The sequence below is a fragment of the Chryseobacterium mulctrae genome, assembly GCF_006175945.1.
Lineage (GTDB): Bacteria > Bacteroidota > Bacteroidia > Flavobacteriales > Weeksellaceae > Chryseobacterium > Chryseobacterium mulctrae.
The window spans coordinates 4,080,758-4,196,100 of the sequence record NZ_VAJL01000001.1 but is presented as its reverse complement, the minus strand read 5'-3'; the positions used below and the strand labels follow the sequence as shown (position 1 = coordinate 4,196,100).

Here is a 115,343-nt window from a genome sequence, read left to right as displayed (position 1 = left end):
GATTATCAATGGCTCAGTCCTATGATAAGACCGATTCTGAACATGCGGTTTCAGCAAAGTTATTAGATGTCGAATATTTTGGCGGGGTAAAAGTCGCTGGAGAAAGTATTGCTTCCAGTAATTCTGATTGGAGTTTTTTCACAGAAGGAACCGGTTCCGCACAAAATGGAATTATTTACACGCCTATGATTGTTCCGTCAAATGTGGACACTATTATAAGTAGAATTAGAATACGAGGATTCAGTACAATTAAGCTTTACACTGTAGATGAACAATTTAATCCTACTCTTCTAACTACATTAAATCTCTCGATAGATGGTGATAATGTTTTTCAAAATCTGAATCTAAATTTACCTGCAAACAATAGGATAGGAATGGCATCAGAAGGTTCTGGTAAATTCTATTATGACAATACAGGTAAGGGTGTAGATACTCATGCAAACAATCCATTGGGAGTTTTTGACATCACAATGCCACTGGAATATACCTTTAGTTCTGCTTCGAATACGGTTGTAGTTAAAGGCAAAATCAATGAATTAATAGAATCAAAACTAAGTCAAACTGATGATGAAACTATCAAATTACTTTTTGCTGAAGATTTTTCCAAACCTAATCCAGTTTTCTTAGGGTCATCATGGCAATTGGATACAGCAAATAAAAAAATTACATCAACAATAAACGGGAGAAATAACAATTTAATTCTTAGAAAGGATTATAATTTAAATCAACGAAAAATTATTTTTAGGATTCTGCCATCTGCAAATACAGATTTTAGAATAGAACTAAAAAACTGGTATGCAGTTAATGATGATGGTGCAAGTATGTTTGCTATAAATTTTGCTGAGGGAAAATTAAAAATATTTAATGTCTTGTTAGGTCAATGGCCTAATGCAGAAATTGCAACTGCAGGTGTTTCTGATGTTTCAGTTTTAAAGGAAGAAAATTTGATACCGTATGTGGCCGGTCGTGAATATCTTGTTGAACTGCGTTTTGAAGATATGCTTCATACATTAATTGTTATCGATACAATAAGTGGCGCAAAATCTCAACTGATTTTTAATGGATGGTCTGGTGGAAGACAGCAGCAATCATATTCCTTCTACACAAACTCAGGAGGTATAATTTCAATAAAGGATCTAAAAATATTTTCTTTAAAAAGATATTTTGATACTATAATTTTAGGTGATTCGATTACCGAAGGAATAATGGTTTATGATAAGTCTAAAAGATGGTGTAAACTGATGGAACCACATATTAAAGGATCATTGGGAGTCTGTGCAAGAAGCGGGCAAACACTTGTTGATATTATTAACAAGTTTGATAGTGAGTTAGGAATTTTAAAACCTAAATACGCCATTTTTTTAATAGGAATCAATAATATTAACAATGCAACTGTCGAAAACTATACAATTTTAAGAGATAAGTGTCTGGCAGCTGGAATAAATCCCAAATTTTGTTTGTTGACTTGCACTAATGGATCTGATCACAATACTATCAATAGTAGAATAATTCAAGCAGTTAAAGAAAGTGAGATTGGATTCAAATTTAATTTGGCAACATCTCTAAACAATAACGGACAAAATATTAATTCTGCATTGTTTTACGATAACCTTCATCCGATTGAAGTTGGTTGTCAAGAAATGCTGAAACGTGTTTTTATAGATATTCCGGAGATTCTTAAATAGTGTACTACCAAGCTCTGTCTGATTGACCTTCAGGGCTACTAAAAACCAATGATTCTAACAAATTTTTTAATTCAACTTTAAGTTGATGCTTCAGTTTTGGATCTTCAGTGTTTTTAATAGAAACTTCCAAGTTTTGAAGATGCGAAGTATCTAAATGATAATTTTTAGCCTCTCGTTGGTAATAAGCCAAATTCTTGTCAATATTTCTTGCAGAATTTGAACTAAATAGATTGATCAGGCTGTTAAAAAATTTAATCATCAGTTTTATTTACTGCGAAAATATGAAAAAATTATACAATGAAAACAATAAACTATATTCTTCAGCTCATGGGTTTCCTAAATGTTGCTGATTTCTTCGGAAAATACCACCCATTATTTGGAAGTATTTTTGCGAGCTCGCTGACTTTCGGGATCTTCTCCGGATTTATTGAAACTCACAGTGGTATTTCGATGTTGCTGTGGGTTTTCTTCGCCGCAGGAACCTTAGTAGATCTGGGTGTCGGTCTTTATGCAAATCTTGTCTATTTAGATGGGAAATTTGAAAGTGATCGTTTCTTCAGGGGGATATTTAAGCCATTCGTGATGTTTTCCGTGATCTTCTTAACCAATACTTTTAAAAGAGGACTGGAAACTTCTGCTATCACTCCGGACTGGATTAAAGACATGGGCGTCGGAACCGTAGCTACAATACACTACTCCTTTGTCTTGACCATAGGAATATTCATTCTTCTGAGTATCGCCGAAAACATGGCAAAGATGGAAATTAGAGCAGCTGTAACGCTGACAAAAATTTTAAACATGAAAATTAAAAAAATTGAAAAATTAAACGATGAAAACGATCTTAATAACGCTGCTTAGTTTTTTATTGATCTCATGTGGATCAATGAAAAAAAACAAATTGACTTCAACTTCTGAAGGAACTGAAAAAATAGATTTCACAGAATCATCTGGAGGAAATACAAACATCCGGACTTTTGAAAATGCTTCAATACGGATTGTGAATGATGGCTACAATATTTCAGTAAAACCTGTAAATGGCCAAAATTCTTATTTCAATTTTACTTCTCCAGATGGTCAGCTCTTTCACGGAACTACCAATGCAGAAATCAATTTTGAAAAGAAATCAGAGAAGAAAGAAGTTGTACGAACTACCGAAACCAATACCATAACTACCTATTGGTCTCATATAACTTACAAATCGCAAACCACTTATAAAACTGTGACTAGATACGTTGATAAATACAAAGAAGCCTATCCCTGGTACTATATTTTGTTTGCCGGATTTATGCTCCGGGAAATATTGCGGTGGCTCTGGAACTGGTTAAAGAAAAGTAATTGGTATTTAAGATTAATCAACAAACAATAAAAGAATGAAATCACCTTTAGAAACAAAAGCTGAATTTGAAAAGAAGTTCGAAGAGCTTAAGAAAACGCTAAATGATAACACTGAGCTTGATCCAAGATCGAGAGCTGTAGCGATCACAAACTTAGAAACCGCAAAAATGTGGGCTGTAAAATCAATTTTTGACAAATAATATGATACAATTTTCTCCATTAAGAACATACGTTTCTGCAGGTCACAACAATGCTGATCCGGGAGCCGTAGCAAATGGCCACAAGGAGGCCGATATCACTAAGATCATCCGCGATTCAATCGTTGATTACAGTGAGGACAAAAACATCGTTGTAGATAAAGATTGGGAAACAAACAAGCAGTATCAAACCAGAATTAAACCGGCTTCAGGTTCAGTTGTTTTTGATATCCATTTGAACGCTGCAGTAAGCAATACGACTCGCGGCGTTGAGTGTTATGTCAACAAAAAAGATTTTGAAAGCAAAAATTCAAATTCTTACAAAATGGCGAACGAGGTTAATGAATTTTTGAGTCAAACACTAGGAATTAAAAATCGTGGAGTGAAGCCTGAAAATAACTCTCAGCATTCTCGAATTGGAATTCTGAATCTCGGATCCGGAATTTCGGTTTTGGTAGAAGTTGATTTCATTACAGGAATCGGAGCTGTTGAAAGTATTGTATCATTTAAAGATGTCATCGGAAAAGGTCTTGCGAATATTTTGAAAAAATATGACGATTTAGTTTAATCAGTAAAAAAGAGTATCAAAGTTTGATACTCTTTTTTATTGTTTTACATTAGTTATGGAATGAATCGTCTCATTACAATATCGGCTTCATGATTGTACATAGCTATTAATAGTTTGATTTTCGGCATATTTATATGAATTTGAAAGCTAATCAAAACCGTCGGATCAGTAGTGATTAATTGTTGCGCTCTCAGGTCTGCTGTATCATTAACATACGTGGTTGCAAATTGAGACAACTCGTTGGTCAAATCGGATTCTAATTCGACTATTTTGTGAGTCATATAACTAGTCATATCAAAATGCGATAAATTCTGACTTTTCAGGTCATTAATGTAATTTGTAGTGATCTCTCCTATTTTATCTTCATATTTATTGAAGACCTCACTGAAATTAAATTCGTTCATAGTTTAAAAAGTTTAATATGATAAACTTATAAAAAAATATAGTTTAAATATTTTTAAAAGAAAAGTCTTTTTTAAAATATTATTTTCCTTTTCCAATCTCTTCCACCGGTGAAGCTTTATCACAAGTCAAAATAGTCTCATATTTTACAAAACCATCGGTAATAACTTCCTCGCTATCTAACTTCAATATAAGTTCCCAGGTCTCGAAGATTCTCATTCCTTTTTGAAAAGGATTAAATGAGCAAGCGACATGAAATTTTTTATTTCTGTTATCGCCTTCAAATTTTATAACAATTAAAAAGGATTCAGGCAGAACTGCCTCTGCAATAATAGCTCTTAGTTTCATTCTTCAAAATTAAAAAACTTTGGAAAATTCTTGAAAATTTTTTGGAAAGTTTGTCCTTTTTACCTGTCAGAAGATATCCAATATTGCCATCAAATTAAAAGAATGGCAGAATATATCGAGATCGCAAAATCGTGGGATGGCCTTAACGAATGGCAGCTTCAGGAGATCGCACATCTTTATTTAAACACTCCGGTTGAGGACTTCTCAGAAGCTTACATTCAAATGATTATCATCATTTACCAAAAATCAACTTCAAATTCTGATCTGTATAATTGGGATAAGCTCCGGAGAAACGTTCCATTATCAGAACTCAGTAAATACACAACTTTCATCAAAGAGAAAGCAGATTTTTATTCATTCCCGGATATCCCCGGCTTAATTAAACCAGCTGACGCAATTGGTGACATTACAGTCCGTCAATTTAATGCAATCGACACGTACTTCTACTTTTGGAATAAAGATCGGACAACTCTTAATTTAAAGAGACTTGTAGCATCGTTGTACAGAATCAAAGAAGAATACGATGATTTAGATATCGCTGCTGTAGATGCCATCACAAGAAAAATTCCGGTGAAGCAAATGGAGGTTATAGCCCTCGCCTATCTCTTCACCAGGAATGAAATTTCAAAAACCTTTAAAGTCGTTTTTCCTGAAGCAAAAAAGGATTCTGAAGAAAAAAAACTGCAACCCGTATTCACCAAAAAAGATGATCAGTTTATTCCATTCGATAAAATTATTATAGGGATGTCAATGGACGAGCTTCAGCCTTTAGGAAAAAAACAAGATGTCAATAAAGTCCGTGTGTACGAGTTCTTAAGCGTACTGTCAGAAAGTATTTTATATCACCGCGCAAAAGCAAAAGCCCAATCAAATGAAAGAAAATAGTTATTTGGAAGTGAAAAATTACTTCGAAAATTTAGTAATGCAGTCAACGTTTCTTAATGATTTCGTTGGTTTTTTTGAGAGAGAATGGAGTTCTAAAACATCATCTGTAAAGGGCTTAAAATCGCCGGTTCTAGCGCTCTTCAGATATACATTAGGCTTCGACGGACAAAACGATAACTCAGTCGCTGTGAGAAAAATTGGTTTTGCGATTATGTTTAACAAAATTAAACCCGGCGATCTTGATGCTCAGTACCAGGCAATTCATGATGCTGAGCAATTGGCCATAAAAATACTCGCAAGGATGAGATACGAATCTTTCAATTCTGATCATTTTTTGTACAACGCCTTCCTGAAAGATTCTGTCGAGATCAAACCGGTCGAATTATCTGCAGGTGATTTTGGTGTTGATGTTTTATTTAATCTTAAAAATAAGCAGCCGTTAAAGGTTGATTTTGCAGACTGGAAAGATTTAGAAGATATTTGTCAGTGATCAGACAATATTTATATTTGGAAAAAAATATGAAAAAGCAAAAAAACACTATCAAGGTTGATCCATATACAGTGATGTCTGTAGAATTTGATGGTTTTCCGAAAGTTCAGGAAATTAAACCGCTGATAAGAATGATTCTTTCTAAATATAAACTTTCGGAAAGTGAAAAGAACTTAAATGGTCTTACTTCGTGCTTGATTACGTTAAAGAAAAAAATTAAAGAGGAATATCCTGAACCGGTCACAGAAATGCAAATTTTAAGACATGTAATTGACAATGCAGATACGAACATTGGCGTAACAAAACAAGCTGCTATTTCAGCTATCTATTTGGCAAAATATTCAAAATGATGTAATTTTAGAAAAAATTATAATTTATGAATACTACAGTTAGAACACATGCAAAAAACATTTCCGATCTCGCAAAAAGTAATAAAGGTTTCCTGGTGGATGGGCTTCCATTCGAAGGAATGGGAATACAAGCAAGACATAACTTTAAACTAACTAATGATAAAAATGAAATAGCTACTTATCTGTGTGCGGTTCGAAACATTGAGATGGCTTTGGATATTTTGGAGGTAGCTCACGAGTTGATGGAAAGTACATTTGAAAGAGATTTTTTTAAGAAGCATTTTGAATCCCAAGACATTGATCTTGATCTTGCGATATGTCTATGTTATTACAAGTCTCCGGTTATAGGTTAAGAACACTAAACATAAAAACAATCTGCAATAAATTTTGCAGATTGTTTTTTTTATATATCTTTGCTACAGCGAAACCCAGTTGACCTGAAGAAGTCCTAAAAATCTTCAACTAACTTTTTACGATAAAAATAAGACTTAGGTCTTGATGAGTATTGGATATCTTCTTCGGATGATTGGGTTTCGCGACTGCCAAGAAAATCAAGACTTTCTTTTCTTTCTTGGTTTATTTGAAAACAATTTTTAAATAAATATAAAATGCGAAACCCATCCAAAACAACTAAAAACAGAAGCTTAAGTAAGTTTTTAGGAAGAAGAAGACAAACCAGATTATTATCTGAAAGACCAATTCTATCAAAGAATTTTGATTTTCTTAAACAGAATAATGGCACCATTTCCTCCAGCTACATGGAAGCCGGCATTGTAAAATGTCTCTTCAGTTCTTATACCACCAAAAGAACTGCATTTGCTTTCGGTCCTACTTTCGACCTCGCCTATGTGAACATGATCAAAAATTTTAACGAAAAATACGAAGGTCATGGCAAAGCAATTTAATGAGGCATTCTCTGACTGGCTAGAAGATTTCTACGATGTCATGAATTCAAGTGCAGAATTAAGAGCTGATTTAAATGAAGTAATTGTTAATTTAGGAATTGACAACGATGTTGTTGAAAATCACGAGAAATTAATAAAAAATCAACTTTCAAATCTTAATTCTTTGTACCATGTTATTAACAGAAATCCGGCTAAATTTAAGTCGTTAATGCTAATTTTAAAACCTGAAGCTCATGGATGATTACAAAGAAGAAATGAAGGATATTATCCTTCAGTATTATTCACCCACTCCAGATGGAGGTGATAATATTCAAATGCAAACCGGTGCTGTCTTAAATTGGTTTCGAGGTGTGATACCCAATGAACCTATTACACAGCATGATGTTTTTGATATTTTGAAAGAATTAGGATTTAAACATTCTCAGAAAATTCTAACTGAAAAAGTTATAATTAAAAAGAAAACACAGTGGACTGAAGAAATTTCTGAAGAGCAAGAAGTCGGTAGAATTTTAGTTTGGAATCTTTACGAAAGAACTTAATTTACACTTTTATTCTGCATCAAAAAACTCTTGTTACAGTTTTTAAATTAGTCTTAAAAATTTAGTTTTCAATTAGTTTACAGAATTACACAAACATTCCCTACTCCGGAGTCCTTTACAAGGATATCCGGAGTTTTTATTTTAGCTCAAAATAAAATCAATGTACAATAACGAACGTGAAGTTGCAGACAAAGCTGAACAAATGTTGGAAGCTTCACTGCGAAGTAAAACCAGTTCCTTTGCTGATCATGTAAACCGAAAGGAAGGCGATAAATCTTTGAAAGATGCAACATCGGTCGCAAAACTTAAAAAGTATGGAACTGCCAGAGCCGGGAATCAAAAGTTTTTCATGCGAAGTCTTGCGATTAAGATGGCCAAACATGGCTTTATCCAAAATTTTGGAGTTGACGGTGTCAGAGATGCCGGATCCAGAACTCGGCACCGTCCCCAGGAGACAACTTATAATTTTAAAGCTCATGTGATGAAAATGGCAGCTCAACCATTTATTGATGATGCCGTGGAAGCTTCAGGCGTGAAAGAATTTGTCATGAATGAAATTGTAAGGCTCAGATCAGAAGCAATTATGGTTGATATCCGGAGAATCATTTCTAATATTTAATGTACATACTTAGAAGACTGTGTACATAAAAACGCTTTTGATGTACACAGTTTTTTTGTCCTTTCTAAAAATCTCTTCAGATAACATCTTGCAGGAAATTCTTACAGCAAGATGGCAGGAAATACAATCTCCACAACCGGAGTTCTATATATCAACGGAAATCAAGTACAAAATACATTTCAGAATGTCCAACGAATCACTCGAAGTTTAGAGCGTGATCTTCGTCGTCTTCCAGTTGGTACCAGAGAATTTACAGCAACTGCAGAACAACTGAGTAGAGCTCGAGCTCGCTTTGCAGAAGTGCGAAATGAAATCAATACACTTGATGGCGCTCTTAATAGATCGCGTGGTTTTTTAGGTCTGTTCCGTAACGGCTTAATAAGTTTCGGCGATACCTTCAGACAAGTTTTTACGGCAAATACAGCTTCGATGTTTTTTGAAAATTTGATTTCAAAAGGCAAAGCGACTGTTGATCAGCTTCTGAAAATTGCTGACGCGATGACTGACGTTGAGAAAACAACCGGGATGTCTTCAGATCAAGTTAAAAATCTCTGGACTCAATTCGATGAGATGGATACCAGAACTGGTAAGCTTGAACGTTTGAAAATTGCTGAAGTTGGAGGTCGTTTGGGAGTTCCTCTGGAGGAAATGAAAGATTTTGTCCAGGAAGTTGATAAAGCTTATGTGGCTTTAGGAGATTCTTTTGATGGCGGTCTTGAGGGCGTAGTTGATCAACTAGGAAAAATCAAAGGCTTATTCAACGGCACAAAAGAACTGACTTATGCAGACGCAATTAATAAAGTTGGTTCTGCAATGAATACTTTGGCAGCTCAAGGAACTGCGAGCGAAGGAAATATTGCAAATTTCACACTCCGGGTCGGGAACTTACCCGAATCATTGCGTCCTGCAATTGATAAGGTATTGGGTCTTGGAGCTGCTTTTGAAGAATCCGGAATCGATGCTCAGATTGCATCTTCAGGTATCTCAAATTTTCTATCTACAGCCGGAGGAAATATTGAAGGTTTTGCTATTTCTATGCAGATGTCAGTTGCTGAAGCTGAAAAATTATTAAATACAAAGCCGGAAGAATTCTTCTTAAGATTCGCCTCCGGAATGAAGGGTGTATCAGGAACTGAGACCTCTAAAATCTTTGAAAGTCTAAAATTGAACTCACTGGAAGTTCAGAAAGTGATCGGTGCTGCTGCGAATAGAACTGACGACTTTAGAAGATCGATGCAAACTGCCGGTGAAGAGATGGATAAAATGACGTCTTTAACCGATGAATTCAACAAAAAAAACAATAACGCTCCAGCCATTCTTGAAAAAATAAAGAATGCTTTCGGAGACATGTTTACGTCTACGAACATCATTAATAGGTTCGAAAGTCTTATCCAGGCTGTTGGTTGGTTAACTGGTGTTACTGATGAATCCGGTGACGGAATTATTATTTTCAAAGAGAGGTTATCTGCTCTTTACAAACTTTTTATAGTAGCTGTTTCTGCTGTAATTGGATACAATGCTGCACTTTTAATTTTGGTTCTAACAACTAAAAATGCAACTCGTGAAACTCTAGTATATAATCTGGTCCAAAAAGCAAAAGTATTCTGGGATACTACCGCTCGAGCTGCCACATTATTATATGCAGCCGCAAAAGCCCTATTAACCGGAAATACCGTTCGTGCTACAGTTGCGATGCGAGCGTTTAATATTGCGACAAAAGCTAACCTTATAGGAGTTTTAATCGCAGTCATCACAGCTGTTGTAACTGCTATGGTTATGTTTTCAGATTCAATTGATGAAGCTGCTGAAAAACAAAAAAAGCTCAACGCAATAAATAAAGAATCTGAAAAGGGAATTGTCTCGCAAAAAAATGAATTAAATCAACTTTTAAAAGTTGCTCAGGATGATAATGTTTCAAAAGAGAAACGAAGTGCTGCAATCAAAAAACTTAACGAATTAAGTCCTCAGTACCTGGGCAATCTAACTCTTGAAAACATAAAGACTCAGGAAGCAACCAACGCTGTTAAAGCCTATTCAGATGCGCTCCTACGTAACTCAAGAATCAAAGTTTTGAACAAAAAACTTGATGAAGTTTCGGAGAAAAAAATCGATTTGGAAGATCAGGATATTAAAGATTTTGCGAAGGATGGCGGCGATTGGATCGATAGGAATATGTCGTTTCTTTCTCCTTCTGAGTTGAAAAATCTTGATAAAAATCAAATAAAGCAATTTAATACCTGGAGAAAAAAATATGGAGATGATTATGCCAAAAGTATGATGGATACTTACGGATATATTTATGAAAAAAGAAATAAAGCGATTCAAAGCCTGAACGATGAAGCTGGTGAACTTAGTGATGAAATAACAAAATTATCAACTTATGATACCCCCACTGATAATGTTGTTGTTCCAAAAAATATAGTTGTTCCGGATGCGAAGAAAGACAAGACTGCAGGAGTTGAGAAAAAGAAGAATGATGATCTGGAAAAAGCCCGTGAAGCTTACAACAAATCTCTGGAAGCAAAAGCTGATTCAGACAAAAAATTTCTAGAGCTGGAGCGATCCAAGAAAGACGAAGAATTTAAAATACTTCAGGAAAGCAAACAGAAGGAATGGGATCTCGAAATCCAGGATTACGAAAATAGAAAATCTGAAATCGGCCAGCAAAATACTGAAATTAAAAATCAGATCAAGAAAACTGATGATGAAATTTTAAAGCTGCAGCGGGATCGTAAAGAAACTAAATCTCCGGAGGCTCAGAAAAATTTTGATAATGCAATTGCTCAGCTTCAGGAAACCAATAAAAAGAGACAAGAACTTATCGGTCTGAATAATCAGATTGAAGATCAAATGTTCCAAACCCACGGTTTCAATCTTTTACGAATTGAGGAAAAGTGGCAAATGTCATCTTATGATCTGGCTGCTGAGAACTTTCAAAGAAAAGCTGATCTAGAGAGAAATTCTCAGGAAGATATGATCAACAACATAACTTCCATGGATCAGGCTCGTGAGGCTCTTACAGAGATGCAATATCTGAAGCTCACGGATTTAGAGCTGAGAAACATCCGGACTTTGGAAGATGCAAAAAAAGCACTCAGAGAAAATGCAGATCGTGCTTATTTAGATTCTCAGTTAAAGTTTCTTGAGGAACAAAAAAAACTGCTTAATCAACTAATTAATGATCCTTCTCTTTCTTCAGAAGCTACTGCAAAATTAAAAAAAGATCTTGATGAATTAAATATCAGAATCACCGGTGTAAAATCTGCCATGAAAGGTGGAAATGAAGCCGATTCGAAAAAAGTAGTTGAGGAAAACGATGCTGAAAAAGAAAAGATTGATATCCTCGGATTTTCGGCGAAAGAATGGGAAGATACCTGGAAAAATCTTGACACGACAAAAGGAAAAATCACAGCCGTTAGGATGGTTGTACAAGCTCTTTCAAGTGCTTTTCAAAGTTTTGCTCAGCTTCAGCAAAATTTGGCCAATCGTGAAATGTCAAAATTTGAAAAAGACAATTCTAACAAGAAAAAAGAACTGTTAAGACAATTAAATGAAGGACTAATTAGCCAGGAAGAGTACAACAAAAAAGTACAACTCATCGAGGCAGAAACCGCAAATAAAAAGGCTGAAATATCTTACAAGCAGGCAAAGGTAGAACGAGCACTTAAAGTGGCCGAAATCGTTGCAAGTACATCTTTGGCAATTATGCAGGCTTACAGTCAACTCGGACCGATTGGAGGAACAATAGCAGCTGTAGTAATTGGAACTTTAGGTGCTATTCAGTTAGGAACTGTAATGAGTACTCCTCTTCCTGATAAACCAAGTTTTTTTAAAGGTGGTCACACAGGAACTGGCTTTGGTTCTCCAGATGAAACCGGAGCTGTTCCTGCAGGTGTAGTTCACGCAAATGAATGGGTTGCTCCTGAATGGATGGTAGAACATCCCCGATATGCAAAAGTAATTGACTACCTGGAAAGCGTCAGACAAGGTAATAATAAAGGTTATGCTGAAGGAGGACTTGTTGAAAACACTACAAATGATATCGCTCCAAATACCCCTAATACACAAAGCACCGAGTACATGATCCAAAACAATTATGTTCTTCAGGAACTTTTGGTTTTGCTTAGAAAATTAGATGATGAAGGAATCATTGCCTACATGATTGCAAATGAGAAAAATGGAAAATTAATAAAAACAGCTGTCAAAAAAAGCGACAAAATAGAGAGTAGAAATGCAAGAAAATAATTTTCAAAATCTCGAGATTTTCGAAGCGCCGGTATTGAATGAGTATTGTGATATCCTGGTTAAAAATGTTAGAGAGATCACCGGTGAAAATCTGTATTTGGTTGGATCCGTTTCAAAAATTCTAAACGGTGATTTTACTGAAGAATACAGAATAAAAGATATTGATTTCATAGTCTCAATGATCGGTTTTCAGAAGTTAATCAGAAACAAAAATATTTTATTTCCGATGGCTAAAATGATAGAAGAGCGTCCTGAAAGACTGATAATTTATTTACAAAATTTTGCAATTGAAATTTGGAATTATCTCGAGAGAAATACTGACAAAACTAAAAAATTATATAAAGACAAAATCCCATACTTATGCCAATTAGAACCAAATTTGTAACTCAGTATTATACTGTTTGCCCTCCAGGTCATGGAGGAGGCTCTATGTGTACGATTGTTTCAGCACAAACAGAAGTCCCAATCAGAGACTGGAAAATAACTCCTTCTCAATTAAATAAAGTGTGGCAAATGGGTACATCTACGCCGGGACAATTATTCCAGGATATCACATTTCCAGAGCTTGAATTTGTTTACAGTAACTATACCAATTTTCGCTTTAAGCTGAAGAAAAATATAAATTCTGTTGACTTTGCGAATCTAACATCTGTTAAATTAGTCGGGGATACATTCAATCAAACAAACTTGATCACTGAAAGAGTATTCTGTGATTTTCAGAATTTGGATAATTTATCTGTAGGAACGCACATCATTCCTGTAGTAATTGAAGCTTATGGTCTGCAAAATAACCAGGAAAATTTTTTAGAATCGTTTTACACTGAAATTTCAATAACGGTTCAAGCCGGTACCGGAATTCCTACTGACAAAAGTGTTTATAATTTGAGCTTTAATAAAGCAGATAATTCTTTGTCCGGCGATTCTAAAATTATTGCTTTTGTGTCCGATCCAATAACTGTTACAGCTTCTGAGCCTTTTATTAGTTTACTGCAGGAATCAGTGAATTCGCAGCGACATCTTACTTTTCAAAATAATTCAGTTCTTCAGGCTAAAGCTGTAGGAAATTATTCTGGTACTGTAAATTTACAGATTGGATCATTCACAAAAAACGTAACCGTTAATTTGGCAGTAATTAACGATGCTACACTTTTTTATGTAAATCCTACCAATCTCAATTTCTCATTACAGCGGAATTTATCTGAAGTAAAATCTTTTGATGTTGCAATTTCTAATCCGAATAATTTAAATATTTCAGTCGACACAATCCCATCCTTCATAGAATCAGCAGTTATAGTAAACGGAATTTTGAAAATAACAACAGTGAATTCATCATCACTGGCAGTTGGTAACTATTCCGGCGAAGTATTGCTAAGGTCTGGCAGCGTGATAAGAAAAGTAATGTTGGCCATCAATGTGATTGAGTCGATTAAACATGATTTCAGTGGCTCAACCTACTATTTTGCGAAAGATAAAAACAAAGTTCTAATCACTAAAACAGCTTCAAGTTCAACTTACGTAAGAATGACGTTAGATATGTATTTAAAAGGTTTTGGTGAAACTTATCAAGAAAATCAAGAATATGCCATTCCTTTTTTCAAGGGAATAGCTGAGTTCTATCCAGGTAATGAGATTAACGATTTTTTTATTAAAGCTAAAAATGTAGTTAATTCTTTAGACCCGGTTTATCAATATGATTTAGCCCTGGTTAATATGACCTTTGAAGAACTTAATGATCAGGATCAGGTTCTATCTACATTCACAGTCAATAATGTTTATTTCGCTCCTGGAAAAAAGCCTAAATATTTTCCTCTTTTTACAGATCACAATATTAGATCGACGTATTCAGACAGTATTTTGAAACTGAGTATAGATCGACTTACTGAGAAGGATGATATTAATAAGTTATTTCAACAATACAAAAACCTTAAGCCGGCTCATGTTCCGAAGTTTACAGTTGATCAATTCACTTTTCTCCGAAGTGAATTTAAAGATGCACTCAAAACCAATTTAATTGAGGCTAATGAAATGCTATTTATCCCGCTGCCAAATCCAGAGAATACGATCCATATTGAGTGGGAAAATCAAAATTTAGTTTTTGATTGGTTTAGCGGATCCGGATATGTTAATCCAACTGCAGAACTTGAACACCTACTTGGTGAATCTAAAGATTTTCCTGAAGAAAAGTTTGATACTGATAAATCAAGACCATTAACCATCAATACAGGGTGGATTCTAAAAGAAGAAATCAGTCTAATTGATGATATCCTTTCAAGTAGGCTTTGTTTTATATATTCTGAAGGAAAGCGCTTTAAAGCCTATCCTATTGGTAAAAAAAATGAACTAAAGGGCGAAGATAATACTTTGTGTATGGAATTAGAATTTAAAATTTTAGACGATGAAAGATAAGGTAGTAACCGAAAAATTTGAAATTCCTTTATCAGGATTGGAAACAAATTTCACAGAAGAAAATCCAAGATTTAAAGATAGTATTTGGACAAAATACACATTGCCTTTTAAGTTTTTTTATGATCGGAATTTTTTAAGTACAGCTGGGCACTATTCTTCAATCATCAGTGCAGAACTAGAAAAAAAATATAAGTGTTCACATGTTTTTGAAGGAAAGATAATGAAGGGCGAACTTCAATTTACTAAAATCAGAAAAAAATATGCAGTGATTCAGATAGATTCAGGGTTTGAGGAACTTCCAAACTTTGAAAAGAAGATTAAAGAACTTCCTCTGGAGTACAAAATGGTAAATGATATTTATGCTCATGCAAATGAAATTGTGTCGAAAAAATATCCGGAAACTAATTATAATTTTCCAAAATTGTACACTTCAGAATTTGATCTGGAGAGTGAAGCTTGGAAGTATTTTAATTCTTTTATAAATGAAAGAAAATTAAATCCACTTACAAATACTAAAGAATTTCCAAAAAATGAAATTCAGGAAAATTCGAATGGATGGGATGTTGTAAACAAAAATATCTTGCATCCTCTTCCTTATTTACTCCATGTTTTAAAAGTAGGTTTTCAAGATGCAGGATTTATTTTAACCGGAGATATTTTAGAAGATCCTGTACTAAAGCAGAGGCTCTTATTTTCTGCAGAACAATATTACACTACCGGTGAGCAAAACTATCAGAAGAGTTTGGTTTTTGTCAACGAATTTTATGACAATGAAGTGGTTGCAGGCAATATTTTCGGTCGTTGGATTAAAAAATTTAAAATTGATGCTCCCGGAAAGTATAGAATAATTGGTCGTTGCTTCACAAATAATGACGGAAATAGTGTGTTATCAATTAAGAGAGACGGCGTCATTCTAAGCACTATTGGAAGCGGCACTACACAGGCTTTTTTAAATTTTGATCAGGTAATTGAGGTTGGTATTGATGATGCTGAAGATAAGCCGGAGATAACTTTAGAATTTTTCGGGCGTGTATCCTATGATCTTATTGATGTTGAAGGTGTCAACACGGGTGTAGCTGATATTAAAATTAATCCGATGAGACAAAATACAGCTGCTGGAGATGCAATTCCTTTTGTATTTAATTTTAACCGGGTTGATCTTAAAAGAGCCGTTCCGGACATGACTTTTGGAGAACTCGTAAACTTCATTAAGAATGTTAGAAATTATGATTTATCATTTGAAAATAATACTGCAGTAATGAATAGGATCATTATTGACAAAACTAAGGAACCAGAAGATTTTCGAGATACTGAGGTTGAAGATCCTGATCGAAGCCGTAATGATAAAACATATTTTAATATAAAATTTCCAGAAGTCGAAGGAGTAGATTTACCATCTGTATTTTTTGATGAAAATGGTTACGAGCTGAATAAAAAAGAAGTTCCAAAGGACACAACCGAAATTCAAATCAATGGATTCTGCCTTCCATTATTTGATTTCAGATCAGTTAGAACCGCTAGGGCTTTAAGTGAGAGTAATTCTTTTATGCTCGTATATTATGATGGCCTGGATAACAATGGAGATAATCATGCAAAAAACCCCGACGGGCTTCACGGAATTGCTTTTGCAGAAAGCGTAAAAGATTGGTTTTTGAATAGATTAAGAAATTGGACTTTCAAATGGTCGTTTAAAATATTGAAATCAAAACTTAGAAAATACAATATCAGGTCCGAAATTTATGCTTACAATAAAAAGCATTGGATCAAGTCCTGGGTAAAGAATTCTGAATCTGATCAATATTATATGGTAGACATTGAAACGGAGACTTATTAGTCTCCGTTTTTCATTGCATTAATATCATGCTTCGTGCTGCAGTATCTTTTGCAACATGTACATATTTCATCGTTGTCATAATTTTGGTGTGACCTAAAATTGTCTGCAGGTTTTCTATTTGTCCACCTTTAATTAGATAATTCGTAGCGAAAGAATGCCTGCCAACATGAAAATAAAGACGTTTTCTTATTCCACAAGTATTGGATATTTTCTTTAAATGCTTATTCATTGTTACTTCTGTCCATAACGTTATGAAAAGATCCGGATTCGAATTTATGATATCATGAACTTTTGGAATAAGGTAAAGGGTTAAATCTTTTCCACCTTTAAATGAAACAACCCGGAGAAACTCCTCCAGCATCTCTTCTCTTTTTCTTGCTTTTACATCTGAAATTCTTAAACCGGTGTAACAGGCGATCAAAAAATATCCAAGGGAAAGTTTGTAATTATCTGGAATGAAACTAGAAAAATAATATTCATGTAATTTGCTAATTTCTTTTTCATCAAGCCAGATTATTCTTCCTCCGGTATCGCCAACCTGAATATCATCTAAATCAAAACCCAGCTTTATTCCATACTTCTCAGCAAGTGAAAGATACTTTTTTAAAACGGCAATGTTTGAATTAATTGTTGACTGAGCATTTTTGAATTTTGTCTTTAAATGCGATCTGAATTCATCAATAAACTTATAATTTATATCTTGAAATGCTACGAGCGCTCTAAAATCTTTTAATTTTTCAAAAACAGAATCATGTTTTGCTAATGTATTAGGTTTCATTGGTTGAATGTCCCTGATACTTTTATAGAATTGGCCGAAATCAACGGTCGACGGAGCTGTTTTTAATTGATCAAGAAAAGACTGTAGTGTCAATGGAACTTCAGAAAGGCGATGCTTCATTCTTATTGAAGTAATCTTTGCGTCAATCTGCTTTAAAAGTAGATGTTGATCCCGGCTTTCCGGAGTATCAAAAATCCTCATGTTTTTTGAATCCCAATATTTCTCCTCAATTTTTACTGCTGCAGGAATTCTCTTTCTTCTACCTCCTACATTAATATTAATATATACGGGTTTTCTCCCTCGCTTATCAGGCTCATTTTTTAAATAGAATGTGTAATCCATAGGTGCAAATATGTTGTTAACATCTTTGCTCTTAATAAATGGTAATAATTGATTTTGTCCGATCATAATTAGAAATTTATAACCGGCCGTCACGACTTTTTTTTTAACGTGACGAGATTCGTGACAAAAAAAAGAGAATAGACACATTTCTAATCAAAATTGTTTTGAAGCAAATCTTAATAGCGTTAATGTATTTATTCTCTTAAAAAAAAATAGTAGCGGGGACACGACTCGAACGTGCGGCCTTCGGGTTATGAGCCCGACGAGCTACCTACTGCTCCACCCCGCGATGTATCTTTATAGTGCTTATCGTCAGCACTTTATTAGTAGCGGGGACACGACTCGAACGTGCGGCCTTCGGGTTATGAGCCCGACGAGCTACCTACTGCTCCACCCCGCGGTGTATCTTTATAGTGCTTACCGAAAGCACTTTTTTTAGTAGCGGGGACACGACTCGAACGTGCGACCTCCGGGTTATGAGCCCGACGAGCTACCTACTGCTCTACCCCGCGATGTACCATTTTAAGCTCAAAAAAGCTTCGTAGTAGCGGGAACCGGACTCGAACCGATGACCTTCGGGTTATGAGCCCGACGAGCTACCTACTGCTCCATCCCGCGATATTGGATTGCAAATATACGAATATATTTCAAAACTGCAAGCAATCCTTTTAAATAAAGCATTTTTATAAAATTTATTTAAATATTCGTACATTTGTTTATGGCAAAAATTTTGAAAATCTATCCCGACAATCCTCAGGAAAACCTTATCAATGAGGTGATTAAAACCCTGAACAATGGCGGACTGATTATTTATCCGTCTGATACCATTTATGCTTTAGGCTGTAATATTTTTGATATTAAAGCCATGGAAAAACTGGCACAAATAAAAAAACAGAAGCTTGAGAAAGCAAAATTCTCAATTATCTGTAATGATTTAAGCCATTTATCAGACTTTACAAGACCTATCGACACTTCTGTTTTCAGGTTTTTGAAAAGTCATCTTCCTGGTCCGTTCACATTTATTCTGGAAGCAAATAAAAGTTTGCCTTTAGCATATAAGGGTCATAAAACGATTGGTATTCGTGTACCCGATCATTCCATTCCGCAGTTGATTGTTGAAAAATTAGGACATCCGATTGCATCAACTTCTATTAGAGATGATGATGAAATCATTGAATATTCTACAGATCCGGAACTGATTGCAGAAAAATATGACCATCTGGTTGATATTGTAATAGATTCAGGATACGGAGACAACATTGCCTCAACCATTGTAGATCTTACATCGGGCGAGCCGGAAATTATCAGACAAGGAAAGGGAGAAATTTAGAACGATCGATAAAATGAGTCTTAGCGGAAGATATTCTTTAGGCATAATCCTTACTTTCGTATTGCTTGCCGCTTCAATGCTGTTTTCAATCCAGACAATTAATTCATTTTTGAATTATAAAACCTTAACGGCTGATCTCTTTTTTTACGATAGACTTTCTCTGTGGTTGGTTTTAATTTTGATTTTAGTCTATAATTTTTTTATTGAAAACAGATCATTTTTTGTTTGGGAAGAAAAAAAGTATTCCCCTTTATTTTATTTGGGTGCTGTAATCGCTTTATACTTTATTTGTGTATTTGGCGGAGCTTTTCTGAATGCAATTATTATTTTTTTAACCGAAGAAAAAGCAAGCAAAAGACTTCTGGAGTTTAAAATTTTATTTAACAATAATTATTTCCTCATCATTTTCACCTGTCTTACCGCCGGAATTATCGAAGAATTACTGATGCGGGCTTATATTCAGCCAAGAATTGAAAAAATATACAACAGTCCGATGTTGGGTGTGGTTGTTTCAGCAGTTTTATTTGGCATTTTACACAGTACTTACGGAACAATCGGTCAGGTTGTTGTCCCTTTCTTTATTGGGATCGTATTTGCTTTATTTTATAAAAAATATTCAAACATTAAAATTCTAATAATCTGTCATTTCTTGATAGACTTTATCTCGATGATGATCATGAATTTTATTGATTCTAAACATTTATCTTTACTTAACTTATGAAAATCATAACTTCTCCAGCAAAATTAATGAACGTAGAAAACTCAACAGATTTATTGAGAACTTCTACTCCAAGATTCATCGAAGAAGCAGAATTAATTCAATCTCATTTAAAACATAAATCGCCAAAATATCTTTCCGAATTAATGGAAATTTCGGCAAAATTAGCAGACGAAAACTGGGAAAGAAACCAAAAATGGAAATCTAAGCCCACCGCAAAAGAATCTGCTCCTGCAATGTTCGCATTTACAGGTGAAGTGTATCGTGGTTTGGATGCAAAAACATTAGACAAAAATGCAGTTGATTATCTTCAGAAAAACTACAGAATGCTTTCCGGTTTGTACGGTTTGCTGAAACCTTCAGACAAAGTAATGCTGTACCGACTTGAAATGGGCAGAAATTTTGAATTTGAAAATAATAAGAATCTCTACCAATTTTGGACAGAAAAAGTAACAGAACAGCTTAATTCTGAGATGAAGAAAAACGAAATTCTTCTGAATTTGGCAAGCAACGAATATATAAAAGTTGTCGACAGAAAAAAACTCAATCATCAGGTTATTGATTTTGATTTTTATGAAATAAAAGACGGAAAACTAAAAACAATTGTAGTTTATACGAAGCATGCAAGAGGTTTAGTCGTAAGATTCTGCGCAGAAAACAATGCAAAAACATTAAACGATGTGAAAGCATTCAACTATGAAGGCTACAGAATTGATGAGGAAAAATCGACCGATACAAAACTCGTTTTCACAAGATAATGACGCTATCACAACTTAAAAAGCATTTTTCAGATTCTCTTTCGGAAGTTTATACCGATTCTGAAACGGTCTTTATATTTCAAATTTTTGCTGAACATATTTTAGATTTAAATAATTTTCAGCAAAGACAATCTGCAGATTTGGAATTGTCTGATGAAAATACAAACCGATTTCAAGAAATCATTTCAGAGTTAAAAACAGGAAAACCTTATTTACAGGTTTTGGGCGAAACCGAATTTTACAGAATGAAAATTTTTGTGGATGAAAATGTTTTGATTCCACGTCCGGAAACCGAAGAGTTGCTGGAAATTGCTATTAAGAAGATTCGAGATTCGAGATTGGAGATACGAGATACGAGATTCGCTTTCAGAGATTCGGGTTTAGAGATTTCGGATATAAATAACCGTGATTTTTCGGAAGAAAAAAACTCTCAAACTCTCCGACCATCCGACTCTACCCTCAAAATCCTGGACATCGGAACCGGAAGCGGAATTATTCCTTTAGTTTTAAAAAAACATTTCCCGGAAGCGGAAGTTAGTTCGATTGATTTTTCGGAAAAAGCTTTAGAAGTTGCTAAAAAAAATGCAGATTTTCACCAGCTTGATATCAATTTTATTCATGCTGATTATTTGAGTTTAGATTTAAATCAAAATTTCGACGTCATTATTTCAAATCCGCCTTATATTGGGATTGATGAAGAGAACGAAATTGCAGACTCTGTAAAGGGATTTGAGCCTACAATGGCATTGTTTTCTCCAACTTCTGATGCTTTAATTTTTTACCGAAAAATTGCTGAAGATTCTAAAAAACATTTAAATAAAAATGGTTTGCTTTTCTTAGAAATCAATCAGAAATTAGGGATGGAAACTCTAGAATTATACAAAGATTTTTCACAAGCTGAATTGATAAAAGATCTTAGCGAAAACGACCGTTTTATTTTTGGAATTAAATAAGTTGGCAATCGCAAAGGCGCAATTTATAATATAAACTGTTTTAAGGCGCAAGAATTTTATCTACGATAAAATTTCAACTGTTTTATTTCTAAATTCTTTATGAAGTTTTTTAGTCACACTGAGCGAAGTCGAAGTGTTTTGCGCCTTAAAAACTAAAAAAGAAAAAAATTGCGCCTTTGCGTTTTCCAACAAAATAGTATTTTATAATTCATATAAAGTTAATTGTAATACAATTTCGTTTTATTTTTATATTCTTAATTTTATCACACCAAACAAAAATTATTTTTATGAAAAATTCAATGAAAAGCGCTCTGCTTGCTTGCGGAGTTTTATTTACGATTTTCAGTTGCAGCACTGATGCGACAACTCTGACGGATTCTGAAATGAATCTTGCCAATAAAAGTGAGAATAGTAGGAAACAACAGACTTATCAGCTAAAAGTAGGGACTTCCCAAAACGGAGTAAACTACATGAACGGAACTTATGACATGGGTGGAATTTATGCAACCGACGTAAATACAGGTGATGTTTATGACGGATACATCACTTATGTTGGTGGCTTTGCAAAATTACCAGGATATTTTAATGATCTTCCGGAAGGAACTTATGAAATTTCGGCTTATCAAGGTCAAGGAGGCTGGGTTGGTTATGGCTCTACTACAGTAACCTTGACACCATCTTCAATTGGACAAGACGGTTATGTGAATGTTTATATTCCAATTGCCTGGGCTGAATAGTAATTTTCAAAAACAATAAAAAAAGACTGTTTCCATTAAAAACAGTCTTTTTTTTAAGTTAGATTCCTAGAATATTACTTCTTTATAATTTTTGAAACCTGTTTCGTGTTATCTGAAAAAACAACTTCCAAGAAATACATTCCGTGCGGATATTCAGAAATATTGATTTGAGCGGCTGCTTTTACTGTTTTAAGGATCTTACCTGAGATATCAATTAATTTTATTTCCGAAACTTTCTTATCAGATTTTATATTTACAAAATCACTCGTCGGATTAGGATATACTTTTACAGAATTTTTTTCCGGTTTAACTTCACTCGCAGCAAGGTAAGCCAGAGAATATTTGAAAATTTTGCCTCCATTTCCAGAAATATAAAGATAATCACCTGAAGCTTCAAGTGTCATGATATCAAAATTGTAATTGTTATCTAAAAGCAATGTCCAGGTTACTCCCGCATCAATTGTACCGTAAACCATTCTGTCATCAGCAATGAAACCTGTTGTAGAATTAATAAATTTGACTTTATCAAAAGAATAATAAGGCGCTGTAGATTGTATCCATGTTGTTCCACCATCATTAGATTTAAAGAAATCTCCATTATTTCCTTTTAAAAATATTTGATTTTCATTTAAAAAGTCAAAATGAATGTCTGAAGATCCAGTATCAAAGCACTGATTCCAAGTAATTCCTCCATCTGTAGTTTTAAACAACTTATAGAAAATACCCGATTTTACAGCATATCCAACATTGTTATTAAAAAATTTTAAAAATGAAAATTTTTCATCTGATATTTTCTGCCAAGAGTTTGCGCCATCGGTCGTTTTATAAAATCCTGCATATTGACTGCTATATCCGCCACTTGCGAATCCTATATTTTCATTCAAAAAACTGAAGCTATATATTGATTCATAAGGAATAAGAGTACTCGAAGTCCATGTTATTGCACCATCTGTTGTTTTATATACCAAACCTTGATTAGCACCAAAGGAATACCCTACATTTTCATTTAAAAACACAAATCCATTACTATAAGACTGGTGTGCAGGATATTGTACTTTCTGCCAATTATTACCTGCATTCTGCGTTTTAAAAAGTTCTCCTAAATTAGTTTTAAAATAGGCTTTATTCGGGTCAATAAAGTGAATCTCATTGATTACATCGTAAGTCGGGGAATAGTTAGTCCAGTTAGTTCCTCCGTTTTGGGTTTTAATAATTCTGCCATTATTCCCAACACAAATACCCGTTTGATTATTAAAGAAATAAAGTGAATTTAAATTATAATCAGTATCGGTGGAATAAGGTGAGTTTGGACTCATCCATTGCCAAGACGTCCCTCCGTTTGTAGTTTTATAAACTGCACCACCATATCCTACTACAATTCCGTTATTGTCATCAAAAAACTGCATTCCATAAGTTTCCTTATAATAAGTACTATATCCAAAAGCTGTCCATGTTTGTCCTCCGTCTATTGTTTTAAGCATTTCTCCGAATCCTTTATTAGCATATCCAATATTTTGAGAAGGGAAAACTAATGTATATAAGGTATTTGCAGAACTATTATCCGAATAATTCGTCGTCCAGCTATCTCCTCCATTGGTCGTCCTCCTGATTCTTCCGTCAAAACATGTAACAACAGCTGTATTTGCATCGGTAAAAACCGACATAGAAACTGACATTCCGTTCATTATTTTCTGTTCAGGAAATGTCACTCCATTATCTGAAGATTTTAAAATTTGAGTTTGTCCGGAAATATAAACAATATCATTACTAATAAAATTGATGGAATTAAGACTTGTTCCATAATTAGGTATTGAATTCCAAGTCGCTCCATAATCTGCTGTACGAAGGATTGTATTTTCACCCACAATAAATCCAATATTATTTCTGAATTTTATATCACGCGGAAGAAAATTTAATGTCTGTTTAATACTCCAATTCAGACCTTGGTCATTTGTTGTTAACAATTCTTTATTATTGTTAATGATAAATCCAACATTATCAGTAGAAAAAACAATTTTAACAGCTTTTTGATCCGTAGGTTTTGGAGTAACTAAAGTAAAATTGTTTTGAGCTGAAAAATAATGACTAAAAATCAGCAACAAGAGAAAAATATTTTTTTTCATATGTATTTTTATTTAATGTGTTTTTTATTTAATATTTTTTTTAACAAAAACTTGATAACTTAAATAAATGAGCGGAAGTGACATGATCCCGATAAACATCGAATGTTCGATTGCACTCTGAGGTTGAACAATTACAGCATAAACCAACCCAAAAAACGCTCCGCCTAAATGCGCTGCATGTCCTAAATTATCCCACTGTTTAGGATTTAGCATCATATAAACAGAATATCCAAAATATAGAAGTCCAAAAATAAATCCCGGAATCGGAATAGGAATAAAAAAGAAATAGATTCCGATATTGGGCATCATTGCAATCGCTGCAAACAAAACCCCTGAAACTCCGCCACTCGCTCCAATTGCAGAATACCACGGCTGTTTTTGGTAAATAAATAATGAAAAAATATTTCCTAAAAGAATAGATCCAATATAAATAATAAGAAATCCTATATTTCCAAATCCTTCTAAAATTACAGGACCGAAGAAATATAAAGTCATCATATTAAACAATAAATGCATTATATCTGCATGCAGAAATCCGGCAGAAAGTATTCTGACATATTCTTTTCTATGCCGAATTGCTCCAACATTGAATTTATATTTTTCAAATATCTCTTTATTATTAAATGCGATAAAACTGATAATTGCAGTAATAGCAATAACTAATATTATGATATTCATTCTGCAGTATTTTCGTTATCATCACTTCCGAACAAATTTCCTATTGCCCCATCATCGTTTGATGAAGTAAAATCTGGTTCTTCGTATACTTCCGGTTCTTCTTCTTCAGGCTCAGGAATTGTGATGTTGATATTTTTAACCTTAAATTTCGTAAACTGATTTCCGATTGCCTTAATTCCTTTTACAGCTATAAATTCGTCGATATTTACGGTTTCAGGTTCGCGTTCTTTCCCTTTATCTTTTGCGAAAATAATTTCGGCTGTAGAATTGTTAGAAACTATAATTCTTTCAATAAATGATTTTGGATGTTCCGATGGCATAAAGGTTTGCAGATTGGTATTGTTTTCCAACAAGAATCTTTTGATGAAATACATATCCTTTTCTCCGTCGTAATAAATACAGGTGATAGGCTGATTGGGTCTCCATTTTTCTAGAATAATGTATTCGTCGTCAAAACGGTTTCCAAGATCAAAACTCACCAGTTTAGCTTCTCCCTGAGCATTAATGATTAAAATTTTATCATCACCTTTAAAGTTCCCGAGTAGAGTTCCTCTTACATCTGCATTCAGTCTTCTTACTGTTTCATCAAACCATATTTTTCTTGGCGCCAAAGTAGAAACACCTTCTTCTTTCAGGTCAACTTTCTTTACAGAATATTTGGTCACCAAATTTCCTTTAGAATCTCTTCCTTTAATTGCCAATTCAGAAAAATCGATTTCCATTTTATTTTTTCTGATTCTCGGATTTGGTTTTAATAAAACTGTTACAACTTCTGCTTCACCATTCGGATTTGCCGAAAAATAAAGCATTTCTGAGCCTCTTTTATCTGAACCTAAAGCATAATCTGTATTTCTTGTAACCGCAGTTACCGAAAAACGTTTCATATAATAAGGTCCGTCTCTGCCTTCACGGTAGATCATGTTGTAAACCGTGCGTTTATCGTTTTTTTTCCAAATGGCAACGTGCTGAATATCTTTTCCGATGAAAGTTTTGGCTTCCACTTTTACAACTTTCATGCTTCCGTCTTTTCTGAATGTGATGATATCATCAATGTCGGAACAGTCAAACAGATATTGGTCTTTTTTCAAAGAAGTTCCAATGAAACCTTCTTCAAAATTAGCATAGAATTTTTCGTTGGCAACGGCAACTTTTGTCGCGTCAATGGTATCGAAAATTCTTAATTCTGTTTTTCTTTCTCTGTCTTTTCCGTATTTTTTCTGAATATTTTGGTAATACTCAATTGCATACGCAATAAGATTCGCCAAATGGAATCTTACCTGCTCTATTTTACCTTCTAATGCTGCAATATTTTCTTTAAACTTATCTAAATCGAATCTTGAAATTCTTTTAATTCTGATTTCAGTTAATCTTAAAATATCTTCCTCGGTAACTTCTCTTAAAAGATGTGTAGTGTGAGGTTTTAAACCAGCATCAATTGTTTTCAGAACCTCTTCCCAGCTTTTTACCTCTTCAATATCGTGGTAAATTCTGTTTTCGATAAAAATTCTTTCTAATGATGAAAAATGCCAGTTTTCCTGCAATTCATGAAGCTCGATTTCCAGTTCTTTTTTCAATAAAGAAACCGTATGATCGGTATTCATTCTTAAAATTTCCGAAACATTCAGGAACATCGGCTTATCACCTACAATTACACACGCATTCGGCGAGATCGTAACCTGACAATCGGTAAATGCATACAAAGCATCAATCGTTTTATCTGGCGAAACTTCGTTGTGAAGGTAAACTAGAATCTCAACTTTGTCTGAAGTATTATCTTCAATTTTTTTGATTTTAATTTTACCTTTTTCGTTGGCTTTTAAAACAGAATCAATTAAGTCTGTTGTAGTTTTAGAAAAAGGAAGCTCAGAAATCATCAAAGTATGCTTATCGACCTGAGAAATCTTTGCTCTGGCTCTTACTTTTCCACCTCTGTGACCGTCATTATATTCTGAAACATCAAGAAAACCTGCCGTCAGAAAATCCGGGAAAACTTCAAATTTCTTACCTTTCAAGTGAGCAATAGAAGCATTAATCAGTTCATTAAAATTGTGCGGAAGAATTTTTGTAGAAAGCCCAACCCCGATTCCTTCAACTCCCTGTGCAAGAAGCAAAGGAAATTTTACCGGTAAATCTACCGGCTCGTTATTTCTACCGTCATAAGATTTAGACCATTCTGTCGTTTTGGGATTAAAAACTACTTCCAAAGCAAAAGGAGTTAACCTTGCTTCGATATATCTTGCAGCCGCCGCAGAATCTCCGGTATAAATATTTCCCCAGTTTCCCTGAGTGTCGATCAACAATTCTCTTTGCCCGATTCCTACCATTGCATCGGTAATAGAGGCATCACCGTGAGGGTGATATTTCATTGTGTTACCAACAATATTGGCCACTTTATTATAACGTCCGTCTTCTAATTCACGCATAGAATGCATAATTCTACGCTGTACGGGTTTGAAACCATCATAAACAGACGGAATCGCTCTGTCTAAAATTACATAAGATGCATAATCCAGAAACCAGTCTTTGTACAGTCCTGAAACTTTTTTTAAGCTTTCGCCTTCGTGCGAGTTGTCTTCTATCATTACTTATTCTTGATGTCTTTTATCTTTATTGGCATTTACTACTTTATTGAGGGATAATTTTAAATCATTCACTTCTTTCCTCGTCAAATAAGAAGTTTCATATTTTAAGGTTGTTGAACCATTGTTTTTGCTCGAAATAGTTACATAAAGTCTACTAAAAAACAGTAAGGAAACCATCTCAAATTTAATTAGTTTATATTTTGGAAATTCATCACTCAACGGTTTATTTAAAAAAGAAATAATATTTCTATTTCTAAAATGAAGAGCTTCTCCGTCACTATCATATTCAAAGATTTGCCTTCCGTGCAAATAAATGACAATCAATAACATAACAGGAACAACAATTAAAAGACAGCTTTTTTCATCTAAAATATCGAACCTCATTTTATCTAAAATAAAACCTACACACCCGCCTGATAATATTATCAATAATAGTATATTGAAAAAATTATACACAGGTGTTTTTTTCCTGTTACTTAGTCTCATGTGATATGGTGTTTGGTGGGTATTATTTTTTAAAGCTCAACTTCATTTAAAATCTCTTTTTTGTTAATATCTTGATCTTCTACGACTAAATTTTCAAGAATGAAAACCTGTCTATCCGGCGTATTTTTTCCCATATAGAATTCCAGAAGCTGATCGATTGTCTGATCTTTTCCTATCACTACGGGTTCTAAACGAATATCTTTTCCAATAAAATGCTTGAATTCGTCTGGTGAAATCTCTCCCAAACCTTTAAATCGGGTAATTTCAGGGTTTTTACCCAATTCATTCAAAGCTTTTACTCTTTCCTGCTCAGAATAACAATATCTTGTCTCTTTTTTATTTCTAACTCTGAATAACGGAGTCTGAAGAATAAATAAATGTCCGTTTTTAATCACATCCGGGAAAAACTGAAGGAAAAACGTAATCATAAGAAGTCTGATGTGCATTCCGTCGACATCGGCATCGGTTGCAATAATCACCTGATTATATCTTAGATCCTCAAGACTTTCTTCAATATTTAAAGCAGCCTGTAGCAAGTTGAATTCTTCATTTTCGTAAACCACTTTTTTTGTTAAACCATAACAGTTCAAAGGTTTACCTTTTAATGAAAACACAGCCTGAGTCTCAACATCTCTAGATTTTGTGATAGATCCTGATGCAGAATCTCCCTCGGTGATAAAAATCTGTGTCTCCGCTTTTCTTTCGGCTTTTTGATCGTTATAATGTTGTCTGCAGTCACGAAGCTTTTTATTGTGAAGCGATACTTTTTTTGCTCTTTCTCTTGCCAGTTTCTGAATTCCGGAAAGTTCTTTTCTTTCTCTTTCTGAAATTAAGATTTTTCTTTGAATTGCTTCTGCAATTTCAGGATTTTTATGTAAAAAATTATCTAATTTACTTTTTAAGAAATCAATAATAAATGTACGAACAGTTGGGCCGTTTGGTCCCATATCATTCGAGCCCAATTTTGTTTTCGTCTGAGATTCAAAAACAGGCTCTTCAACGTTGATTGAAATGGCTGCAACGATAGATTTTCGCACATCAGATGCATCAAAGCTTTTATTAAAAAATTCTCTGATGGTTTTTACGTATGCTTCACGGAAAGCATTCAAATGCGTTCCACCCTGCGTTGTATTTTGTCCGTTAACGAATGAAAAATACGTTTCCGTCTGAGATTTATCAGTATGGGTAATCGCAACTTCAATATCATTATCTTTCAAATGTACAATCGGGTACAAAGTATCACTTTCCAATTCTTCTTCCAGCAAATCTTTCAGTCCGTTTTCAGAAAAGAATGTTTCACCGTTGAAAAGAATTTTCAATCCAGGATTCAGGTACGCATAATTGCGGAGCATTCTTTCGATATACTCTTTTCTGTATTTAAAATGAAGAAAAATATCTGCATCGGGAATGAACGAAATCTCGGTCCCGTTTCTGTCTGAAGTTTCTTTTTCTTCGTGTTCTTCAGTGATTATACCTCGTGAAAATTCTGCAATTTTCATTCTCCCTTCACGGAAAGAGCGCACACGGAAATAATCTGAAAGAGCGTTTACAGCTTTTGTACCGACACCGTTCAAACCTACAGATTTTTTGAAGGCTTTGCTGTCGTACTTACCTCCGGTATTCATTTTTGAAACGGCATCGACGACTTTTCCCAAAGGAATTCCACGCCCAAAATCACGAATCGTGACTTTTCCGTCATCTACTTTTATTTCGATTCTTTTACCAGATTTCATCCTGAATTCATCAATCGAGTTATCCAGAATTTCTTTCAGTAAAATATAAATACCGTCATCAGCAGACGAACCATCGCCAAGCTTCCCGATGTACATACCGGGACGCAAACGAATATGTTCCTGCCAATCGAGGGTTCTGATATTATCTTCGGAATAGATAGGTTGTATTTCTTGTGACATATATTATTTCAGCAAACATACAAAAGTACAAAAACGGACAAAAATATCCGAATTTTTCGGTTTCTATTTATTAATATTTTTAGTTAAATTTTAGAGCCTGTTTAAAAATTAAATTAGAAAAATTCGTATGGCGTTTATTTTATAAAATAATCTTATAAAAAAAACTGATTGTCAGTTGTTTATGTTGTTTATTTTCCGTAACTTGTTGGTTACTAATCAATTAAATTACAGTGAAAAATTACTCAACAAACATTTCTGACAATCAGTGGCAATTTATAAAAAAGACTTTGAACCTCAATGACAGAAAGCGAAAATATGGTTTAAGAACCATTTGGAACGCCATAATGTATTTGGTGAAAACCGGTTGCCAATGGAGGATGTTACCCAATGATTTTCCGAAATGGGAATTGGTCTATTACTATTACAGCAAATGGGCAAATGCAGAGGATTTTGATCTGCTTCTTTCGAAATTACGGGAAAAAGTCAGGTTGAAAAGAAATCAAAAAAGAGAACCGAGTTTAGGCATAATGGACAGTCAGAGTGTAAGATGGGGAAACAACCGCTCATTAAATGGTTTTGACGGGAATAAAAAAGTAAAAGGAATTAAAAGACATGTGGTGGTTGATAAAAACGGATTTTTATTAGCAATAATGGTTACTGTAGCCAATGTTCATGACAGTAAAGCTGTTGATTTTCTCATGAGAACTTTGGCATATTTCTTAAGTCCTGTGAAGATTATTCTTGCTGATGGAGGTTACAGAGGAGAAATCATAGAACAGGTGAAAAATAAGTTTGCTTATCTAATCAATGTGGTGATGAGAAATGATGAAAAGAAAACAGATTTTAAGCCCTTTTCTAAAAGATGGATTATTGAACGGACATTTTCCTGGTTTGATAACGACAGGAGATTATGCAGGAATTACGAATTACTAATGGAAAATTCTGAAAATATGGTAAAATTATCCACTATAAAAAATTTATTGAATAAAATTTAAACAGGCTCTAATATTACAACAACATATTTCTTGAAATTTACTTTAGAATATTTGAAAATTTCCCCTAATTTAGATTCATAAAGAATTTTTAAATGATACAACTTCCTTCTTCGAAACTTCCTAACGTAGGAACCACCATATTTACCCAAATGTCTCAACTCGCCAATCAACATCAGGCAATTAACCTTTCACAAGGTTTTCCCGATTTTGAAACAGATTCAGAATTACTGAATTTAGCAAATGATTTCATTAAAAAAGGGTTTAATCAATACGCTCCTTTAGGGGGAATTATGGGTTTAAAAGAGGAAATTGCAAGAAAAATTGAGAACAGTCATCAAGCGATTTACCATCCCGAAACTGAAATTACGATTACAGCAGGCGGAACTCAGGCAATTTTCACTGCGATTGCCACTTTCATTCAGAAAAATGATGAAGTGATTATTTTTGAACCCGCTTATGACTGTTACGAACCGACCATAGAGCTTTTCGGAGGAATTGTAAAACGTTTTCAAATGAAAGCTCCGGATTATGAAATCGATTGGAAGGTTGTGAAAAATTTAGTTTCAGAAAAAACAAAAATGATTATTCTGAATAATCCGAATAATCCTTCAGGAAAGATTTTAAAAGAAAATGACATTCAGGAATTAATCAAAATTGTACAAGACACTAATATTTTAATTTTGAGTGATGAAGTGTATGAAAACATCGTGTTTGATGGAAACAAACACTTAAGCATTTGCAAATATCCTGAACTAAAAGAAAGAAGTATTTTAGTTGCCTCTTTCGGAAAATTATTCCATATCACAGGCTGGAAAATTGGATATTGTGCTGCTCCGAAAGCTTTGACGGATGAATTCAGAAAGGTACATCAGTTCAATGTTTTTTGTGTGAATACTCCACTTCAAATGGCGTTGGCGGAATACATGAAAAATGACGAACATTATAATCAACTTAATCAGTTTTTTCAGGAAAAAAGAGATTTTCTGAGACAGGGTTTAGTACAAACTTCATTTGAACTTCTCGATTGTGAAGGAACTTATTTTCAGGCTTTGAAATACGACAAAATTTCAGATAAAAATGATTTTGATTTCGCTACAGAATTAACGATCAACCATAAAGTGGCAAGTATTCCGTTTTCGGCTTTTTATAAAGATAAACTGAATGAAAATGTGATTAGATTATGTTTTGCAAAGAAGAATGAAACCTTAGAAAGGGCGATTGAAAATTTAGCGAAAATTTAAAGTAATTTTTCTTTTGTCTTGAAACAAAAGAAACAAAAATTCAAGACTGGAACTGTCGGCTAAAAATAAATTTTATTCTCTAAAAATTCTAAACTTGCGCGATTCTCAATTGTTTTACTTTCGAATTTTCGTCGCGCTTCGAACAGAAGAATTTTCTTAACGTTCATAAATTTTATTTTCTTAACGCCTCCATTTCCTAAGTCATTTTTGGTAATACAGAAAATTGGAGAATGCTTTAAATAAAAATCTCTCGCAGATTGAGCTGATTACGCGATAAAAAAAACTGCGAGAGAAATAAAATTTATTTTTAGAAAAACATTCCGCCGGAAACTTCAATTCTTTGTGCGGTAATCCAACCTGCATCATCGGTGCATAAAAAAGCTACTACTCCACCGATATCATCCGGCAAACCAGCTCTTCCTAAAGCCGTATTACCAGCAACCATAGCGTTTACATGTTCATCATCTCTTGTTCTTCCGCCACCAAAATCGGTTTCGATCGCTCCCGGTGCAACAGCATTGACTTTAATTTTTCTTGCGCCTAATTCTTTCGCCATGTATTTGCTTAATTGGTCAACTGCTGCTTTCATAGAACCGTAAACCGACGAACCAGGCATTGCAAATCTCGCCAAACCTGAAGAAAGATTGATAATTCCACCGTTATCATTCATAAATGGTAAAAATTTCTGAGTCAGGAAGAAAACTCCTTTAAAATGAATATTTACCATATCATCCAACTGCTCTTCTGTAACATCTGCAATCGGCGAATATAAAGCCGTTCCGGCATTATTAATAAGAAAATCAATATTTCGGCTTCCCGTATTTTCTTCTAAATGATCACCTACTTTTTTAACAAATTCATCGAATGATCTCACATCTTTTGTATTCAGTTGATATGCAATTGCTTTTCTTCCTAAAGCCTGAATTTCTGCTACGGTTTTATCCGCTTCTTCTTTATTTGAATTGTAAGTAATAATTACATCCAATCCTTTTTCTGCGATTTTTAAAGCTGAGTTTTTACCTAAACCTCTACTTCCTCCTGTTACTAGGGCAATTTTTGTTCTGTTATTCATATTTGATTTTTTGATGGTACAAAGTTGAGTCAATTTCAAACGAATTTGTTTACTCCAATCAATCTGAAATTTGCAAAATTCAAATCAAGACCGAAATTCCATTGGTGCCAATGAAGTTTTACGTTTGAAAAAATTGGAGAAGTGAGCCACCTCTTCAAAACCTAAAGCGTAAGAAATTTCAGAGACATTCCAGTTGGTTTGTTTTAAAAGAATCTTAGCTTCCTGAATAATCCGGTCTGCGATAAATTCGGTGGTGGTTTTACCTGTATTTTCTTTTAAATTTTTATTTAAATAATAAACGTGAATTGATAGTCTTTCAGCAAAATCATTCGCAACTCTCAGTTGAATTCTTTGATTCTGAGATTCAACAGGAAACTGTCTTTCTAATAATTCCATAAACAATGAAACCACTCTCAATGAAGCATTATGAGTATTGTGGACTTTTTCTGCAGGCTGTAATTTTTGCCCGTAATGAATCAGTTCTGAAACATAATTTCGGATTAAATCATATTTAAATTCATAATCAGAATCGATTTCTTTTTTAATTTTTCCGAAAAGCAAATCAATTTCATCGGCTAGTTCGTCATCAATTTCAAAAACAGGAATGGTACCAGGTTGAAATAAAGGCAAATCTTCAAGAATATTTTTCGAAGAATTTTTAGTGAAAAAATCCGCAGTAAAAACACAGAAATTCCCAGACTGATTCTCATCTTCAGGTACATAATGATAAGGAACTTTCGGGGTTGCAAAAAGCAAAGCATTCTTTTTTATGGAGATCACTTTATCTGCATATTCCGCTCTGTTTTTCCCTCTTATTAAACTTATTTTATAATATTTCCTCCTGTTGTAGGGCATTTCGGAAGTCTTTTTGACATTGGCAATCGTCTGCGCAATATCAAACACATTAAAATGGCCAATATCTTTGTGAAGACCTTTTGGAAAGATACTTTCCATATCTTTTCCCAACCCTTTGGTCATTTCAAGATAAAAATCTTCCAGAGAAGCATGAGCTAATTTTTCCATGATTCGGAATTTGTATAATTCAAATATAGGAAGAACTTATAATTCTACAGACATTCTCCTGCATTTATAGATTCCCATTTTCCACCTTTAAACTCTTTACAATAACTTAATGTTCCGCTTTTTGTTTCTTCATAAACATAGAAAAGATTTGGATTTTTATCGCTTTTGGTAATTTTAATAATCTTATTCTTAATTACGTCAGTAACAGAAAGGTAATCGGTCTTTTTCTTCTGGTCTTCAGAAACAAATATCGTTCTGATATACGGATCAACCTGATGAAAATAATTACAGTCGCTGTTATAAAAATTGATTGTGTAATACAGCTTTTTATAATTTCTTTCTGAAAAAGGAATCGGAAGAGCACGCTGATAAAGTTCTGAAAATTTATTTTTCTCAGATTTATACAAAGGATTCATATCATCTAGATCATTTAATCCATCGCCATCCGAATCTTTATTATTTGGATTTAAGCCAAAACTACGCTCAAAAATATCATTATAGCCATCCTTATCGGTATCTTTTATTAAATCTTCTAATTTTATTTTAAACAACTTTCCGTCTTCAATTGCCGAAGAATAATGTTTCTTGATTTTTTCAGCAAAACTTCCCTCCATTTGCAGAAATCCATCCTGAATAATTGGCTTTTCCTGAATAATATTGATGTAATACTGATTAAAACTTAGACCCAGAAAATACGCATAAGGAATACGGTTTTGAATTTTCAGCAGCCAATAACCTGCATCATTTTTTGCCAAAGAATACAAAGTATCCCCAACTTCCTGTTTTGCAAAGCATATAAACTGACGTTCAAATTTATAATCAAAAATGCCGAAATCTTTATTATATTTTTGAATTTCAGAAGCCTGTATCCTAAAGTCATGTTCATAGATACTGTCTTCTTTAAATGTTCTAAAGTTTTTTAAATCAACAATTTGAAGATATTCAGGTTTGTGAGCAAGAATGCCTGTAACAGTTTGCGGTATTTTCTCTTCAGGATTCAGTGTTTCAGATTTATCATTAAAACAATTGGTCTGTTCTTCATTTTTAGAACATGAAAAAACGAACAGTAAAAAGACTAGATATTTCAAGATTATTAATTTTCTTTAAAAATAATAAAAAAACGCTCCCAAATTCATGGAAGCGTATTTTAAAATACTATATAACTAACTTTTAATATTTTTAAACATTAAATCTGAAGTGCATTACATCACCGTCCTGAACGATGTATTCTTTACCTTCTACAGAAAGCTTTCCAGCTTCTTTTACTTTTGCCTCAGAGCCATACGTTACATAATCATTGTATCTGATTACTTCCGCACGGATGAAACCTTTTTCGAAATCTGTGTGAATTACTCCTGCAGCTTGAGGAGCAGTCCAACCTTGTCCGATTGTCCAAGCTCTTACTTCTTTTACACCTGCTGTAAAATACGTCTGAAGCTTTAATAAATCGTAAGCTTTTCTGATTAAACGGTTTACTCCAGGTTCTGTAAGACCTAATTCTTCCAAGAAAATTTCTCTTTCTTCGAAAGTTTCAAGTTCATTAATATCAGCTTCGATCTGAGCTGCTAAAACTACTGTTTCAGCACCTTCGCTTTTAGCCATTTCATCAATTTTTGCAATCCACTCGTTTCCGTTTTTGATTGAATTTTCATCCACATTACAAACGTAAAGAACCGGCTTATTAGTCAAAAGCTGAACTTCACCAATGATTGATTTTGCAAAATCATCCATCGCAAATTCTCTTGCATTTCTACCATCTTCAAGATGTTTCTGAAGATTTTGAAGTGTCTCGTATGTCAATAAATCTTCTTTCTTACCAGATTTAATAAACTTCTTCGCTTTGTCAACAGCTTTACCAACTGTTTCCATATCTTTTAACTGAAGCTCGATATCGATAATTTCTTTATCTCTTAAAGGATCTACAGAACCTTCAACATGAATAATATTTCCGTTATCAAAACATCTTAAAACATGAATAATCGCTTCACACTCACGAATGTTTGCCAAGAACTGGTTTCCTAAACCTTCTCCTTTACTCGCTCCTTTTACAAGACCAGCAATATCTACGATCTCTACAACAGCAGGCAAAACTCTTTCAGGGTTTACCAGTTTTTCAAGCTCAAATAATCTCTGATCCGGTACAGAAACCGTTCCTAAGTTCGGTTCGATAGTACAGAATGGATAATTGGCAGACTGCGCTTTAGCATTGCTTAAGCAGTTAAAAAGAGTTGATTTACCTACATTTGGTAAGCCTACGATTCCACATTTCATAACGTTAGATTCAAAGTTTAAGGTTTAAAGTTTAAGGCGATATTACCTTTCACTTTCAGCGTGCAAATATAGTGATTTTACGGTGGATTTGAAAATGATTTATTTATAATTGAATTTTTGAATAAAATCAAATATTTCTGTTGTAATAGAAACAATTTTATCATTGTCTTTAAAGTCTTCCCAAGTAACTTCTTCTTTTTCCGTTAATTCCAGAACCTTGTAGCTTACTTCTGCTTTATTCATTAAAGTACCTTCAGCTTTATCCCAAATTTTATTTAGCTCTGGAATATCAGTTTTAATTTCATTTAGTAATTTCCCGATGTACGATTCTTTATATGTACTCTCTTTTTTACTTTTTAAAGATTCTAAAATTTCATTTTGAATTCTTTCTTTTTCATCTTCAATTTTTAGTTTTCTTTTATCACAGAAATAAATGAGGGTTTTAGCCCACACTTTAAATGGTAAAACATTTTCTATTTCTTTATAATCTTTGGTAGTTTGATAGTAAAAATTTTCATTCTCTTTTGTAATTTCCTCATAAACTTGATGCTTATTATTTTTATACTCACCATCGTAGTCAGAAATCAAAAATATCTTATTGTTGATTGAAAAAGCATTAATTTTTTCTTTTAATTCATCTTCATCAAAATTATAGTGATCAATGTTACTTCCCGCATATTCGATGAAAGCAAACTCTATATCTTCTTTAGGATAAGTTTTTCCAATATTCTTACAATATGCTTTTAAGAAAGCTTTTAAATAATTTCGATCTGAAATTCCTTCAACCCAAATCGAGCAGTTAGCTAGAAATACTGAAGAATTGGTCACCCCTAAATATTGAAGAGCTGAATTATCTCCATGATTAACATTCTTAACAACGAATTTATCCTTATTTACTTTATTAAAAAGAAAAATAGAAATATCATCTTTTTCAATGGTAAGATCTAAAAAGTGATTGGAATGTGTAGAAATAAAATAAGTTAAGTTCTTTTCTTTAAGAAATTTATTGGTCGTAATCTGTTCTAAGAACAATCGCTGCATTCCGGGATGAAGATTAATTTCAGGTTCATCAATGAAAATCAAACTCTCATTCTCACAAGTATAGATTTTATACATTAAAATAAATAATGCCTGAATTCCATCGCCCAATTCATGCAAATCTTTACTTTCTCCATCAATATAAACATTGATTATTTCAGAATCGTCTTTGCCATCATGTTTATGATAAATATTAAATTTAGCAACGATTTCGATTTTTTTATTTTGAAAAAAGTTCTCGGAAAGAAATTCTTCAAATTTTTCAAAAGATTCTCTTTTTTCCTTTACATCGTTTCTGATATTTACAATTTGATAATATAAATCTAAACCTGTAAAAATCTCAAAATTTTCATCCGATTTTAATTTATGAGTATGAGAAATTGTTTGTTTAAATATGTCTTTTGAAATTTTTGAATAATTGTCACCACCCTTACTTTCAAATAGAGAATGAGCTGTTCTTAAAGTTGGTAAGAAAATTTTGTTATATCCTTCTGAAAAATTTTGATTTGCTTTACTCGCAATTTCCGTTAATAATAGATTAACCTGTTGTGCATTTAGGATAAATTAATTTTTATTTTGTTTAAACTTCTTTTAAATATAAAGAAATTAAGATATTGTATCATTGTAAAAGAAGTGATTTTAGAGGTAATTCTGGTTGCCAACCCTTCAAAAGTTTTTGCTAAATTGATGTGTAGTAAAAATTGTCCGCTCAGTTGTGATATAGCTGTTTCAATCCGTTTTCTAATTTTAGATTTTACTTTCGAAAACGATACAAATTCATGTTGATTTTTTCTCATTGGAACAGAAAGTTTAATGTTTGAGTAATTGAACAGATCAACCCTTAATTTTTCGCTAATATATCCTCTGTCGCCTATCAGTAAACAGTTTTTGAAGTTTTCTTTTATATCCTTCAGATAATTTATGTCATGAACGTTTGCCGGAGAAAAATCGAAGGAATGAAAAACACCGTTTTTGTCGCAGACAGCATGTAATTTATAGCCGAAATATCGTGTTTTTTGTGCAGCACAATATCCAAATTCCGGACGAATATTTTCTGTGGAACAAATTCCACTGCGATTTGCCCTACTTATTTTACATATCTCCAATGGTGTTGAATCAACAATAAAAACGTTTGTAAAATCAGAAAACTTTGCACTCAAAACTCTGCGTATTTCTTCTAAGTAGAAAAACAATTTTCGCTTTCTTCTGTTATAAACGCTTCTTTCTATTTTTTGTTCTAATTCTGTTTTTGAAATGTATCTAAACAGTTGTAATTCAGAGTTTATCGACATATATTCTGCTGTAATATTTAAAGCTACAAGTTCTAAATCAGAAAGTTTTGGAACTCTGATCTGAGGTTTAGTCTTAATATGACTGCAAGTATTTATCAATTCTTCTAAAATAATTTTGTAGTTTTGAATAAGATTGTTCATGTATTTAAATGATTGGTAGTCAAATAAATATACGGTTTTTGAACCAAATGAACAATCTTTTATTGTTTAATTCCTAAATGCACAACAGGTTAGATTAATCTTTTTTTCATCAATTTCTTTTAATGTTGTAAAATTTTCACCAAAATATGACGATCTTAACCTACTTTTTTCTTTCGTTAAAAAATTTAATATTTTTAAATTATAGTTAACTTTCTTTAAGATTTCAGTTTGCTCTTCTTCATATAATATTTCTTCAAATAAAATTTGTTGTTCAAAATTCTCATATGGTAAAAATTCTACATTACGACTATAATTAAAACCTCCAAATTTATTCTGTTTAATATAAAAATTAAAGCTATCTATGGCTTTTATTAAACTTCTCCGGTTTTGCCACATAAGATTTGGTGTTTTTAATAAGTTTCTTATAAATCTACTCTTTCCACTATTATTAGCACCAATCAAAATATTAATATTAGATAAATCTTGCAAGCGATGAAGTGCAGAATCGTTTTCATTAAAATAACTTTCAAAATCAATTTTGTTAGAAAATATAATATCAAATTTTTCACTCATAATTCTTAGTTTTTTTCAAAAATACCAAAAGTAAATCACAAAAAAAATCCGCCAATAATTTGACGGATTTTCAGAAATATTTTTTTTGAGAATTTACGTTTATGGATTATTCCCTGTAGCTTCCTGAGCCAGCGGAACATCATTTGGAGCAGATGCCATTGCACTGTCTAAGTTGAATAATGATTCGTCTGTAGCTCTGTCGCCACCTGCAATTTTAAGTTTATCTATTAAATTGGAAGCTAAAGTTTCTTCTTCGATCTGTTCCTGAACAAACCACTGCATAAAATTCCATGTTGCCCAGTCTTTTTCTTCCAAAGCCAAATCTACAAGCCTGTAAATGGAGGTTGTATTGTCTACTTCATGTTGAAAAACGCCATCGAAACAAGCCGATAAAGTTTCCGGATCTGCAGGTGGAGCAGGAATAGCATCCACTTTTGGTTTTCCCCCTCTGTTTAAAACGTACTCCATAAATTTTATGGAATGATTTCTCTCTTCCTGAGCATGACGGTACAAAAAATTGGCAATTCCCTGATAACCTTTGTCATCTGCCCAAATTCCGTACGATAAAAATGTGTGTGAAGCGTGAATTTCTTTATTCATCTGGTCACTCAATGCTTTTTCCAGCGTAGGTGAAAGTCTGTTGGTATTCATAATTGTATATTTTAGTGTGATTATAGTTATAAATACAAAAATGATTCCGTGGAAAGTTCCTTCCTTTATTTTCGACAAAGACAACAACACAATCAACTACAAATCAATTGATTAAAAATACAATTTGGATTTAATCTAAAATAAAAAGTCAAAACCTCATCAGAATTGACTTTCAATTTATTGTAAAGATAAAGACTTATAATTTAAAAAAATCAAATTACTTCTTCGTCAGTTTTGCCAGATAAGAATCTTCATCCTGAATAACTTTTTCTATTTTAAAACCGTTATTTTCTGTCGCATTTTTCAAGGTATTAAAATCAAGATACAGCCATTTGATAGGATCTTCAGACTCTCCTTTGTAATGAACGATATAATCCAATTCACCATAATATCCTTCTGCAGGAATATAAACTCCGCCGTCTTCATCGGCATCGAACATGTATAAAATATCTGTACTGTCAATAAGGATCTGTCCGTTTTTATTTAATAAAGAATGAAGTTTTTTAAGATAAATATCAATTACTTTCAAACTTTGAAAAATTCCGGTTCCATTCATTAATAGAAGAATCGTGTCGAAAGTTTCTCCCGAAAATTCAAGCATATTCTGAGCAACCGCTTTCTGAATTCCTCTTGATTGACAAACCTCAATTGATTTTGGCGAAATATCTAAAGCAGTAACTTCTAAATTTCTTTCATTTTGAAGATACAACGAATGTGAACCTGCTCCAGCTCCGATATCTAAAACTTTTCCGTCAGCTAGTTTTAAAGCTTTCTTTTCAATTTTATTCATTCCTTTAAAATCTCTGAAAAGATATTCTACCGGAAGCTCATCGAGTTCGGAAATTGAAGTTTCAGTTTGCAAATCTTCAGGATTTTCATTGTGAAAATAATCCCAGATTGCACGTCCCATTAAGTCTTTCATAGTGGTAATTGTGGGTGCAAAGATAAGATTTAGAAGAATAGAATTTTATTAAAAAAATGATCACAGATTAATTTCTTAATTTTATTATTTTAAAAACTCTACTTGATGAAAAACATCTTATTAATTGTTATTCTATTTTCCATTATAGGGTGCACTCAGGAAAACCCAAAATTTGACAAAATTATATACAAAACAACAAGCTGTTTCGGAACTTGCCCTACTTATATAAAACTTTCCAATTGTTTGCTGAAGAAGTATTTAAAGATGACTTTTCAATTTACGGTTATGAATTAGATTCAGCAAAAATGGGATATTTTAAAGGAAAATTAGATGATGCTACTTTTCATAATTTAAATAAAAAAATACAGAAAATATCTGAGCCTAGTTATAAATATTACAATGAGGGTTCTATTACAGAAACTCCCACAATCAAATTAGTTATACAAAGAGGAGGTGATAAAACCTGTTATCAGACCGATTATCCTACAGATAATTTTCAAAATCATGTTATAAATTTTTTGAATAAAATATGTGCAGGGAAAACTGAAAAAGGCGAAAAGTTTAAGACAGATTACGAATTTGACTGTTATTAAATGTATTTTCAAATCAACATCATAAAAAAATTCTATTTTCCAACTCTCACTCTTCTTACAATATTTCCCTAACTTGTCTTTTCTAAAAACGAGATTCATCTCATGACAGATAAACATTTAAATTTTCAACAAGGATTTACATTCAGCAAACATATTCCGGAAGATATTTCGCATTTTGACCGGGTTTTTGATGTGTTCAAAGATCTGTTGACCCACACTTCAGGAGATATTGAGGAAGCTTTTGAATGGCTCGATATGCTCGATAAAGAATACGATATTTTTACCGACGAATATACGCTTGAAGATTTTGAAGAAGACCTCAGAAAGCGAGGTTACATTAAAAAAGAAGACAATTCCGAAGATGGAAATTCTGGAACCGGAAAAGGTAAAAATATTCTTACAGCCAAACTCGAAGCCGCTTTACGAGAATATGCTTTAGATCAAATTTTTGGAAAGCTTAAAAAAAGCGGAATTGGAAATCACAGAACCAATAAATCTGGAGTTGGCGACGAACGAGATGGCGAAAACCGAAACTTCCAATATGGCGACGATCTTTCTACAGTGAATATGACTGAAAGCTTGAAAAATGCACAAATTAACAATGGAATTTCAGATTTGCGAATGACCGAAGACGACCTCATCGTAGAAGAAACCAAACATAAAGCTCAAATGAGTACGGTTTTGATGATCGATATCAGTCACTCGATGATTTTATACGGTGAAGACAGGATTACACCTGCCAAAAAAGTTGCGATGGCTTTGGTAGAACTGATCAAAAGAAAATACCCCAAAGATTCCATCGATATTATTGTTTTTGGAAACGAAGCTTGGCCGATAAAAATCAAAGACCTTCCCTATTTGCAGGTCGGCCCGTATCACACCAATACCGTTGCAGGATTAGAATTGGCAATGGATATTCTTCGCAGAAAAAGAAATACCAACAAGCAGATTTTCATGATTACCGACGGAAAACCGAGTTGCCTGAAACTTCCAACTGGTGAATATTACATGAACAGTGTAGGGCTTGATCAGAAAATTGTAACAGAATGTCTCAATAAAGCTGCACAAGCCAGAAAATTGAAAATCTCAATTACAACTTTTATGATTGCCCAAGATCCTTATCTCCGTCAGTTTGTGAATGCTTTTACCGCTCAAAATAAAGGAAAAGCTTTTCTTACAGGACTTTCAGGTTTAGGACAAATGATTTTTGAGGATTACGAGAAGAATAGGATTAAGAGAATATAAAGCTGGATGATGGAAGCTGGATGTTGGGTGTCTATAAAGTTTACAAATCAATATTTGGCAAATTTTTATAGTAAAGTCATTGTTTGATTTCTTAATTAGTTTAACCTCGAGCTTCAATCACCCAACACCCAACCATTAATAACAACATCATTACAAAAAATGAAAAACGATACAACATTCAAAGAATTAAAAAAATCAGGATATACCGATAAAACGATTAGTCAAGAAATTCAGGCGAATTTAATTGCAAAAATTAAAGCAAAAGAACCCGTTTTTGAAGGACTTTGGGGCTATGAAGATTCTGTAGTTCCGCAATTGAAAAAGGCGATCTTGGCGGGACATCATATCAATTTATTAGGTTTACGAGGACAGGCAAAAACCAGAATCGCAAGAAGCATGGTCAATCTTTTAGATGAATATATGCCGATTATAAAAGGTTCTGAAATTAATGACAACCCTTTCAATCCTATTTCAAAATTTGCGAGAGATTTAATTGCTGAGTTGGGTGATGAAACTCCAATTTCGTGGGTTCACCGTTCAGAAAGATTTTTTGAAAAACTTGCAACTCCGGATGTAAATGTTGCCGATTTAATTGGCGACATCGACCCTATTAAAGCAGCAACTTTAAAGCTACCCTATTCCGACGAGCGTGTTTTACATTATGGAATGATCCCGAGAGCAAACCGCTCGATTTTCGTTTTAAATGAATTGCCCGATTTACAGGCTAGAATTCAGGTTTCTTTGTTTAATATTTTGCAGGAAGGTGATATTCAGATTCGTGGATTTCAGTTGAGAATGCCTTTAGATATTCAGTTTGTGTTTACAGCAAATCCGGAAGATTATACCAATCGAGGAAGTATTGTAACGCCATTGAAAGACAGAATCGGATCGCAGATTTTTACGCATTATCCAAAAACTATTGCGCTTGCTAAACAGATTACCGAACAGGAAGCTCAGGTTTCTGCCGAAGATAAATCACAGATTCAGATTCCTGAGCTGGCAAAAAATCTATTGGAAGAAGTTGCTTTTGCAGCCCGTGACAGCGAATATGTTGATGCAAAAAGTGGCGTAAGTGCCCGTTTGACGATCAGTGCGATGGAAAACTTGGTAGCTGCAGCAAAATTACGTTTGATAGAAACCGGAGCTGAAAAAACGACTGTTCGTCTGCTTGATTTCATGTCGATTATTCCATCAATTACCGGAAAGATTGAATTGGTTTACGAAGGCGAACAGGAAGGCGCAGATTATGTTGCAAAAATTCTGATTGACAAAGCGGTTATGATTCAGTTTGAAAGTATTTTTCCACGTATTTCAAAATTGGAAAAAGAAGGCATCAAAACTCCGTACACCGATTTGATTAAATGGTTCAACAAAAATCATTTGGAATTAAATTATACCGATACCGACGAAGAATTTTATAATAAACTCAACAGCATTGCACCCTTGACAACCGTTGTTGAAGAAAATGCTTCAGAATGGAGTCAGGAAGACAAAAACTTTTGTAAAGAATTGGTTTTATGGGCTCTGACAATTAGTAAAAAATTAGATAAGTCTGAAAACAGTGCAACTTATACTTTTGATTCTGCAGATGTAAGACAATTGTTCAGAAATTAGTCTTAAAACAATAATAATGAAATAGAGGAAGCGTAAGTCTTGAGATTTATGCTTCCTTTTTTGTTTTTAGGTACACGTCAGTTCAAGTAGAAATTCTGAAAGAATTTTGTATCGAGAACAGGCATCATAAAAAGTTCTCGATATATTTTTCCTTCTCTTTGCTACTGAAAAATACTCGAACTGACGAATTTTATTTTTTCTAAAAACCATTCATTCTAAATTGTATATTTGTCAGAAATTAAAGCACAATTTTGGAACTACAGGAACTTTTTGAACGTTTAGCGATACTTTGTATATCGATCTTTACTCTTTATTATTTTTCAAACAGAAACCGTAACATCAGACTGCATCCTCTTTTGGGATTAATTAGCGTTTGTACATTTTTTATGTGTCTGGTTTTCACCAAAGCGGAATATAGCCTCGGAGTGGGTTTTGGTCTTTTTGCTATTTTCTCAATTCTGCGTTTCAGAACGGAAACTTTTACCATTCAGACCATCGTTTTCCTATTTGTTTCCATCACTCTTTCCCTTTTAGACGGGCTTTTACCAATTAAAAATCTTGAAATTCTTTTAGGTATCAACATTTCGATTGTTGTAATTTATTTGATCTTAAATTATTTCGAAAAAAAATCACCTATCGTTTCTGAAAAAAATTCGATTGAAGTTATTTCCTCATTAGATTTTCTTCAATTGGAAGAAGCGGAACGCAAAAGAGTTTTAACCGAAAAAACCAAACTGAAAAATTTTAGTTACAATATTAAAACCATTAATCTGAATGATAATATTGTTATTTTAAAGGTTTCTCATTAATAATTACATTAATCTTTTTAGATTTCTCCTACGTCGAAATGACATTCTTTTTGAAAAATAGCAGAATTAAATTTCTCGCAGATTTAGGAAATTGAGCAGAATTTTAATTTAATGATCTGTAAAATTAGCTCAATCTGCGAGAGAAAACTCAATCCATATAAGCTCTTGCCTGCTTAATGTACAATTGCTTTTCATCCCCTAAATACTTGAATTCAATATCTAAAGGATAGCTTCTCTTGGCCATTTTCCGTTTCTGCCAAAGAAGATATAGTTTTCGTTCTAACACAGGAGAAGTATCAAATAACTTTTTAATTTCTGTTTCAGTAAGGATCGGTTTCCCGTTGTTTAAGCTAGATGTAGAACGATAATCTACTACAAAAGAACCTAAATAATTGAAATTGTGACAGTAAAATTCATCGCAAGTTACACCTGGCTCAGGTTTTACTACAGACTCTTCACCTAATTGAACATTTACGGTAATTCCTGCATATTGATCACGGTACAAATTTCTTGTTACCAAAACTCCGTTGGCTTTTTCGTCTGGAAAAGAACGGTGTACCAAAACTCCCATTGCACAGCTTTCATGATCGATCCCAAACAAATCGCGTTCCTGAAACGCACGGAAATTCCAGAAACTTGACCATACATCCAGAATAGCTTTTTCAACAGTTTTTTCAGAATCTCCGATGATTGCGGTTTTAGAATCGTACAAACCGGCTCCGTTGAAGCCTTCCATATCTTCGGCATTGGTTGAAGAACGGAATCTGAAGTTTTTAAAATCACTTTGTGCATTGAGCTTTTCTTCAATTTTCTTCAAAAGTTCAGGATTCACTTTTGAGTTTTTTACCGTTTTTCTGAATGCTTTTAGTTCTTTTTCCAACAATTTTACAGAATCTTTCGGAATTGCGTACAATGCATTGATTTTATCCTGAAAATGATTATCCTTAATATGCTGATCAAAGTAATAAAATGGAATTGCAAAAGCGTATTCCGGAGTTTTATACGACTTTAATTCTTTTTGAATCTGCTTTAAAAGTCCAAGATTTGTAGCTTTTGAACCGATAGAATTGACAATATTTAAAGGCGTTGTTGTTTCTAAATCGACCAAATTGGTAACCGAAAGATCTTTCTTCAGAATAATTTCTTTCACTGCTTTTTTAGCTGGAATTGGTTTTTGTGAAGCTTTTAATGAATATGAATTTTCTTTGGTTATCAACTCCACTTTCTTACCTAAAAGATTATTAACAGACTGTTTATCCCAAACTTTTGTATCAACATACACCGGAATATTTCTATTTTTCGCCAGTAAAACCAAGTGACTTAAAGGAGTTTGAAGCTCGGTAATAATAATTCCACGTACGGTTGGAATAAATTCCGGAGTTGTATTAATGATGATAATTTCATCAGATTTAGGATTGAAATCTTGTTTTTTCTGCAAATCATATTTTTTCAAAATTCCGACATTAGAAGCATTCTCAATCGACTGTTCTGTAATTCTTTTAAAAATAAAATCTGAGAAAACCGTTGGAATTTTTAATGCTTTTTTTGAATGTAAGCCGATTACATGCGGAGAATTCAGATAAAACTTCAACTTATCTTTGAAAAACACATTTTTATTGACTTCATTAAAAAAGAAATTGATCAAACCTGCATTCATCTCGTCTGAAGCAGCCAGTTCCATCACCCAATCATCAGAATCTTCCAAATAATTGATATTCGCAAGAAGATAGGTTCTCTTGTTGGTCGGATTGTAAGATTCTTTGTTAAACTCTCCTATTTCCTGACTATATCCCAAAACCTGTGAACAGAAATCATAATGATAGGTATATCTTATACTGTTAAAGAAGTATAATTTTTTCGCACCGTAATCATAAACCACTTTTACAGATTTCATATTGGTAAACTTATCTGTAAGCGGTTTTCCGGAAAGATTGAGAAACTGTTGTTTCTTGGTTATAGAATGCACATAATTATCCTGCGAATACGATAAAAGTGAGAAAGTGAGAAATAAGAATAATAAAATATTTTTCATGTCTTTGTGAAGATTACCTCACAAATGTAGAAAATATCCTGAATGTGACAAATAGTAATAAATTTGGTAACATTTTGAATTCCCCTCCTTTGGAGGGGTGGATTCGACCGAAGGGAGAAGACGGGGTGGTTTTAGAGTATCTTTTTTAAAAAAACAGGGAATTATTTTGATATACTTCTACCTTCTAGCCCCGATAAAAACGGCATCCTTTTGTGGAGCGAAGCGGAACAAAAGATATAGTGGATAGCGGGAAAAAGCTACAGAAAACAGGAGTAATGGATAATGATTAATAAGTAATAATTCTACTTATTTTTGATGGTGATTATTCTCCAAAAGCAAAGTCCCGTTTTGAAAATAAAACGAGACTTCACAAGTAAAAACAAGGTATCTTTAGATGACCGGTCCTGCCGCATCTTTTATTTCTTCTAATAATTTTCTGCGTTCTCGAAGTCTTCTTCTTGCAATGACAGATTTCCCATTGATAAGTCTTATGAATCTTGGATATTTGAATTTTTCTTCCCCGAAATGATGGGTTAAAACAAACAGTAAAATTCCGAAACCTGCAACAATGATGTAACCGAAAATTTTCTTGTTAGCTGAAAGAATTGCATTGAGCTGAATGCTTTTTAAATTGGCCGAAAGATTTTGTGAAGTAAGCGTCATTCCATCTAAATAAACCGCCAAATTGCCCAAACTCTCAATCTGAAACTGATATTGAAACCACGAAAATAAAGCTGAGAAAAATCCTACCGCAAGAAATGTACGCCAAACCAAAACCAATCCGATGGCAGCCAACATATCATCGAGTTCCAACTTATCTAAAGTATAATACCACACTGAAATAAAGAGCGAACCCATCCCAAAACCTTTCAGAAACATCGGTAAATACCAATTTTCATAATTGAATTCCAACACCATTGAAAAGTACATGATAATGGTATACCCTATCATCGCAGAAAATCCTGAAAAGATGAACATTTTGAGAGGCTTTTCTTTTTTAAACCAATAAACAGCGACAATTCCGGCAAGAATTAATCCAGGGATCATCATTAAATTCAGTTTAGCATTGGTCAATTGATCATATCCTAAAACTCCGACTGAAAAAATATTTTGAATGGAAGCAGTTCCTAAAAACATTCCTAAACAAAACAGTAAAAACAATCCGTTTTGAACATTGCTTCGAGAGAAAATTTTAAAAGATAAATAAGGTCTTTTCAAAGTCATCTGACGAATTGCCAACAAAGCAAAACTTATAAATGCTGCAATACTTGCATTGATAATTCTTGTAGAATTCAGCCAATCCTGTTGCTTTCCAAATGAAAAAACATATGCCGAAAACATAAAAGTAGAAACAAATAACAGAATACTCAGCCAATCGATATAATGCAACGGAACTTTTAAAGCAAAATATTTATTGTGCATAAAAATCCAGCAAATTAAAGCCATCACAAAACACTGGAGCGATGCGATGATGAAAAACTGTTGCCAATTATAAAGCATTGAAATTTCAACTGCATAGTAACTCGAAATCTGAGTCAGCGTTAAAACGAATGTATAAAATACTCCGTAGAAAATCCCTCTTCCGCCCATGATGACCATCAACGGAAGAAAAAGTTCGATGGTAATCATCATTTTTAAAAAACCAATAACCAAAGCACTTGCAATGATAATTGAAGGCTGCATTGTAGAACCGTTGATATAACTTAACAATCCTAAAAGCACCAATAAAAGCACCACTTTATCACGCACTTTATATCTCATTTTAAATCTGAGAACAACCGGCATACAAGCTCCCATTCCGATAGTTGTGGCATAATTTGCCCACATAAAATACTCGGTAAGCTGGCCGGTTCCGCTCACCATAAAGCTTATATTTCCTGCATAAACACCTCCTAAAGGCATCACAACAGTAAGCAATAAAACTATAATTAACAGCTGAACAAGCTTTGGAACCCAATCGCTGAAAAGACCTTTGTTGTACATTTTTTTTATTTATTAAGAGCCAAGTAAAAAGGTAAAAGAGTCAAGTTATTGAACCACTTAAGATTTTAATTATTTTTATACTTTTTACTTGGTTCTTTTTACTTTTTACTTGAAAATAGAAACATTCATATTCATTCCTGCGCTCAGTTTAGCGACATCTTCTTTTTTATTTGATGGTGTAAACTCGATTCTTACAGGAATTCTTTGTTGAACTTTAATGAAGTTACCCGTAGAATTATCTGTCGGAACACTAGAATATTTCGAACCTGTTGCTGCAGAAACCGCAGTTACTGTTCCTTCAAACTCTTTTCCGCCCAAAGCATCGGCGGTCATCATCATTTTTTGTCCCATTTTAATATTCGGCATTTGGTTTTCCAAGAAGTTGGCAGTTACCCATTTGTGGTTGTTTAATACGATGGTTCCAACTTGTTGTCCTGGTTGAATCAGTTGTCCTTCAGCAATCAACCTTCTTCCCATCACTCCGTCATAAGGTGCGGTAATTACAGTATATGAAAGATTGATTTTAGCCATTTCCAATGCAGATTTTGTTCTTTTAATTTCTGCATCGTTAATTCCTAATTTGCTTTTTACTTCAGTTGTAGAAAGATTGGCCGTCTGCTTCTGATTAACCAAGGTTTCATACGCTGCTTTTTGGGCATCATATTCTGTTTTCACCTGGTCAAATTGTTGTTTTGTAACTGCTTCAGAAGCTAAAAGATTTTTGTATCGGTTTAAATTCTGTTCGGCATTCCAAAGTCTGGCTTTTGCTCCGGCAATATTAGATTCCATAACACTTACGTTGTTAGAGACTGTATTTACCGATGAACTTGTTGCCGATTTTTGTGCTAAAGCATTTTGATAAGCCGCTTCAGCCTGACCAAGCTGTGTAAGGATTTCTCTTTCATCCAAGATTACCAAAGTATCTCCTTTTTTAACCTGTTGATGTTCGATAAATTTTATTTCTTTGATATAAGCCGAAACTCTTGTATTGATTGGGTTAATAAATTCCTCTACTTGAGCAGCTTCGGTATACGTTTTATCACCAATGTGAAAATATTGACGAATAAGCCAGAATAAGCCCAAACCAATCACCAGAAAAACGATGATATTTGAAAGGATAGCTCTTGCTTTATTCTTTTTATTTTGCTTTTTCTTAGCTTCTGCGCTTGAAACCGCAGGTTGTGTATCTTGAGTGTTTTGTTCCTTGTTTTCCATTGTTTTGATGTGTGTTTTTGAACACGAAGTTCTCAGAGTTTTTATTATTAAATGTTTTTTAATTTTCACAAAGCTGTTTCACTTAAAAAAGATTTCTGTTTTGATTTTTTAAACGCAAAGATTTTATTCTGAGACATGAGATTTTAAGTCTGCAAAGGCAAATAAATTTGCTTCGCAAAGTTTATGCAGTAGCTTTATAAAATCAACTTGTTGATTCATCTTTGTCCACTTTATTTATTTTCATGAATCTTAAAACTTTGCGTTTAAATTTTTCTATAATTAAAAATTGCTAAAGCGTTCCTGTTGATTTCAACAGATTATAATATTGATATAAGACATTGATTTCCGAATTTGCCAAATCTAATTCTGACTGTAATTTCTGAAGTTGTGCATCAATCATCTCAGCTTGCACAGCCAATTGATTAAGATATTTAGCTTCTGTGATTTTGTAGTTTTCTTCAGCTAAACTTTTAGCATCATTCAGAATTGCAGTTTGCTGAATCGCTTCCTGATATTTTGTGTACGCTGCATTCACTGTCATATCAAGATTCTGTTGCACCAAAGTCATCGCATCATTTGCTTGGTTTTTCTGTAGTTCACCAAGCTTCACTCTTTCTTTGGTTTTATATAAATTATCAATGTTGTAACTCAAAGAAACACCACCTTGCCAACCGCTCGAATACATATCCAATACAGGATTTCTTGTCGTAATTGGTCTTTGCAAAGTATATCCTCCAAAACCTGAAAGTGTCGGCATTTTATCAGTTTTAATAACTTCTATATTTTTATCGGCAACAGCAATATTGGTTTGTGCAGATTTCATTTGCGGATTGCTGTTGTGAGCCAAATTCAGATAATAATCCATCCCGATGCCGGTTTCTTTATTTCCTAAATTTTCTACAGGAATAATCTGAGTTTCGGAATTTAATCCTAAAGCGATATTCAGATTATAATTAAGGATTTTTCTGTTGTTGACTAAGGTTAACATTCCTTGGTCTAAATTTTTAATCGCCAATTCACCACGAATTACTTCATTTCTGGTAACCATTCCCTGCTGATAAAATTTCTGAATGTTTTTCAGCCTTTCCTGAGCCAGTTTTTTATTGTTTTGAATGACAATTTCCTGATTTAAAATTTTATAAATGTCTAAATAATTAGAAATTACCAAAAACTTGATATCCTGTTTTCTACTTTCAAAATCTAATTCTGAAAGCTGTTCACGAAGTCCTGCCAACTCGATAGATTTATTTACCAAACCTCCTTTGAAAATGAGTTGAGTCGCCTGAACACCATACGAACTTCCGTAATGCGGCATCGTAATCGTAGTTGAGTTGGAAAAATCTTTATCAATTGCAATTACATTTCCCAAATAGAATTGGCTTGTTGAAGCTGTAATCGTAGGAAGCTTCTGAAGTTTTGTAATATCTTTCTGCTGTTTGGCAATATCGATATTCTGAGCTGAAACTTTAAGTTGCTGATGATTTTGAATTGCCAATTGGGCAACTTCATCCACTGTCATCTGTTTTATTTCTTGTGAAAAAAACAGCGCAGGAAAAAGACCTATCAAAACTGATAGAGCTGTTTTTATGTTTTTTACCATTTTACCTTGCTTTACAGATGCAAAGTTAGGTGAAGCATAGATTCAAACAAATGTTTGAATTTTGGAAAAAGATGTTCAAATGTAGGATTCGTCTATTGGTATTGTTGTCTGTACTGACTCGGACTTATCTCTAAATGTTTCTTAAAAAAGTGTGAAAATGAATATTGATCGCTGAAACCAAGGATTGTAGAAATCTCTGAAATAGGCATTTTTGAAGAGTTAAGATATACCTTAGCTTCATTGATCACAATAGAAGCAATAATTTGACTGGCAGACTTACCCGTTACCGACTTTACCACCGACGAAAGATGTCTGGTTGTAATCGACTGCCTTTCGGCATAAAACTCTACTGTTCTATTATTAAGATGGTGAGACGACAAATCATTTAGGAAAACAAAAACGATCTCTTGCTGTCTCGACATCTGATTCATTGCACGGCTATCTTCATTAGAAATAATTCCTGCAATCTGATAACAGAAAACCGAAAAAAGATGCTCTACAATTTCTTTTTTGTAAGTCATTTCGGTTTCAGAATCTAAAATATATTTTAAAAAATTGACGCTTTTCCAAATTAAATCTAAATCATTCTTTGAAAAAGGAACTCCCACATTCATTTGCTGACGGAAGTATCGATACGTAATCAACCTATTGAATTTCAATGACAAAGCAGAAATAAATTCACGTTTATAAGAAACCATTCTCGACTGGAAATCATCACTCACAGAAATCATCTCATAAACCGTTTGTGGATCTGTTACCATAAACGTATTTGCAGTAAGCTCAAGATCATTGAAATGTTGACGAAGCTTTATAGAACCGCTTTTAATAAAGATAAAAGCAGGATTATCCGGACGGAAAGGCTTATCTACAGATATTCTTTCGAAAATATTATGTTGCGTAAAAACATCAACTCCGAACTTTTCTAAAGCAGTCATTTTATCCATTTAAATTTAATCTTCCAAAGCATACACCGCAAAACTTGCCAACCAATGATCTCCACCATAATTTCCTTGAAATAAAAGCGGAAGTCCGTTGTTTAAAAAGATATTTGCCGTTTTTTGAAATTGTTTTTTCAGCGGATGATCATCGGGTAGCGATTTTGCAATTCCTTTCATACACCATGCTTTGGTAAAAGACAATCCTACTAAATGTACGGTTTGATAATCGCTCAAGTCACTTACCACAGGAATTTTTTCGATATTTTCGATACTTCTCTTTTCATAAAATTGATCAAGCCATTTTACAAACTCTTTCTGAGGAAGAATTCGTCTCATCAAATCTGCAATTTCTAAACTCGGCGAGAAAAAGTCAGAACCATCTGGTTCAAGATATGCCGGAGTTTTGGTATTATTTAAATAGAAATATTTTGCTTTTTTAATCAGTTCATTTTCAAAAGTCTTATCATCTGTTGCCCTTGCCCAGTCTAATGCAAAAACCATTGCAAAGGCGGTATTTGGATGAACTCCCGTTCTGTTGGGATAGGTTTGTTTTGGAAGATAAGTTTTCCAAGAACTCAGAATTTTATCTGTTAAAGGCTTTAGATTCTGATGCCAGATTTTAGCTTTCGGATGATTCCAGGTCATTAATTCTTCATCTAACTTTAATAACCAAGCCCAACCGTAAGTTCTTTCAAAAGTTGTCGTTAATTGATATTTTGAAAAATAATCAGCTTCAGTCTGTAGGTTTTCTTTTGTAAATGAATTGTCGAGTATATTTTCAATGTCTTTAGCAATTGATAAGTTCGGTTTTGTTTTTAATAGTCGAACCAACATCCAATGACCATGAACTGAGCTGTGCCAATCAAAACATCCATAAAAACTTGGATGTAGATCTTTCGGGCTCAAAGTTACTTCATTCGCATTATTAATAATGTGTGCTGTTTTGTTCGGATATTCCTGATTGATACAATGAAGCGGTTTTTCGGATAACTTTATTGCCATTTCATCTGTCAGTTTTGGGCTTTCCTGAGCAAACATTAAAAACGGTGAAAATGCAAATGCTAAAAGACTTTTTTTCATTCAATAAAAATATAAAAGTAATTCTAGATTTTAAGCATAGTTTTTGCTCAAATTCACAAAATCGATTTATGAAAAAATTATTTATCCCTTTATTTCTCTTAATTCTTATCAATTGCAATAAATCCGGCAAACAACAAGAAATAAAGTCTGATCTAGTTGAGATTATCTCAGAAGATAAAGCTATGAATTATAATGCTCCCCCTGCTCAAGAAATACCAGTAGAGGCAATGGTTTCGGTTAAAACTGTAGATAACGAACCTATAACTTCGAAAACTCAAAATACTATCTCTAAAAAAATTATCAAAAATGGTGATCTTGAGATTCAGGTTGGTGATATTAAAAAAGCCCATCAACAGGTAAATGAAATTGTAAAAAGCAACAACGCTTATGTACAAACTGAGCGTTTTAACAATACTGATATTGATGAAAAACAGTTTTTTACCATCCGTGTTCCACACAAAAATTTTGATGGTTTAATCAATTCTTTTTCAAACGGAATTGGTTCTGTTTTATCTAAAAATATTGCTTCAGATGACGTAACCGAAGAATACACTGATGTTTCAATAAAATTAGCCAACAAAAAAATCTATCTCGAAAAATACCGAGATATGCTTAGAAGTGCAAAAACGACAAAAGACATGCTGGAAATTCAGGAAAATATTCGCGAACTTGAAGATGAAATTGACGTTGCTGAAGGCAGACTTAGCTTTATTGATGACAGAGTAAATTACAGCACATTGAATTTAATGCTGTACAAAGAGAAAGTAAGAAGCTCTGCAACTTCAAAAATAGGTTTCGGAAATCGTTTCGGAGATTCTTTCACAGAAGGCTGGAACAGTTTTGTAGCATTTTTCCTTGGAATTATTTCTCTTTGGCCATTCTTTTTATTAATTCCAATTATTATTTTAATCTGGAAAAAATGGAGAAACAGAAAGAAAAAAGAATAACTTGAGTTTCACTCAACATCATAAAAAAATCCGAATATCAAATGACATTCGGAATTTTTATTTAGATGAAACTATATTACGCATTAAAATGTGATTTTACAGTTTCTAAAACCTGTTCGTCAGACATTTGCTGAGACGATTCTAAGGTTATTTTTAAATTTTTAAACTGAGCGGTATCATGAAGATAATGCTTCAGTTCTTCCTGAATCGTTCCCGGACCAGTAATTAAAACTTCTTCGGAATTTGTCAGAAGGTGTTCTACCTCTTTGAAGAATTTCACTTTATTGGTTTGTTCTGCATTATTCCCTGCATTTTCACTTGAATTACCATGCTGGATCACCGCTTTCACTGGGCTGCAAAGAAAAAACTTAAAGGCATTCTGTGCATCATGATTTTTTACGACAATGGCTTTTTGAGAATCGATCCAAATTCCTGCTAATTTTTTTTCAGACATAATTTGATTTTTTAAAGTTATATCTGTAAATAGACAAGAATGATGCAAAGAGGGTGTTAATGGCTGTTAAATTATTATTTTAGATATTTTTCAGGCATAAATTTATAAAAGATTGCTTCACCTTCGGTTCGCAATGACATTATTTCCCTAAGACAAAAACAGCAGGAATTTTATGTAATTCCGGTTTTTGTTTTTGCCACTCTTTTATTGTTTTGGTTTTGATGAACTCGTGTTCAGGATCATTAATATTTGCAGCGATACAAAGCTTTGTATTGGGTGATAAAAATTTGATTAAATCTTCGAAAAGCACGTTATTTCTATAAGGTGTTTCCATAAAAATCTGAGAATATCCTGTTTTCTGAACCATCGATTCCAGATTCATGATCTGCTTTTTCTTTTCACTTTTATCAATCGGCAAATATCCGTTAAAAGTAAATTCCTGCCCGTTAAAACCACTTGAAATTAACGCTAAAATAATCGAAGAAGGTCCTGAAATAGGGATCACCCTGATATTTTTTTCGTGACACCATTTTACAATTAAATTTCCCGGATCTGCAATACACGGAAGTCCTGCTTCAGAAAGCAAACCAAAATCCTGTCCGTCGATCATTCGGTCCTGAGCTTCTTTGATGTCGGCATTTTCTGTGTATTTATCTAAAAGAAAAAGCTTTAAATCTGACTGCTTTTTTTCCGGCGCAAAAAACTTCACGACTTTTCTTGCTGTTTTTTCATTTTCAACAAAAAAATAATCGGTCTGCATGATGTAATCTTTTATAACAGGCGAAAAATGGCTGATCGAAGTATTTTCTGAAAGATAAGCGGGAAGTAAAAAAAGCATTTTTGTTAAGTTATGAGTTGTAAATTATGAGTTTTGAGCTTTTGAAATGAGAAGTTTTTCAGCGATTTTTTCGCAGGCTTCATCCAATTGGTGATAGACTTTTTCAAAGCCATCGATTCCGTCCCAATAAGGATCCGGAACTTCTCCTGAAGCATGATTGAGATCAGCCGCTTCCATCAATAATGAAATTTTGCTTCGCTGATCTTCATTTTGAGCCAAAGAAATTACATTCTTTAAATTACTCAAATCCATACAGTAAATTTTATCAAAATGATTTAAATCTTCTGTCGTAATCGGTCTTGAGCATTGTTTTGAAATATCAATTCCGTATTTGGCAGCGGTTTTTACCGATCTTTTATCAGGATTGCTTCCCTGATGCATATCAATTGTTCCGGCTGAATCTACTATAAAATCTTCAGGAAGTTTTGATCTCATAATTCCTTCTGCTAAAGGACTTCTGCAAATATTTCCGAGACAGACCATTAAAATTTTCATTTCAATATCATTTAAAAATTTAATTAATAATATTTCTTCAAACAAAGCTAAATAAAAAAGGAGAATAAGCCTATTCTCCTTTCTATAAATATTTTGTACAGAATTAATTTTTGATTTTTTCTGTTAAGTCTTTTACGTATTTCTTAATTTCTTTATCTATTTTAGAAACATCTTTAATGGTATCGCAAGCGTACATTACTGTTGAGTGGTCTTTACCTCCCATTTCTTCACCAATTTTACTGAAAGTAGCGTTGGTATATTCTTTTGAAAAATACATCGCCAATTGTCTTGGAAGTGCAATTTCTCTTTTTCTTGTTTTAGATAAAAGCTGCTCTCTTTTAATTCCGAAATAATCGCAAACTACATCCTGAATATAAGGAATGTTGATGACCTTTTTCTGATTAGCCGCAATTTTATTAATCGTTTCTTTTAATAATTCTAAGCTTAAATCTGATTTATAAATCGTAGAATAAGCGATTACAGAATTAATAATTCCAATTAATTCTCTTACATTGGTTTTTGCTTCTGCAGCAAGGAAATCAAGCATATCTTCAGTAAGAACGATACCGTCTCTGCTCAATTTAGCCTGGATAATCTGTTTACGTGTATTTAAATCCGGAGATTTGATCTCTGCAGAAAGTCCCCATTTGAAACGGGAAACAATCCTGTCCTGAATATCCATAATATCAACCGGAGCCTTATCTGAAGTAAGGATAATCTGCTTTCCGTTTTGATGCAAATAATCAAAAATATGGAAGAAACTATCCTGAGTAGCTGATTTTCCAGACAAGAACTGAATATCATCAATAATCAGAACGTCTACCATTTGATAAAAATTGGCAAATTCTGTCTGTTTATGAGCTTTCGCAGCCGAAATAAACTGTTGAATGAATTTTTCAGATGATAAATAAAGAACTACTTTATCAGGAAACTGACTTTTCACTTCCAAACCTACAGCCTGACCTAAGTGAGTTTTACCAACTCCATAACCTCCATATAAAAATAGTGGGTTAAAAGCAGTTGCTCCAGGTCTTTTTGCAATTGATCTTGCAACGGTAGAAGCAAACTTGTTGCTTTCACCTTCTACATAATTATCAAAAGAGAAATCTGCTTTAAGATTAGAATCAATATTTACTTTTTTAATTCCTGGTACTACAAAAGGATTTACAATATTTCCGGAAAATCCTTGAGGCATGGTTTCCTGAACTTTCGGAGTGGGAGTAGACTTCCCTTTCATATTCATGGTAACTGGTCTTTCTAAACCGCTTGGTTTATTTTCCATTACAGAATACCAAAGTTTTACCCCTTTACCGATATTTTTCTTTAGAGCAGCAGAAAGCAATGACAGATAGTTATCTTCAATATATTCTTTGTAAAAATCACTCGGAACCATCAACGTAAGATTGTTCTCAACCAATGAAATTGGTTGTACTTTGTCGAATAGTAAATCGAAAGATTTTTCAAGCTTTTTAAGATCAGAATTGTCTTCAGCTGCGTTAAGATTGTCACGCATAAACTGAAGGCATTTCTGCCATATCATCATTAAATTTTCACCCATTTTTATGCCCTGATTAATTCTTTGGTTAGTCGTTTTAGGAGGAAGACAAAGGTCTCATTTTTTATTTTCATAAAAAAATATTTCTCATATTGATTATTTAAAAATATATTTGTATGTATAATTAAGAGATAAAAATGATACACTCAAAACACTCATTACGAGTACGTTACGCAGAAACCGATCCCATGAAATACGTCTATTACGGCAATTACGCAACGTATTTTGAATTGGGTCGTGTGGAACTTTTTCGCAGCATCGGCATCTCTTATGACGAGATAGAAAAGCAAGGAATTTGGCTTCCGGTTTCTGATTATAAAATTAAGTATTTAAAACCAGCACTATACGATCAAAAATTAGAAATTCACACTTTTATGAAAAAAATTCCGGGAGTAAGAATAGAATTTGAATATGAAATTTATAACGAAGAAGGAATTAAAATCACCGAAGCTTCCACTACTCTATTTTTTTTGAATGCCGAAACTAACAAAGTAATTAAATGTCCGGATTTTTTAATGAAATTAATTGAAGAAAACTGGAAAGAAGAAAATGATTAAATCTGTTTTAAGATTTTTTAACGGTTAAACTTTCAAATCACTATATTTGGTAGTAAATCAAATGAATGATTTACGCACTAATTACGATATTAATTCTACTGATTGTTTTAGTTTATCAAAACCTGAACAGAAAGATTCAAATTCTGGAACAGAAAATTTCTGATTTATCAAATGATAAAGCAAATATTGAAAAACAAGAACAGAGTTTCACAGAAACCATTAAACTTCAAACCTTGTCTAATGAAAGAATCGAGGTTGGGCAAACTGTAAAATCAGAAATCATTGAAGAAGATTCAGAACCAGAAAAAGACTGGCTGACTCCGCTTTTTGATTTTATTAAGCAAAATGTTCTTACAATCATTGGTATATTTACTTTGGTTTTAGGAATCGGTTATTTTGTAAAATATGCCATCGATAAAAACTGGATTGGTGAAAGCGCAAGAATGGGAATTGGTTTCTTGGCAGGATTTATTCTTATCATCATTGCTCATTTTATCAGGAAAAATTATACTATTTTTTCATCCATCATTATGGGTGGCGGAATTGCGGTGCTTTATTTTACAACAACCATCGCATTTAGAGAGTATCATTTGTTTACACAGAATACGGCATTTGTAATTACTTGTGCGATTACTCTGCTTTCAATTTTCCTTTCTTATCGTTATAATAGTGAGACGCTGATTATTTTTTCATTGTTCGGAGGTTTTCTGGCGCCATTGATGATCAGTAACGGACAAAGCAATTATATTTTCCTTTTCACTTATTTATCTCTTTTAAATATCGGAATGCTGATTACCGTTTATTTGAAAAACTGGAAAAGTGTAGGCTGGATTGCATTTATTTTCACGGCGATCTATCTTTATTTCTGGACTATTGAGAAAACTGATCTTACAAGTATCATCTTTTACATTGTAACGTATATTATATTTTACGCTTTTGCACTTCAACATTATTTTAAAACAAATTTGCTTTCTAAGCTTGATATTTTAATGTTGGTTCTTATTAATTTCTCAAGCATCATCGGACTGGTTTATATCTTTTCTATTTTAAAATATGAACCTTTAAGTATCTTCCCGCTCAGCTTTGCATTTATTAATATCTTTTTTGCGTTCAGAGAATATCAGAACAAAAAGTTTGAAAGAAATTATTCTGTTTTTGCCGGAATTGGTATCAGTCTTTTGACTTTAGCTGTTGCATTACAATTTAAAACCCACCTCATCACGAGTGTTTGGGCAATTGAAGCTTCTCTTTTATTATATATATGGAAAAAAACCGGTCACAGTATTTTCAAAATATTTTTCTACCTTCTTTTTCCATTGGTTATTTTATCTCAAATAATGACCTGGACTGAATATATAAATAATGAAAAACATTTAACTCTAATTTTCAATCCTGTTTTTCTGACGAGTTTAGTCGTTATTGCAAGTTGTTTTTTCAATTTAATTTTACTGAAGAAAGAATCCAAAGAAAAAAGTGATGTCGAGTTTTTTGAAAATGCTTTTAAAGTTTTATGCTTTGGCGTGATTTACTTTTCTATTTTATTTGAATTGATTTATCAGCTTTCGTCACTAAATATCGTTATTATTCTTACTTACTGCCTTTTGTACAGTATTGTTTTCACAATTTTATTATTAATATTAAAGAAAAGATTAAGCATTTCGGAAGACTTAGAAAATCTGTTGATTTATGGTTTGTTGTTTGTATTTATTGCACATATTACCAATTCACAAATTGTACACGCAATAATAACAAAAGAAATAGGACTAAGTTTCTATTGGATTCATTTGATTTATTTGGCGCCACTTCTATATTTAATTATAAAACTGATTCCACCATCACAGTTTTTAAAGCAGAAAGCTGGTTATTTACTTATTTCATTTGTCTTCATTCTTTCTGTAAGTTTTGAGCTTTACCGAGTTTATATTTTTTCAAATAACACCACTTATAAAAATGTTTTTCAGTTGCAGGAACATTTCAGCATTCTGTATCTTCCTATTATTTGGGCAGTTTTATCTTGCGGATTTATTTTTGCAGGCTTAAAAAAGACTATTCCGGAACTCAACAAAATCGGTTTTGGATTACTCGGCATTACCATCCTTAAATTATATCTTTATGATGTTTGGCAAATGGATAACGTTTCCAGAATTATCGCTTTTATTATTTTGGGAATTATTTTGTTGCTGAGTTCATTTATGTTTCAAAAATTTAAAAATATGCTTAAAAATTTAGTGGAAAAGAATGACAATTCTACCGATGAAAACATTTAGAATCCTTTCAAAAACTATTATTTATTAACATTTTACAATTAATTTAAAATTCCCCTTGATATTTTACAAAAAGTAAGTATATTTATCACGTTTTTAACATTTATATTATTAACTATGAAAAAAATTCTATATTCTTTATTAATCTTTGCTTCTGCGACATTATTTGCTCAGAAAAATACAAAGGTAAAGTTTGCTATTTTAGGAGATATGGTAGGTACAACAACTTTGTTTGAAAACCAAAAAGAATCTGTACAAAGTACACAGGCATATAAAGCTGCCAATTTACCTCAAAAACTTAAAAAATTTAGTTTTATTGCAGAACAAGGTCTTACTGAGGTTAAATTTAAAAACAATGTAGGTATTCCAGATAACATAAGTTTATCACAACTTAATGTGCAAAGCAATCTTCCTAAAGACACTCCTGTTATCATCGAAGGTTATGAATTTAAGGATACGAATATGAGAATATATGCGGTAATTGCACAACAGATGGAAGTGAAAGAATACAATGGTATAAAATCATTATTCATCACGACTACAGCAAAATAAAAAATCAAATTATATTTTAAAACGGATGCTCTTTTGAACATCCGTTTTTTTATAATTAATACTAATACTTGTTATTCCATTTTTTCTTAAGCTCGTCGTAGATTTTCTTTTCGGTGGCATTATTTCCGGGCTCGTAGAATTTGGCATCTTTTATTTCTTCCGGCAAAAAATCTTGATTCACAAAATTTCCTTCAAAAGAATGGGCGTATTTATATTCTTTACCATAATCTAAATCTTTCATCAGTTTTGTAGGAGCATTTCTTAAATGCAAAGGAACAGGAAGATTTCCGGTTTTCTTCACAAAAGCCAAAGCATCATTAATTGCCATATAAGCTGAATTACTTTTTGGTGAAACCGCAAGATAAATCGCCGTTTCGCTCAGTAAAATTCTCGATTCGGGATTTCCAATAACGTTAATCGCCTGAAAACAGTTATTGGCAATAACCAAAGCATTCGGATTTGCCAAACCAATATCTTCAGAGGCAAGAATAAGCATTCTTCGAGCAATAAACTTGATATCTTCTCCGCCTGCAATCATTCTAGCTAACCAATAAACTGCACCATTCGGATCGCTTCCACGCATCGATTTTATGAAAGCCGAGATAATATCATAATGTTGTTCGCCATTTTTATCATAAAGCGCCATCGTTTCCTGAAGAACCGACATTACATCATCGTTTGAAATTTCTTTATTATCAGAATTTTTAAACTGGTTCAATACCAACTCTACAGAATTAATGAGCTTTCTACCATCACCACCGGAATACTGAATGAAAGCTTCTTTTTCTTTAATCCTAAAATCGGTTCCTTCATCTTTATTAAACCTTTCTGATGTAATATCAATAAGATCTTCCAATTTTTCATGACTCAAAGCTTTCAATATATAAACCTGACTTCTTGAAAGCAATGCTGAAACCACTTCAAAGCTTGGATTTTCTGTCGTTGCACCAATAAGAACCACCCAACCTTTTTCTACGGCATGAAGAAGAGAATCTTGTTGAGATTTATTAAAACGGTGAATTTCATCAATAAAAAGAATGGGTGATTTTCCTGAAAAAAGATTCTGCTTTTTTGCATCTTCTATCACATCGCGCACATCTTTTACGCCTGAAGAAACTGCCGAAAGTTTAAAAAACTTTCTTCCCGATTTTTCCGAAATAATTTCAGCCAAAGTCGTTTTTCCTGTTCCCGGAGGTCCCCAAAGAATAAGAGAATTTAAGGTGTCATTTTCAAGCATTTTCCGGATGGTACCTTTTTCTCCGGTAAGATGCTCCTGCCCTAAAACTTCGTCTAATGTTTTTGGTCTTAATCTTTCTGCTAAAGGAGTATTGTGATTCAAGATTTTATCTATTTGAATTTTAAATATTTGGCGAAAGTAAACAGAGTTGATAAAGCTATCAATTTATCCGACGGATCATCTGTTTACTCTCTGAAACTTCAAACAAATTTAAACTAAATTTCAATTTTTTACCCTACTTTTGCAATGTTTTGAAACTTTCATTTAACAAAATCATCACTTCACCTTTGGTAATTCTCATTAAATTTTACCAATGGTTTATCTCGCCCTTACTTCCCAAGAATTGCCGATACGAACCTACCTGTTCACATTATATGGTAGAATCTCTGCAGGTTCACGGCATTTTTAAAGGATTTTGGCTGGGTGTAAAAAGAATTTCAAAATGTCATCCTTGGGGCGGAAGCGGCTATGATCCCGTTCCTCCAAAAAAATAAAATATTCAATAATAAACAAATAAAAATGAGTAATATTTTCTTCCGAATTTATTTTGTGTTATTCGCATTGGTTACCCAATGTTTTTTTGCACAGAATCATCAAGACAGTTTATCTGACGGAACATTAAAAATTAATTCTGCCGAGTTACCTGTAAAAATTTATGCAAGTACAGAATTTAGAAACATCAATAAATTTGCTGATGTAGTGACCAATGACAATACTTTGGTTATTTTCACCAAAACCAATGTTGAAGCAGATCCTTATCATTCTAACGCAATTCTTATCAATAGTTACAAGAGCGCAAACTATCAGTTTTTTGATAAAAATTTCAAGCTTGTAGAAAATTCAAATATTTCTGAAGATAAAATTGAAACACTGAAATATGCATTAAAAACTAAAAAAACAGTCTCTCCAACCGACACTGTTTCATTAGAAACTCCGTTTAAAATTTGGGATATTAGTCCAGGAATTAAATTGGGACCAGTTACACTGCATTTTTATAGCTTAATGTTTATTTTCGCATTTGGGATAGGATATGTTTTAATGACAAAGATGTATCAAACTGATAATGTAAACCTGAAATATGTAGAGCCTATTTTTACCTGGACTTTAATCGGTACAATTCTGGGAGCAAGAATGGGGCACGTTATTTTTTATCAGCCCGAATTATTCAAAGAAGATTTCTGGAGTGTTTTCTTACCAATCAGTACAAAGAATGGTTTAAAATTTACCGGTTTTTCCGGATTGGCAAGTCACGGAGCTACAATTGCTGTAATTCTAACGACTCTTTATTATTCATTTAAAATCATCAAGAAAAATCCGTTTTGGGTGTATGACAGATTAGGAATTGTAGTTGCGATAGGTGGAGCTTTTGTAAGAATGGGGAATTTTTTCAATTCTGAAATCATTGGTAAACCAGTTGATCCTAGTTCACCATTTGCGATCCTTTTTCCACAACAAAGCAGTGAATACGGTGTAACAATACCACGTTATCCAACTCAGTTATTTGAAGCAATAGGTTATGTTTTATTGTTTATTTTACTTTGGACTTTATACAGAAAAACTGACAAAAAATATCAGCAAGGATGGTTATTTGGTTTATTCTTTATCATTTTATGGGCAATCAGATTCTTTGTAGAATTTTTGAAAGAACCTCAAGGTGATGAGTTTATTTCTTTTGCAGGATTAAATACCGGACAAATTTTATCAATTCCGTTTATGATTGCTGGATTTATTATTATGCTTTATTCTAAAAATTTAAAAATTACAGAAGCTGAAAACGCTAAACCTGAATAATTTTTAAAACACATAAAAATCTGAAAGTCACAACTGAGTTGTGGCTTTTTTGTTTACTTCAATAAAGACATTCCCGAGTTCATTAATCACATCTGTAGGCAGCATCGCTTCTTTAGAGTATTTTTCGGCAGCAGAATCTGCAGCTTTTCCGTGAAGCCAGACGCCTAAAGTAGCGGCTTCTTCTTCAGAATATTTTTGAGCTAAAAGGGAGGTAATAATTCCGGTAAGAATATCTCCGCTTCCGCCTTTTGCCAAACCCGAATTTCCGGTGATATTATAAAAGACTTTTCCTTCTGGAGTTACCATTTGCGTATGGTGATCTTTCAAAACAATATAAATCCCCAATTCTTTTGCTTTTGTTCTGGCTAAATCTAACCTTTCAAATGAGTTTTCAGTTTTTCCGAAAAGTCTTTCAAATTCTTTGGGATGGGGTGTAATAATCGATCTTTTAGGAATTAATTTTAAATAAGCTTTGTCTTTAGAAATAATATTTAAAGCATCTGCATCCAAAATTAAAGGAGATTGATGATTTTCAAGAAATTCCAGCAAAGCTTTTTCCGTTTCTTTTCCTGTACCTAAACCAGGACCAATTCCGTAAACGGCATTTTCCACTTTTTCAATTTGATAAATCTTTTTTTTACCACCATCAATAAACATTGCTTCCGGAATACTTGTCTGCAGAATTTCATAACCACAATTGGGAGCCAAAACAAACGTTAACCCTGAACCTGTTTTCAGAGCAGATTTTGTAGCCAAAACTACAGCTCCGATTTTCCCGTAACTTCCGCCCACAATAATTGATTTTCCATATGTGCCTTTATGGGCGAAATCTTGTCTGATTTTAAAAATATTCTGAATGACTTCATCATCAATTACAAAATCATTGGTTGAAGTTTTTTCAATAAATTCCTGAGATAAATTTATATCCAAAACAATTACTTTTCCAGTGAAACTTCCGGTTTCAGGATGAAGAAAACTTTTTTTCCAAAATTGAAAAGTCAATGTATAATCTGCTTTAAATATTGTTGAGTTTTCATTATTAATTTGATCAGCAAATAGTCCCGAAGGAACATCAATCGAAATTTTAGGATTACTTTTTGAGTTTAAAACTTCAATCACCTCTTTAAAAATCTCTTCAGGATTTCTTGATAATCCGGTTCCGAAAAGCGCATCGATGATTACTGTTTTTTCATCAAAATCGTACTTTAAAATTTCATCAAAATCTATCACTGAAATTCCAGAAATATCTTTCAGTCTGTTATAATTGATTAAAGCTTCATCAGAAAATTTCAACTGCTCTTTATTGATAAAAACGTCTACATCAAAACCTTTCAGATACAGCATTCTTGCAATGGCAAAACCATCACCGCCATTATTTCCGTTTCCGCAAAATATTGCAAATTTTGTATGATGTTTACAATTCGAAAAAATCCATTCTGCACAAAGCGAAGAAGCTCTTTCCATCAATTGAACAGGTGAAATCAGCTCATTCTGAATGGTATAAAGATCAGCCAATCTGATATTTTCTACAGTAAAAATTTTCATTTCGCTCGTTTTTTTCCAATTTAATTATAATTTCTGATAATTTAAAGCAAAAAAAATACCCAAAACATTTAAGATTTATTATTTTTAAATGATACTTTTGTGTAAAACAACTAAAAATATAAATTATGGGATTTGTTAAAGAATTTAAAGAATTTGCCATTAAAGGCAACGCTTTCGATCTAGCGGTGGGGGTAATCATCGGTGGAGCTTTCGGAAAAATTGTAACAAGTATGATTGATGATTTAATCATGCCTATCGTTGCAGCAATCGTTGGAAAACCAGACTTTAGCAGTATTTATTTCGCAATGGGAAAGGGTTCTGAAAATATTCCTGCAGGATCAACACTTGCAAAGGCTAAAGAACTTGCTCCGGATGCGGCAATTTTTGCTTACGGAAATTTCATTACGGTAGCGATCAATTTTATACTTCTTGCGTTTGTTGTTTTCATGCTTGTAAAAACAATTAACAGAATGAGAAAAACTGAAGCTGAAACTCCTGCAGAACCTGCTGCACCAACAACTACAGAACAGTTACTTTCTGAAATTCGCGATGAATTGAAAAAGAAATAATAAAAATTTTTATATAAAAAAACGAATCCGCCGCAACTAAAAGTTACGGCGGATTTTTTATAATGATAAAACAATATTTTTACTGAATCTGTAAAATACTTGTAATCTGCTCTGCCAAAGAAAGCCCGATTCTATCCTGAGCTTCCAAAGTTGAAGCACCGGTATGCGGAGTTACAGAAATTTTAGAATGCGTAATAATTTCTTTTGAAGGAGTCGGTTCGTTAATGAAAACATCAAGCCCTGCAAATCTTACTTTCCCTGAATCTAAAGCTTCAATTAAAGCAGTTTCATCAATCACACCGCCTCTTGAACAGTTAACGATAGCAACGCCATCTTTCATCATTTCAAACTCAGATTTACCGATCATATAACCTTCTTTTTGAGCCGGAACGTGAAGTGTGATAAAATCTGAATGTCTTAAAACTTGCTCTAAAGGTTCAGTTTCAATATCAACATTGATGAATTGATTGTTGTAGAAAGTTACTTTAATACTTGCTTTCCCAACCATATTATCAGCAGCAATGACTCTCATTCCTAAACCTAAAGCAATTTTAGCAACTTCCTGACCAATTCTTCCCATTCCAACGATTCCGATGGTTTTTCCTTTCAATTCAATACCTGCAGCGTAAGCTTTTTTAAGCGATGCAAATTCTGTATCTCCAACTAAAGGCATTTTTCTGTTAGAATCCTGCAAAAATCTGGCTCCAGAAAATAAATGGGCAAATACCAATTCAGCAACCGATTCTGAAGAAGCAGAAGGCGTGTTGATCACATGAATTCCTTTTTCTCTTGCATAATCTACATCAATATTATCCATTCCTACTCCACCTCTACCGATAATTTCCAGCGACGGACAATTATCAATAATATCTTTTCTTACCTGTGTCGCACTTCTCACCAAAACTGTACGAATCTTGTGCTCGTTGATGTAATCTAAAAGAAGCTCCTGCGGAACTTTTGTAGTAATTACTTCAAAGCCTTTTTCAGTTAATGCATCAATCCCAGACTGATCTAAACCGTCGTTTGCTAAAACTTTCATAACTAACTTAATAATCTATTTTAAAATGTAAAAAGATTTAAAAATTAAAAGAATTTTTGGTTTTCACCTTTCGTTTAATCTTTAAATCTTCTCTATGATTTAATCTTCTTTAAAAACTTCTATTGTAACTTGCTTCTCTACCAAATCGGTAAATTTACCTTTGTATCTTGTAGCTCTTACCAGGTGATTATCAATCCAGTGATAATTTCCACCTCTTGGTTTTCCACACAAAACGCTGTGATATTTGAACCCGTGTTTATCTAGCCAATCTATGGTAATTTGTTTTAAATTTTCAGTTCTTGAAGTAAAAAAACAAATCTGATGTCCCTCGTCATACCATCTATTAACGGTTTCTAGTGCATCTGGAAATGGCTCACACGTTACCATTCTTTCTGGCTCTTCGTTGGGAACATCTTCTGTAATTGTTCCGTCGATATCTATCAGATAATTTTTAATTCCGTCTTTTAGAATCGGACTGATATGTTCAATATAATCTAGTTCCATCGCTTCAAAATTTTAAAGTGCAAAGTTACACTTTCTCATCCAAACAGTGACGTTAATCTTAGTTTATGTTAAAAATTTAACACAAAATCAAATTTAAAATTAACGAAACTTTATATTTCATTGCATTTTTCATAAATATAGAGAATGTTTTTCGCATTCAAAAAAGCCAATATTTCATAAATAATTAAAAAAACTAAACATTTATTTTACAAAATCACGTTTTAAACTTAAATTTGTAGGAATGGAAGAATTGGTAGTATTAGTAAATCCCGAGGATAAAGTTTTAGGTTTGATGGAAAAACAGCAAGCTCATATTAATGGACTTCTTCATCGTGCTTTTTCGGTTTTTTTATTTAATGAAAACGGAGAAATGCTTTTGCAGAAACGCGCTGCAGAAAAATACCACTCTCCTCATCAATGGACCAATGCAGTTTGTTCGCATCCCAGAATTGAAGAAACTTATCTTGAAGGCGCAAAAAGAAGATTGAACGAAGAGCTCGGAATTGAAACCGAACTTTCAGAAAAATTTCATTTTATCTATAAAGCTGATGTTGGCGGTGGACTTTGGGAACACGAACTCGATCACGTCTTTACAGGAACTTACAATTCTGATTTCAATCTGAATAAAGATGAAGTGGCAGAAGTCCGCTATATTTCGCTGGAAAATTTAGATAAAGAAATTTCGGAACATCCCGAACAATTTACAGAATGGTTTAAAATTATTCTGGAAGAATACAAACATCATTTTTAAACACACACTTATGAAAAAAACCTTTTTTATTACCGCATTCTTGTTCAGCGTTTTCTCATTTTCGCAGAATTTGGGAAAAGAGCTTTATGAAAGCGAAAACTATTCAATCGCTATGCCCGATACATGGAAAGCGACGAACGATGATGGAATTATAAACATTTTCCCAACCAATGAAATTGGTGCAATTACCATTTCAGAATATCATAATCTGGATTTACCAAAAGCAGAAGTGAAAAAATTTATCCTTGCTTTGTACAATTCTCCTGATGACGAGAAAAAAGTAAAAAATACGGGAAGTAAAAAAGGATATTCAGAATATCAGTATGAATATTTTGATGAGAAAGAAAAACTATTCTGGATTACAAAACTGTATCAGAAAGATAAAAATATGTTTCTTGTAAGCATCAATTGCCAACAGAAACACTGGAACGGAAATTATATGAAAGTTTTTAACGAGACTTTTGAAAGTTTTAAAATTAAAAAATAGAAATAAATCTACCTATGAAAAAAACAGCATTGTACGACAAACACGTTTCTTTGGGAGCGAAAATAGTACCTTTTGCAGGATTTGAAATGCCTGTACAATATTCCGGAGTAACGGAAGAACACTTTGCAGTAAGAGAAAAAGCAGGATTATTTGACGTATCTCACATGGGACAGTTTTTTGTTGAAGGATCAGGTGCAAAAGATCTTTTGCAGTTTGTAACGACAAACAATGTTGATGTTTTAGAAAACGGAAAAGCTCAGTACTCTTGTCTTCCGAACGAAAACGGAGGAATTGTAGACGACCTTATTGTTTACAAAATGGCAGATGAAAAATATTTTGTAGTTGTAAATGCTTCAAACATCGATAAAGACTGGGATCATATTACAAAATACAACAGTTTCGGAGCAAAATTAACCAACGCTTCAGACGAAATGTCTTTATTGGCAGTTCAGGGACCAAAAGCGACTGAAATTCTTCAGAAATTAACAGAAACTAACCTTTCTGAAATTCCTTATTACAACTTCACAGTTGGTTCTGTTGCCGGAGTAAGCGATGTGATTATTTCAAACACTGGTTATACAGGAAGCGGTGGTTTTGAAATTTATTTCAACAACGAGTCTGCAGAAAAACTTTGGGATGAAATTATTGAAGCTGGAGCTGAGGAAGGTATTATTCCTTGCGGATTGGCTGCAAGAGACACTTTAAGATTAGAAAAAGGATTCTGTCTTTACGGAATGGATATCGACGACACAACGTCTCCTATTGAAGCGGGATTGGGTTGGATTACAAAGTTTGATAAAGACTTTGTTTCTAAAGATATTTTCGCAAAACAGAAAGAAGTTGGCGTTACCAGAAAATTAGTTGGTTTCGAATTGACAGATAAAGGTGTTCCAAGACACGATTATCCTGTGGTGGATGCTGAAGGAAATGTAATCGGGAAAGTTACCTCAGGAACTCAGTCGCCAATGAAAAAAATCGGTTTGGGAATCGCTTATGTAGACAAGCCTCATTTCAAACTGGGAACAGAAATCTTTATTCAAGTAAGAAACAAAAATATTCCGGCGAAAGTGGTAAAAATGCCATTTGTATAATCGGAGAATATTTTAAAATATAAAACCGCAGATTCAGTCTGCGGTTTTTTTGCTATTAGGATAAGCTTCGTGATGAAATAATCTTTTTCAAGAGCTGATTTCTCGCTTTTCATTTCAATTTTTTTTGCAAAAAAGGATTTCCATTGCAATAGAGGCTAGAGTTTTTGTCTTTTTTCAGCGTTCGTCAGTAAACAATAATTTTTGTTTGTAAGCACGGATTTATTAGAGATTGCTTCGTCGCTTCGCTCCTCGCAATGCCAAAACAACTATTCAGCTCTAAAAAACATCTTTAGCGCATCTATATTTTTTTTCTCATTTCCTACAAAAATTTCTTTATCTGTAAGGAAAACAGGACGCTTTAGAAAAGTATAATGATCCAAAATAAGTTCTTTAAAATCATCTTCCGTCAAAGACTTTGCATCCAATTCTCTCAATTTGATTTGAGTAGACTTTTTACTGAATAATGCTTCGTAAGAATTAGTTTTACTGTACATTTCTTCCAATTCTTCTTTCGTAATCGGTTGTTTTTTAATTTCTCTTAACTCCCAATCTGAAAGATTAAACTGCGCCAAAATTTTTCGACACGTATCGCATGTATTAAGATAAAATACTTTTTTCATTGATAAAAATTTAATCCCCAAAAGTAAGGTTAAATATAAAACTCTGAAAATTATTAAATACCTTTATTAAAATTAAAAAAATGGATAACAAACCTGTTACTTTTCAGTTTATCTCTGAACCTTCAGATGTAAATTACGGCGGAAATGTACACGGCGGAAGTGTAATGAAGTGGATCGACCAAGCTGGTTATGCCTGTGCAACAACATGGAGTGGAAATTATTCTGTAACAGTTTACGTTGGAGGAATTCGTTTCTACGAACCTATTAAAATTGGTGAAATTGTAAAAGTGGAAGCACAGGTAATTTATACCGGTTCTTCGAGTATGCATATTTCAATTAATGTTTTTTCAAGAAATTTGAAGCAGCCTACTTTTGACAAGAAAACGCATTGCATCATTGTATTTGTAGCCGTAGATGAAAATGGAAAGAAGCTTCCCGTTCCGAAATGGATTCCTGAAACTGAAGAAGAAAAACAACAGGAAAAATATGCAAAACGTCTTATGGAGCTGAGAACTCAGATTGAAGACGAAATGAAACCTTTTTTATAAAGGTTTATTGTTAAAAGTAAAAACCCTTCCAAATGATCTTTGGAAGGGTTTTATTATTTTAGTCTTTACAATTATAAACTTGCGGACAACCCATATACTGTGTACAATATGAAGGTCCGGTTACGGCTCCTGTGCAGCTACATCCGCAAAGAGATAAGTCTGGGTTTCCAACCTTAATTCCTCCGACGATGTTTTTAAGATCAGCCTGCTTTAATTTTTTCGCGTTTTTTAAAATGTTTGTCATGTGATTTGATTTTAAATTTATAATATAGTTTGAATACCGAATTTATAAATATAACGTAAATAAACAATAAATATTATCAAATTTTCGTACATAAAAATAAAACCTTCCACTAAATGAAAGGTTTTATTTTTATTTTTTAAAATCTGTCTTAAAAACTTAGGCAAATTCACTTCTTAATATCTAATATACGTCTTTGCAAGTATACACTTGTGGGCAAGCGATATACTGTACACAATAGAAAGGACCTGTAACAGCTCCTGAGCAATCGCATCCACAAAGAGATAAATCTGGATTTCCGCTTACTCCTCCTACAATATTTTTAAGGTCAGCCTGCTTTAATTTTTTTGCATTTTTTAAAATGTTTTTTTTCATGTGATTAGTTTTTAAATTAAACAATATAGTTTGATTATCAAATTTAAGTATTATTTATAAATAAATCACAAACAATAAATCAATATTATCAAATTATTGTACATAATTCAATTCAACTTAAAACAATTCATAAAAAAACCTTTCAACTTAATGAAAGGTTTTTATGCATATTATTTTTTTTAACTTTAATTATCTTGCGATGTTTACCGTTCTTGTTTCTCTGATTACCGTTACTTTTACCTGTCCAGGATACGTCAGTTCATTCTGAATTTTCTCAGAAATATCATAAGAAAGCTGAGAAGACATTTCGTCGTTTATTCTGCTACTTTCTACCATTACTCTTAGTTCTCTACCCGCCTGAATTGCATACGCTGAAGAAACACCTTCAAAACTTAATGCTGCAGCTTCAAGATCTTTTAGTCTTTGGATATAAGATTCTAAAACCTGTCTTCTTGCTCCCGGTCTTGCTCCAGAAATTGCATCGGCAACCTGAATAATTGGAGACAATAAAGAAGTCATTTCTACTTCGTCGTGGTGAGCTCCGATTGCATTGATTACCTCTGCATTTTCACCATATTTTTCAGCCCATTGCATTCCTAAAAGTGCGTGTGGAAGTTCAGATTCCTGCTCAGGAACTTTACCGATATCGTGTAAAAGACCTGCTCTTTTAGCTAATTTTACGTTTAATCCTAATTCTGCAGCCATTGTTGCAGCGATGTTGGCAACTTCTCTTGAGTGCTGTAAAAGGTTTTGTCCGTATGAAGAACGGTATTTCATTCTACCAACGATTTTCACCAATTCAGGATGCAAACCGTGAATTCCTAAATCGATAATGGTTCTTTTACCAACTTCGATAATTTCTTCTTCGATTTGTTTTCTTGTCTTTTCTACAACTTCTTCAATTCTTGCAGGGTGGATTCTACCGTCTGTAACTAATCTGTGAAGTGATAGTCTTGCGATCTCTCTTCTTACAGGATCAAAGCATGAAAGAAGAATCGCTTCCGGAGTATCATCAACAATGATTTCTACACCTGTAACCGCTTCCAAAGCACGGATATTTCTACCTTCTCTACCGATAATTCTGCCTTTTACTTCATCAGATTCAATATTAAATACCGAAACTGAATTTTCAATCGCCTGTTCTGTACCAATTCTCTGAATAGTCTGAATAACAATTTTTCTTGCTTCGCTTTTCGCATTCAACTGAGCTTCTTCCATAATGCTCTGAACGTGCGCCTGAGCTCTGGTTTTTGCTTCTGCTCTCATGGTTTCCACCAATTCTGCTTTAGCTTCTTCTGCTGTATAGTTTGAAATCTTTTCAAGCATTTCAACTTTCTTAGCAGTTGCCTGCTCCAGATCGCTTTGCTTTTTTTCTAAAATTTCATTTTTCTTAGCATAATCAGCAATCTGTCTGTCTAGATCCTTTTCTAATTTCCCTGCTTTGCTAAGCTCGTCATTCAGCTTATTTTCTTTGTCTTTCGTTCTTTTTTCAGCGTCCTGCATTTTCTTTTCGCGAGCCTGAATATCTGCATCGTGCTGTGACTTTAGTTCTAAGAATTTTTCTTTAGCTTGAAGATTCTTTTCTTTTTTTATGGATTCAGCTTGTACATTAGCTTTTTCTATAAGGTTTTCAGCGTTCTTTTTTGCATCATCTACAATGAATTTAGCTTTTGTATTCAGTGAACTTTTAGAGAAAAACATCCCTGCTACTGCACCGATTACTAAGCAAATAACGCCTACTATAATGGCTGTTGTCATATATATATTGAGTTTTAATTGTCTTGTTAACTTAAAATAAAAAAGCCCACAGCAATCCAGTGATTTAGAGTAAACTCCTAATCTTCACGATTTGATCTGATTTCTTCTCTCTGTAATCTGCGTAATGCAGCGCGCCATTGAAAAGACTTTCGAACATTAAATTGTTTAGCGTTGAGTTTACCTTAATGTGTTAGAATTACTGTAGGCAGTTTTTTTCGGAAAAAAAAATCTATTTTCCTATATCGTCCAGTGACCGATTAATTTCTGTTAATCTTTCGTTGGTTGATTTTATATTTTTATCATGATTCAGAGCAACTACTTCTGCGTTGGTTCCCAGTTTTAGGGCACACATAGCCAAAGCATCCTGTTTATCTCTTACATCAAAATTTTGTTCAAAATCTTTAATCATATTTTCTATTTGCTTCCCCACTTTGCGCAGTGTTTCTTCTTCTGCTGCGGGTACATTTAGCGGATACACTCTCCCTGCAATGTTGATGGTTATTCTCCTTACCTCCATTATAATCCACTATTTTGAAGCTGTGCAATACAAAAGTCTACTTCTTTTACCAATCTATTGATGTGGTTTTTCATGAGTCTGTTGTGTTCAGGATTTCCTGATATTGCTGAATACAATTTTATATTTTTCTGTTCTTCTGCCAATACCTGATTTTTCTTTCTCTCTTCATCGTATCTAGTCTTCAGCTCAGTATGCTCTTTATTTAATTCTAAATATTTTTCAGATAAATTTTGATAACTTTTTTGAAGGTTCAAAATCTTTTTTTCTATTTCTGAAAAATTATTTTCTAATTCTTGAAGCATTTCAGGTTTATAAATTTTCTAACTATTAGCAAAAATAGGAAAATATTAGTACCGACGAAAATAATAATCTCTATATTTTGACAAAAATAAAAAAGGAGATGCCAAGCACCTCCTTTTTATATTAATTTTATATTATATTATTCAAATTTCAAAACAAACATAACTGCTCTTGTTTGTAGTGTAGAAACTGCTGCAGACCAATATGGAGGCGTTGAAGCATTATCAGAAACCATTTCGTTATTCATGAAAAATGTACCTCTGATTGCAGGAGTTAATTTAAATTTATTAAAATAGAACTGAATTCCCATCTCTGCAGACCAAGCAAAATTGTGCGTTGTTGATCTGAAAACCTGCTGCATATTATCATCTTGAGAATCTGAGTTTGATTGTAAATTAACAATATAATTTACACCAGCTGCAACATATGGTCTTGAGTTGTACCATCTGTCTCCGTGTAATTCTAACATTACAGGAATATCTACCAAAGTAGATTTAATATCTCTTACCCTATCTTTTTCTGTTAAAGCAATCGGAATAAAAGGAGCATTCGTTAAACTTCCATCCTGATACATTGCATTAGTATCTGTATTAAAAGTCAGTTGTCTCTGAGCAAACTGCAAACCTGGCTCTACTCTTACATCTAAATAGTCATTTAATCTGAATTTGGCAATAAGACCCGCTCCAAAGCTTGTGCTTTCTTTTGAAGATACCAAATTATGATTTTCATACATTCCGTATCTTGGGTTGAGTACAATTCTATAATCCAGTAAATTACCATTCAGATAAAACCCCCAACTCACTTTTTTCTGGTCAAAGTCTTCCAACTTGTCCATCCTGTTACGGGTTCTAAATTGAGCATTTGCAACTGTTGCAAAACTTACTGAGGCTAAAACCAGAGCTTTTAATAGAAATTTATTCATAGGTTATTTTGTTGCTTTATAAATTGTGGCTATACCTAAACTTAATTTTTTGTATTCTACTTTTTTAAATCCTGTATCTAAAAGAATTTGTCTCATCTTTTCTCCAAAAGGAAATGCATTTACAGAATCGGGAAGATAAGTATACGCCCTGTTGTCTTTAGAAACCAATCTGCCGATTGCCGGCAAAATATTTTTGAAATAAAACATATAAAATGGTCCTAAAAAACCCTCTACCTTTGAAAACTCAAGAATATAAACACTCTTATTTTCTTTAACCACTCTTCTCAACTCTGCCAAACCTTTGGTAAGGTTCTCAAAATTTCTCACTCCAAAAGCAACGGAAACAGCATCAAATCTATTGTCCTCGAAAGGTAAATTTTCTGCATCGCCCTTTTGCATGGAAATTTTGCCGTCTAAATTAAGTTTTTTTATTTTAATAACGCCAACATTTAACATTTGTTGCGACAAATCTAATCCCACTACTTTTGCACCGGTTCCTTTTTCTACCGCAATGGCCAAATCTCCGGTTCCTGTAGCGACATCCAACGTTTCTTTCGGGTTGTCGTGATTCATCCATTTTACCAGTTTATTTCTCCACAACACATCTATTTTCATAGACAAAACGTGGTTTAATAAATCGTATTTAGGCGCAATGTTGTCGAACATATCCTCTACCTGACTCTTTTTGCTAGATTCAGAATTGTAGGGCGTTACTTGGTTGATATCTTTTGTCAAAACTTAAAACTTATAGTATTCTTTATAATAATTAAGATAATCCTGCTTGCGGAAAATCTTTGTACGGGACTCTACTTTCTGAATGTTTTTAATCATCTGATCATAGTCTTCATCTACATTATAATAAAAACCTTCTGTGTAGAGTTTATTAAAACGTTTAGCTCCCCCATAATATTGTTTTCCGTCAATCATGGTTTTATCCAGTGCCAAAAGTAATGAATCTTTTTTAAGATTGTACCCATAATATTGCTCATTGATATAATAATCTTTATGGGCAATATTTAAAAGACCACGAATTTTATTTACCTCAAAAGCAGAATCATAAAGCATTTTCTTATTCTGATCAAAAACTTTTATAGAATTTTTCCCTTTCTGTAAGTCTACCTGCACAGATTGGCCTGCCGAAATAATACCTTCAGGCTCATTATTTATTTTAAAATAGTAGGTATTGGGAGTAGGATTATCTACAAGGTAATAATTTTTCTTCGCTAAAAAGAAGTTGTAAACGGCAAAAGCACCGATAAATACCACAGCAGCAATAATTAAACCTTTTAAAGACGGATTGTTTTTCATAGATTGGCTGAAACAATTTTTGCAAATTTAATAATATTTTTAATTCTTTCTTATTAATATTAATTATTAACTTTGCATCTTTAAAAAATTACATAAGCGAATGCCAAATACGATCATTATTGGTTCCGGATCTTATCTTCCGAATAGAATAATTGGAAGGGATTTTTTCTTAGATTCAGAGTTTTATACAGAAGACGGGGTGAAGATTGACAAGCCTGCTGAGGAAACTATTGCAAAATTTGTAGAAATTACAGAAATAGAAAACAGGAGATTTATTGACGAAGATCTTTCAAATTCACAAATTGGTTTTGAAGCTGCAAAAATTGCTATTGCAGACGCAAATATAGACCAGGAAGAGCTTAATTATATTATCTACGCAAGTAATTTTGGTGAAGTTACCGTAAACGGATATGTAGATTTTATGCCGACAATGGCAGCAAGAGTTAAAAATAAACTGGGCATCAAAAACAGAAAATGTATTACTTATGATATGATTTTCGGTTGTCCGGGTTGGGTTGAAGCGATGATTTTGGCTGATAATTTAATTAAAGCTAATGTTGCAAAAACCATCCTTGTTATCGGTGCAGAAACTTTAAGCAGAGTAACCGATCCGCACGATAGAAACAGAATGATTTTCGCAGACGGAGCCGGAGCTGTAGTAGTAAAAGCGACTGACGAAGAAAATGTAGGGATTATTGCTCATAATACCATCTGTGATAATGGTGTTGAACTTAATTATCTTGCAAACGGACCTTCTATCAACGAAGAATCGGATCAGACTCGTTTATTTGTAAGAATGCAGGGAAGAAAAATTTATGAGTACGCTCTTAAAAATGTTCCTGCAGCTATTAAAGAAACTATCGAAGACGCAAAATTGTCTATTGAAGACATCGACAAAATATTGATTCACCAAGCGAATGCTAAAATGGATTATGCAATGATAGACAGACTTCACAAGCTTTATGATGTGAAAGATTACGATCATTCTGTATCTCCTATGACGGTTCAGGATTTCGGAAATACCTCTGTAGCAACAATTCCTACCATGTTTGATTTAATAATTAAAGGAAAAATGGAGGGTCATACGTTTAAAGATAAAGGGAACATTGTAATGACTTCGGTTGGAGCCGGAATGAACATCAATGCGATCGTTTATAAATTTCCATAAGAATATTAATTAAACAATATAAAAAGCACAGGAAATTTATTTTTTGTGCTTTTTTTAAACCTGATTATGCAAAAAAACTTCTTATTTATAGCCGCAATCTTCTTATTTTTAGAAGTTTATATTTTTCAGGCAATAAGAACCTTAACAGATAATTTCTGGGTAAGACTAGGCTATATCGTTTTATCTTTGGCTGTTTACGGCGTTTTTGCCTACGAAGTCAGCCATTTTCAAAGAAGTGATCGAAGTACAGAAAGAGCTCAGATCACAATCTCTTTATTTTTAATTTTTATTTTACCTAAAATTTTCATCGTTCTGTTTTTATTGGTTGACGATATTTTCAGAACAGGAGGTTATTTGGTAGGATTAACAAAACCTACTGAGAATTTCTTCCCGGAAAGAAGGAAGTTTTTAAGCTTAATGGGATTAGGTCTAGGTGGTGTACTTTCTGCTCTTTTCATAGACGGGATCACCTTTGGAAAATACCGTCACACAGTAAGAAGAGTAAAAGTAAAATTTGCCAATCTTCCTAAAAGTTTTAAAGGATATAAAATCATTCAAATCTCTGATGTTCACAGCGGAAGTTTTTCTGATCCGAGCAAACTGCAACACGCCATTGATTTAATTAATGAGCAAAATCCAGATTTAGTCTTATTTACGGGAGATATGGTAAATAATGTGGCGGATGAATTCAAACCATTTATTCCTTTATTTTCTAAAATTAAAGCGAAAGATGGGAAATTTGCAGTCTTAGGAAACCATGATTACGGCGATTATGTAAAATGGAATTCCAAGGATGAACAAAACAAAAACCTTGAAACCTTAATTGATTATCAAAGACAAGCTGGTTTTGATATGCTTCGTAATGAAAATAGAATTATTGAAAAAAACGGAGAGAATATCTATATTTTAGGTGTTGAAAACTGGGGATTAAAGCCATTTCCACAATATGGAGATATTGATAAAGCTCTGGAAAACGTTCCGCAAAACGCCACTAAAATTTTAATGAGCCACGACCCTACTCATTTTGATTACGTAGTGAAAAAACATCCTAAAGATATTCATTTGACGCTTTCAGGACATACACACGGAATGCAGTTTGGTTTAGATTTAAAAAATATAAAATGGTCTCCTGTACAATACCGCTATCCAAAATGGGCTGATTTGTACGAAAGTGAAGGAAAAATGCTCTACGTAAACAGAGGTTTCGGAGTTTTAGGCTACCCAGGAAGAGTTGGAGTTTTACCTGAAATTACGCTTTTTGAATTGAGTTAAAGATGCGAGGTACACGATACGAGTTTCGTGTTGCGAGATTCGCAATCAGGGATTTGGGTTTCGAGGTTTTTAGTTTCAGGTTTAAATCTCGAATTTCAATCCTCGAATCTTTAAACTCGAATCTCGGAACCAGAAACTCGAAACCCGAAACTAAAAAATATAATCCTTCATTCTTGAAGTTGCCAATTCCTTTTCATTGATCCATGAAAGAAAAGCTTCCAGTTTATCTTCCATTTTTTTTCCTAAATAAAACCTTCGGTAAAACGGAACTTTAAACTGATATTTATTAAGGTCGGTAAACTGCCAAGATTCAAGGTAAACCAAAACAAAATCATCATTTTTCAAGGTTTCAAAAACCATATTCTGATAATACTGCATCGGCAAAATCTGAAAGACAAAATCATTATAAGGCAACTGACTGTATGGCGAAATACTTTCCGGAACAATGCTTAATCCGTTGTCTTCGATGATTTCAGAAGTTCTTTTTAATCGTTTAAAAGGAAACAAAATGTCAGCATGATCGATGTTTGAGATATAATTAAAACCGATTGATTTTAATTCTTCCAAAGAAAACTGATTGTCTTTTTGACGAATTCCTTTGATCTGTTTTTCAAGAAATTCCTGAATCGTTTTTTTTACCTGATCGATCTTTTCAAGACTAGAATCCTTATTATAAAAAGCAATTTCATGCCCTTGAGCAGAAATTGCTTTTAGTAAATTCTGAAGTTTTTCTGCAATAGAAATTTCTACAAAAAAACTTGCTTTTATATCGTGAAGATCTAAGATCCTGAGAATTGCTTTGGTATTACTTTCGGTAATTTTCAATCTTTCATCATCAGAAATAACGATGCTGTTTTTAGTTCCAGCCTCAAAGTTTACGATGTTAAAAGTGAGCAATATCATTCAATAGATTTTAGATTAAATTAATTATTAAAAGAGCGATTAACACTCAGTTTAATTAATTTTTATTCAATTTTACTTTTAAATTTTTGATCATATCTTTCGACATCTCAGAAATTCCGAAATCATAAGATAATCCCCAATCTTTTTTAGCAACAGAATCATCAATTGAAGCAGGCCAAGAATCTGCGATCGCCTGTCTGAAATCCGGTTTATAATCAATTTCAAATTCAGGAATTTCTTTTTTAATTTCTGCTGCCAATTCTGCTGGAGTAAAAGACATTCCGCCTAAATTATAAGAAGAACGAACGGTAAGACTTTCTTTTGGAGCATCCATTAACTGTAACGTAGCGTTAATGGCATCATCCATATACAACATCGGCATTCCTGTATTTTCAGAAATAAAACTTGTATATTTTCCTTCTTCGATCGCTTCGTAGAAAATTTCAACAGCGTAATCTGTAGTTCCTCCACCTGCAGGAGTTTTCCAAGAAATCAAACCGGGATAACGGATACTTCTTACATCTACTCCATATTTATCAAAATAATATTCGCACCATTTTTCTCCCGCCATTTTAGAAATACCGTAAACAGTTGTAGGGTTTAAAACTACATCCTGACCTACATTTTCTTTTGGAATTCCTTTACCGAAAACAGCGATAGAACTTGGCCAGAAAATCTTTTTAAGCAAACCTTCTTTTGCAAGCTCACAAAACTGAAGAAGTGGCTCAAGATTTAATTTCCATGCGAAAATGGGTTGTTTTTCTGATGTTCCTGATAAAAGAGAAGCTAAATGATACACTGTTGTGATTTCGTAATCTTTAATGACCTGTCTTACCAATTGCGTATTGGTAACATCCATTCTTTCGTAATGTCCGGCAGAAGTAAGACCTTTTTGCCATCTGTCAAGACCCGAAGCAACTACATTATCAGCTCCATGTATCTCTACCAATCTGTTCGTCAACTCAGTTCCGATTTGCCCTAAAGCCCCTGTAATCAATATTTTTTCCGTATAAGACTCCATTTTACTTTTTATTATTATGATAAAAGCAAAAATAGAAATTTTAGACCCTATTTTAAAACAAAATTGTAAATTCGATTACAATTTTTACAAATGAAAAAAATTATTATTTCCTTCATTTTGCTTTCTTGCTCGCTTTCAGCACAGTACACTGATATTAATATTGTAAAAGAAGTTAAAGTGAAAAACAAAGGAGTTGTAGTTTCTGCGCATCCATTGGCAAGTGAAGCCGGAGCAAAAATTCTTAAAATGGGCGGAAATGCTTATGATGCAGTGGTCGCTACACAATATGCTTTAGCTGTTGTTTATCCTCAAGCCGGAAATATTGGCGGCGGCGGATTTTTGGTAGGTGTAAAAAATAACGGAGAAAAATTTACGCTCGATTACCGTGAAACAGCTCCTAAAAACGCTTCCAAAAATATGTACCTCAGCAAAAACGGAAAAGCCAATACCGATTTGTCTCAAAACGGAAGATTAGCGGTTGGAATTCCTGGAAGTGTGGCGGGATTTTTTGCGACTTTAAAGCATTGTAAACTTCCGATGGAAAAACTAATTCAACCTGCCATTGATTTGGCTGAAAAAGGTTTTGCTATTACCGAACAGGAAGCCAGATTATTAAATTCCCATAAAGAATATTTTCAAAAATATAATAAAACATCCAATGCATTTGTAAAAAACGAGGTTTGGAAATCAGGTGACATTCTGATACAGAAAGAATTGGCAGAAACTTTAAAATTAATTCAAAAATCAGGATTAAAAGGATTTTATGAAGGAAAAACTGCTGAACTTCTGGTTTCAGAAATGAAAAAAGAAAACGGAATTATCACTTTAGAAGATCTGAAAAACTATAAAGTTGCCGAAAGAAAAGCACTCGAATTTGATTACAAAGGGAACAATGTTATTTCGATGCCTTTACCTTCAAGCGGCGGAATTCTTTTAGCACAGATGCTAAAGATGTCGGGTTATGAAAATCTAGAAAAATATCAACAAAATTCTACGCAGGCAGTTCAAATTATGGTGGAAGCCGAAAGAAGAGCTTTTGCCGACAGAGCTGAATATATGGGTGACCCCGATTTTATTCAGGATAAAACAGCCTATTTAATTTCTGACGATTATTTGAAAAACAGATGGAAAAGTTTTAGTTTTAGTAAAGCTACGCCAAATTCGGAAGTAGAAAAAGTCATTAATCAACCCAAAGAATCTACGGAAACCACACATATTTCAGTGATTGACAAAGACGGAAATGCAGCTGCTGTTACCACAACGCTAAATGGTTTGTACGGAAGTAAGGTTGTTGTTTCGGGAGCAGGTTTTTTCTTAAATAATGAAATGGATGATTTCTCTATAAAACCAGGTGTTTCCAATATGTTTGGTGCAGTTGGCGGTGAAGCAAACGCAATTCAGCCTAATAAAAGAATGCTTTCTTCGATGACACCAACAATTGTTTTGAAAAACGGGAAACCTTATATGGTTGTAGGAACTCCGGGCGGAACGACTATTCCAACTTCTGTTTATCAGTCGATTGTGAATGTGATTGATTTTAAATTGAATACCAATATGACTGTTAATTCTCCAAAATTCCATCATCAATGGCTTCCTGAAACGGTATCTTTTGAAAAGAATTTTCCGGAAACAACAATCAAAGATTTAGAAAAATTAGGTTATAAAGCTGAAAGGGTGAATCAATTGGGAAGAACGGAAATGATTGTCATAGACGATAATGGAAATATTCATGCTGTTGCAGATGGTCGTGGTGATGACTCTGTTGCAGTAGAATAATCTACTTAAAATTTATTTTCCTATTTTTCGTTCTTAAAAAAGTAAACTCATCTCTTTTGAAAGCAAAAAAATTCTACCAGCAACTCTATTTTCAGGTAATTGTTGCCATTACTTTAGGAATTCTCTTAGGAAATTTCTACCCCGAATTAGGTGAAAAAATGAAACCTCTAGGCGATGGATTCATTAAATTGGTTAAAATGATCATTGCTCCGGTCATTTTCATTACGCTTACTTTAGGAATTGCCCACATGACAGACCTGAAAAAAGTGGGAAGAATTGCCATAAAAGCAATGCTCTATTTTTTTACATTTTCAACGTTAGCATTGATAATCGGTTTAATTGTAGGAAACATTATTCAACCTGGAGCAGGTTTAAACATTGATCCAGCAAGTTTATCAGGCGATGTTTCGCAATATCAACAAAAAGCACACGACACGACGCTCACCGGATTTATCATGAATATTATCCCGGAAACACTATTCAGTCCGTTGATTGGAGATAATATTCTTCAGGTACTTTTGGTGGCTATTTTAATGGGAATTGCTTTGGTTTTAACGAAAGAAAAAAGCGGGAAAGTCACAGAATTTTTACAGGTTTTGGCTGCTCCTATTTTTAAAATCGTTCATATGCTGATGAAACTAGCACCAATCGGAGCTTTCGGAGCAATGGCTTTTACGATTGGAAAATATGGTTTAGCTTCCGTTTTAAATTTAATTTTTCTTGTAGGAACTTTCTATATCACCTCTATCCTATTTGTCGTTTTGGTTTTGGGAGCTGTTGCTTGGTACAATGGTTTTAATATTTTTAAACTGATGTATTATTTAAAAGAAGAACTTTTGTTGGTTTTAGGAACAAGTTCTTCAGAATCTGCACTTCCCGGAATTATGGAAAAGATGGAAAAAGCAGGATGTTCCAGAGCGATTGTAGGTTTGGTAGTTCCCACCGGATATTCTTTTAATCTTGACGGCACCAATATTTATATGACTCTCGCCTCATTATTCATTGCGCAAGCTTTAAATATTGATCTTTCTATCGAAAAACAACTGATGCTTCTTTTGGTGGCAATGCTGAGTTCGAAAGGGGCTGCAGGAGTTACAGGAGCTGGCTTCGTAACTTTGGCGGCAACTTTGGCTGTGGTTCCTGAAATTCCGATTGCGGGAATGACCTTAATTCTAGGAATTGATAAATTTATGAGTGAATGTCGTGCTTTAACGAATGTCATCGGAAACTCTGTAGCAACTGTAGTTGTAGCCAATTGGGAAAAGCAATTAGATAAAAAACAGCTTCAATATTGCCTGCAAAACCCAAATGAAATTGAGAAAAAACTGGAAGTTTAAAGATTGTTTTAATGAAAATTTTCACAAAATTCATAATACTATTTATTGCAGGAATTTGTTTAGCCTGCAACGAACAAAATAATAACAAAAAGATGAATGGAAATAATCCTGTTGTATATTTTGAAATTCCTGTTACCAATATTGAACGGGCAGAAAAATTTTACACGAATGTTTTTAATTTTAAATTTGAGAAAGAAATAATTGACGATTATGAAATGATGCTTTTCCCTTTCAAAGAAACCCAAAGCGGAATTTCCGGAGCTTTGGCAAAAGGAGACGTTTATAAACCAACGAAAGATGGAGTGATTATTTATTTTAAAACCGAAAATATTGATTCTGTATTAAAAAAAGTTTTAGAAAACAAGGGGAAAATTCTTTATCCAAAAACCTTAAACGAAAAACATGGTTTTGCTGTTGCCGAATTTGAAGACAGTGAAGGAAACCGAATTGCCCTTCATGAAACCATAAACAATAGGCAATAAAGTTTTTTTAATCTATATGATTAAAACCATAAAAAATATAGGTTCTAAGTATTTACTTTGTAATACATTATTATCGTAATGATAATTTTTTCATCATTTGTGTTTTTAGCCTTCTTCACGGAAGGCTTTTTTATTTCACAATGATTTTAAATTAAAATATTCAGACTTGAAGGCTGAACTTTCACATGAATCGGAGATTTTATTTTGTTGAATTCTCCATCAAGATGCCAGTTTTTGGTATTTACTTTAAACTCTATTTCTGAAACCGGAAGATACGTGATGTAATCATCTTCTTTTAGTTTTTTGGTAAACATTCTGAACGCAAAAAGCGGCGAATACGTCAACGGAAATTTTTTCACCAAAACCATATCAACCAGACCATCACTTTTGCTCGCCATTGGCGCAATATAAGCGTTGTTTCCAAACTGACGGGTGTTGGCAATATTCACCATCAAATACTTTCCGTTGTACTGCTTATAATTTTCATCAAAAAACTTAAGCTTGATTGGTTTATAATTAAAAAAAGTCTTCAAAGAAACTTTGATATAATTTTTAAATCCGCGATTGGTTTTTTCAAATTCTTTAACGACTTTCCCATCAAAACCAGTTCCTGAAACATTGATAGAAAGTCTGTCATTTATCGTAAAAGTATCTATTTTACGAGATTTTTTAGCTTTTAATTTATCTAATAATTCATCTAAATTTTTGCTGAATTGTGTTTCATTAGAAAAACCATTTCCCGATCCTGCCGGAAAAATAGCTAATACTTTTTCGGTATTAATGAGTTGTTTAGCGACCGTAGAGATCGTTCCGTCGCCTCCGATGGCCACAAAAAAATCAACCTCATCGAAGTTTGTTTTGATAAAATCATCAGTTCCCAAAATAGACTCAGAAATATAGTACAGAGGATTTTGTACTTTATTTTTAAGTTCGTTCAGAAATGGCTGGTAATTTTTTTTTGCCGAAAAAGGATTGATGATAAAAGCTACTCTTTCCATTGCCACAAAAGTAAAAAATGCTTCCTGATTTGGAAGCATTAATATTAGTTAATTTTCATTCTCTTTTTAAATTCCGGATTAATTGTTCTGTCGAGCTCTTTCCAAGAGACAGGAATTACAATATCTCCGGCTGCAAAAGCTGCAATTTCGTAAGGGCTATAATGGAAATAGAGATTTTTCTCATCAAAGTAAAAATCTTTGTTTGCCGGAATTACATCCACCAAAAGCATATCTGAATTTTTAACCGGACCATCAGAATCGGTTGTTCCGCTCGGAAGTTTGTCGATATTTTTCATTAAAAGTTCTTCCAATCTTGTTTTTGGCATTGTGGTAATATCTTTTAAATCTAATTTTTTGTTGTTTTTTAAATCAAAAACTCGTGTATCGAAAGAATAATTACCATGCGCTCCGCCTTGATACGAAGTATGTAAATATTCAATCTGAAGAAAATCATCGTTTTGAGAAATCAGTTTCATAAACGAGCCTGCTTCCCAGGTTTGCGGATTCTGAATATCTGAAATCCATTCTTTGCTGTCTTCTTTTACCGATGAAACAAACTCAGCTTTATCTTTATTTAAAAAATTTTGTAATCCTTGTTTTGAATAGTCCGTAATTCCTGTTTTATCGTAATAAATACTGTCTAAAAGAGCTTTATCTTTTAAAGTCGGGAAAACCAATACTTTTGAAGCATAATTTACAGAAAGTTTATCGTTAATCTTTACAGAATCATTTACTTTAAGAGAATCTATTGTGAATTTTTCAGGACTTTTATTCTCAGCTTTTGTGTCAACTTTTTCTGATTCTGTCTTTTTACATGCAGACAAAAGGAAAGCTGCCGAGAACAGGATTAGTACAACTTTATTTTTCATAATAATTTATTTTTCGACTAGAATGCAAAAACCATTCACAAAATGAATGGTTTTAAAAATTTGTATAAATAATCGATTATTTTTTAATCAAACTCATTACCTGACTTTCAGAATCTGAAATTACTTTCCAGATTTTCTTGAATGCAGGGTAGTATTCTTTAGGATAATCTGCACTTGCAATATTATATTCAGAAATCGTTATAATTCTATTATCTTTTTTCTCTACTGTGTAAGAATAGCTTATTTCTTTATCTTCAGTAACGATTTTTTTACTTTTTGGTAAATCTGCTACATCATATCCTTCAGGAATTTCTATTTCTACAACCTTCGTTTTACTAATTGGCGAAATAAAATCAATCATATATTTTCTTTCATCCTGCTGATCAAAATCATTCCTGGTCTGATGTAAAAATAAAAGAGGGTTCATAATCATTTTTTTTCCTACATTATCGATCATATTGTTTGAGTTGAAGCTCATAGTAGACCGAAACTCTCCCCCTTCCAAAACTCTAGAGTTGATATTATCAAAACCTACTGAAAAGTTTTCCTTATACTGTTTTTTATACTTATCAGGATTTTCATCAAAGTTTTCTTTTGCATTCATAGCCATCATCCCTTCATCCTGATCTTGATAAGCACCTGAAATTGTACCATCTGGATGTATTTTTGCTTTGACAGTGTGACTATTATAACTTATATTAATGTTAGTAAGCGAAATAACTTCTGCTTTGTCATCTTTCACTAAAAGTCCATTGTCATTCCATACTCGTGAAGGTAAAAGATTGGCCTTTGACTGTTTTGATGTTGCATCAAAAAGATAAAATGTTTTGTTGATTTCTGCCCCTACAATCACATAATTAAAATTACCTAAATTAGGGAATGTCAAATTTACACTTCCGTTTCTCACAGTAGAAATAAGAATAGGATATGCGGTAATGTTTGCACTTCTCAGCATTGCTGTCAACATTAAGTTAAGATCAGCATCATTTCCTGTCTTATTTTTAATAAGATCTCTGATTCCGTTTTCTGCATAAATACCATTACTCTCATTCCATGTAAAGTTAGTCTTTACATAATCTAAAATTTTATTTGCCTTAGAAAGATCATTTTTTTCATCAAGAATTCCTGCAGGAAGCAGCTCTTTTACCAATCTATCTTTTTTATACTGTGATCCAAAATCATCATGATCCCATAATTTTTTTCTGATATCTTCCCAAGTAGAAGTATACGTTTTAAGATTATTGCCAAAATAAGTTGAATGAATCTCTGCTCTGATTTTCGTTCTGTAGTTATCGTTATTTTTCACAAACTTTTCAGTCTTAAATCCTTTCAGATTGTCATAACCGAACCTATAAGTCCTATGTTGTGATCCATACAGTACATCTTCTTTCACGATTTTATATTTCGGAAGTAAACTTCCTGTAAAATCTACATTATAAGACATTTGGGTTGGTGAATCGAAAACATATTCTGTATAAACAGAAGGAACATCCAACTCTATATAAATCATTGGAACTTCATAGGCAAAAGGAGAAGAAACCTCATAATGATATTCTATAATAGAACCATTTTTTATAGTAGGAAAAGCATATTTACTTACCGTAATATATTTATTTTCTTTTGATTTAAATTTTGAGCTTTTATCAACTTTAGTTTCAACTACATTATCACCTTCAAGGTTATACACCAAAGCTTTCATATTATTTAAAATCTCACGGTCTCCGGAGGTGTTATCAAAAAGAGAAACCTCCAGATTATGCCAAACTTCAGACTTTTCTTTTTCGTAAATTTTTATACGATAAGAATATTCTTTTATAAGTTTTCCGGTACTATTATCAATACGATAATGTATGGATCGATACAGTATTTCTGCAGGAGCTTTCGGATCAATCTCTGATTTCTCTTTTTTAAGATCATCTTTATTAAACTTAGGCATCTTTAAGAACTTTTGATCCTGTGCGAAAAGAGCTGTACTTATACAAAATACCGAAAATAGGGTTATTATATTTCTCATTTATGATTTTTTTGAAATTAAAATTTTTGAGTTATCGGCATTCATTACTTTTTTTCTGAAACTTACATAGTCATTGTATTTATCTTTAGAATGAAGCCCTTTTTTCATTTGGAAAAACCTTTTTACAATAAGCTTATCTTCTTTTTTTTCAAAAGAAATTTTATACGTACCAAATTCTGAATTTACATTTCCGTTTTCCGGCATTTCTTCAATGATATATCCTGCAGGAAGCTTATAAATAATCTCATATTCGTCTTCGTAAGAAAAGCGATTTTCAAAAGGAAGACTTCTGTTTTCATCTTGATGGTATCTAGCATTGGCATAAATAGGAACAGCTCTGAAAATATAACTAGAACCTACCATTTTAGAATAATTAACAGCTTTAAAATTCAGATCAAAATCGATTGTTGCTAAATCTCTGTTATTTTTAAAATCAGACATCTCAACCTTATCAAAATCTAATATAGAAAGTGTATTCTTTATGGTATTATTTTTCTCAGCCTGCCCTAATCCTGCAAATACTAAATTAAAATCATACTGATTTCCGGTATAAGTAAATTTACCATTCCCGGTAATCGTTTTATCTGGATTTAGCTGAATATTTAAAACCTGTTTTTCTTTATTTTGTTGTGAAGAATAGCTTGGAGTTTCCATAATCTCGATTCCATCAGGTTTTACAGCTAAAACATTCCTATCAGTTGTGCTGAAACTTAAATGATTGTAAGCCATTTCCTGAGATGTATTTTCCAGCCAGATATTTCCTTTTTCTGTTGGAACACATAAAATAATATGATTACCTCCCATTTTAGGAAAATCTTTATCAAATGAAATAGAGGAAGAACCGGAAATGACTTTACAATAATATGACGGTATCCCAGCTTCGTCCAAAAGTATTTTCATATAATTTGAAAGACCTTTACAATCACCATAGCCTTTTTTCTGCACTTCATCCGGCATCATGGGTTGCCAACCTCCAATTCCTAAGGCTACGAAAACATATCGTGTTTTGCTTTGCATATACTGATAAATTTTCTTCACCTTTTCTTCTGTAGATCCGGAAAGATTAAGTGCTGCAATTTCAGCTTTTATTTGAGGAGTAGAAACTGAAACCGGTGTCAAAAGATTGTTATAATACCAAACTCCGAAATCTTTCCAATTAGTAATACTTCCTTTTTTTCCTACCAGATTAAATTGATCCAAAGAAAAACTTACTTTTGGCAAAATTTTCTGAGGATTGGGAACCATATCTTCTTGATCAATTACCGGAATATTTTCGTAAGTATATAATTTCCCACCGTCTTGATCTGAAACTTTTACAGAAGCAAATCCGAATGGTGAATCATACGTCTTAGATCGTAAATTGATTCCTGATTTATTGATAACCTTAAAACTACTTTTCTGTAAAGAAATATTAAAATCATTATAAGGTGTAAAATCAGGAATAAAAATAGTATTCTGATCTTTCTGATCATAACTAAATTCAATGGTATAAGGATAGCTTGTAGGTATATAAGAGAGATACATCATTCTACTATCAGAATGAAATGTATCTTGAGAATTGGCTGCAACATCCGTGAAATCACTTTTAGAATAGCTTTTTATTTTAGCACCCTTTTCATCATATACTGTTACTTTGACGTTAGAAACCGTGTTTCCTTTTTCATAATATATTTTTGGAAGCGAAAAACCAACTGCATCTTTATTGATTACTGTAATTGCTGAAGAGTTCCGGTAAACGATTTCGTCCACTTTATTGATTTCCAAAACTGTGCTTTCATTTCGAATGACAGCACTTGCGTTCTTTTTTAAAACATCACTAATTTCTGATACCGGATAACTTTGTGCATAGTAAAAAGAAGCTAAAGAAAATGCTCCTACACACCATAATTTCATCATTGTTAATATTTTCCTCAAAAATATAAAAAATCTTAATAAAATGTTAAAAAATTATCATGAATATAAGAATTATTAGATTTTTTTTAATCAAAAAAAGGCTCCATAAAAATGGAGCCTTTAAAATATTATTTAAAAAGATGATTAAACATCGATCTTAGCATATTTTGCATTTTTCTCGATAAACTCTCTTCTTGGTGGAACTTCATCTCCCATCAACATAGAGAATACATTATCTGCTTCTACTGCATTATCAATCGTTACCTGCTTCAGAATTCTGTGTTCCGGATTTAGAGTAGTTTCCCAAAGCTGCTCCGGGTTCATTTCCCCAAGACCTTTATAACGCTGAACTTCTACACCTTTTCCGTCAGGAGACATTTCTAAAGTTAATTCTTCACGCTCTTTTTCGTTGTAAGCATATATTTTTTTGTTCCCTTTCTTTAATAAATATAAAGGCGGTTGTGCAATATAAATATATCCGTTTTCAATCATTTCTTTCATGAATCTAAAGAAGAACGTAAGAATCAAAGTAGAAATGTGAGAACCATCGATATCGGCATCGGTCATGATCACTACTTTATGGTATCTTAACTTCGCCATATTTAAGGCTTTGCTATCTTCTTCAGTTCCTACAGAAACTCCAAGAGCTGTATAAATATTTTTAATTTCTTCGTTATCATAAACTTTATGAAGCATTGATTTCTCAACATTCAAAATTTTACCTCTTAACGGAAGAATCGCTTGAAAATGTCTGTCTCTACCCTGCTTTGCAGTTCCACCTGCCGAGTCTCCCTCGACTAAGAATAATTCAGATTCTGCAGGATCTTTTGATGAACAGTCAGATAGTTTTCCAGGAAGACCAGAACCTCCCATCGGAGATTTTCTCTGAACCATTTCACGAGCTTTCTTTGCAGCCTGTCTTGCTTTTGCAGCCAAAACAACTTTCTGTACAATAAGTTTTGCTTCGTTTGGATTTTCCTCAAGGAAGTTGGTAAGCATTTCACCTACAATTTTATCAACAGCTCCTGAAACTTCAGAGTTACCCAATTTGGTTTTTGTCTGTCCTTCAAACTGAGGCTCCATAACTTTTACAGAAACTACAGCCGTTAAACCTTCACGGAAGTCATCACCAGTAATTTCTACTTTTTCTTTAGCAGGAATTCCTAAATCATCTGCATATTTCTTCAACGTTCTTGTCAAAGCACGTCTAAAACCAGCTAAGTGAGTTCCTCCTTCATGCGTATTAATATTATTAACATACGAGTGAAGATTTTCGCTGAATGAAGTATTGTAACGCATTGCTACTTCAATCGGAATGTTTTCTCTTTCACCTTCCATGAAAATAACATTCTCCATGATTGATTCACGGTTCCCGTCAATAAATTCAACGAATTCTTTCAAACCACCTTCAGAATGGAAAACTTCAACAGCAAAAGACCCGTCTTCATTTTCTTCTCTTTCGTCAATTAAAGTAATTGTAATTCCTTTATTTAAGAAAGATAATTCTCTTAATCTTGCAGCAAGCGTATCATAGTTATACACCAATTCCTGGAAGATAGTTCCGTCTGGCTGGAAGAAAACTTCAGTTCCTCTTTCGTCAGTAGTACCAATTTCTTCAACCTGTGTTAAAGCTTTACCTTCAGAATATTTTTGCTGATATAATTTACCGTCACGGCTAACTGTAGCCACCAACAACGTAGAAAGTGCATTCACACAAGAAACCCCCACACCGTGAAGACCACCAGAAACTTTATAAGAATCTTTATCAAATTTTCCACCCGCTCCAATTTTGGTCATTACAACCTCAAGTGCTGATTTTTGTTCTTTCTCGTGAAAATCTACAGGAATACCTCTACCATTATCTTTTACAGAAATACTTTCACCTTTGTGTATGGTAACTAATATCGTATCACAATGACCTGCAAGAGCTTCGTCAATAGAGTTATCTACCACTTCATAAACCAAATGATGAAGACCTCTTGTTCCTACATCTCCAATGTACATAGATGGTCTTAGTCGAACGTGCTCCATCCCTTCTAAGGCCTGGATACTACTAGCTGTATATTGTTTTTGACTCATATAAATTTAAATAAATTTGCTTAATGCAAAGACCCACAAATATCGTGATTTTTTTCGACTTATGAAAGTAATTTCCATTATAAAATATCAGAATTTATCCTAAAAAACAGAGTTTATTTTAACTAAAAAAAACAATAAAGTTACAATGCAGATTTGAATTGATTGGAATGTTTTAAATCATATTTCTTCTCAACAATTTATCCTTAACTTTAAACTTGAAAAATTAAATTTTATGGATGATTTTATTGCTGCACGCGCCCAAATGGCGCTTTCTTTAGGTTTTCATATCATCTTCGCCTGTGTTGGAATGGTAATGCCTTTTTTAATGGCATTTGCCCACTGGAAATATCTTAAAACCGGAAACGAAATTTATAAAGGTCTTACGAAAGCTTGGAGCAAAGGAGTTGCAATTCTTTTTGCAACTGGTGCAGTTTCCGGAACGATGCTTTCATTTGAACTCGGGTTGCTCTGGCCTGGTTTTATGAAACACGCAGGACCTATTTTCGGAATGCCTTTTTCTCTTGAAGGAACAGCGTTTTTTATTGAAGCTATTGCTATTGGCTTTTTCCTTTACGGTTGGGATAAATTTAATAAATGGTTCCACTGGTTTTGTGGATTTTTGGTCGGCTTAAGCGGTTTAGCTTCAGGAATTTTAGTGGTTGCTGCAAATGCGTGGATGAATTCACCAACCGGATTCGACTATATCAATGGACAGTATCTCAACATAGACCCTATAAAAGCCATGTTTAATGATGCTTGGTTTCCACAGGCTTTACATATGACAGTTGCCGCTTTTTGTGCAACAGGATTTGCGGTTGCGGGAGTTCATGCTTTTTTAATTATGCGAAAGAAAAATGTAGAATTTCACACCAAAGCATTTAGAATTGCTGCAGCTTTTGCGATGATTGGTGCTTTCGGCGCTCCTTTAAGTGGTGATGTTGCTGCAAAATCTGTGGCTGAAAGACAACCTATAAAGTTAGCCGCAATGGAAGCTCATTTTGAAACTGAAAAAGGAGCAGCTTTCGTATTGGGCGGAATTCCTGATGAAGAAAAAGGAGAAATTAAATATGCTATAAAAATTCCAAAAGTTTTAAGTTTTTTGGTGAGTAATGATTTTAATGCCGAAGTAAAAGGTTTAAATGATTTCCCGAGAGATGAATGGCCACCTGTTGCTGTTGTACATTATGCTTTTCAGATTATGATTTTCTTTGGAGTTGTGATGATCTGCATTGGAAGTCTTTATCTTTATTCTTTCTTCTTTAAAAAAGATTGGCTGAATAAAAACTGGCTTTTAAAAACATTTCTTTTTGCTACACCTTTTGGATATATTGCTTTGGAAGCAGGTTGGACAGTCACAGAAGTCGGCAGACAACCCTGGATTATCTACGGAATTATGAAAACCGTTGACGCTGTTACGCCGATGCCCGGAATTCAGTATTCATTTTATTTCTTTACGGCTATATTTATTTCATTGTCATTAATTATTATTTTCCTTTTGAGAAGACAGATACAAATGGTTCCCAAACTTTACGACCCTACAGACCCTCAGTTTAATTCTAAAAACAAAAAATCATGATCTACGTTGTAATTGGTTTTCTATGGCTTTCCGTATGTCTTTATGTGATTTTGGGTGGGGCTGATTTCGGAGCCGGAATCGTAGAATTAATGACCAAAAAGAAAAACAGAAAGTACACCGAAAAAATCATGTACGAGTCGATTGCTCCTGTTTGGGAAGCCAATCACATGTGGCTCATCATTGCCATTGTAATTCTGTTTGTAGGATTTCCTGAAATCTACACCACCTTGTCAACTTACCTTCACATTCCGTTAGTATTAATGCTTGTCGGAATTATTGCAAGAGGTACAGCATTTACTTTCAGACATTATGATGCGGTGGAAGACCGATGGCAGATTATTTATACTCAGATTTTCTATTATGCAAGTCTCTTAACACCTTTTTTCTTAGGTTTAATAGCCGCTGCAACTGTTTCACAATCGATCAATCCCGATGCAAATAATTTTTTAGACTTATATGTTTTCAGTTGGCTCAATTGGTTTGGTGTTGCGGTGGGATTATTCACCGTTTCGCTTTGTGCCTATTTGGCATCCATTTTTTCTTTACGGGAAACCAGCGATAGACTGGAATTAGAATTAATGATTCACAAATCCCATCAAACAATGATTTTTGTAGTCATTACAGGATTGCTAGTATTTTTAGCAGCTTATCTTTCCGGTATCCCTTTAACAAAATGGATTTTCTCAAAATATCTTGGAGTGATGTCTATTAGTTTTGCAACAGTTGCTTTAGGTTTAATTTTAAGAGCCATGCATAAGAAGAAATTACTTCCCGTAAGAGCTTTGGCAGGATTCCAAATCATTATGATTTTAGTGGCGGCAACTTATCAACACAATCCTGATATTATTTTATTAGGAAACGGGCAGCATCTTTCGTTATTAGAACATGTAGCCTCACCAAAAACCATTTCTGCTTTGGGATGGGCTTTATTATTAGGTTCCCTATTTATTTTACCTTTTTTATTTTATCTGATGTTTTCATTCTCAAAAGCATCAAAAAAATAAATGATTTTAAATTTTGATAATTTTTAAACTCCTGAAAATTTACATTTTTTCCGGCCAGTTTACATCCAGTGTTCTGACCGGAAACGGAATGCTTATTTTGTGTTGATCAAAAGCTTTTTTTATGGAAATAATCGCATCATGCCCCATTTTAAGATAATCTATCTGCTCCGTAGATTTACACCATAAACGTACGGTAAAATTGATTGAACTATCGCCAAATTCCTGATAAAAAAGGGTAATTTCTTCTTCAGGATCAAGACCTTCAATATTTTTTAAAGCATCAACAGCAATCTGAGCTACTTTTTCTAAATCAGCATCATAAGAAACTCCTACTTTCAGATCGAGACGGCGTTTGCCAAGAAGCGAATAATTTTCTACCGGATTCTGAAAGACATCTTTATTCGGAATAATGACCATTTTCCCCTGAAAAGTTTTGATAACAGTGTCACGAAGATTCACCTCCATTACTTTTCCCATATAGTTTTTAACCGAAACAATATCACCGATATGAAGAGGTTTTCGAAACGAAATAAAAATTCCCGAAATAAAGTTGGCTGCAATATCCTGAAATGCAAAAGCCAAAGCCAACCCAAAAATTCCGGCTCCGGCAAGAATTGAGGTTACCGCTTTATCGAGTTTTAAAATACTCAATGCCGTAAAAAAAACAACACCAAGAACAGTGATATAAATAAATGTACTGAAAAGATGGGTTATCGTATGATTGGAAGAAATTTTACCGAAAATTTTCAATGTCAGTTTCCTGATCCATTTTGCAACGAAAAATCCAATTACCAAAATAAATGCTGCCAAAAGCAGGTTGGGTAAAATTTTTACAATTTCCCGGAACCAAAGTTCAAGTTTTTCATCGATTAGCTCTATAGCTTTGTTGAGATCAAACATAGATTAAGATTGTGTTTTTTATTGACCATTTCAGCCATTTTAAATGTATAAAAAATATATGACTTAAAATATTTTTTATAAATCTTAGATTTTCAAAGCATTATTTCTTCAACAAAACAACTTCTACTCTGCGATTTTTAGTTTTATCCAATTCCGTTTCTTCGGGATACGCAACAGGATTGAGATGGCCGAGTCCTTTTGCTGTAATTCTGCTGGAATCAATTCCGTTTTTTAATAGAAATTCTTTGATTGCATTGGCTCTGGTAAAAGAAAGATTGAATGTTTTTAAATCTAAATCTTCACCATCAAAATTTTCATAATCACAGCAAATATGTCCCTGCAATTCGATTTCTAATGTCGGGTTTTCTTTCAGATTTTTTAAAAGTTTTACGATTTCAGATTGTCCTTTCGGAAGCCAAACATGACGGCCTCCAACAAAATTAACATTTGGAAGCGCAAAAGTATCTTTCACTTTCATCTGAGAAACTTCCGTACTTAAAAAACTGGGCAAAGCATTTCTTGAAATTTTCTCTCCCGAAGCAAAAGCTTTTTCAATAAAAATATCAACCCTACGGTTTTTTCCACGCAGTTCGTCGGTACTGTTGTCATTGATTTGTTTTTCTTCACCCAAACCAACAACACTGATTAATTGGATGTTTTCTGAAATTTTATTCTGAAGATAATTACGAACTGTATTTGCACGGTTTCCGGAAAGTTTATTATTGTATTCATTCATTCCGGAAGGATCACAATTTCCAAAAATTTTGAATTTTAAGCTGGTTCTTAATTGTGCTAAACTATCCAGTTTTTGTTTAGATTCAAGATTTAGTTCGTAAGAATTGTGTACAAAATAAACAGAAGTCATCATTTGCGCATTCAATCCTGTTGAAATTAAAAAGAACAAAACAAAGTATTTCATCTGGTTTTGAGTTTTCTTTACAACGGAAAAATATTTAATTATTGTTTCAGAAAACAAAAAATTCCTGAAAATAATTTCAGGAATTTAAATATAATTTTATTTGATAATTAAGCTTAAGCCAATTTCATCAAAACAACTTCGTTGATCTTCTCTACTTTTACCAAGTTTCCTTTCGTTAAAGTTTTTGAAGCTTTATCCCATTTTTTACCGGATAATTTACTCATCGTTTTCACTTCAGCCAAAGCAATTTGCTCACCTGATTTCAAAATATCAAGAATCAAATGCTCATCTTCTCCCAATTCGATTTGAGGAACCAATTTTTCAGGTCTCATTTGTGGGAAGAACAATACTTCCTGAATTGAAGGATTGTTGGTTAAGAACATAATTAATCTGTCCATTCCGATTCCTAAACCAGAAGTTGGTGGCATCCCATATTCTAAAGCTCTCAAAAAATCTTCGTCGATAAATCCTGTTGCTTCATCGTCTCCTTTTTCAGCTAATTTTAATTGCTCTTCAAAACGCTCTCTTTGGTCAATAGGGTCATTTAATTCTGAATAAGCATTCGCTATTTCTTTACCACAAACCATCAATTCAAAACGCTCAGTAAGACCTTCCTGGCTTCTGTGCTTTTTAGTTAAAGGCGACATTTCGATTGGATAATCGGTAATGAAAGTCGGCTGAATGAAGTTTCCTTCACACTTTTCACCAAAAATTTCGTCAATCAATTTTCCTTTCCCCATCGTTTCGTTTACTTCGATACCGATAGATTTTGCAAAGTCAAACAATTCCTGCTCAGATTTTCCTGTAATATCAAAACCTGTATATTTTTGAATCGCTTCTGTCATAGAAACCCTTGGATAAGGAGCTTTCCAGCTGATTGTATGCTCACCGAAAGTTGATTCTGAATTTCCGTTTACAGAAGTTGCACAGAATTCTAATAATTTCTCTGTAAAATCCATCATCCAATTGTAGTCTTTGTAAGCTACATAAATTTCCATTGCGGTAAATTCAGGATTGTGGGTTCTGTCCATTCCTTCATTTCTGAAGTTTTTCGAGAATTCATAAACTCCGTCAAAACCACCAACGATTAACCTTTTAAGGTACAATTCGTTCGCAATTCTTAAATATAAAGGAATGTCTAAAGCATTGTGATGCGTAATAAACGGTCTTGCAGCAGCTCCACCTGGAATTGACTGTAAGATTGGCGTTTCAACTTCAAAATAACCTGAATCATTAAAGAAAGTTCTCATCGCATTGAACAATTTTGTTCTCTTCACGAAAATTTCTTTCACTTGTGGGTTCACCGTTAAGTCTACATAACGCTGTCTGTATCTCATTTCTGGGTCGTTGAACGCATCATGCACGACTCCATTTTCATCAGTTTTTGCCTGCGGAAGCGGACGTAATGATTTGGTAAGCAACGTAAAGTTTTTTACCAAAACAGTCATTTCACCAACCTGAGTTGTGAACAATTCTCCTTCAATACCGATAATATCACCGATATCTAAAAGGTGTTTATAAACGTCGTTGTATAAAGCTTTATCTTCTCCGGTACAGATTTCATCTCTGTTGAAATACACCTGAATTTTCCCTGTAGAATCCTGCAATTCAGCAAAAGAAGCCTTCCCCTGAATTCTACGAGACATCAATCTTCCCGCAATCTTCACCTGTTTACTTTCAGAAAAATTCTGTTTTATAGATTCTGTAGTATCTGTAACGTTGTATTCTTCTGCAGGGAATGCCTTGATTCCCATTTCAACAAGCTTATTCAGCTTTTCTCTTCTAATGATTTCCTGTTCTGATAATTGCATTTCTTATTTTTATAAAAGCATACAAATTTAGGTATTTTTCATCAAAAAAAGACAGGGTTCCCTGTCTTTAAAATAAATTTTCAAATAATTATCTATTATCTTGTTCTAAAGCTTTTAAGAATTCTAAACTGTTCGGATCTTGGTGAGCCTGCAGGATTCACTTGTCTATAAACCAAATTGCCACCAGTTACTTCAAAAACAAAATCATCTCCTGAAGTAACATCAAAAGTTAAAGTATTAGTACCTGATCCCGTAATAATAAGATTATTAGGGTTATTATTACCAAAATCATGTCCAGAAGAAATTACCTTAAATCCTGTTTCTCCAGACCAAAGTATATCTGCAAATTTTACAACCCCCGTTCCCGCGGCACCCTGTAAAAAGGCAGTATGAAATGTAAACCTCACAATACTTCCTCTATTAATAGAACATAAAGTAGTATTTGCCCCAGATGCTGCAGTTGTATAAGTACCATCAAATGTAATTGCATTTACATTATTATTTCTTATATCCGATTTGGCTAATAAATTTCCATTAATACCAATACCTAATGCTGAAAAATTATTATAATTAATAGATGAATTTTGTTTCAAATTAGTAGCACTCAAAGGTAAAATTTTCATCACAGACTTTGTATTTGTACCAGCAGTCACTTCGAACTGAGATGAAGGATTAGACGTATTAATACCTACATTGCCATTGTTTAGAATAGTCAGCACTTCAGAACCTGAGGAATTATTTATTTGCAATCCTTTGGTTGTTCCGGTATTATCTTTAGTTAAAATATCTAGTTTAGCAGCAGGGTTATCAGTATTAACACCCACATTCCCTTGTTGAGCAAAGCATATTATATTTATGTTTGTTAAAAATAAATAAAAAAAGAATTTTTTCATATCAATTATTTTTAAAGTGATCTAAAACTATAAAAAATGTTAAACGGAACTGCGGATGACGAATTTTGAGTTTGATACTCCAATTGTCCAATAACATTTCCCGCACCAGTTGAGCCATTCAGAGAAGCCTTAAAGACCATATCTGCACCAGTCGCAAAATCAAAAGTCAATGTATTAGTTCCAACACCTACAATTGTAAGGGCATTAGTCCCAGTATTAGCTTCATTTCCGAAAGCTGCAACTCTAAATCCACCATTTCTAGACCAAGTAATATCAGCATATAATACAGAATTATTACCCATAACAAAATCTGTTGAAACCTGAAACTGAACGATACTTCCACCATTGAGATCAATTAATTTTGTAACAGAAGCAATGGCGTTATATGCACCATCAAAAGTCACGGCTGCATTACTTGTAGTTCTTATATCATATTGTTGAAAAACATTTCCATTATTATCAATCACCAATGGGCTATATTGATTATAATTAATTGATGTTACCGTTCTATCTTTTGTATTACTAATATTATTTAGTTTCAAGACAGATTTTGTAACAGCACCAGAATTCACATTAAACTGAGCCGTATTGGAAACACTCAAAGGACTATTAACACCAATATTACCATCATTTTGTACTGTGAACATTTCAGCTAATGTTGAATTGGATATTTTTAATGATTTTGTACTACTTGTATTATCTGTTGATACAATTTCAAATGTAGCAGTTGGATTTTGCGTATTAATACCCACTTGGGCATAGGACAAGCCGCCAATTAATAGTAATAAAATTTTCTTCATAATGTTTTTTTTTAAAATAAAAGCAAATATAATTTATTTTATTCATTTTTTTAGAATAATAAAAAATTTATACTTAAAAACAAACAATCCAACTATTTTAAATTAAAAAACTGAATATGAATAATTTACATTATTTAAAATTTTATTTTTAGTAAAATAAAGAAATGAAGTCAACTTATACTCACATACTTAACTCCCTCATAAAGGAATAAATGTCCAAGCTAAAATCCTGCTGATTTTCTGACCTTGAGCCATGTCAATAGTTTTCACCTCAACAGCTTTTATTTTGTTTAAAAGTGAAGTTAGCTTGGAAAGGTTTTCTTGCTTAGAAACTAAACATGTAAACCAAAGAATTTGCGATGAGTATATTGCGCTTTCTTCAACCATTTTTGAGATAAAAGCCAGTTCACCACCTTCGCACCACAACTCAGATTGTTGCCCTCCGAAATTGAGATTGGTTTTGAGAGTCTTTGATTTTTTAAGATTTTTTGTCTTCCTGAGATTTCCTTTCATTGCAGATTCTTCAGAATCATGGAAAGGCGGATTGCACATTGAGAATGTGAATCGATTTTCTGGAGAAAGAATATTTTTGAATATAAAATTCGAATCTGGTTGAAATTTCAACTGAATATGGGATGAAAAATCAGGATTATCACCTAAAATCTTCTGAGCATTTTCTAAAGATTTCTGATTGATATCGGTTCCCAACATTTCCCAACCGTAAGATTGATGAGCAATTAAAGGATACACCAAATTGGCTCCGGTTCCGATATCGAGCCCTTTTACGGAAATACCTTTTGGAATTTCTTTAGAATTTTCTGCCAATAAATCTGCGAGATAATGAATATAATCTGCACGCCCAGGAATTGGCGGACACAAATTCTGGTCAGGAATACCCCAGTTTTTAATTCCATAAAAATGCTCCAATAAAGCTTTATTCAACAGTTTGACAGCTTTAGGAATACTGAAATTAATCGTTGGCGTACCATAAGAATTGATAAAAACATAATGTTTCAATTCAGGCACACAAGAAATCAGCAGTTCAAAATCATAAGAATTTCTGTGCAGATTTCTTGGGTGCAGAGTTGATTTTTCGGCAGTCATTTATTTTTTCTGACTTAAAATATATTCTACCATTTTTTTGGCGTCATCTTTAGAAACTTGCGGATGAGGCTGCATAGGTACACTTCCCCAAACACCACTTCCGCCTTCAATAATTTTTGAAGCCAAGATTTCGATGTCTTTTTCAGAGTATTTCTCCGCAATTTCTTTATAAGATGGGCCTATCGTTCTTTCCACAGCATTATGACAAGCCATACAATCAGAACCTTCAATTAAATCTTTTCCCGAAATATTTTTATTTACAGGTGTAGAAATATCTGTAGAATCTGTTGATAAAGCTTGTGAATCTTCTTTTTTAGAACAGGAAACAATAAATAAGCTTATCAATCCTGTCAAAAACAGCTTTTTCATTATTTTGCAGCTGTAGAATCTGTTGCAGGTGCAGGTGTTGCTGCTACCGGAGCTGGTGTAGAATCTGTTTTCTTAGCCGTAGAATCTACTACTGTAGTTGCTGCAGGCTCTTCTAGCATGATGTTGCTGTCTTGTAAAGATTTGTCAGCTTTTTTTGAGCAGCTTACTGCGAATATACTTCCGATAAATGCGATTGCTAATAACTTTTTCATATCTAAATACTTATTTTTTCTAATTTTCAAATGAAATCAATTTGCGATTTCACTTTTTAATAATTTCGGTGACAAAAATATAAAAATAAAGTTTTATAATAAGAGTGTTCTTGCCTTTTTTAATCATATTTTGAAAGAGGCTGTTAATTAATAATGATTATATTTAAGGTTGATTTTAAAACTAATAAAATGGTCGTCATATCAAAAATCCTGTTTTTCTTTAGTCATCATGGTTTTTATTCCGTATTGATATTTATTTTATTTTTCGGAGTTTTATCTATCATCACTCGGAAAGCATGGCTACTCATATTTATCATTCCCTTATCCATAGGTAATGGCTTTGCCGGGCAGTATCTTAACGCTTGGTTTCTTAATAAGTACGGTGTTGAAAGCACGGCAATCATCACTTCAGATGTTGAAACCAACTCAACTTTGAACGACCAATACATTCATGATTACGAAGCCATTGTAAAAAAACAGGATGGCAAATATGTTGAAACTTTTTTTTCAACGATGTCTGCGGCGATTTATCCTTTAGAAAATGCAATCAGAATTCCGGTTCCCGACAAAGAATTTCCTGTAAAATTCATTCCTGGATATGAGAAAAATATCGTTATTCTTTTTCAACAATCTGAGGAAGGTAAGAGTTTGATAATGTACGAATTACAACGCCCAATTAATTCTGCAAGAATAAAATACGAAGCCGACAGAACCAATATAAAATTTATAAAAGATTATATTCTTGCATTAGAAGATTATGTAAAAGTGTATGATGATGTACAATTTAAATCAAAAATCACCGAGCTGAAACAAGAATTACAACTTCTGGAAAAATAAATTTTCTTTTTTTGAATTTTTTGTTTTTATAATAAAAAAATTTCTACATTTGTCCCATGATTATTTTTAACAACAAAAATTGGTGGTGGCACTCAAACTCTTCGTCGGGTCTGATGCTATTGTCGTGTTGTTAAATTACAGCTTGAATTCTATAGAAAAATATACAGAGACTTTGACGATTGCGTTAAAGTCTTTTTTTTGTTCCATATTTAAAAATTTATAAAAATGTTTAGCAATACAATCAATATAAAAACCACCTCAAAAAAAACATTAGGAGACCTTCAAACTCCAATGAATATTTATCTTCAAATAAGAGATAAATTTCGCGATACCATTTTGCTTGAAAGCTCAGATGCAAAAAACATCGACAACAATTTTTCTTTCATTGCGGTAAACGCCATTGCAGGAATTGAAATAAAAAATCTTCATGAATATGAAATCAAATTCCCCAATGAAAATCCTGAGAAAAAATCGTTAGAAAACATAGAAGTTACGCAATTGCTGAACGATTTTTCTAAAGTTTTTGTTTGTGAAAAAACTAATGACAAAATAGAAGAAACCGCCCAAAGTCTTTTTGGATACACAAGTTTTGAAGCCGTTCCGCTTTTTGAAAAGATTAGTTTTAAACCTCAAAGCAAAGAAGTTGAAATCCCTATTCTTCGTTACAGACTATATCAATATGTGATTGCCATCAATCATTTTAATGATGAAATGCATCTTATAGAAAATCAAATCGACGGAGTAAAATCTGAAATGCTGTTGTTACAGGATTTAATTAAAAATAAAAACGCACTCGTTTATCCATTCGAAAAAGATGGTTACGAAACCTCAAATCTTACTGATGAAGAATATTTGGAGCTCGTAGACAAAGCCCAAAAACATTGTAAAAGAGGGGATGTGTTTCAATTGGTTTTGAGCAGAAGGTTTGAGCAGAAATTTAAAGGCGACGAATTTAATGTGTATCGTGCTTTGAGAAATATCAATCCATCGCCTTATCTATTCTTTTTCGATTACGGAAACTATAAACTATTTGGCTCAAGCCCTGAAAGTCAACTGATTATTAAAAACAACAAAGCCATCATCCACCCTATTGCAGGAACTTTTAAAAGAAGCGGCGATTTTGAAATCGATTTACAATCTGCAGAAGCCTTAAAAAAAGACCCGAAAGAAAACGCAGAACATACGATGTTGGTAGATTTAGCCCGAAACGACTTAGGAAAAAAAGGAAAAAATGTGACTGTAACTAAGTTAAAAGAAATTCAGCTTTTCTCTCACGTTATTCACATGGTAAGTGAAGTTACTGCTGAGTTGGAAGAGAATACCAATCCTTTTGACATTGTTTCTGATACTTTCCCACAGGGAACTTTAAGTGGAGCACCAAAATACAAAGCCCTTCAACTTATTAATGAATACGAAAAAGATTCGCGCGGTTATTACGGCGGTTGTATCGGAATGATTGGTTTAAATGGTGATTGCAATCAGGCAATTATGATTCGAACATTTTTAAGCAAGAACAACACATTATTTTATCAGGCAGGAGCTGGTTTGGTTGCGAAATCAATTCTACAAAATGAGCTAGAAGAAGTAAATAATAAACTAAATGCATTGAAAAAAGCGGTTGAAAAAGCGGAGAGATTAGTTTAAGTCTTTTATGGCGACAAATTCCGTCTGTAGTTTATCCTGAGCTTGTCGAAGTGGCTCCCAATCTTTTTGTCATTGCGAACAAAGTGAAACAATCTTTAAAATTTTTCAGCAATCGCAATAACAAAAAGGATTTCCGCTCAAGCCGGGTCGCAATTTTGCCAGAACTTGAAAATTGAGGTGAGAAATATCAAAAAACAGATAATAATGAGTCCTGAAAGGGCGATTTAACATAGAATTGGATAAAATCCAATTAAAAAATATAGAAAAAATGACAAATATAAACCCATCAACTAAAACCCTCGTATTTGACAACTACGACAGCTTTACCTACAACCTTGTTCAAATGATTGAGCAAATTCTGAATCAAAAAGTTGATGTTTACCGAAATGATGAGATTTCGTTAGAAGAAATCGAAAAATATGATAAAATCATTCTTTCTCCAGGACCAGGAATTCCCGAAGAAGCAGGAATTTTACTGGATGTAATTAAAAAATATGCTCCAACAAAAAGTATTTTGGGAGTTTGCCTTGGTCAACAGGCAATTGCGGAAGCTTTTGGCGGAAGTTTAATCAATCTCACAGAGATTTTTCATGGTGTAGCAACAGAAGCAATTCAAATTAGCGAGCATAAAATTTTCAATGATTTGCTTCCAACTTTGGAAGTTGGGAGATATCACAGTTGGGCAGTAAATCCAGAAAATTTCCCTGAAGAATTGGAAATTACCAGTACAGACAGCAAAGGAATGATTATGAGCTTGAAACATAAAACATTTGATGTTCACGGCGTTCAATACCATCCTGAAAGTATTTTAACTCCCGATGGAAAAACCATTATTAGAAATTTTTTAATTGGTTAATAGATTTTAGTTGATAGTTGATAGAAAATTATTCTAAAAACACTTTAAAACTAACAACCAATCACTAACAAGCAGCAACCATTTACTATTATGAAAGAAATATTAGAATACCTCTTCAATCATCACACTTTGTCAAAATCGCAGGCAAAAGCTATTATGATTGAGATTGCTCAAAATAAATTTAACGCTACTGAAGTCACTTCCTTTATCAGTATTTTTCTAATGCGGAATATTACCTTGGAAGAATTGAAAGGTTTCAGAGAAGCACTTCTTCAAATGGCAGTTCCAGTTAATTTGAATGCCAATGATAGCATCGACATTGTGGGAACCGGTGGCGATGGGAAAAACACCATCAACATTTCTACTCTGGCAAGTTTTGTTGTTGCAGGAACCGGACAAAAAGTAACCAAACATGGAAACTATGGCGCATCAACGGTTACGGGTTCATCCAATGTTTTAGAAGCTTTAGGTTATCAATTCAAAAAAACATCAGACGAGCTTAATCAGGATTTAGAAAAAGCAAATATCTGTTTTCTTCACGCTCCTTATTTTCATCCGGCTTTACAATCCGTTGGAGCTTTGCGAAAATCTTTAGGCTTGCGAACTTTTTTTAATTTACTGGGTCCTTTGGTAAATCCTGCAAAACCGCAGTTTTCTGTTATTGGAGTTTACAATCTTGAGATTGCAAGAATATATCAATATTTGCTTCAGAAAGAAAATCAGGATTTTGTTTTAGTTCACGGAATGGATGGATACGACGAAATCAGCCTTACTCAAGACAGTAAGATCATTACAAAAAGCGGTGAAAATATTTATTCCGCAGAAGATTTAGGTTTTAAACCTGTTGATGCTGAAAACATCGAAGCTGGAAAAACTATTGAAGAAACGGCAAAAATTTTCAAAAATATCTTAGAAGGAAACGGTACAGATTCTCAAAATGTTGTGGTTTTAGTCAATGCAGTGGTTGCTTTGTATCACACCCAAAAATTTGGAACTTATGAGGATTGTTTGACTTTAGCAAAAGAAAGTTTGTTTGAAGGAAAAGCGTTGAATAGTTTGCAGTTATTAGTTGATGGTTGATAGTTTTTTTCCATACTACAAAATCCATCAACTAACAACCATTAACCATCAACCTAACAAAATGAACATTTTAGACAAAATCATAGAAAGAAAAAAACAGGAAATAGAATATTCAAAATCTAAAGTTTCTGTGGAACAGCTTAAAGATTCAGAGTTTTTTGGAAGAAAAACTTTTTCTCTGAAAGAATCTTTAGAATCAAAATCAGGAATTATTGCTGAGTTTAAAAGGCAATCGCCTTCAAAAGGCATTATTAATAATCAAATTTCGCCTTTAGAAGTGGCTTCTGATTATGAAAAATTTGGAGCAAGCGGAATTTCCATTCTTACTGATAAAGATTTTTTCGGCGGGAGTTTTGATGATATTTTGAGTGTAAGAAATCATATCCAAATTCCGATTCTGCGAAAAGATTTTATGGTAGACGACTATCAGTTTTATGAAGCAAAAGCAATCGGTGCAGATGTAATTTTGTTGATTGCCGCTTGTCTTTCGACAACTCAGGTTCAGGAATTTACAGAACTTTCTCATAAATTAGGATTAGAAGTTTTATTGGAAATTCATACTGAAGAAGAACTTCAACACATTAATAAAAACATTGATTTTGTAGGCATCAACAACAGAAATTTAAAAGATTTCAAAGTTGATTTACAACATTCTGTCAATCTAAAAAATCAGCTTCCTGAAAATATTTTATCTGTTGCAGAAAGTGGAATTTATAATGAAGAAGACTTTAAATATTTAAAAGAAAAAGGATTCAACGGTTTTTTAATGGGCGAATATTTTATGAAAAATAAAAACCCCGGAAACAAATTTTCTGAATTTGTTTCTAATGTAAAAATATAACAGTTTACCAATTTAGCAATGAGTGAAAGCCGACAACCATCAACAGAAAATCCTCAACCAAAACTCAAAGTTTGCGGACTGACTCAACTTGATCAAATTCGTGAATTAGTGGCATTAAAAATTGATTTTATCGGTTTTATTTTCTACGAAAAATCACCGAGATATGTTTTGAATCATTTAAGACTAGATGAAATATCAGAAATAAATCATCAAGGAAAAGTTGGGGTTTTCGTCAATGAGAATATAGATAAGATAATAGAGTTTGCCGAAAAAGCAGATTTAGATTTTATTCAGCTTCACGGCGATGAAAGTGATGATTTTATTTTGGAATTGAGAAAAAAATTAAAACCTGAAGTTGGAATTATAAAAGTGATACGAATCGGCTCTGATTTTGCCATTCCGACGAAGGAGGAATCTCTTGAAAGATTCTTCACTTCACTTCGTTCCATTCAGAATGACATTGTGTATATTCTTTTCGACACCGATTCTAACGCATTTGGCGGAACAGGAAAAACGTTTGACTGGAATATTCTCAACGAAATAAAAATTCTATTTCCCTATTTTTTAAGCGGCGGAATTTCTTGGGAAAACTTCCATCAACTAAAAACCATCAACCAACAACCATTTGCTTTAGACATCAATTCAAAATTTGAAATAGAGCCTGGAATTAAAGATTTAGAAAAAATAAAAGAATTTTTATCATTAACAAAATATTAAATATCATATTAATTCGTCAGTTTAAACAATCTTATATTATAAATAAAAATGCCATCTTTTGCTCCGAGAAATGAACCCAGAAAGAAAAAAGAAGAATTAGAATTGAAAAAGTTAATTCTAAAAAATGCTATTTTGAATGGTTTGACTCTTGAAATTATATCTAAAAAAGCTGAGATTTATAAAACAGCAATAGTTTCATACAATAAAGCAATTTTACATGTAATCAAAGACTATGAATGGAAAAACAAAACGCATAGTTTTAATAAAGAAAAAGCAACTCGAGAGATTGAAATTTGGCAAAATAAAAAAGTAGAAACTATAATTACTGAAATCAAAAATCAATTATAGAAAAGTATATAATGGTAGTTTAATAAAATCTTATGACACAAAAAATATAAAACATGAAAAACCATCAATACAAATCAAAAATAAAATGGACGGGAAACACCGGTGAATCTACAAAAAACTATCGTTCGTATGAAAGAAGTTATACCATATCCGTGGATGGAAAAGCTGAAATAAAAGGTTCTTCAGACCCTGCATTTTTAGGGGATCCAGACCTTCATAATCCTGAAGATTTGTTGTTGGCTTCCGTTTCTTCATGTCATCTTTTGTGGTATTTGCATTTTTGTTCAGTCAATAATATTCTTGTTTTAGAATATTTAGATATTGCAGAAGGAACAATGATAGAAAGCGAAAACGGCAGTGGAAAGTTCACAGAAATTATCCTTAAACCCAAAATTTTGGTTGCCAAAAAAGAAATGGTCGAAAAAGCAATCGAACTTCATCAAAAAGCAAATGAATATTGCTTTATTGCCAATTCATTAAATTTTGAAGTAAAACATCAACCTGAAATCAATTACAAAAATGATTAAAACAAATTATAAAAATCCAGACGAACAAGGCTATTACGGAGAATTTGGAGGTGCTTTTGTCCCCGAAATGCTCTATCCGAATGTAGAAGAACTGCAAAAAAATTATCTTGAAATCATAGGATCAGAAGATTTTCAAAATGAATATCAGGACTTGTTGAAAAACTATGTAGGTCGCGCCACTCCGTTATATTTAGCGAAAAATTTAAGCGAAAAATATAAAACTCAGATTTATTTAAAAAGAGAAGACCTTAACCATACTGGAGCACATAAAATCAATAATGCTTTGGGGCAGGTTTTATTGGCAAAACGTTTGGGGAAACATCGAATCATCGCTGAAACAGGAGCCGGACAACACGGAGTTGCAACTGCTACAGCTTGTGCACTTCTTGGTTTGGAATGTATTGTTTACATGGGCGAAATCGACATTGCAAGACAGGCTCCGAATGTTGCGAGAATGAAAATGCTTGGAGCAACCGTCGTTCCTGCAACTTCAGGTTCAAAAACGTTGAAAGATGCCGTAAATGAAGCGTTAAGAGACTGGATCAACAACTCGACAACCACTCATTACGTTATCGGAAGTGTGGTTGGTCCGCATCCTTTTCCCGATTTGGTGGCGAGATTTCAATCCGTGATTTCAAAAGAAATTAAAGAACAGCTTAACGAACAAATTGGTCGCTCAACTCCTGATTATGTCATCGCTTGTGTTGGTGGCGGAAGCAATGCTGCAGGAACTTTTTATCATTTTGTAGAGGAAGAAAACGTAAAAATTATTGCTGCAGAAGCCGGAGGTTTTGGAGTCGATTCAGGAAAGTCTGCTGCGACCACTTTTCTGGGAACTTTAGGCGTTTTACATGGAAGTAAAAGCTTGGTGATGCAAACCAAAGACGGACAGGTCATTGAACCACATTCTATTTCTGCAGGTCTAGATTACCCCGGAATTGGGCCTTTTCATGCGCATTTGTTTAAAGAAAACCGAGCAGAATTTTTCAGCATTAACGATGATGAAGCTTTGCAATCCGCTTTTGATTTAACCAAATTAGAAGGAATTATTCCTGCTTTGGAAAGCGCTCATGCTTTAGCCGTTTTAGATAAAAAGAAATTTAACGAAAACGACATTGTCGTTATTTGTTTGAGCGGTCGTGGTGATAAGGATATGGAAACGTATTTGAAAATGCTGGAAGATGGAAGTCAGAAGACGGAAGTTTAATTCAGTAAAAAACTTCTCGGAGACTGTAAAATTTTTATCTCGCAGATTTTACAGATTACGCAGATAAAATAAATCTGCAAAATTTGCTCAATCTGCGAGAAAATAATAAATATATAGATTAATAAAAAAATGAACGATAATAACACCCAACCTCCTGCTTCCAACCCCCAACCTAAACTCCTCAACATCTACTTCACAGCAGGAATTCCGCAACTGGAAGATACCGCTGAAATTATAAAACTAATTCAAGATTCAGAAGCTGATATGATGGAGATCGGGATGCCTTATTCCGACCCTGTTGCCGATGGTCCTGTCATTCAAAAAGCGCACGAACTGGCTTTGAATAATGGAATGACAATTTCAACTTTACTTTCTCAACTGAGATCTATTAAAGAGGAAATTAAAATTCCAATTATATTAATGGGATACATCAATCCGGTCTTAAGTTTCGGGTTTGAAAATTTTTGCAGAGAATGTTCTGAAAGTGGAGTTTCAGGTTTAATTATTCCTGATTTACCGCCGATTGAATTTGAAAAAAATTACCAGCAAATTTTAGAAAAATACAATTTAAATTTTACGTTTTTGGTAACTCCAGAAACTTCAGATGAAAGAATTTTGTACCTCGATTCTTTAAGTTCAGGGTTTTTATATGCAGTAAGTTCTTCATCCACAACAGGAAATGAGAATGCTGTTTTAAGAAATGAAAACTATCTTTCAAGATTGGCTTCTCTCCCACTCAAAAATCCTGTAATGATAGGTTTTGGAATTAGATCTAAAGAAGATTTTGAAAATGTTACCCAAAAAGCAGACGGCGGGATCATCGGTACCGCTTTCGTCAACATCCTTCTGCAAAATAGAGATTGGAAGACCAAAGCCATAGATTTCATCCATTCCATAAGAGCGTAAAAATCACTAAATTTGTTTCATCAAATTAAAGAATGAATACACATCAGAATAAAGTCGTAGAATTTGAAGATTTAGGCATCAAAGAATATCAACCTTCTTGGGATTATCAGGAAAAACTGATGAAAGATATTATTGATATTAAAGTAAAAAACAGGGATCTCCCTGCCGAACAACATCTTACCACGCCCAATCATTTTCTTTTGGTAGAGCATCCTCACGTTTATACACTCGGTAAAAGCGGTCATGAAGAAAATATGCTTGCCGGGATCGATAAACTGAAAGAAATAGATGCCACTTTTGTAAAAGTTAATCGTGGCGGTGACATTACCTATCATGGTTATGGACAAATCGTGGGTTATCCGGTTTTAGATCTTGAAAATTTCTTCACAGACATTCACAAATACATGAGGAATCTTGAAGAGGTCATCATCAGAACTATTGCCGAATACGGATTGAAAGGCGAACGTTCTCCCGGAGAAACCGGAGTTTGGCTGGATGTGGGGAAACCTTACGCCAGAAAGATCTGTGCGATGGGTGTAAAAGCTTCACGTTGGGTTACTCTTCATGGTTTTGCCTTAAACATCAATACCGATATGCGTTATTTTGAATACATCATTCCTTGCGGTATTAAAGATAAACAAGTAGCTTCTCTGAAAAGAGAATTGGAAAGAGAGCTTACTTCCGAGGAAATGGAAGATATTAAAGCGAAAATCAGAAAGCATTTTGCGGATGTCTTTGAGGCGGAATTGGTAATGAAGGCTTGATGAAGATATTTTAATAATATGAAATCTGTTTCTTTTTGGGAGCAGATTTTTTTTGTCATTATGGTTTGAAATAAAATTGGTCTATAATTGATTATTTGGTTATTTTTAGAAGAATAATATTTGAATTAATGAAATCAACTTTTACACTTCTTTTATTAGTGGCTTTAACTCTCAATTTAGGATGCATCCAAACGAACACTGTTCCTATAAAGATAAAACTAAATCTTGAAAAGGAATATACTAAATCAATAAGCAAAAATGATTTTTGGGTTAAAAATCAAATAGAAGAACAAAGTTTAGATGTAAAAACAGATTCTATAATTGAACATTACTATGACATAACGATTGACATTGAAAATGTCGGGGAAAAAGATTTGTATATATGGATGATGAGCTGTTCCTGGTACAACAACTTTAAAATTAACAATAATTACATTTATTTTTATAATCCTAAAGGAGGATGTGACAGTAATATCCCCGAACTTAAAAAAATCGAATCAAAATCGAAGATAACAATTAATGGGACTTTTCGTAAAAACATAAAATTTGACTACCCCGAGAAAAATAGTATATATGGCAAACAAGTAGAGCTTACTAAAATTGGATTAATTATTATAGATGATATGCACAAACCTGACCAGAATAAGTTTTTAGACTATTTTCTCTATATGGAAGATAAAAGCAAGCAAAAATTAATTTGGAGCAATGGTATAAATTTATTAGAAAATAACTAAAATCAAAGAATTTAATCAAGTATTAATCTCTTTAAACTATCTTAAAAGAGATTGTTCGTTAAAATCCCAACATTATAGATTTCCCCCTCTAGTGCGAGCATCTCGCTAGTATAATCACCAAAAGCACGATTCTTACAACAGCAAAGAAAATAGCAAATATAAAACCTCGCTCCGGTGAGGTTTTCTCATAAAAACCACAACACCTATTCTTTTCTATCTGAAAAAAATCTATATTTGTTACACTAACAAACTAAACACAAATGACTTATGGCATCAACCACAGAAACAGGTCATGCAAAAAACATTGCAAACTTTCAGACCTTGATTGAATTTTTAATGGGCTACGGCTCATCCTATAATCCCTCAAAAACCAGCTTGCAGCTACCAGCAATCATTGCTTTGAAAGATTCTGCCGAAATTGCTCTCGTAGATGTTTTATCTAATAATACCATTTACAACAGAAAGGTAAGCGAAAGGCAGGAAGCTTTCAGCGGTATCAAAACGCTGGCAACAAGATTCATCAATGCAATACAGGCTTCAAATGCATCTGAAGGCAGTATTAAAGAAGCAAAATTCCACAATAGAAGATTACAAGGCAAAAGGGCATCTCCTCCAAAGAATCCCTTCAGTCCCGAAACAATTCCCGCTACCATTTCTGTAAGCCAGCAATCTTATGACCAGCTCATTCAGCATTTATCAGCGCTTAAAATGGTCTTAGCAAACGAGCCCAATTATCAGCCCAATGAGCCGGAATTGCTTGTAGACACACTTGCCTCAACCATCACAGATCTACAAAATAAAAATTTGGAGGTAATAAGAGCGTATGCTAATGTCAACAATGCAAGAATCATTAGAAACAAACTTTTATACGGTGACGAAATTGGAATTTGCGAGATCGCTTCAGACATCAAAAAATACATCAAGGCGATATTCGGAGCTACCAGTCCGGAGTTTGCACAGATAAAAGGTATAGAATTTTCTAAAATTAAAAATTAAAACCCTCACCATTATTTCTCATTAAGAACATACACTCCTAAAAACAGAATCCTCTTTTAAAGCAAGAGGATTTTTCGTATCCGAAATAGAAATAAAACTCCTTCAGAAAGAATTTAAATGACTTGAAAAAGAATTATCCTAACTTAAAAAAGAAATAAGCAAACTCAGAAAAGAATTTTACCAACTTGGAAAAGACATATTATTGTCCAAAAAAGAATTATATCAATTCAAATTAGAAAAGGAGCAACTTAAAGCATTCTAAAATTTAGAAATTTAATTTTTTATGAATTTCCATAACTAGTAATAGCTTAGCTTTTAATGATGTATTTGTCATTCCGCAGGAATCTAAAAAGACTGAAAACAAAGCAATTTAATTTCCTACGGAATAACAAAATAATTTCTGATTTTAGACTTATTAATAAAAACGGACATTCATTATTTTCTGAATGCTTGCCCACAATTTCTCATATTTTATAACTTCTTGTATTTCTTTGCTAAGTTTACGCCTTTGTATAACTTTAAAACGGTAAAAGTTTTAATATTCTTTGTTTGTCTTTGCGTTAAATTATACATCATTAGTAAAAACGGACATTCATTATTTTCTGAATGCTCACCCACAATTTCTCATACTTTATAACTTCTTGTATTTCTTTTCTAAGTTTACGCCTTTGTATAACTTTAAAACGG

The 115,343-nt window shown here is 33.3% G+C and carries 115 protein-coding genes and 4 tRNA genes (1 of these 119 cut by a window edge); 59 read left to right on the top strand and 60 right to left on the bottom strand.

Annotated features, from left to right (window positions below; all coding sequences use genetic code 11):
* Positions 1 to 1,685: the 3' portion of an SGNH/GDSL hydrolase family protein gene (locus tag FDY99_RS19505; protein ID WP_139423372.1), read on the top strand. 319 nt of this gene lie to the left of the window's left edge; the window shows 1,685 of its 2,004 coding nt (coding positions 320–2,004); its start codon lies off the left edge, out of view; its stop codon occupies positions 1,683 to 1,685.
* A gap of 4 nt (positions 1,686 to 1,689) precedes the next feature.
* On the opposite strand, the gene FDY99_RS19500 is transcribed toward FDY99_RS19505, so the two are convergent.
* Complete coding sequence (locus FDY99_RS19500; protein WP_139423371.1) at positions 1,690 to 1,944, bottom strand: hypothetical protein; 255 nt, start codon at positions 1,942 to 1,944, stop codon at positions 1,690 to 1,692.
* 38 nt (positions 1,945 to 1,982) lie between these two features.
* Here FDY99_RS19500 and FDY99_RS19495 point away from each other — a divergent pair, with 38 nt between their 5' ends.
* Genes FDY99_RS19495 through FDY99_RS19485 form a run of 4 tightly spaced genes read left to right on the top strand, consistent with a single transcriptional unit; the run spans position 1,983 to position 3,785 of the window.
* A complete protein-coding gene (locus FDY99_RS19495; protein ID WP_139423370.1) occupies positions 1,983 to 2,543 on the top strand; it encodes a phage holin family protein in 561 nt (186 codons plus the stop codon).
* A gap of 25 nt (positions 2,544 to 2,568) precedes the next feature.
* Positions 2,569 to 3,051, top strand: a complete 483-nt coding sequence (locus FDY99_RS19490; protein WP_139423369.1) for a hypothetical protein — start codon at positions 2,569 to 2,571, stop codon at positions 3,049 to 3,051.
* A gap of 4 nt (positions 3,052 to 3,055) precedes the next feature.
* Positions 3,056 to 3,220 carry an Acb2/Tad1 domain-containing protein gene (locus tag FDY99_RS23060; RefSeq protein ID WP_162304192.1) on the top strand — a complete coding sequence of 55 codons (165 nt, stop codon included), beginning with the start codon at positions 3,056 to 3,058 and terminating at the stop codon, positions 3,218 to 3,220.
* 1 nt (position 3,221) lies between these two features.
* On the top strand, positions 3,222 to 3,785 hold the full coding sequence (locus FDY99_RS19485) for an N-acetylmuramoyl-L-alanine amidase (RefSeq protein ID WP_139423368.1): 564 nt from the start codon (positions 3,222 to 3,224) through the stop codon (positions 3,783 to 3,785).
* 53 nt (positions 3,786 to 3,838) lie between these two features.
* Here FDY99_RS19485 and FDY99_RS19480 read toward each other — a convergent pair whose 3' ends face one another.
* Both FDY99_RS19480 and FDY99_RS19475 read right to left on the bottom strand, forming a co-directional pair.
* Positions 3,839 to 4,189 carry a hypothetical protein gene (locus tag FDY99_RS19480; protein WP_139423367.1) on the bottom strand — a complete coding sequence of 117 codons (351 nt, stop codon included), beginning with the start codon at positions 4,187 to 4,189 and terminating at the stop codon, positions 3,839 to 3,841.
* Between the two features lie 79 nt (positions 4,190 to 4,268).
* The gene (locus FDY99_RS19475) at positions 4,269 to 4,535 is read right to left on the bottom strand and encodes a hypothetical protein (RefSeq protein ID WP_139423366.1); all 267 of its coding nucleotides are present in this window, start codon (positions 4,533 to 4,535) and stop codon (positions 4,269 to 4,271) included.
* Positions 4,536 to 4,637: 102 nt separating this feature from the next.
* Between FDY99_RS19475 and FDY99_RS19470 the strand changes: the two genes are divergently transcribed.
* From FDY99_RS19470 to FDY99_RS19415, 12 genes are all read left to right on the top strand, one after another.
* Positions 4,638 to 5,420, top strand: a complete 783-nt coding sequence (locus FDY99_RS19470) for a hypothetical protein (protein WP_139423365.1) — start codon at positions 4,638 to 4,640, stop codon at positions 5,418 to 5,420.
* Positions 5,407 to 5,910, top strand: a complete 504-nt coding sequence (locus FDY99_RS19465) for a hypothetical protein (RefSeq protein WP_139423364.1) — start codon at positions 5,407 to 5,409, stop codon at positions 5,908 to 5,910. Before FDY99_RS19470 ends, FDY99_RS19465 begins: the two co-directional genes overlap by 14 nt.
* A gap of 29 nt (positions 5,911 to 5,939) precedes the next feature.
* The gene (locus tag FDY99_RS19460) at positions 5,940 to 6,260 is read left to right on the top strand and encodes a hypothetical protein (protein ID WP_139423363.1); all 321 of its coding nucleotides are present in this window, start codon (positions 5,940 to 5,942) and stop codon (positions 6,258 to 6,260) included.
* Between the two features lie 26 nt (positions 6,261 to 6,286).
* Positions 6,287 to 6,613, top strand: a complete 327-nt coding sequence (locus FDY99_RS19455) for a hypothetical protein (RefSeq protein ID WP_139423362.1) — start codon at positions 6,287 to 6,289, stop codon at positions 6,611 to 6,613.
* Between the two features lie 255 nt (positions 6,614 to 6,868).
* Positions 6,869 to 7,165, top strand: a complete 297-nt coding sequence (locus tag FDY99_RS19450; RefSeq protein ID WP_139423361.1) for a hypothetical protein — start codon at positions 6,869 to 6,871, stop codon at positions 7,163 to 7,165.
* Positions 7,149 to 7,406 carry a hypothetical protein gene (locus FDY99_RS19445; protein WP_139423360.1) on the top strand — a complete coding sequence of 86 codons (258 nt, stop codon included), beginning with the start codon at positions 7,149 to 7,151 and terminating at the stop codon, positions 7,404 to 7,406. Before FDY99_RS19450 ends, FDY99_RS19445 begins: the two co-directional genes overlap by 17 nt.
* Positions 7,399 to 7,704 (top strand): hypothetical protein, encoded by a 306-nt coding sequence (locus FDY99_RS19440; RefSeq protein WP_139423359.1) that lies wholly within the window; start codon positions 7,399 to 7,401, stop codon positions 7,702 to 7,704. Before FDY99_RS19445 ends, FDY99_RS19440 begins: the two co-directional genes overlap by 8 nt.
* Before the next feature lie 160 nt (positions 7,705 to 7,864).
* On the top strand, positions 7,865 to 8,323 hold the full coding sequence (locus FDY99_RS19435) for a hypothetical protein (RefSeq protein ID WP_139423358.1): 459 nt from the start codon (positions 7,865 to 7,867) through the stop codon (positions 8,321 to 8,323).
* A gap of 111 nt (positions 8,324 to 8,434) precedes the next feature.
* A complete protein-coding gene (locus tag FDY99_RS19430; protein ID WP_139423357.1) occupies positions 8,435 to 12,568 on the top strand; it encodes a phage tail tape measure protein in 4,134 nt (1,377 codons plus the stop codon).
* The gene (locus tag FDY99_RS19425) at positions 12,555 to 12,953 is read left to right on the top strand and encodes a hypothetical protein (RefSeq protein WP_139423356.1); all 399 of its coding nucleotides are present in this window, start codon (positions 12,555 to 12,557) and stop codon (positions 12,951 to 12,953) included. Before FDY99_RS19430 ends, FDY99_RS19425 begins: the two co-directional genes overlap by 14 nt.
* Positions 12,929 to 14,974 carry a hypothetical protein gene (locus tag FDY99_RS19420; RefSeq protein ID WP_139423355.1) on the top strand — a complete coding sequence of 682 codons (2,046 nt, stop codon included), beginning with the start codon at positions 12,929 to 12,931 and terminating at the stop codon, positions 14,972 to 14,974. Before FDY99_RS19425 ends, FDY99_RS19420 begins: the two co-directional genes overlap by 25 nt.
* Entirely contained in the window at positions 14,964 to 16,808 is a 1,845-nt protein-coding gene (locus FDY99_RS19415) for a hypothetical protein (RefSeq protein ID WP_139423354.1), read from the top strand. The genes FDY99_RS19420 and FDY99_RS19415 overlap by 11 nt, the downstream gene beginning before the upstream one ends.
* 10 nt (positions 16,809 to 16,818) lie before the next feature.
* Here FDY99_RS19415 and FDY99_RS19410 read toward each other — a convergent pair whose 3' ends face one another.
* From FDY99_RS19410 to FDY99_RS19390, 5 genes are all read right to left on the bottom strand, one after another.
* Entirely contained in the window at positions 16,819 to 17,994 is a 1,176-nt protein-coding gene (locus FDY99_RS19410) for a site-specific integrase (RefSeq protein WP_162304191.1), read from the bottom strand.
* Between the two features lie 150 nt (positions 17,995 to 18,144).
* A tRNA-Met gene (locus tag FDY99_RS19405) sits at positions 18,145 to 18,217 on the bottom strand.
* 38 nt (positions 18,218 to 18,255) lie between these two features.
* Positions 18,256 to 18,328: transfer RNA gene (locus FDY99_RS19400), tRNA-Met, on the bottom strand.
* A gap of 39 nt (positions 18,329 to 18,367) precedes the next feature.
* Positions 18,368 to 18,440 (bottom strand) — tRNA-Met (locus tag FDY99_RS19395).
* Positions 18,441 to 18,473: 33 nt separating this feature from the next.
* A tRNA-Met gene (locus tag FDY99_RS19390) sits at positions 18,474 to 18,546 on the bottom strand.
* A gap of 100 nt (positions 18,547 to 18,646) precedes the next feature.
* Between FDY99_RS19390 and FDY99_RS19385 the strand changes: the two genes are divergently transcribed.
* The 5 genes from FDY99_RS19385 to FDY99_RS19365 all read left to right on the top strand — a co-directional run bounded on the left by FDY99_RS19385 (position 18,647) and on the right by FDY99_RS19365 (position 22,424).
* A complete protein-coding gene (locus FDY99_RS19385; protein WP_139423352.1) occupies positions 18,647 to 19,258 on the top strand; it encodes an L-threonylcarbamoyladenylate synthase in 612 nt (203 codons plus the stop codon).
* A gap of 13 nt (positions 19,259 to 19,271) precedes the next feature.
* The gene (locus FDY99_RS19380; RefSeq protein ID WP_139423351.1) at positions 19,272 to 19,979 is read left to right on the top strand and encodes a CPBP family intramembrane glutamic endopeptidase; all 708 of its coding nucleotides are present in this window, start codon (positions 19,272 to 19,274) and stop codon (positions 19,977 to 19,979) included.
* Positions 19,976 to 20,734, top strand: coding sequence for a peroxide stress protein YaaA (gene yaaA / locus FDY99_RS19375; RefSeq protein ID WP_074229226.1), 759 nt, complete (start codon positions 19,976 to 19,978; stop codon positions 20,732 to 20,734). Before FDY99_RS19380 ends, yaaA begins: the two co-directional genes overlap by 4 nt.
* Entirely contained in the window at positions 20,734 to 21,687 is a 954-nt protein-coding gene (locus FDY99_RS19370) for a N5-glutamine methyltransferase family protein (protein WP_139423350.1), read from the top strand. Before yaaA ends, FDY99_RS19370 begins: the two co-directional genes overlap by 1 nt.
* Before the next feature lie 287 nt (positions 21,688 to 21,974).
* The gene (locus FDY99_RS19365; RefSeq protein ID WP_139423349.1) at positions 21,975 to 22,424 is read left to right on the top strand and encodes a hypothetical protein; all 450 of its coding nucleotides are present in this window, start codon (positions 21,975 to 21,977) and stop codon (positions 22,422 to 22,424) included.
* Positions 22,425 to 22,498: 74 nt separating this feature from the next.
* On the opposite strand, the gene FDY99_RS19360 is transcribed toward FDY99_RS19365, so the two are convergent.
* From FDY99_RS19360 to FDY99_RS19340, 5 genes are all read right to left on the bottom strand, one after another.
* On the bottom strand, positions 22,499 to 24,547 hold the full coding sequence (locus tag FDY99_RS19360; RefSeq protein ID WP_139423348.1) for a YCF48-related protein: 2,049 nt from the start codon (positions 24,545 to 24,547) through the stop codon (positions 22,499 to 22,501).
* 24 nt (positions 24,548 to 24,571) lie between these two features.
* Positions 24,572 to 25,225: a rhomboid family intramembrane serine protease gene (locus FDY99_RS19355; RefSeq protein WP_102980959.1), complete on the bottom strand. Its 654-nt coding sequence runs from the start codon at positions 25,223 to 25,225 to the stop codon at positions 24,572 to 24,574.
* Positions 25,222 to 27,807 carry a DNA gyrase/topoisomerase IV subunit A gene (locus FDY99_RS19350; protein ID WP_185148743.1) on the bottom strand — a complete coding sequence of 862 codons (2,586 nt, stop codon included), beginning with the start codon at positions 27,805 to 27,807 and terminating at the stop codon, positions 25,222 to 25,224. The genes FDY99_RS19355 and FDY99_RS19350 overlap by 4 nt, the downstream gene beginning before the upstream one ends.
* A 3-nt stretch (positions 27,808 to 27,810) precedes the next feature.
* Positions 27,811 to 28,236 (bottom strand): hypothetical protein, encoded by a 426-nt coding sequence (locus tag FDY99_RS19345; RefSeq protein ID WP_228448863.1) that lies wholly within the window; start codon positions 28,234 to 28,236, stop codon positions 27,811 to 27,813.
* A gap of 86 nt (positions 28,237 to 28,322) precedes the next feature.
* Positions 28,323 to 30,206 carry a DNA topoisomerase IV subunit B gene (locus tag FDY99_RS19340; protein ID WP_139423346.1) on the bottom strand — a complete coding sequence of 628 codons (1,884 nt, stop codon included), beginning with the start codon at positions 30,204 to 30,206 and terminating at the stop codon, positions 28,323 to 28,325.
* Positions 30,207 to 30,436: 230 nt separating this feature from the next.
* Here FDY99_RS19340 and FDY99_RS19335 point away from each other — a divergent pair, with 230 nt between their 5' ends.
* Complete coding sequence (locus FDY99_RS19335) at positions 30,437 to 31,201, top strand: IS5 family transposase (RefSeq protein WP_139421414.1); 765 nt, start codon at positions 30,437 to 30,439, stop codon at positions 31,199 to 31,201.
* A gap of 92 nt (positions 31,202 to 31,293) precedes the next feature.
* Entirely contained in the window at positions 31,294 to 32,442 is a 1,149-nt protein-coding gene (locus FDY99_RS19330; RefSeq protein WP_139423345.1) for a methionine aminotransferase, read from the top strand.
* A 307-nt stretch (positions 32,443 to 32,749) separates the two neighbouring features.
* Here the strand turns inward: FDY99_RS19330 and FDY99_RS19325 are convergent, their stop codons facing one another.
* The 9 genes from FDY99_RS19325 to FDY99_RS19285 all read right to left on the bottom strand — a co-directional run bounded on the left by FDY99_RS19325 (position 32,750) and on the right by FDY99_RS19285 (position 41,425).
* On the bottom strand, positions 32,750 to 33,514 hold the full coding sequence (locus FDY99_RS19325; protein ID WP_139423344.1) for an SDR family NAD(P)-dependent oxidoreductase: 765 nt from the start codon (positions 33,512 to 33,514) through the stop codon (positions 32,750 to 32,752).
* 84 nt (positions 33,515 to 33,598) lie between these two features.
* Positions 33,599 to 34,537, bottom strand: coding sequence for a helix-turn-helix domain-containing protein (locus tag FDY99_RS19320; RefSeq protein WP_139423343.1), 939 nt, complete (start codon positions 34,535 to 34,537; stop codon positions 33,599 to 33,601).
* Positions 34,538 to 34,581: 44 nt separating this feature from the next.
* Complete coding sequence (locus FDY99_RS19315; protein WP_228448861.1) at positions 34,582 to 35,625, bottom strand: hypothetical protein; 1,044 nt, start codon at positions 35,623 to 35,625, stop codon at positions 34,582 to 34,584.
* 91 nt (positions 35,626 to 35,716) lie between these two features.
* Positions 35,717 to 36,808 carry a redox-regulated ATPase YchF gene (gene ychF / locus FDY99_RS19310; RefSeq protein ID WP_074229237.1) on the bottom strand — a complete coding sequence of 364 codons (1,092 nt, stop codon included), beginning with the start codon at positions 36,806 to 36,808 and terminating at the stop codon, positions 35,717 to 35,719.
* A 99-nt stretch (positions 36,809 to 36,907) separates the two neighbouring features.
* The gene (locus FDY99_RS19305; protein ID WP_228448957.1) at positions 36,908 to 38,323 is read right to left on the bottom strand and encodes an ATP-dependent nuclease; all 1,416 of its coding nucleotides are present in this window, start codon (positions 38,321 to 38,323) and stop codon (positions 36,908 to 36,910) included.
* Between the two features lie 77 nt (positions 38,324 to 38,400).
* Positions 38,401 to 39,279, bottom strand: coding sequence for an IS982 family transposase (locus FDY99_RS19300; RefSeq protein ID WP_063969482.1), 879 nt, complete (start codon positions 39,277 to 39,279; stop codon positions 38,401 to 38,403).
* Positions 39,280 to 39,345: 66 nt separating this feature from the next.
* The gene (locus FDY99_RS19295) at positions 39,346 to 39,852 is read right to left on the bottom strand and encodes an AAA family ATPase (RefSeq protein WP_139423340.1); all 507 of its coding nucleotides are present in this window, start codon (positions 39,850 to 39,852) and stop codon (positions 39,346 to 39,348) included.
* A gap of 99 nt (positions 39,853 to 39,951) precedes the next feature.
* Positions 39,952 to 40,503 carry a ferritin gene (locus FDY99_RS19290; RefSeq protein WP_139423339.1) on the bottom strand — a complete coding sequence of 184 codons (552 nt, stop codon included), beginning with the start codon at positions 40,501 to 40,503 and terminating at the stop codon, positions 39,952 to 39,954.
* Between the two features lie 217 nt (positions 40,504 to 40,720).
* Entirely contained in the window at positions 40,721 to 41,425 is a 705-nt protein-coding gene (locus FDY99_RS19285; protein WP_139423338.1) for a class I SAM-dependent methyltransferase, read from the bottom strand.
* Positions 41,426 to 41,664: 239 nt separating this feature from the next.
* Here FDY99_RS19285 and FDY99_RS19280 point away from each other — a divergent pair, with 239 nt between their 5' ends.
* The 4 genes from FDY99_RS19280 (at position 41,665) to FDY99_RS19265 (ending at position 45,686) form a co-directional block, all read left to right on the top strand.
* Positions 41,665 to 42,018 carry a hypothetical protein gene (locus FDY99_RS19280; protein ID WP_139423337.1) on the top strand — a complete coding sequence of 118 codons (354 nt, stop codon included), beginning with the start codon at positions 41,665 to 41,667 and terminating at the stop codon, positions 42,016 to 42,018.
* Positions 42,019 to 42,120: 102 nt separating this feature from the next.
* Positions 42,121 to 43,263 carry a vWA domain-containing protein gene (locus tag FDY99_RS19275; RefSeq protein ID WP_139423336.1) on the top strand — a complete coding sequence of 381 codons (1,143 nt, stop codon included), beginning with the start codon at positions 42,121 to 42,123 and terminating at the stop codon, positions 43,261 to 43,263.
* A 159-nt stretch (positions 43,264 to 43,422) separates the two neighbouring features.
* Complete coding sequence (locus FDY99_RS19270; RefSeq protein ID WP_139423335.1) at positions 43,423 to 44,877, top strand: sigma 54-interacting transcriptional regulator; 1,455 nt, start codon at positions 43,423 to 43,425, stop codon at positions 44,875 to 44,877.
* A gap of 251 nt (positions 44,878 to 45,128) precedes the next feature.
* On the top strand, positions 45,129 to 45,686 hold the full coding sequence (locus FDY99_RS19265) for a DUF4956 domain-containing protein (protein WP_162304190.1): 558 nt from the start codon (positions 45,129 to 45,131) through the stop codon (positions 45,684 to 45,686).
* Positions 45,687 to 45,834: 148 nt separating this feature from the next.
* Here the strand turns inward: FDY99_RS19265 and FDY99_RS19260 are convergent, their stop codons facing one another.
* The 6 genes from FDY99_RS19260 to FDY99_RS19235 all read right to left on the bottom strand — a co-directional run bounded on the left by FDY99_RS19260 (position 45,835) and on the right by FDY99_RS19235 (position 54,534).
* Complete coding sequence (locus FDY99_RS19260; RefSeq protein ID WP_139423333.1) at positions 45,835 to 47,718, bottom strand: PEP/pyruvate-binding domain-containing protein; 1,884 nt, start codon at positions 47,716 to 47,718, stop codon at positions 45,835 to 45,837.
* A gap of 390 nt (positions 47,719 to 48,108) precedes the next feature.
* The gene (locus FDY99_RS19255) at positions 48,109 to 49,701 is read right to left on the bottom strand and encodes an MFS transporter (protein WP_139423332.1); all 1,593 of its coding nucleotides are present in this window, start codon (positions 49,699 to 49,701) and stop codon (positions 48,109 to 48,111) included.
* A gap of 105 nt (positions 49,702 to 49,806) precedes the next feature.
* Positions 49,807 to 50,916 (bottom strand): HlyD family secretion protein, encoded by a 1,110-nt coding sequence (locus FDY99_RS19250; protein WP_139423331.1) that lies wholly within the window; start codon positions 50,914 to 50,916, stop codon positions 49,807 to 49,809.
* Positions 50,917 to 51,205: 289 nt separating this feature from the next.
* Positions 51,206 to 52,516, bottom strand: coding sequence for a TolC family protein (locus FDY99_RS19245; protein WP_139423330.1), 1,311 nt, complete (start codon positions 52,514 to 52,516; stop codon positions 51,206 to 51,208).
* A gap of 92 nt (positions 52,517 to 52,608) precedes the next feature.
* Entirely contained in the window at positions 52,609 to 53,460 is an 852-nt protein-coding gene (locus FDY99_RS19240; protein WP_228448859.1) for a helix-turn-helix domain-containing protein, read from the bottom strand.
* A gap of 6 nt (positions 53,461 to 53,466) precedes the next feature.
* Positions 53,467 to 54,534, bottom strand: a complete 1,068-nt coding sequence (locus FDY99_RS19235; RefSeq protein ID WP_139423328.1) for a DUF2891 domain-containing protein — start codon at positions 54,532 to 54,534, stop codon at positions 53,467 to 53,469.
* Positions 54,535 to 54,602: 68 nt separating this feature from the next.
* Here FDY99_RS19235 and FDY99_RS19230 point away from each other — a divergent pair, with 68 nt between their 5' ends.
* Entirely contained in the window at positions 54,603 to 55,481 is an 879-nt protein-coding gene (locus FDY99_RS19230) for a DUF4349 domain-containing protein (protein ID WP_139423327.1), read from the top strand.
* Between the two features lie 76 nt (positions 55,482 to 55,557).
* Here FDY99_RS19230 and FDY99_RS19225 read toward each other — a convergent pair whose 3' ends face one another.
* The 4 genes from FDY99_RS19225 to dnaA form a co-directional block, all read right to left on the bottom strand.
* Positions 55,558 to 55,935 carry a hypothetical protein gene (locus tag FDY99_RS19225; protein WP_139423326.1) on the bottom strand — a complete coding sequence of 126 codons (378 nt, stop codon included), beginning with the start codon at positions 55,933 to 55,935 and terminating at the stop codon, positions 55,558 to 55,560.
* Positions 55,936 to 56,074: 139 nt separating this feature from the next.
* Positions 56,075 to 56,773 (bottom strand): SAM-dependent methyltransferase, encoded by a 699-nt coding sequence (locus FDY99_RS19220; protein ID WP_139423325.1) that lies wholly within the window; start codon positions 56,771 to 56,773, stop codon positions 56,075 to 56,077.
* Positions 56,774 to 56,797: 24 nt separating this feature from the next.
* Positions 56,798 to 57,268 carry a low molecular weight protein-tyrosine-phosphatase gene (locus FDY99_RS19215; RefSeq protein WP_102980972.1) on the bottom strand — a complete coding sequence of 157 codons (471 nt, stop codon included), beginning with the start codon at positions 57,266 to 57,268 and terminating at the stop codon, positions 56,798 to 56,800.
* A 103-nt stretch (positions 57,269 to 57,371) separates the two neighbouring features.
* Positions 57,372 to 58,826, bottom strand: a complete 1,455-nt coding sequence (dnaA, locus tag FDY99_RS19210) for a chromosomal replication initiator protein DnaA (protein ID WP_074229250.1) — start codon at positions 58,824 to 58,826, stop codon at positions 57,372 to 57,374.
* A gap of 134 nt (positions 58,827 to 58,960) precedes the next feature.
* Between dnaA and FDY99_RS19205 the strand changes: the two genes are divergently transcribed.
* From FDY99_RS19205 to FDY99_RS19195, 3 genes are all read left to right on the top strand, one after another.
* Positions 58,961 to 59,380 (top strand): acyl-CoA thioesterase, encoded by a 420-nt coding sequence (locus tag FDY99_RS19205; RefSeq protein WP_139423324.1) that lies wholly within the window; start codon positions 58,961 to 58,963, stop codon positions 59,378 to 59,380.
* A 65-nt stretch (positions 59,381 to 59,445) separates the two neighbouring features.
* Positions 59,446 to 61,647, top strand: a complete 2,202-nt coding sequence (locus FDY99_RS19200) for a DUF2339 domain-containing protein (RefSeq protein WP_139423323.1) — start codon at positions 59,446 to 59,448, stop codon at positions 61,645 to 61,647.
* Between the two features lie 114 nt (positions 61,648 to 61,761).
* Complete coding sequence (locus tag FDY99_RS19195; RefSeq protein WP_139423322.1) at positions 61,762 to 62,196, top strand: hypothetical protein; 435 nt, start codon at positions 61,762 to 61,764, stop codon at positions 62,194 to 62,196.
* Positions 62,197 to 62,257: 61 nt separating this feature from the next.
* On the opposite strand, the gene FDY99_RS19190 is transcribed toward FDY99_RS19195, so the two are convergent.
* The gene (locus FDY99_RS19190; protein WP_139423321.1) at positions 62,258 to 63,535 is read right to left on the bottom strand and encodes a replication-associated recombination protein A; all 1,278 of its coding nucleotides are present in this window, start codon (positions 63,533 to 63,535) and stop codon (positions 62,258 to 62,260) included.
* Between the two features lie 149 nt (positions 63,536 to 63,684).
* On the opposite strand from FDY99_RS19190, the gene yidD reads away from it, so the two are divergent.
* Positions 63,685 to 63,927 (top strand): membrane protein insertion efficiency factor YidD, encoded by a 243-nt coding sequence (gene yidD, locus FDY99_RS19185; protein WP_066677245.1) that lies wholly within the window; start codon positions 63,685 to 63,687, stop codon positions 63,925 to 63,927.
* A 448-nt stretch (positions 63,928 to 64,375) separates the two neighbouring features.
* A complete protein-coding gene (gene lgt / locus FDY99_RS23440) occupies positions 64,376 to 65,224 on the top strand; it encodes a prolipoprotein diacylglyceryl transferase (RefSeq protein ID WP_262711428.1) in 849 nt (282 codons plus the stop codon).
* A gap of 27 nt (positions 65,225 to 65,251) precedes the next feature.
* Here lgt and FDY99_RS19175 read toward each other — a convergent pair whose 3' ends face one another.
* Positions 65,252 to 66,769: an NAD(P)H-hydrate dehydratase gene (locus FDY99_RS19175; protein ID WP_139423319.1), complete on the bottom strand. Its 1,518-nt coding sequence runs from the start codon at positions 66,767 to 66,769 to the stop codon at positions 65,252 to 65,254.
* 125 nt (positions 66,770 to 66,894) lie between these two features.
* Here FDY99_RS19175 and mscL point away from each other — a divergent pair, with 125 nt between their 5' ends.
* Positions 66,895 to 67,338 carry a large conductance mechanosensitive channel protein MscL gene (mscL, locus tag FDY99_RS19170; protein WP_074229257.1) on the top strand — a complete coding sequence of 148 codons (444 nt, stop codon included), beginning with the start codon at positions 66,895 to 66,897 and terminating at the stop codon, positions 67,336 to 67,338.
* Positions 67,339 to 67,417: 79 nt separating this feature from the next.
* On the opposite strand, the gene FDY99_RS19165 is transcribed toward mscL, so the two are convergent.
* Positions 67,418 to 68,377, bottom strand: coding sequence for a D-2-hydroxyacid dehydrogenase (locus FDY99_RS19165; RefSeq protein ID WP_139423318.1), 960 nt, complete (start codon positions 68,375 to 68,377; stop codon positions 67,418 to 67,420).
* Between the two features lie 99 nt (positions 68,378 to 68,476).
* Positions 68,477 to 68,881 carry an LNS2 domain-containing protein gene (locus FDY99_RS19160; RefSeq protein WP_066677251.1) on the bottom strand — a complete coding sequence of 135 codons (405 nt, stop codon included), beginning with the start codon at positions 68,879 to 68,881 and terminating at the stop codon, positions 68,477 to 68,479.
* Between the two features lie 241 nt (positions 68,882 to 69,122).
* Here FDY99_RS19160 and idi point away from each other — a divergent pair, with 241 nt between their 5' ends.
* The 3 genes from idi to gcvT are packed head-to-tail and all read left to right on the top strand — an operon-like array spanning position 69,123 to position 71,210.
* Positions 69,123 to 69,632 (top strand): isopentenyl-diphosphate Delta-isomerase, encoded by a 510-nt coding sequence (idi, locus tag FDY99_RS19155; protein WP_102980933.1) that lies wholly within the window; start codon positions 69,123 to 69,125, stop codon positions 69,630 to 69,632.
* A gap of 10 nt (positions 69,633 to 69,642) precedes the next feature.
* The gene (locus FDY99_RS19150; protein ID WP_139423317.1) at positions 69,643 to 70,119 is read left to right on the top strand and encodes a hypothetical protein; all 477 of its coding nucleotides are present in this window, start codon (positions 69,643 to 69,645) and stop codon (positions 70,117 to 70,119) included.
* Positions 70,120 to 70,133: 14 nt separating this feature from the next.
* On the top strand, positions 70,134 to 71,210 hold the full coding sequence (gcvT, locus tag FDY99_RS19145) for a glycine cleavage system aminomethyltransferase GcvT (protein WP_139423316.1): 1,077 nt from the start codon (positions 70,134 to 70,136) through the stop codon (positions 71,208 to 71,210).
* Between the two features lie 266 nt (positions 71,211 to 71,476).
* Here gcvT and FDY99_RS19140 read toward each other — a convergent pair whose 3' ends face one another.
* A complete protein-coding gene (locus FDY99_RS19140; protein WP_115949564.1) occupies positions 71,477 to 71,830 on the bottom strand; it encodes an arsenate reductase family protein in 354 nt (117 codons plus the stop codon).
* A gap of 80 nt (positions 71,831 to 71,910) precedes the next feature.
* Here FDY99_RS19140 and FDY99_RS19135 point away from each other — a divergent pair, with 80 nt between their 5' ends.
* Positions 71,911 to 72,378, top strand: coding sequence for an acyl-CoA thioesterase (locus tag FDY99_RS19135; protein WP_074229263.1), 468 nt, complete (start codon positions 71,911 to 71,913; stop codon positions 72,376 to 72,378).
* A gap of 58 nt (positions 72,379 to 72,436) precedes the next feature.
* Here the strand turns inward: FDY99_RS19135 and FDY99_RS19130 are convergent, their stop codons facing one another.
* The 8 genes from FDY99_RS19130 to FDY99_RS19095 all read right to left on the bottom strand — a co-directional run bounded on the left by FDY99_RS19130 (position 72,437) and on the right by FDY99_RS19095 (position 77,799).
* Positions 72,437 to 72,622 (bottom strand): hypothetical protein, encoded by a 186-nt coding sequence (locus FDY99_RS19130; RefSeq protein ID WP_074229264.1) that lies wholly within the window; start codon positions 72,620 to 72,622, stop codon positions 72,437 to 72,439.
* A 180-nt stretch (positions 72,623 to 72,802) separates the two neighbouring features.
* Positions 72,803 to 72,994: a hypothetical protein gene (locus FDY99_RS19125; protein ID WP_139423315.1), complete on the bottom strand. Its 192-nt coding sequence runs from the start codon at positions 72,992 to 72,994 to the stop codon at positions 72,803 to 72,805.
* Positions 72,995 to 73,183: 189 nt separating this feature from the next.
* Complete coding sequence (gene rny, locus FDY99_RS19120) at positions 73,184 to 74,752, bottom strand: ribonuclease Y (protein ID WP_139423314.1); 1,569 nt, start codon at positions 74,750 to 74,752, stop codon at positions 73,184 to 73,186.
* A 229-nt stretch (positions 74,753 to 74,981) separates the two neighbouring features.
* Positions 74,982 to 75,269, bottom strand: coding sequence for a cell division protein ZapA (locus FDY99_RS19115; protein WP_074229267.1), 288 nt, complete (start codon positions 75,267 to 75,269; stop codon positions 74,982 to 74,984).
* Complete coding sequence (locus FDY99_RS19110) at positions 75,269 to 75,571, bottom strand: hypothetical protein (protein ID WP_074229268.1); 303 nt, start codon at positions 75,569 to 75,571, stop codon at positions 75,269 to 75,271. Before FDY99_RS19110 ends, FDY99_RS19115 begins: the two co-directional genes overlap by 1 nt.
* 137 nt (positions 75,572 to 75,708) lie before the next feature.
* Positions 75,709 to 76,491, bottom strand: coding sequence for a type IX secretion/gliding motility protein PorT/SprT (gene porT / locus FDY99_RS19105; protein WP_139423313.1), 783 nt, complete (start codon positions 76,489 to 76,491; stop codon positions 75,709 to 75,711).
* Between the two features lie 3 nt (positions 76,492 to 76,494).
* Positions 76,495 to 77,226, bottom strand: coding sequence for a bifunctional demethylmenaquinone methyltransferase/2-methoxy-6-polyprenyl-1,4-benzoquinol methylase UbiE (gene ubiE / locus FDY99_RS19100; RefSeq protein WP_139423312.1), 732 nt, complete (start codon positions 77,224 to 77,226; stop codon positions 76,495 to 76,497).
* Between the two features lie 3 nt (positions 77,227 to 77,229).
* A complete protein-coding gene (locus tag FDY99_RS19095; protein WP_139423311.1) occupies positions 77,230 to 77,799 on the bottom strand; it encodes a hypothetical protein in 570 nt (189 codons plus the stop codon).
* A 100-nt stretch (positions 77,800 to 77,899) separates the two neighbouring features.
* Between FDY99_RS19095 and FDY99_RS19090 the strand changes: the two genes are divergently transcribed.
* Both FDY99_RS19090 and FDY99_RS19085 read left to right on the top strand, forming a co-directional pair.
* The gene (locus FDY99_RS19090; protein WP_139423310.1) at positions 77,900 to 78,967 is read left to right on the top strand and encodes a 3-oxoacyl-ACP synthase III family protein; all 1,068 of its coding nucleotides are present in this window, start codon (positions 77,900 to 77,902) and stop codon (positions 78,965 to 78,967) included.
* Between the two features lie 66 nt (positions 78,968 to 79,033).
* Positions 79,034 to 80,239, top strand: coding sequence for a metallophosphoesterase (locus FDY99_RS19085; RefSeq protein ID WP_139423309.1), 1,206 nt, complete (start codon positions 79,034 to 79,036; stop codon positions 80,237 to 80,239).
* A gap of 150 nt (positions 80,240 to 80,389) precedes the next feature.
* Here the strand turns inward: FDY99_RS19085 and FDY99_RS19080 are convergent, their stop codons facing one another.
* Both FDY99_RS19080 and FDY99_RS19075 read right to left on the bottom strand, forming a co-directional pair.
* Positions 80,390 to 81,142 (bottom strand): polysaccharide deacetylase family protein, encoded by a 753-nt coding sequence (locus FDY99_RS19080; protein WP_139423308.1) that lies wholly within the window; start codon positions 81,140 to 81,142, stop codon positions 80,390 to 80,392.
* A gap of 55 nt (positions 81,143 to 81,197) precedes the next feature.
* Positions 81,198 to 82,163, bottom strand: a complete 966-nt coding sequence (locus tag FDY99_RS19075) for an NAD-dependent epimerase/dehydratase family protein (RefSeq protein WP_066677291.1) — start codon at positions 82,161 to 82,163, stop codon at positions 81,198 to 81,200.
* Positions 82,164 to 82,253: 90 nt separating this feature from the next.
* Between FDY99_RS19075 and ggt the strand changes: the two genes are divergently transcribed.
* The 3 genes from ggt to FDY99_RS19060 are packed head-to-tail and all read left to right on the top strand — an operon-like array spanning position 82,254 to position 85,758.
* Positions 82,254 to 83,939 carry a gamma-glutamyltransferase gene (gene ggt, locus FDY99_RS19070; protein WP_139423307.1) on the top strand — a complete coding sequence of 562 codons (1,686 nt, stop codon included), beginning with the start codon at positions 82,254 to 82,256 and terminating at the stop codon, positions 83,937 to 83,939.
* Between the two features lie 56 nt (positions 83,940 to 83,995).
* Positions 83,996 to 85,276 (top strand): dicarboxylate/amino acid:cation symporter, encoded by a 1,281-nt coding sequence (locus tag FDY99_RS19065; RefSeq protein WP_139423306.1) that lies wholly within the window; start codon positions 83,996 to 83,998, stop codon positions 85,274 to 85,276.
* An 11-nt stretch (positions 85,277 to 85,287) separates the two neighbouring features.
* Entirely contained in the window at positions 85,288 to 85,758 is a 471-nt protein-coding gene (locus tag FDY99_RS19060) for a VOC family protein (protein ID WP_228448857.1), read from the top strand.
* 146 nt (positions 85,759 to 85,904) lie between these two features.
* On the opposite strand, the gene FDY99_RS19055 is transcribed toward FDY99_RS19060, so the two are convergent.
* The 5 genes from FDY99_RS19055 to gyrB all read right to left on the bottom strand — a co-directional run bounded on the left by FDY99_RS19055 (position 85,905) and on the right by gyrB (position 93,611).
* Positions 85,905 to 86,795 (bottom strand): diacylglycerol/lipid kinase family protein, encoded by an 891-nt coding sequence (locus tag FDY99_RS19055; RefSeq protein WP_394344545.1) that lies wholly within the window; start codon positions 86,793 to 86,795, stop codon positions 85,905 to 85,907.
* 5 nt (positions 86,796 to 86,800) lie between these two features.
* Positions 86,801 to 87,625: a DUF3298 and DUF4163 domain-containing protein gene (locus tag FDY99_RS19050; RefSeq protein WP_139423305.1), complete on the bottom strand. Its 825-nt coding sequence runs from the start codon at positions 87,623 to 87,625 to the stop codon at positions 86,801 to 86,803.
* A 76-nt stretch (positions 87,626 to 87,701) separates the two neighbouring features.
* The gene (locus FDY99_RS19045; protein ID WP_139423304.1) at positions 87,702 to 89,639 is read right to left on the bottom strand and encodes a transglutaminase-like domain-containing protein; all 1,938 of its coding nucleotides are present in this window, start codon (positions 89,637 to 89,639) and stop codon (positions 87,702 to 87,704) included.
* A complete protein-coding gene (locus FDY99_RS19040) occupies positions 89,640 to 91,535 on the bottom strand; it encodes a DUF3857 domain-containing protein (protein WP_139423303.1) in 1,896 nt (631 codons plus the stop codon).
* Positions 91,536 to 91,676: 141 nt separating this feature from the next.
* A complete protein-coding gene (gene gyrB, locus FDY99_RS19035; protein ID WP_139423302.1) occupies positions 91,677 to 93,611 on the bottom strand; it encodes a DNA topoisomerase (ATP-hydrolyzing) subunit B in 1,935 nt (644 codons plus the stop codon).
* A 232-nt stretch (positions 93,612 to 93,843) separates the two neighbouring features.
* Between gyrB and FDY99_RS19030 the strand changes: the two genes are divergently transcribed.
* Together FDY99_RS19030 and FDY99_RS19025 are read left to right on the top strand one after the other, a co-directional pair.
* Positions 93,844 to 95,187: a cytochrome ubiquinol oxidase subunit I gene (locus FDY99_RS19030; protein WP_139423301.1), complete on the top strand. Its 1,344-nt coding sequence runs from the start codon at positions 93,844 to 93,846 to the stop codon at positions 95,185 to 95,187.
* Positions 95,184 to 96,191, top strand: coding sequence for a cytochrome d ubiquinol oxidase subunit II (locus tag FDY99_RS19025; protein WP_066677304.1), 1,008 nt, complete (start codon positions 95,184 to 95,186; stop codon positions 96,189 to 96,191). Before FDY99_RS19030 ends, FDY99_RS19025 begins: the two co-directional genes overlap by 4 nt.
* Positions 96,192 to 96,230: 39 nt before the next feature.
* On the opposite strand, the gene FDY99_RS19020 is transcribed toward FDY99_RS19025, so the two are convergent.
* The 8 genes from FDY99_RS19020 to FDY99_RS18985 all read right to left on the bottom strand — a co-directional run bounded on the left by FDY99_RS19020 (position 96,231) and on the right by FDY99_RS18985 (position 103,199).
* Complete coding sequence (locus FDY99_RS19020) at positions 96,231 to 97,091, bottom strand: mechanosensitive ion channel family protein (RefSeq protein WP_139423300.1); 861 nt, start codon at positions 97,089 to 97,091, stop codon at positions 96,231 to 96,233.
* A 100-nt stretch (positions 97,092 to 97,191) separates the two neighbouring features.
* Positions 97,192 to 98,010: an OmpA family protein gene (locus FDY99_RS19015; RefSeq protein ID WP_139423299.1), complete on the bottom strand. Its 819-nt coding sequence runs from the start codon at positions 98,008 to 98,010 to the stop codon at positions 97,192 to 97,194.
* A 113-nt stretch (positions 98,011 to 98,123) separates the two neighbouring features.
* On the bottom strand, positions 98,124 to 99,821 hold the full coding sequence (gene lysS / locus FDY99_RS19010; protein ID WP_139423298.1) for a lysine--tRNA ligase: 1,698 nt from the start codon (positions 99,819 to 99,821) through the stop codon (positions 98,124 to 98,126).
* 95 nt (positions 99,822 to 99,916) lie between these two features.
* The gene (locus FDY99_RS19005) at positions 99,917 to 100,714 is read right to left on the bottom strand and encodes a hypothetical protein (RefSeq protein ID WP_139423297.1); all 798 of its coding nucleotides are present in this window, start codon (positions 100,712 to 100,714) and stop codon (positions 99,917 to 99,919) included.
* Between the two features lie 11 nt (positions 100,715 to 100,725).
* Positions 100,726 to 101,514 carry a hypothetical protein gene (locus FDY99_RS19000; protein WP_139423296.1) on the bottom strand — a complete coding sequence of 263 codons (789 nt, stop codon included), beginning with the start codon at positions 101,512 to 101,514 and terminating at the stop codon, positions 100,726 to 100,728.
* A 198-nt stretch (positions 101,515 to 101,712) separates the two neighbouring features.
* Complete coding sequence (gene rlmF, locus FDY99_RS18995; protein WP_139423295.1) at positions 101,713 to 102,618, bottom strand: 23S rRNA (adenine(1618)-N(6))-methyltransferase RlmF; 906 nt, start codon at positions 102,616 to 102,618, stop codon at positions 101,713 to 101,715.
* Positions 102,619 to 102,987, bottom strand: coding sequence for a c-type cytochrome (locus FDY99_RS18990; RefSeq protein WP_139423294.1), 369 nt, complete (start codon positions 102,985 to 102,987; stop codon positions 102,619 to 102,621).
* Entirely contained in the window at positions 102,987 to 103,199 is a 213-nt protein-coding gene (locus FDY99_RS18985) for a hypothetical protein (RefSeq protein ID WP_139423293.1), read from the bottom strand. The genes FDY99_RS18990 and FDY99_RS18985 overlap by 1 nt, the downstream gene beginning before the upstream one ends.
* 189 nt (positions 103,200 to 103,388) lie before the next feature.
* On the opposite strand from FDY99_RS18985, the gene FDY99_RS18980 reads away from it, so the two are divergent.
* The 13 genes from FDY99_RS18980 to FDY99_RS18920 all read left to right on the top strand — a co-directional run bounded on the left by FDY99_RS18980 (position 103,389) and on the right by FDY99_RS18920 (position 114,656).
* Positions 103,389 to 104,036 (top strand): hypothetical protein, encoded by a 648-nt coding sequence (locus FDY99_RS18980; RefSeq protein WP_139423292.1) that lies wholly within the window; start codon positions 103,389 to 103,391, stop codon positions 104,034 to 104,036.
* 225 nt (positions 104,037 to 104,261) lie between these two features.
* Complete coding sequence (locus FDY99_RS18975) at positions 104,262 to 105,680, top strand: anthranilate synthase component I family protein (RefSeq protein WP_139423291.1); 1,419 nt, start codon at positions 104,262 to 104,264, stop codon at positions 105,678 to 105,680.
* A gap of 268 nt (positions 105,681 to 105,948) precedes the next feature.
* On the top strand, positions 105,949 to 106,536 hold the full coding sequence (locus tag FDY99_RS18970; protein WP_139423290.1) for an anthranilate synthase component II: 588 nt from the start codon (positions 105,949 to 105,951) through the stop codon (positions 106,534 to 106,536).
* Positions 106,537 to 106,626: 90 nt separating this feature from the next.
* Entirely contained in the window at positions 106,627 to 107,616 is a 990-nt protein-coding gene (gene trpD / locus FDY99_RS18965) for an anthranilate phosphoribosyltransferase (protein WP_139423289.1), read from the top strand.
* Between the two features lie 61 nt (positions 107,617 to 107,677).
* Entirely contained in the window at positions 107,678 to 108,457 is a 780-nt protein-coding gene (gene trpC, locus FDY99_RS18960; RefSeq protein ID WP_139423288.1) for an indole-3-glycerol phosphate synthase TrpC, read from the top strand.
* A gap of 18 nt (positions 108,458 to 108,475) precedes the next feature.
* On the top strand, positions 108,476 to 109,174 hold the full coding sequence (locus FDY99_RS18955) for a phosphoribosylanthranilate isomerase (RefSeq protein WP_139423287.1): 699 nt from the start codon (positions 108,476 to 108,478) through the stop codon (positions 109,172 to 109,174).
* A gap of 48 nt (positions 109,175 to 109,222) precedes the next feature.
* Positions 109,223 to 109,522 (top strand): hypothetical protein, encoded by a 300-nt coding sequence (locus FDY99_RS18950; RefSeq protein WP_139423286.1) that lies wholly within the window; start codon positions 109,223 to 109,225, stop codon positions 109,520 to 109,522.
* Between the two features lie 53 nt (positions 109,523 to 109,575).
* Positions 109,576 to 110,049 carry an OsmC family protein gene (locus FDY99_RS18945; protein ID WP_139423285.1) on the top strand — a complete coding sequence of 158 codons (474 nt, stop codon included), beginning with the start codon at positions 109,576 to 109,578 and terminating at the stop codon, positions 110,047 to 110,049.
* Positions 110,042 to 111,256 carry a tryptophan synthase subunit beta gene (trpB, locus tag FDY99_RS18940; protein WP_139423284.1) on the top strand — a complete coding sequence of 405 codons (1,215 nt, stop codon included), beginning with the start codon at positions 110,042 to 110,044 and terminating at the stop codon, positions 111,254 to 111,256. Before FDY99_RS18945 ends, trpB begins: the two co-directional genes overlap by 8 nt.
* 129 nt (positions 111,257 to 111,385) lie before the next feature.
* A complete protein-coding gene (trpA, locus tag FDY99_RS18935; RefSeq protein ID WP_139423283.1) occupies positions 111,386 to 112,162 on the top strand; it encodes a tryptophan synthase subunit alpha in 777 nt (258 codons plus the stop codon).
* 32 nt (positions 112,163 to 112,194) lie between these two features.
* Entirely contained in the window at positions 112,195 to 112,926 is a 732-nt protein-coding gene (gene lipB, locus FDY99_RS18930) for a lipoyl(octanoyl) transferase LipB (protein ID WP_139423282.1), read from the top strand.
* A 128-nt stretch (positions 112,927 to 113,054) separates the two neighbouring features.
* On the top strand, positions 113,055 to 113,660 hold the full coding sequence (locus tag FDY99_RS18925; RefSeq protein ID WP_139423281.1) for a hypothetical protein: 606 nt from the start codon (positions 113,055 to 113,057) through the stop codon (positions 113,658 to 113,660).
* Positions 113,661 to 113,927: 267 nt separating this feature from the next.
* The gene (locus tag FDY99_RS18920; protein WP_139423280.1) at positions 113,928 to 114,656 is read left to right on the top strand and encodes a hypothetical protein; all 729 of its coding nucleotides are present in this window, start codon (positions 113,928 to 113,930) and stop codon (positions 114,654 to 114,656) included.
* Positions 114,657 to 115,343 lie beyond the last annotated feature (687 nt).

What these genes read in the sequence shown, in the direction of transcription:
- FDY99_RS19025 (WP_066677304.1), top strand. Translation starts at nt 95,184, where the DNA reads ATGATCTACGTTGTAATTGGTTTTCTATGGCTTTCCGTATGTCTTTAT.
- FDY99_RS19085 (WP_139423309.1), top strand. Translation starts at nt 79,034, where the DNA reads ATGCAAAAAAACTTCTTATTTATAGCCGCAATCTTCTTATTTTTAGAA.
- ggt (WP_139423307.1), top strand. Translation starts at nt 82,254, where the DNA reads ATGAAAAAAATTATTATTTCCTTCATTTTGCTTTCTTGCTCGCTTTCA.
- FDY99_RS18950 (WP_139423286.1), top strand. Translation starts at nt 109,223, where the DNA reads ATGCCATCTTTTGCTCCGAGAAATGAACCCAGAAAGAAAAAAGAAGAA.
- FDY99_RS19385 (WP_139423352.1), top strand. Translation starts at nt 18,647, where the DNA reads ATGGCAAAAATTTTGAAAATCTATCCCGACAATCCTCAGGAAAACCTT.
- FDY99_RS18990 (WP_139423294.1), bottom strand. Translation starts at nt 102,987, where the DNA reads ATGAAAAAGCTGTTTTTGACAGGATTGATAAGCTTATTTATTGTTTCC.
- FDY99_RS19475 (WP_139423366.1), bottom strand. Translation starts at nt 4,535, where the DNA reads ATGAAACTAAGAGCTATTATTGCAGAGGCAGTTCTGCCTGAATCCTTT.
- FDY99_RS19255 (WP_139423332.1), bottom strand. Translation starts at nt 49,701, where the DNA reads ATGTACAACAAAGGTCTTTTCAGCGATTGGGTTCCAAAGCTTGTTCAG.
- dnaA (WP_074229250.1), bottom strand. Translation starts at nt 58,826, where the DNA reads ATGGGTGAAAATTTAATGATGATATGGCAGAAATGCCTTCAGTTTATG.
- rny (WP_139423314.1), bottom strand. Translation starts at nt 74,752, where the DNA reads ATGACAACAGCCATTATAGTAGGCGTTATTTGCTTAGTAATCGGTGCA.
- trpD (WP_139423289.1), top strand. Translation starts at nt 106,627, where the DNA reads ATGAAAGAAATATTAGAATACCTCTTCAATCATCACACTTTGTCAAAA.
- FDY99_RS19115 (WP_074229267.1), bottom strand. Translation starts at nt 75,269, where the DNA reads ATGGAGGTAAGGAGAATAACCATCAACATTGCAGGGAGAGTGTATCCG.
- FDY99_RS19300 (WP_063969482.1), bottom strand. Translation starts at nt 39,279, where the DNA reads ATGAACAATCTTATTCAAAACTACAAAATTATTTTAGAAGAATTGATA.
- FDY99_RS19220 (WP_139423325.1), bottom strand. Translation starts at nt 56,773, where the DNA reads ATGCTTTTTTTACTTCCCGCTTATCTTTCAGAAAATACTTCGATCAGC.
- ychF (WP_074229237.1), bottom strand. Translation starts at nt 36,808, where the DNA reads ATGAAATGTGGAATCGTAGGCTTACCAAATGTAGGTAAATCAACTCTT.
- FDY99_RS19420 (WP_139423355.1), top strand. Translation starts at nt 12,929, where the DNA reads ATGCCAATTAGAACCAAATTTGTAACTCAGTATTATACTGTTTGCCCT.
- FDY99_RS19075 (WP_066677291.1), bottom strand. Translation starts at nt 82,163, where the DNA reads ATGGAGTCTTATACGGAAAAAATATTGATTACAGGGGCTTTAGGGCAA.
- FDY99_RS19165 (WP_139423318.1), bottom strand. Translation starts at nt 68,377, where the DNA reads ATGAAAGTTTTAGCAAACGACGGTTTAGATCAGTCTGGGATTGATGCA.
- FDY99_RS19325 (WP_139423344.1), bottom strand. Translation starts at nt 33,514, where the DNA reads ATGAATAACAGAACAAAAATTGCCCTAGTAACAGGAGGAAGTAGAGGT.
- FDY99_RS19245 (WP_139423330.1), bottom strand. Translation starts at nt 52,516, where the DNA reads ATGGTAAAAAACATAAAAACAGCTCTATCAGTTTTGATAGGTCTTTTT.
- FDY99_RS19030 (WP_139423301.1), top strand. Translation starts at nt 93,844, where the DNA reads ATGGATGATTTTATTGCTGCACGCGCCCAAATGGCGCTTTCTTTAGGT.
- FDY99_RS19285 (WP_139423338.1), bottom strand. Translation starts at nt 41,425, where the DNA reads ATGAAAGACTTAATGGGACGTGCAATCTGGGATTATTTTCACAATGAA.
- FDY99_RS19080 (WP_139423308.1), bottom strand. Translation starts at nt 81,142, where the DNA reads ATGATATTGCTCACTTTTAACATCGTAAACTTTGAGGCTGGAACTAAA.
- FDY99_RS19000 (WP_139423296.1), bottom strand. Translation starts at nt 101,514, where the DNA reads ATGAAGAAAATTTTATTACTATTAATTGGCGGCTTGTCCTATGCCCAA.
- FDY99_RS19370 (WP_139423350.1), top strand. Translation starts at nt 20,734, where the DNA reads ATGACGCTATCACAACTTAAAAAGCATTTTTCAGATTCTCTTTCGGAA.
- FDY99_RS19130 (WP_074229264.1), bottom strand. Translation starts at nt 72,622, where the DNA reads ATGACAAACATTTTAAAAAACGCGAAAAAATTAAAGCAGGCTGATCTT.
- FDY99_RS19060 (WP_228448857.1), top strand. Translation starts at nt 85,288, where the DNA reads ATGAAAATTTTCACAAAATTCATAATACTATTTATTGCAGGAATTTGT.
- FDY99_RS19360 (WP_139423348.1), bottom strand. Translation starts at nt 24,547, where the DNA reads ATGAAAAAAAATATTTTTCTCTTGTTGCTGATTTTTAGTCATTATTTT.
- FDY99_RS19055 (WP_394344545.1), bottom strand. Translation starts at nt 86,795, where the DNA reads ATGCTTCCAAATCAGGAAGCATTTTTTACTTTTGTGGCAATGGAAAGA.
- FDY99_RS19205 (WP_139423324.1), top strand. Translation starts at nt 58,961, where the DNA reads ATGATACACTCAAAACACTCATTACGAGTACGTTACGCAGAAACCGAT.
- trpA (WP_139423283.1), top strand. Translation starts at nt 111,386, where the DNA reads ATGAACGATAATAACACCCAACCTCCTGCTTCCAACCCCCAACCTAAA.
- FDY99_RS18985 (WP_139423293.1), bottom strand. Translation starts at nt 103,199, where the DNA reads ATGAAAAAGTTATTAGCAATCGCATTTATCGGAAGTATATTCGCAGTA.
- FDY99_RS19095 (WP_139423311.1), bottom strand. Translation starts at nt 77,799, where the DNA reads ATGAAAAACAATCCGTCTTTAAAAGGTTTAATTATTGCTGCTGTGGTA.
- FDY99_RS19045 (WP_139423304.1), bottom strand. Translation starts at nt 89,639, where the DNA reads ATGAGAAATATAATAACCCTATTTTCGGTATTTTGTATAAGTACAGCT.
- FDY99_RS19350 (WP_185148743.1), bottom strand. Translation starts at nt 27,807, where the DNA reads ATGATAGAAGACAACTCGCACGAAGGCGAAAGCTTAAAAAAAGTTTCA.
- lipB (WP_139423282.1), top strand. Translation starts at nt 112,195, where the DNA reads ATGAATACACATCAGAATAAAGTCGTAGAATTTGAAGATTTAGGCATC.
- FDY99_RS19295 (WP_139423340.1), bottom strand. Translation starts at nt 39,852, where the DNA reads ATGAGTGAAAAATTTGATATTATATTTTCTAACAAAATTGATTTTGAA.
- FDY99_RS19270 (WP_139423335.1), top strand. Translation starts at nt 43,423, where the DNA reads ATGAAAAACGATACAACATTCAAAGAATTAAAAAAATCAGGATATACC.
- FDY99_RS19380 (WP_139423351.1), top strand. Translation starts at nt 19,272, where the DNA reads ATGAGTCTTAGCGGAAGATATTCTTTAGGCATAATCCTTACTTTCGTA.
- FDY99_RS19430 (WP_139423357.1), top strand. Translation starts at nt 8,435, where the DNA reads ATGGCAGGAAATACAATCTCCACAACCGGAGTTCTATATATCAACGGA.
- trpB (WP_139423284.1), top strand. Translation starts at nt 110,042, where the DNA reads ATGATTAAAACAAATTATAAAAATCCAGACGAACAAGGCTATTACGGA.
- FDY99_RS19415 (WP_139423354.1), top strand. Translation starts at nt 14,964, where the DNA reads ATGAAAGATAAGGTAGTAACCGAAAAATTTGAAATTCCTTTATCAGGA.
- FDY99_RS19490 (WP_139423369.1), top strand. Translation starts at nt 2,569, where the DNA reads ATGAAAAAAAACAAATTGACTTCAACTTCTGAAGGAACTGAAAAAATA.
- FDY99_RS19125 (WP_139423315.1), bottom strand. Translation starts at nt 72,994, where the DNA reads ATGAAAAAAAACATTTTAAAAAATGCAAAAAAATTAAAGCAGGCTGAC.
- FDY99_RS18970 (WP_139423290.1), top strand. Translation starts at nt 105,949, where the DNA reads ATGACAAATATAAACCCATCAACTAAAACCCTCGTATTTGACAACTAC.
- FDY99_RS19235 (WP_139423328.1), bottom strand. Translation starts at nt 54,534, where the DNA reads ATGAAAAAAAGTCTTTTAGCATTTGCATTTTCACCGTTTTTAATGTTT.
- FDY99_RS19175 (WP_139423319.1), bottom strand. Translation starts at nt 66,769, where the DNA reads ATGAAAATTTTTACTGTAGAAAATATCAGATTGGCTGATCTTTATACC.
- FDY99_RS18945 (WP_139423285.1), top strand. Translation starts at nt 109,576, where the DNA reads ATGAAAAACCATCAATACAAATCAAAAATAAAATGGACGGGAAACACC.
- gyrB (WP_139423302.1), bottom strand. Translation starts at nt 93,611, where the DNA reads ATGAGTCAAAAACAATATACAGCTAGTAGTATCCAGGCCTTAGAAGGG.
- FDY99_RS19260 (WP_139423333.1), bottom strand. Translation starts at nt 47,718, where the DNA reads ATGAAAAATATTTTATTATTCTTATTTCTCACTTTCTCACTTTTATCG.
- FDY99_RS19290 (WP_139423339.1), bottom strand. Translation starts at nt 40,503, where the DNA reads ATGAATACCAACAGACTTTCACCTACGCTGGAAAAAGCATTGAGTGAC.
- FDY99_RS19135 (WP_074229263.1), top strand. Translation starts at nt 71,911, where the DNA reads ATGGATAACAAACCTGTTACTTTTCAGTTTATCTCTGAACCTTCAGAT.
- FDY99_RS19330 (WP_139423345.1), top strand. Translation starts at nt 31,294, where the DNA reads ATGATACAACTTCCTTCTTCGAAACTTCCTAACGTAGGAACCACCATA.
- FDY99_RS19410 (WP_162304191.1), bottom strand. Translation starts at nt 17,994, where the DNA reads ATGATCGGACAAAATCAATTATTACCATTTATTAAGAGCAAAGATGTT.
- lysS (WP_139423298.1), bottom strand. Translation starts at nt 99,821, where the DNA reads ATGCAATTATCAGAACAGGAAATCATTAGAAGAGAAAAGCTGAATAAG.
- yaaA (WP_074229226.1), top strand. Translation starts at nt 19,976, where the DNA reads ATGAAAATCATAACTTCTCCAGCAAAATTAATGAACGTAGAAAACTCA.
- gcvT (WP_139423316.1), top strand. Translation starts at nt 70,134, where the DNA reads ATGAAAAAAACAGCATTGTACGACAAACACGTTTCTTTGGGAGCGAAA.
- FDY99_RS19495 (WP_139423370.1), top strand. Translation starts at nt 1,983, where the DNA reads ATGAAAACAATAAACTATATTCTTCAGCTCATGGGTTTCCTAAATGTT.
- FDY99_RS19480 (WP_139423367.1), bottom strand. Translation starts at nt 4,189, where the DNA reads ATGAACGAATTTAATTTCAGTGAGGTCTTCAATAAATATGAAGATAAA.
- FDY99_RS19500 (WP_139423371.1), bottom strand. Translation starts at nt 1,944, where the DNA reads ATGATTAAATTTTTTAACAGCCTGATCAATCTATTTAGTTCAAATTCT.
- FDY99_RS18925 (WP_139423281.1), top strand. Translation starts at nt 113,055, where the DNA reads ATGAAATCAACTTTTACACTTCTTTTATTAGTGGCTTTAACTCTCAAT.
- FDY99_RS19470 (WP_139423365.1), top strand. Translation starts at nt 4,638, where the DNA reads ATGGCAGAATATATCGAGATCGCAAAATCGTGGGATGGCCTTAACGAA.
- FDY99_RS19440 (WP_139423359.1), top strand. Translation starts at nt 7,399, where the DNA reads ATGGATGATTACAAAGAAGAAATGAAGGATATTATCCTTCAGTATTAT.
- FDY99_RS19455 (WP_139423362.1), top strand. Translation starts at nt 6,287, where the DNA reads ATGAATACTACAGTTAGAACACATGCAAAAAACATTTCCGATCTCGCA.
- FDY99_RS19230 (WP_139423327.1), top strand. Translation starts at nt 54,603, where the DNA reads ATGAAAAAATTATTTATCCCTTTATTTCTCTTAATTCTTATCAATTGC.
- FDY99_RS19200 (WP_139423323.1), top strand. Translation starts at nt 59,446, where the DNA reads ATGATTTACGCACTAATTACGATATTAATTCTACTGATTGTTTTAGTT.
- mscL (WP_074229257.1), top strand. Translation starts at nt 66,895, where the DNA reads ATGGGATTTGTTAAAGAATTTAAAGAATTTGCCATTAAAGGCAACGCT.
- FDY99_RS19015 (WP_139423299.1), bottom strand. Translation starts at nt 98,010, where the DNA reads ATGAAATACTTTGTTTTGTTCTTTTTAATTTCAACAGGATTGAATGCG.
- idi (WP_102980933.1), top strand. Translation starts at nt 69,123, where the DNA reads ATGGAAGAATTGGTAGTATTAGTAAATCCCGAGGATAAAGTTTTAGGT.
- FDY99_RS19020 (WP_139423300.1), bottom strand. Translation starts at nt 97,091, where the DNA reads ATGTTTGATCTCAACAAAGCTATAGAGCTAATCGATGAAAAACTTGAA.
- FDY99_RS19460 (WP_139423363.1), top strand. Translation starts at nt 5,940, where the DNA reads ATGAAAAAGCAAAAAAACACTATCAAGGTTGATCCATATACAGTGATG.
- FDY99_RS19485 (WP_139423368.1), top strand. Translation starts at nt 3,222, where the DNA reads ATGATACAATTTTCTCCATTAAGAACATACGTTTCTGCAGGTCACAAC.
- FDY99_RS19445 (WP_139423360.1), top strand. Translation starts at nt 7,149, where the DNA reads ATGGCAAAGCAATTTAATGAGGCATTCTCTGACTGGCTAGAAGATTTC.
- FDY99_RS19050 (WP_139423305.1), bottom strand. Translation starts at nt 87,625, where the DNA reads ATGAAAAATAAAGTTGTACTAATCCTGTTCTCGGCAGCTTTCCTTTTG.
- FDY99_RS19250 (WP_139423331.1), bottom strand. Translation starts at nt 50,916, where the DNA reads ATGGAAAACAAGGAACAAAACACTCAAGATACACAACCTGCGGTTTCA.
- FDY99_RS19150 (WP_139423317.1), top strand. Translation starts at nt 69,643, where the DNA reads ATGAAAAAAACCTTTTTTATTACCGCATTCTTGTTCAGCGTTTTCTCA.
- FDY99_RS19225 (WP_139423326.1), bottom strand. Translation starts at nt 55,935, where the DNA reads ATGTCTGAAAAAAAATTAGCAGGAATTTGGATCGATTCTCAAAAAGCC.
- FDY99_RS18975 (WP_139423291.1), top strand. Translation starts at nt 104,262, where the DNA reads ATGTTTAGCAATACAATCAATATAAAAACCACCTCAAAAAAAACATTA.
- FDY99_RS19195 (WP_139423322.1), top strand. Translation starts at nt 61,762, where the DNA reads ATGAAAAAAATTCTATATTCTTTATTAATCTTTGCTTCTGCGACATTA.
- FDY99_RS19090 (WP_139423310.1), top strand. Translation starts at nt 77,900, where the DNA reads ATGCCAAATACGATCATTATTGGTTCCGGATCTTATCTTCCGAATAGA.
- rlmF (WP_139423295.1), bottom strand. Translation starts at nt 102,618, where the DNA reads ATGACTGCCGAAAAATCAACTCTGCACCCAAGAAATCTGCACAGAAAT.
- FDY99_RS19110 (WP_074229268.1), bottom strand. Translation starts at nt 75,571, where the DNA reads ATGCTTCAAGAATTAGAAAATAATTTTTCAGAAATAGAAAAAAAGATT.
- FDY99_RS19435 (WP_139423358.1), top strand. Translation starts at nt 7,865, where the DNA reads ATGTACAATAACGAACGTGAAGTTGCAGACAAAGCTGAACAAATGTTG.
- FDY99_RS19465 (WP_139423364.1), top strand. Translation starts at nt 5,407, where the DNA reads ATGAAAGAAAATAGTTATTTGGAAGTGAAAAATTACTTCGAAAATTTA.
- FDY99_RS19450 (WP_139423361.1), top strand. Translation starts at nt 6,869, where the DNA reads ATGCGAAACCCATCCAAAACAACTAAAAACAGAAGCTTAAGTAAGTTT.
- FDY99_RS19425 (WP_139423356.1), top strand. Translation starts at nt 12,555, where the DNA reads ATGCAAGAAAATAATTTTCAAAATCTCGAGATTTTCGAAGCGCCGGTA.
- FDY99_RS19140 (WP_115949564.1), bottom strand. Translation starts at nt 71,830, where the DNA reads ATGAAAAAAGTATTTTATCTTAATACATGCGATACGTGTCGAAAAATT.
- FDY99_RS18980 (WP_139423292.1), top strand. Translation starts at nt 103,389, where the DNA reads ATGGTCGTCATATCAAAAATCCTGTTTTTCTTTAGTCATCATGGTTTT.
- FDY99_RS19040 (WP_139423303.1), bottom strand. Translation starts at nt 91,535, where the DNA reads ATGATGAAATTATGGTGTGTAGGAGCATTTTCTTTAGCTTCTTTTTAC.
- FDY99_RS23060 (WP_162304192.1), top strand. Translation starts at nt 3,056, where the DNA reads ATGAAATCACCTTTAGAAACAAAAGCTGAATTTGAAAAGAAGTTCGAA.
- FDY99_RS19365 (WP_139423349.1), top strand. Translation starts at nt 21,975, where the DNA reads ATGAAAAATTCAATGAAAAGCGCTCTGCTTGCTTGCGGAGTTTTATTT.
- FDY99_RS19355 (WP_102980959.1), bottom strand. Translation starts at nt 25,225, where the DNA reads ATGAATATCATAATATTAGTTATTGCTATTACTGCAATTATCAGTTTT.
- FDY99_RS18955 (WP_139423287.1), top strand. Translation starts at nt 108,476, where the DNA reads ATGAGTGAAAGCCGACAACCATCAACAGAAAATCCTCAACCAAAACTC.
- FDY99_RS19005 (WP_139423297.1), bottom strand. Translation starts at nt 100,714, where the DNA reads ATGAAAAAATTCTTTTTTTATTTATTTTTAACAAACATAAATATAATA.
- FDY99_RS18920 (WP_139423280.1), top strand. Translation starts at nt 113,928, where the DNA reads ATGGCATCAACCACAGAAACAGGTCATGCAAAAAACATTGCAAACTTT.
- porT (WP_139423313.1), bottom strand. Translation starts at nt 76,491, where the DNA reads ATGAATAAATTTCTATTAAAAGCTCTGGTTTTAGCCTCAGTAAGTTTT.
- FDY99_RS19215 (WP_102980972.1), bottom strand. Translation starts at nt 57,268, where the DNA reads ATGAAAATTTTAATGGTCTGTCTCGGAAATATTTGCAGAAGTCCTTTA.
- FDY99_RS19160 (WP_066677251.1), bottom strand. Translation starts at nt 68,881, where the DNA reads ATGGAACTAGATTATATTGAACATATCAGTCCGATTCTAAAAGACGGA.
- FDY99_RS19320 (WP_139423343.1), bottom strand. Translation starts at nt 34,537, where the DNA reads ATGGAAAAATTAGCTCATGCTTCTCTGGAAGATTTTTATCTTGAAATG.
- FDY99_RS19240 (WP_228448859.1), bottom strand. Translation starts at nt 53,460, where the DNA reads ATGGATAAAATGACTGCTTTAGAAAAGTTCGGAGTTGATGTTTTTACG.
- trpC (WP_139423288.1), top strand. Translation starts at nt 107,678, where the DNA reads ATGAACATTTTAGACAAAATCATAGAAAGAAAAAAACAGGAAATAGAA.
- FDY99_RS19340 (WP_139423346.1), bottom strand. Translation starts at nt 30,206, where the DNA reads ATGTCACAAGAAATACAACCTATCTATTCCGAAGATAATATCAGAACC.
- FDY99_RS19275 (WP_139423336.1), top strand. Translation starts at nt 42,121, where the DNA reads ATGACAGATAAACATTTAAATTTTCAACAAGGATTTACATTCAGCAAA.